We start from the raw sequence: 115,343 nt of genomic DNA, 5'->3' as shown, positions 1-115,343 counted from the left end.
CCGGGCAACTTTCTCTTCCTGTATGGCATTATTTAATTTAATAGTCTGACCTCTAAGTGCATTATCTATGGCTCTGCCTATATTATTACGCATAGCATTTAATGCATCATCCAGATCTAATACTACCGGATTAAAAGAATTACCTCCTTCTGCCAGACGATTCCTTTTTAAAAGTGTTATATTATATTCCGCAATTTGATTTTCTACACCTGCATCAACCAGTCCTGTATTATTAGGTATTAAATTATTCTTTTTTCCTTTATTATTAAGATAAGAGCGCATCATTTCAATCAGTCTCATATTCGTTTCAGTAGTAATCCGGTCCGATTTGTGTTGATTAACTTCCCCAAAATACATTCCCCCGACTGTAGATACATCTACGCCTTGATTAGCTACTTTTATATCTTCAATATTTGATTCAACAGTCCCCAATTCCCCTTCAATAATTGCTAATCTGTCTTTTATAAAATCAGCTGTACTCTGTGCTATTTTATTCTTATCCTGTAAATAAACATCATTATAAACATCAATTAGTGTAGTTAAAACATCAGCAGCTCTCTCTGTTGATTGATCTTCCATAGTCACTTGTATTAATGATGCATCCTCATCCATCTGCTGAATTTTAAGACTCCCTACAAACTGCTCCATCATTGCTTCACGTGGATATTTTGTAACCTGAATATCCGTTGCATAATAATCTTGTATGTAGTATTTGCTTGGTTCTACTAATATTTTACCTATAGGAGTCTCTGTTAGTTGATTCAACCTTATTTTAATCTCTTTTGATTCATCGGTCTTATTCCAACCCTTCATTAAAACATTCCCTGCATCAATAGGTGTTATAATAAAACTATAACTATCCTCACGGGATTTCCCCTCTACTTTTACCTGAACAGGTGATTTTTTATACAACTCTCTATCTCTTAATCCGGAACGGATTTTATAGCTTATATCAGCTCCAAGTTTATCAATGACCAATCTCATTAATTCTTTTGATTTTAGCTGTATGATCTCATCTTTTACATTAACAACATTTGTAGAAGACCTTGTAATACGGGCAGTTGTAGGTGTATTAGACGGTGTTTTAATCATTACAACTTCAGATCTGTTGTACATAAATGGTATTTTACTATACTGATAATAATAGTATCCACCAAATATCAAAATAGACAATGCGAACCATTTCCAGTTATGCAGAAGATATTTAAAGAGATCTATTATATTAATAGACTGCTCTTTTTTACCTTGTGTTAAATAATTTTTCTGATTTGTCATATCCATAGCTCTCTATTATTTACTAACTCTGATTAGCGTTAACACTGATATAACTGTGCCTAACAACCCCGTTCCTATACCAAAATACCTCCAAAATCTATCCTCTCTAGGAGTAACTTCCGGTGAGCGGGGTTCAACAAAAATCATATCATTCTGCTTTAGATAATAAGCAGGAGAATTATAAATCTCTTTAGATCGGATATTAGTAACTATTTTATGTCGAACTCCATCTTCTTCACGGATTACTGTGATTCTGTCCGGAGCAGCATTAGTCCCCATGCCTCCAGCTTTTGTGATAGCCTCAATCAGAGTTATTCTACCATCCGGAACATCCAGCACTTTGTTACCTATTGCCCCTGCAAGACTTATTTTAAAATTCAGAATTTCAACTTTTACGATAGGTTCATTAATCAATCTTCCATTAATTAATTTATTACGTATCAAATCCCTTACCTCTTCTAAGGTCAAATTTTCCACATGAAGAGCTCCTAAAACAGGAAATGCAATATTTCCCTCTCTGTCAATTAAATACCCTTGAGCATTTGATGAAAGATCAACTCCTGTAGAAACACTACCATCAGTCCCTATTTTATAAGTACCTGCTACTGTATTAAACGGAGCTGCTAACTCAAGAGATTTAGCACTTACCTGAATACTTAAACGATCATTTTTCTGTAATTTAAGTGCAGGAGCATCTGCAATCGGATATTCTACATCTGGTACCATATCCTCAGCATAGATTACTTTTTTAGATACACAGGAGTTTAACAAAATAATGCTAAACAATGCTAATCCTAAGATAAATTTATTCATCACGTTATAATTTATTATTTTTTATTAGTTCTTGACTACATAAATATGCAGCATTTTGATCAGGTAAACAAGACAATTGCCCTACATTTACATTCGTTATGATTTTTTCTAAACTATTAAGCATCTGATCAAACAAATTTCTGTTCCAGCGAATCGCTGTACAGCTTGGCAGAACAGAAAGTAAAGCTTCTTTTCCCGATACTTTTTTCCATTGATTTTCCGGAGCCTGACGAAGACGTACCAATCCTTCTAATAGAACACCTATATTTTTATAACATGGGGTCTTTCCACTCCACGGTGTTCCGTAAATCATAATGGTATTATTGTCCATAATACGCACAGCTGGATTATCATCATTCAACAGCTTTGTATCCGGTATATATTTCAACCACAATCTACTATGTGTACTTTTTCCTGTCCCACTCTTTCCTAAAAAAGCATAGCCTTTTCCATCCTTTTCTATTACAGACGCATGGAATAATACAGTATTATATTTTAGCATAGCTTGCCCAAAAGCTACCATTAGCAGCCAACTAAGAATTGAAGTAGTATATAGTTCTTCTTCCAGCATATAGATTTTAGATTCACTAAAATCTTTGGTACTAAACATTTTCCATTCTCTGCTCTTCTGCTCGCTCTGAACAGAAGTTATATAATTTTCGGAAGATTCTTCAAAACGGAATCTATCCCCCCACACAATCGAAACATCACTCAACAATTTAGTTTCCCCTATACTCTTCGGAGCAGAATCTAATTCCAGTTGAATTCTGATTTTTGCAGTTTCAAATGGCGCCTGAGTAATAAAATCAACAAATGACGGTAAACAATGATCTATTTGAATCTGCACAGGCAGAAGTACTTCCATAATATGATCTGCTATCCGGAAATAAACAGATTTTAAATCATTGTGATATTTCATTTTATCATTCTGCATTTTTTATCATTATATATAAATAGTCTGTTCGCATTTTCCTGCCAACTTCATATCATGTGTTACAAATACTAATATTTTATTCTTTCCGGCCTCTAATAAACGTTGTATTAGTTTTTCTCCGGTATCAGGATCTAGCGCAGAAGTTACCTCATCAAAAAGCCAAATATTACATTCACGCATTAATGCTCTTGCTACAGCAATCCGTTGCGCCTGGCCTTCAGAAAGTCCATAACCTGATTCTCCCACTATAGTATCTAGTCCATCTGGTAAATCGTATACAAACTCTGCACAAGCCAGATACAGCACTTCTCTAAGTTTACTATCCGAAACTTCTTGCTCTCCTAACTGTAAATTTTCTTTTATACTTCCGCTAAACAATTTGTCCCCCTGTGGCACATATGCGATATTGATACGATACTTATTGGATAAAACTAAATGTTCTGTAGAGGTGTTAATATATATTTCTCCTTTATCTGGTTTTATTAAGGCTAACAATAATCTTATGAGTGTTGTTTTGCCTTTTCCACTAGATCCGATTATGGCAACAGGCTGCCCTGTAATAAATTTGGCACTCAAATCTTTAATCACTAGTTTATCATCATAACGAAAATTCAACTGATTAATTTCTATATTTTGAGGTTCAGTAATATATTCTTGTTCGATCTCTTGCTCTACTTCTACCTGTTCTAACTCCTGTACACGGTCTACAGCTGTTCTGAAACGAATAAACAAGGGCACAAATCCCATCATCAGTAATATTGGAGCCTGAATTCGTCCTACCAGTTGTAAAAATGCAGTCATCGTACCAAAAGAAATCTCGTTTGCATGCAGACGGTACACTCCCCAGCCAAAAGTCAACAAAAATCCTGCATTTATAGTCAGTTTCATTATTCCCTGAGAAACCGTAGAAAAATTAAGTAATCCTAGTTTTAATTTAAATATATCATTCTGACTATTTTCTACTTTTTGCCAGCGTGCATATTGTACTCCTAATGCTCTTATAGACATCCTGAATCTCAGGTTTTCCTGTACTACATTTCCAAACTTACTTTCTGCTGTCTTTAAATCTTTATTTAGTTTTCTTAATTTCTTAAAATATATTTTAGAGAAAAGAAATAACGGAGATATTGCAACAATTAAAATCGCCAACATAGGATCCATCAACCATAAAAAACCAAAAGATGCCAAAAGCCTTATGGTAGTCAGTACAAATGATATAGAAGAAAAACCTACCATCTGCACAATCTCCTGGCAATCATTGTTTATTCTTACCTGTATATCTCCTGTATGCCAATGCTTACCAACTTTCCAAGTGGATAGCATTTGAGATTTAACCAGTGAATTTTGTAGAGAAATCATCATTTTCATTCTCGTTTTTTCATTTAGCCATCCGGAGTAACTTCTCATGAAAAGAGCTATAAGTACACTACAGACAGATAATATTAAAGCTTTTTGTAAGTCCGATGTACTGCTACTCACTGCAAAATCCACAGCCTTTTTAGACCAGAATACAAACAATAAAGAAAATGCAATGGCTGCTAATTCTAGTATAAAATACAGCAATAATTCTCCGCGACTATTCTTAGTGAGAAGCCATGCCCATTTTAATTGATATGATAAATTTGTATTCAATAAATTCTATTTTTTTACTAAGCCTGAATAAAAATGGACTAAGGGAAAGCTTAATGCTTCCATCGGTGCATAAGGAACATATTTTATAAAACTACTCCATAGCCTTCTTTTGGTCCCTTCTCTCTTCCCTGAGCTTTCTTTCTGATACCTTTCGTCATGAAATCCAAAATTTCCGGATTTCCATATCTCTTCCATCATCCAGTCTGCAGATTTATTTATTTCTGTCGGAAAAGGTAAATATTCTTCGGACAAACCTGTATACTTTACCAGAACGACATGTAACAAATTAATCCATTTTATTATTTTCAGTTTTGTATATACTGCTTTCAAAGTATTTCCATCAACCTGACCATAATATGTTTTATATAATCTTGCAGCATCACATAATTGCCTAATTCCTATTCCAAATGACAAAAGGTGCTTCAGAATATGTGCATTTACCTGCAGCATTTGTAATAAGGGAGAAGGGAGTATCACCTCTTCTTTTTCTATACTGGTTCTGATACTAAAATGAGCTTCCTTCTTTTGCAGATTTTGTAGGTATCCTGATAAAAAAGGATTATGGATATCAAATAACTTCTGGTGATGATCTATTTCACAATCTCTCCAGAAATAAAAACTACTATATCCTGCTGTAGCTTCTGTTACAATACCATATTTTGCAAGCAGCTTATCTGCTTTATAAAACTCATCAGTTGTCTGAAAATACCAATCGATATCTCCACAAACTCTTCTGCCGGGGTTCTCATAACAAATGGCCAACCCTTGGCCTTTTAACAATATTGGTTGTATATTTCCTTTAGAAAAGAAAACCATCTGTTCGGCAAGAATATTGTTCATCCACCGATTTCTTTGTTCAATTTTTTCTACCCGTACTAACCATTTAATATGGAGTTCACGGGGAGGGAGCAGATCTGAACTTAACATTTGTATCCCGTCGAATACAATACCTTCTACTGTTTGTTGAACAGATATACGGAATAAAGCATCCCATTCGGCTTTAGACATAGGAAAACAATCTATAGCATCTATAGATTTATTCCAGAGCCCTGCACGCAAAAGCGTGAAAAAAGCCTTAGCAACTTTATCCTCTAACATCATTACTAATCAGTTAACAATCCCTGTTTCTCAAAATCATAAACAAGTCTTTGAGCATCTTTCTCAGCTACTGCATATTCAACATTATAATAATTTAGTAACACCTCTGTTACGGTTTCAACATTGAACTCTTTACCCTGAAGTTCTTTCCACAAAAAAGCAGCTGTTTCATTCAATGTATATACCTTAGACATATCTACCATATCCTGTTCCGGATCGATGATAACGTATTCATCACCTAAATGTCGCAACATTAAATCCTCCCTTAATTTCATAATTTTATTTTATTCCAAATATTTTATTATAAACAGCTCTGACTATACGCAATTTATACCAGATCTGCCCTAATAATGTATTAATACTTAATTCCTTTTCTCCCCTGTATGCACTGACAACAACGGCCAATATATCCTTATCAGTGATTATTTCTACCTGTTGTATATTACCATCACCTGCAAGTGTGACGTTTCCTTTTTTAATTTTAACAACCCTATGTAATACATATGCATTATTAAAATATGCCAATACAATTTTCCCGTTAATTAAATCTTTTTCTTCAAACTTCTTTAATACAACCAAATCCCCGTTTTGCAAAAATGGTTCCATACTTTTCCCTGCTACAGGAATTTTCACCTTCTGACCGGCATTTAATCTTTCTTTTACCTGTTCAAAGAAAAGATCATTTGGAATTATTCTTTTACTAAGGATCTTTTTCTCCATACTTACTATATATTAAAAGCTGAATCATTTGTTGATCAAATATACAATTTAATATAAATCGATAAAAGCCATCACTATTCAGCAACTAAAAAACAAAACTTTCCTAAAATTAAAAAAATAATTCAATAATAATTTATATTTATTACATTTAATACAATTATTATATTTTGTAAATATTTATCAATACATAAGTGCTTATTATAATATTTCTCTATAGATATTTAAGCATTTTTCTGTCATTTTTTTTCGGGTAAAATATTCTTCATAACGATTCCTACTTCCTTCTGATAATTCCTTTTTAAGATTTGCATCTGTGCATATACGCTTAATTGCATCCGCAAGTACTATCTCATTTTCAGATTCCACTACAAGACCAGATATTCCGTCTTTATTTACCCAAGCCACTCCTGAACCAGGTATATGCGCAGACACAATAGGTTTTCCACAAGACATAGCTTCAATCTGTACAATAGCAAAGGCTTCGGTCTTCCATATGGAACTCAGACAGAATATATCGCATGCTTCAAAATAATTGGGTATATCATTATCTTCTATAAAACCTAATAAGTCTACTTTATCCTGAACTCCCAACTCCGCAATAAGATTTGTAAGAGATTCCATTAATGGTCCTTTCCCTCCTATTATAATCTGATAATTTTCATCCAGATGCTGAGCAGCTTTAATAAGATATTCATAGCCTTTATATTCTACAAGTCTGCCTAATGAAAATATTATATGCTTGTTTTTATATTTTTGTTTTAATTTCTCTGCTTTTCCTTTATCAGCGACTAAAGGTTCCACACCAATCGGGATATAATTTATTTTATGCTGAACTTTGCCCAAGAAAGGAGATTCTTTAACATATACAGGAGTTGTTCCTACAATAATATTAGCTCTTTTAATTAACCAATCTTGCAACGGCTTATACAGCTTCAATAATGTCTTTTGTTTCAGAATATCACTATGCCAATGAAGTATCATCCTCCCTTTATAACCTGAAAGGAACAATGCTAAGCTAGCCATTGGATCGGGATGGTGAATATGGATGATATCATAATCCTTTGCGATCTTGCGAAGTTTGATAATTAAACTTGGCGCTAACATTGTTGCTGCTAACTTTACTTTTGTAGCTTCTACAATCAATTTAGCATATGGATTGATATTAATTATGCCTGCAGGATAATTCTCTGTAGAAGCACAAAGCATATCACAATATACCTTTTCTTGAGAAATTCCTAACATCAAATCATACATTACCTTTTCCACACCCCCTCTAACAGGGTAAAATTTTCCTAATTGTAATATTTTCATTGATAAATAAATGTTAAACAATGATTTATTATTAAAGTTGTAATAATAAATCTCATCGTAATATCTCAATAACTTTCAATGCACTTTTTTTCCATGAATATAATTGTGACTGTTTTTCTCCTAAATCCACTAATTTTCTTTGAAGCTTTTCATCATTTATAAGAAGTCTAATCACATCACTAATTTGTTCTTCATCTGTCGGGTTAACGTATAGCACTGCTTTATTGTATATTTCATGAAAAACATTAATATCTGATGCTATGACAGGACATTGAGAAACCATTGCTTCCAATGGAGGGATTCCAAATCCCTCATATAACGAAGGATAAACAAAACACAACGCATATTTATAATAATTAATCAATTCTCTATCAGACACTCGTCCCAACCACACAATTCTATCATTTTTATCATGCTCTTCATAGGTATGATTATATATGTTATTTTTTCCACCAACAATAAATAGTCTGATCGAGGGATCGTTTAATTTATTAAATGCCTTAATGAGTTTTTCAAAATTTTTTCTAGGATCTAAAGAAGAAACTGCCAAGATATATTTTTCATGAATATTTTGGAATGGATTATCTTTATTTTTTTGATAAAATACAGATGGAACAGCATTATATACAACTTCAATTTTATCTTTTCTAATATTAAGAAATTTAATAATTTCTGATTTTGAAAATTCACTTACTGTTAGGATTTTATGAGAGGTTTTTGCACATAATGGTGTTAATATTTTATAAAAAATTCTATAAAAAAAAGAATACCAGAGAGGATTATAGAGAAATGCCAAATCATGAATAGTAATAATTTTTTTTAAAATAATTACCGGTCCTAGCCCCGTAAAATTTAACAGTATATAATTATGTTTATTAATAAAAAACAAAGGTAAAATAATCTGTTCCCAAAAATGAGAAGAAGTAAAACCAAAATACCAGATATTAAAGTCCTTAATATCATATTCTTTATTAATTACCTTCGACGGACAAATCAATATAAACTCAATACCTAACTCAACAAAAGCTTTACATAGCTCATATGCAAATCTATTGACTCCAGTTGGAGGTTGCAGCAAAAAGCGACCGTTTATATAAATTTTTCTATTCATCATTTTTATTTTTCACACCTGAATACATTCTATATATTACTTATAAACACATAGAATTAATCAAATATTTCCATATCATTTAAGGTTTTATCTGTATACAAAGTGTTACTTTACTTTTCTCTATTTTAATAATCTTTCAAATAAATTGGTCCAAAGTTTCATTACATGTTCTTCAGAAAAATTATGTGATAATTGTTCAGCCATAGTTCCCATTTTTTTTCTCAGCTCAATATTATTTATTAATGTTAGTAACTTATCACTCATTAACTGGTACTCTCCTTCCGGAATCAGGTAACCATTAATTCCATCCTTAATGATATCTTTTGGCCCGCATTTGCATGCATAAGCTACCATCGGTAATCCACATGCCTGAGCTTCTAACAGAGCCATCGGTAATCCTTCATAACGGGATGTCATAACCAAAATTGAGCTTTCAAAATATTCTCTCTCAATATCTTTCACTGGTGGATGCAATCGAACAACATCTAAAAGATTCAAATCTTTAATCATATCTTGTAATTCGTCTTTTAAAGGACCATTTCCAAAAATATCAAGCTTCCAATCCGGATTGTGATCATATATCGTTTTCCAAATTTTGATTAGTTCATCAAACCCTTTTTGATAATCATAGCGCCCTACTGCTATTATTCTCTTATTCATAAGGCTTGCCCGATCTGATGGAATAAAGCTATTAGCATTAGGAATTACTTCTATGTTAGACAAGTTTCCCCAATAACTTTTATCTTCCTCAGTAAGTACAACGAAACGATCATATTTTCGGGCTAATTTTAAGTCATTAATACTCCTGTATTTATCAATTATCCCCAATATTCCTTTTCTTCCATACTGAATACGTTTGAATCTGGAAAAATGAATTTCCAGTACCTTTTTACTTCCGTCATTCAACTTATATACAAAGGAAGAATCATTGTCGAACATTGAAATAACAATATCAGCTTTTAATTTTCTTAAAAGTTCTTCAAACTTAATCTTATGTAGTTTCTGCTTTTGAGGATAAGTTAACAGTTTAACTAACAAGTTCTTTGATTCATTATCATGATAATTAATATCCAGATCATATTGTTGAATACGATTATCCAACTGAAAATAAGAAGATCGTCCTTTTTGATCCGTGGTTACAATGCTTACATCATACCCTAAAGCGACAAAATAATTTGCTTTATTGGCAAGCACCCTTTCCATTCCCCCGGAATTAAAAGTGCCAAGAATACTATATACTATTCTCATACGAAACCTCTTCTGTGTGAGATATAACAAATTGATCTAAGCAAAAGAACAATGCATAAACAGGAAAAATATCTGTCGCCACTTTAATCCAGATTACAAATGTCATAGCTATAAAGATTAAAAACATCAAACCATACCTTGGGACTTTGGAAAAGAAAAAAAGACCTAAATAAACAAATAAAAAAGCAAACACAGAAAACCCTATTAAACCACAATATAGTATAAAACGACAGTAACCAATGTCTGTACCATAAATAAAGCTATCAAAAAGACCAGATCCAATTAGCCATGTTCTTTGGTCGTTGGGCCAGATCCACATTTCACGATTTAATTTTTCAGTGGAGCTCGTTGACCATTCCCCTTTTTCAACCCAGTTAAAGAAGCCTTCAAAAGCAAAGCGCATATAATTATAGAAAGAAGTATTTGAATTATACAAATAAACTGAAACCACAATAGCAACAAGTAACAACCCTCCAAATAATACCCCCAACCTGACAGAATCATACTTAACCAATAAACGGAATAATCCTGAAGAAATTACAAAATATATGATTCCGCTTGCTACTCCTAAAATGGTAGTTCTCGATATTGCATTTCCCACTACTGCAATAGTAAAAAAAGCAATTAATAACATTGCAATAGCCATGTTATTTTGCCGTATATCTTCATCATTTGCCAAAAGTCCAGCAATCATGACCAATATCAGAGAAAAACGAACTCCTGCAGGATCTAATGCTGCTCCTATACCATACAAACGGTCAACCTCCTGAAAAAACTCCTGTCCCTGCATCACTATGCTGTCTACTAAATGTTGAAATACCGGGATATTATCAATCATCATAGCTAAAATACATTGTGTAAAGGCAACTCCTGCTAAATATAGTGTCACTATTTTGAAGTCTACATAACCATGTACAGCCCGTATAAATGCACATATTGCATATGCCCCGCCCAGCCATACGGAAAAGCTCACAATATAGCTGGCATACGAATAATCATTTGTATAATTAATGTCTGTTGAAATAAAACAAATCAATGAAAATATTATTGCAATACCTATTGCAATTAAGAGTCCTTTATTTATCTTAATATTTTCTTCTTTTATCCACCGGTATACTGCAAAAATAATTCCTATAACAGCAAGTATCATTTTGGTATTAACACTTTCAGGCAGAAATGTAAAGCTTATTGGAAAAAAATAAAAACTAGTTAGGACTCCAATTAATAAATAAGGGATTAAACGCAACATATAATTATAATTTTCTTTTTATTTATAAATAATACCATAAATATAACGAATCACCAGATTATAATATAGCTTTAAAATCCAGTATTGTTTCTTTACTGCAAACCATTCTAACAATCTGGTTCGCATAGGCAACTCTTTATTTTTCATTACAAACTTATTCGATTCCGAGAACCATTTCTCCCATTGTTTATAATTTGATTCTTTATCAGAAATCAAGAGAGGTAATTTAATATTCAGCTTTAGAAAATTAATTCCATCTCCTATTTTTTCTAAAAAGCCTCTATTTTTCAGATATTCTTCTATAGCTTCTAAATTAGTTGTTACTTCTAGTCTATGTTGTGCTGTATACATTTTTGTTAATGAGCCTTCATTAGACTGGCCATAATGATATAAAGCCTTATCAATAAAGGACACTTTATCTGCATGAGTAAATAGCTTCATCATAACCATCATATCTTCACCCATATTCATCCCCGGGATAAACCGAATATTATTGTCTTCATATAAAGAACGCCTTACAACAAAAAGCCATAGGTTCCAGCGCATAGTACCATGCAACATTTTTTGTATCGCTTCACCTGAACTCACAAAAGAAGGTTGATTCATTTTGCGTTCATTATGATTAAATGATAAACACCAGTTACAACCAATAATATCTGCTTCCGTCTTTATTATTTCTTCAACCATTAATTCTATTGCATTTCTTTCAATATAATCATCTGCATCTACATAGTAAATATATGCTCCGGAAGCATTGTCCAGCCCAGTATTACGTGCAGCAGCTACCCCCCGATTGGATTCGTGATTGAGTACTTTTATAGGAACATCCTCACCCTTAACCAACTTAGCTATATATCTATTAATAATATTACTTGTGTTATCTTTACTACAATCATTAATAATAATAACCTCTATATTTTGATATGTTTGTGATAAAATGGAATTCAATGCTATATGCAGTGTATCTGCCGCATTGTAAACAGGCATAATAATTGAAACTAAAGGTAGTAATAATGGCATATTCTCTTTTTATAAAATTTATAATATTCTGTTTAAAATACGATTAACCAACTCAATATTTTTACTATTGAACTTTCGGGCAAATAAATATTCTGATTGTATCAAAGCATCATAATCTTTATTTTCCCAATCATAAAGTACTCCATCTTTCCAGCCTATCATACGCATACAGCCTTTTCCTTCATGATCCGGATTGAAAATCCGGTCTTTAAATACAGAGTTCCAGCAAAGTGTGTGTATAAATATTTCGTCACTACAAAAAGTATTTCGGTACATTGTTAAGACTTCATCTTTTTTACTGATCGTATATTTAATAAAATCATGTGTAAGACTTACCCATTGTGTTCCTTTTTTAAAATCTATCCCGCTGTTTCTCCGGTACCTTAACATATATTGTATTTTTAACGCAAAAAATCTTACTAGCCTTCTGACAAATGGCATTCCGCCCGGAGCAGGTCTGAAATCTTCCGGGAACAAATGAAAGCGATTTACCTTCCGGTCAACCTCATAGCGATAATCATACGTGGAATATCCTATAAATTCTTTTCTCTGGTTTTGATTAAAGAAATCGTGAATTTCATCTTGTGATTTCAGGGGCATGTCTACGCCTGACAGTAAGTGATAATATGCAAATTCATCTACTGCTACTGCCTTTTCAAATAACTTGTACTCAGCCTCTACAACACTTATGTCTCCCCATCTTACGTCTGTTCTTTCCCTTAAGATGTGCAGATCCGAATGAATTGTTTCTAACTGGGGAAGTTCTTTGATCTTTTTATCGAAATGAATAAAAATTGTATTTCTCGGGTCATCAAGAGCCTGAATCAGGCGTGTTAATACCGGATATTCATGGTGTGCTAAAATAAGGTAGGCGTGTTTCATATGTTATAGTATATGAAGTATAAATTTCTAATCATTAACATTTAGGCTTTTACTTTTTTAGAAACAAAATTAACAATTGGCTTTTCAATAAAAACATAAAGCATACATCCTGCAATTATCGATGAAATAAACATGGTAAAATCTACTGTATTCAACAATATTTCTCCTGAAAAAAAATGATTCCCCGCCATTTTCAAGGCTTTAAATTTTAAGAAAGTAAAATAAAAATGTATCAGGTATATACTATAAGAAGCATCTCCCAGAAAAACAAGCTTTTGCATTACCGGTTTTGTCAGTGAAGCGTTACCGGTTAATGAGAAAATAATAATTATAGCCATTGCCGGTAGTCCACGAGATACAAAATGTGGTATTTGTATATCAATTAATACTGCTGCTATTAAACTAATAAGTAACAACAGGATAATACTAACATTAATATGTAAATTTATTCTTTCTTTAAAATATATGTATAAATAATAGCATATTATACCGGAAGCAAAATTAAGCAAACGAAAATCGCCTATTATATAGCTAAAATTCACCCAACCTAGTTGTGGCTCCTGCATACCCAATAAATTCACTAATAATACAACCCCTGTTAATATAAAAAAAATAGTATACAGCACATTCTTTCTGGCTGAAGAGAATAAAAGGACAACACTAAAAATGACATAAAAAAACATTTCATAAGTAAGGGACCATCCCGGACCTAATACCAGACGATAGTTAGGATCCCCTGTAAAAGTCGGAAGCAAAAGCAAGTTCCCAATATAAAAATATACATCCTTAATCCCCTCTGCCTTTGTCACAAATAACAGTAGAGGAATAGCACATATTATATAAACCGGATAAATCCGACTTATTCTTTTCTTCATAAAATACAAGGCATTGCCTATATTGGACCCTGTATTTAGTTTTACAGTTAAACACATTATAAACCCACTAAGTACAAAGAAAATATCTACACCAAATTCTCCCAGAACAACAAGTATCTTAGGTATCCATCCATCATTCCAGATATGGCATAATGCCACCAGTATCGCAGCATAACCTCTGATCACCTGTAATGCGTCAATCTTATTTTTAAAGAATTTTTCCATAAATCATCAAACAAGTTGATTATATATTAAGACAGAAATGTTTCATGATTCTGATTTAATTTTTTTAAAAATTTTTTTAACAATATTAGAAGCCTCAGTGCTGAATTTTCTTGCGAACAAATAATTTGAATTTATTAAAAACTCATAATCTTCATCTTTTAAAATTCGTGGACTACCATCTACAAAATCATTAAACAATAAATCGGGCATATTAATTATTTCAAATTTACCCTGACTGTTCTCCAGTAAATAGGGCACAAAATACTCATCACCACAAAATGACCATCTAAAATATTGTAATACTTCCTTCTTTTTGTCTATTATATAAGCAAGGGCAGAACGAGTTAAGCTTACCCAATTATTCGCTTTTATTGTAACCTTAGGATCTTCAATTCTATATATATTTAAGATATTTTGTATTTTCAATATTATAAGCCATAAGAAATGAGATATTTTTTGAACTATAATATTGTTGTGTTTATAGTTTCGTAGAAAAAAGTGATACCGCCCTAATTTCATTTTAACCTCATAATCATTTGTATAGATAAAGCTTAATATTTCCTTACCTGGATTCTGATCAAACAAAAAATGGATCTCATCCTGACTCTTCAGCGGGAAATGCGTTCCCGAAATTAAATGATATCTGGTTGATTCCTCATTATTCTTGAATGCCTGTTCAAACAAAGCATATTCAGCTTCTATTTGCGATACATGTCCCCATCTTACATCAACACGATTTTCTAATATATACAGGTTTGATTTATTTAGCTTAATCTCAGGAATTTCCTTTACTTTTTTATCAAAATGGATATAAATATCATTTCTATCATCGTCCAGAGCCAACAAAAGTTCTTTTAATACCTCAAATTCATTATGAGCCATTATTAGGTACGTATGTTTTTTCATATCGTTTGGATTTCATCAATAATCTGCGATTGATAAACTGAATCAAAATCGGCCTTATCTATCCGGCCCTGCATTACTTCATTGACGTATTTATTGGGTACTTTAACCTTCTTTTTTGCCCCAAGCTTGTACCATTCATATTCAATATCCACATGACCAATATCAATAGCCTGATGGCCTGCTGCCGACAAATCATAGGTTAAAACAGTTGCCGTATGCCCCAAAGCCACTAAAATCAGTTTATTTTCACCATTTCGTTTTACTTTCTCTAAAATTGTATCGTACAGTTGGAAGGCATTTTGGGGAGGACACAATAGCCGTTCAATACTTTTTGTATTATCGAACATATCATTTCCGACACCTAACCTCGACATTTTTCCTTCAACGATTAACAGGTCTTTATCCTGCCATATTTTTTTCAGGTGCTTTATATACTCCGGATAATTTTTAATATCCAAACGATCCATATAGAACCGTGTAAAGTTGGTATCACCGAATAAACGATCAAGATTTAAATTCTTAAGCATTTCAATTCTCCCGTTCCATTCACGTTCCCAAAACATTCTGGCTCCTAGTTTTGAAACAGCAGAATCCTTAAAAGCATAAGGCATACAGACCAAATGGTTGTTCAATGAGGATTGAAATACTTCAAGTAATCTTTCGGCCAGTTTCACATCATAATTCTGAAATGTATCTACACCAAAATTCTGTTCATTCCCTTGCGCTACATAATGTCCCATCATTTGAAACTCTCCGTCACCAAAACGGCTTACAGAACAATTGTATTTCAGGATATGACTAATTGTAGCTTCCGAAGTCAATATATTTAACTTACTTCTGCTTGCCTTCGTTTTATTATATTCCTTCCTTATTTTAGGAAAATTAAGCACTCTCCACAGGAAAACTTTAACTATTTCAAACATTGATCACAGAATTAAATGAATTATAAACAGCCTGAAGTGTACTTTTCAAGTAACTCTTTAGCAAATAATCAATTACTTTCACGTATTTATATAATTTAGCTTTCATTTTATATATCATAAATTATTTCATACTTCTATATACAGATAGCATTTTTAGCAAAATAAAATTACCCGCTTTTGTATTCAATACCTTTGCCAGATAATACAACTTCTTTTTTACTTTATTTTCCGATTTAATATCCTCAGGTAGCAGATCATAATACTGCCACCAGGCTCCAAATTCTATTGTAAAACTATTCCATGGTTTGTCTCCGGTATAATGTATTGTACCATGTTGCTGTATTTGCGCCCAGTCCTCTTCCGAATAATAATGCAGAAAATCCTTTTTATACTGAGGCAGAAAAAATGTACGGATACTATTGTAGTAAGGAGGCAATCCTAATATTCTGTCTTTGCATAACTGATTCAACACATCCTGATCCGGGAATTGGAGACCTTCTGCTTTTGCGGCTTCTAAAAATCTGGGTACCATATTATCCTGTCTTAATTGTGCTAAATTCATAACCAAAAATCCGGAGTTAATATATTTACCCGGCTCACAACCTATAGATATTAAATAAGGAGTCTGAAAATCCAGACTGGCTTCATATACTGCCGCCATATAATTGTCACCCAAATCAACTTCATGATATAGTTTTGCCAGATCGTTTCTTACGATAACATCACAATCAATATAGAGTACCTTATCATACTCAGGTAATATTTCAGGTAACAATAATCGATATGATGCCGCTACAGTATAACGTTCGTCTATATAAATATCCTGAAGTTTTCCAGTTAAGTTCATAAAAGAAAACCGGATACGATTCTCATCCAGTTTTTTCAGATTTTCTTTCATTCGCTGAGGCAATTCCTCTGTTAGCAAACAGATCACGTGAAACTTTTCTGCTTCTTGAGAATGCTTTAAAATTGAATACAAACAAGTTGCTGCCGGAATAAAATAATTCGGTGTAAACGCAATAACTATTGGTACTTCATTGACCTCTGTGGATAATTTTTCCATTTACTTTTTACTTGTAATTAATTCATCATAAAGTTTCACTAATTTTTCAGCTTCTACCCGAATATTAAAATTCTTATCAGTAATTATATCATCAATCGGCTCTCTTTTATAATTACACCCGATTTCGTTAATTGTCTGAACCCATTTTTTTATATCATCATCTTTTATTCCTCTGTAAATAATGTAATCTGTAATAGAGATCAATTTTGTTACTTCATCTGAAACAATACATTTCAAGGCAGCACATTGCGCTTCTACCAAAACCAGAGGCAATCCTTCATAAAAAGAAGGCAACAACATAATGTCCATGGCCATCATTAGTGTATTTACATCTTCTCTGACATTTAAAAACAAGGTCTTATCATAAACATTATTTTTATGTAATTCTTCTTCCATTGGTTTTCTAAGCTCCCCATCCCCGATGATCAATAAAACAACATCCGGATTTTGCTTTGCCAATGCTGCAAAAACTTTTACCAAAAAGAATATATTTTTCTGGTGGGATAATCTTCCTACAAATCCTAATACTAATTTATCTTCCAATCCCAATTCTTTACGGTATCGGTTTCTTGCCTCTACATCAAACGAGAATTTTTTAACCTCAACAGCATTGTTTATAACACGTCCGGTTTGTGCATATTTTTCTCCGAAAACAGCATTCAGGGACAGGTCACTGGCCCCGACTCTTTTTGTGACAACAGCATTCATCAAACAGCGCAACAATTGATTTTTAAATCCCGGATTAGCTCTTGAAAGGTGCGCATGAGAAACACGAACTTTAACACCGGACATTGCAGCTACCGCTAAATATACTGATGATTGAAGTTCGATATGAGAATGAACAACATCATATTGCCCCGCTTTTATTAATTTTCTTAAAAAACTACACCGCTGAAATATATTATTCGGCATATAATAGACTTTCATTCCTAAGTTTTCAAACAAATCATGACAGCCTTGCTTCTCTCCGGTATCAATAGCAACAATATCAAAGCTTACTTTCTGCTTATCAATATATTTATAATAGTTGCTCAGAAAACTACTAATGCCTCCTGAATCAATACGTGTAACAACATGTAAAACTTTCATAAAAAACCAATCATAAATTCTACTTATTTATTTGGCTATAATACGACACAGAACATCTTCATCCCGCAGACCTGTAGTTTTTACAAACCCACCGTCGTCACTCTGATTTTCAGAAACTTCCGTTATAACTTTTCCCTGAACTGCGACCTTTTCCGTAGCTTTCATTAAAAACCATTGATATTCTATATCAATATGCCCAAGATCCAAAGCTCTTAAACCTGCTCTTGCTAAATCATATGCCAAAACTGTTGCCGTAGGTCCTAAAGCAAGAATAATTACTTTATTCTGTCCATAATGTACGGCTGTTTTCAAGATTTCATCATAATAGTCAAATGCATCCTTATTAGGGCATAAAATACGTTTGATACCTAAAGAATTATCAAACAAGTCATTATTTACTCCTAAACGACTGCCTTCACCTTCTACTATTAATAAATCTTCACCGTCCCATAGCTTTTTTAGTTGATTCACTTTTTTCTGAACCCTTCTGCTATCTTTATCTGCAAAGTCCATATAAAACCTCGTTATTAATGTATCAATATAAACCTGCTGTTTTTCTAATAATTTGGTTATTTTATATCTTCTTTCACGAAGGTAATTCTCCCAAAAAGTATACGCATCAGGCACCAATGATGTTTCATCGTATTCTTTCAAAGCTATCGGAACTGCAAGCTTTAAATTATATTTAGATATATCTTTATCTTTCAGAATGTCTATCATTCTTTGTTTTAGTTGGGGATTAGCTTTCTGAAAACGAAGAGATATATTTCTGTTATACAAAAACTCACCATTAAGCATCAAAGTAAACTCCCCGTCACCAAACCTTGCCAATGAAGATTTATCTTTAATCAATGAATCTATACTCTCATCAAATTCAAGAATATTAACTTTTAATTTCTTTTTAATATACCTAGACATATTTACATTATATATCCAGTCTATTTTGTTTAGAAACTTTTCATATATATTCATTTCTAATTATTTACAATTTAAAATTCTTCCAGGAATACCAACCACAGTAACATTAGGCTCCAAAATGGACTTGGTAACAATTGTACCTGCGCCGATTTTTACTCCGTCTGCAATTGTAATTCCACCTAATATCTGAGCCCCTTGCCCAATATCCACATTATCACCGATAACCGGAGAATCATCGGGAAAACCTCCTTTGCTTCCAATACAACAGTTGCCATGAATCGTACAATTTTTTCCTATTCTGGACTTTGGATTGATAATAATAGATCCGTAATGATATATTTTCAAACCGGAATCAAAACATCCCGCCGCAATAAAAAAACCAAGCTTACGCCCTAAAATATTTTTTTTTCTCTGATAATAATATTTCAAAAGTTTATTTGGCCGATGAAAGGTATAATATTCTTCCTTTCTTAAATTTTTGATAAATTTACGCAACCAGTATTGTTCTGTCCTGAGCAGCCAGTCTATAAAAGCTTCTTTTGATAACTTTGGATAATAATCCATTCTATCTGCATTTATATAGTTTTTGAAATTCATATCAAAAAATTCTTACTGTTTATTTTAAGACTACAATTCTTATTTATCATTTAATACATCTTTGATCACTTCTAGGTATTGGCGCCCGAATTTTAAGTCCGGCTCCAGATGATTACCTTCCGCCCATTCATTCCAAGACTTTATAAATATAATTTTATTATCATCATCATATGTCTCTGCAAGTTTTTTCGCATTAATCATTGCTTTCTTAAATAACTCCGGAGTCGAATTATGTAATACAAAACCATTTAATCCGCTTCTGGGAGTATTATCCCAATTGGGAATTACCGTAGGGTAATAAATATTATCACCATGCTCCTCCGTAAAATCCTGGACAGCATCTTTATAATAATAGATTCTTGTTGGCTTTCTGAATATTTTTTTATAGTATTTATGAAGTCTACTTGTTTTTGCGCGGCGGTATAAATCAACAAATTTATTAGGTGAGCGCAAATAGCTGTTTTTAGTATGTACAGCCGGAGTCAAAGCATCAAAGCCATATTGTCTGGCTGGCCAGTCTGGACCTACATTAGTAGCAACTAAATGTAATCCCTTTAATCCGTTCTCTTCAGCCAGACTTCTAAAAGTATTCACAAATAAGTTTAAATCCGGTATTTCTGTAGGCTTATAAACCATAAATAAAGGTTTACCATTAACTTTAAAATAGCGGGAATCTCTAAATGCAGGAAGAAGAAAATTAAAATGTGCAATATAATCTTCAATCCCAGGATATTTTTGTTCCATCAAAACTGTTTTTGGATTCCCATGCCATATACCAGACCAACTTTCGTTAGCCCATGCAAGACAAAACGGAAAATCTGGTTCTCCACTATTTAGGACTTCATTAAAAGGACGTTCTAAAATTCTTTTTCCGTTTCCAAACCAATAATGCCAATAACAAAATGCTGTAATATCATATTCCTTAGCCAAATCTGCCTGTGCCTTTCTCGCTTCCGGGAGTCTTAAATCATAAAAACCTAAATCTGCAGGAACATGAGGTTGATAATGACCTTTGAAAAAAGGCTTTGCTTTAGCTACATTTGTCCATTCCGTAAATCCTTTACCCCACCATTCATCATTCTCGGGAACGGGGTGAAACTGAGGAAGGTAAAAGGCGATGGTTTTAATATTAGTCATTTCTAATCTATACTTTTATACTTAGTTAATACTATTAAAGGAAGTTAATAAGAAATATCAATTCTTCAAGCTGACTTTTAGTTTTGATTTTAAATAAAATTTAAAGAATGTTAAAAAACCTGTTATTCTTAAATATTTAAAATTAAAATATTTAAAAATCATACTCTTTTGCTTTTGAGGAAAGGATAATAAATATTTGTACAGAACAAATAGTGCATACCCTTCGTGTTTTGATAAAATTTGCCTGTTACTCTGTGTATAAGTTCTTCTAAGCTCACTAAATTTATGCATTGCGGAAAACCATTCTTGATTGGTGCTTCCATTTGAAAAATGTCTAATCATAATTTTATTTGTCACATAATTTATATAATCTTGTGAAACCCGATATGACAAATCAATATCATAAGCATGAAACCCCTGAAGTAACTCATTAAAAAAATATTTATCAAAAACAGCTGACTTAATGGCTAAAAAAACACCATCTAAAACTTCAACTTTTGCAAATTCATCAAGTTCATATCGATAAAACTGTCCTTGATCATATTGCGTGTAATTTCTGACTGTCTCTGTATTTAATTCCCACCATCCAATGGGCACATTCGGAAGGTATCGGGATCCGGCAACACCTACGATCCCACAAGTAGGTTGATTTAATTCCTCCAACAAAAGAATACCCCAATTTTTAGTTTCAAATTCTGTATCTTCATGTATAAAAAGCAAATTCTGATACTTAGCTTTTTTTCTCCCTATATTATAGGCTTCACATATCCCCATAATACCAGGATTATAAACTTTAATAATTTCATATTCAATGCCACAGGTTTCCTGAATATTTTTTTCAAGATTTTGATAGTAATGTTCTTGATATGAAGAAATAATAATAGAAAGCATCAAAATTATACTTAAATTTAGTATTAATTAATTTTTATTTTTAATTATATAAACCTACACATTCAGAAAAGTAGTTCCTTTCTCATGACTTTTCTTAATAATTACATTTTGTTTTTTTATATACTTATTACTATTCTGAAGTACTCTATACAGCCTGTAATCTATTTTTTTTATAAGCAGGATTATTCTCATATATATGGACAATGAATTTTGCAATAAAATAATTTTAATATTCATTTCCTTCCAAGACGGGTTATACTTTGTAACCGTTTGCAAAACACAACGCTCTAAAATTGCAGTATTCATTTCTTTCACTTCCTTCAACATTCCCTTCTGTAAGAAATATTTTCGTCTTAATGTATAGGCCTCTAACTTGTCCAAAACGCCTTTATCATTACCTGCCGAAGACATAATACTCTCTTCCCGTTTCCTGTAGTAATAAAGCTTTGCATCTATAAAAACAATTTCTTTACACTGATCTAAAGTTTCATGAATAACAAATTCATCTTCATGAATTTTACCTGCCGGAAACTTTATTATCTCCCACAGTCTCCTATGATATAATTTATTACACACCACAACTACATTAGGAGCCTTAAAGCTTAGAATCTGAGACAATAATTCTCTATTTCCAAATCTTTTTGTTAGCACATCTTCAATTTTCTCTTCTTTTGTGATTCCAAGATGAGAGTCAAAACCAAGCATTTCACAAAAAGCCAAATCCGCTTCTTTAATATTTGCATACAACAATTCCACAAATTGAGGATGTATCACATCATCACTATCTATAAAAGCAATATATTCGCCTTTACATATATCCAGTCCTGCATTTCTGGCAGAAGAAAGCCCTCCGTTTTCTTTATGTATGACAACAATACGGTGGTCTTGTTTCGCATATTCCTCGCATATCTCCCCACACCTATCCGGTGAACCATCATTCACCAGAATAATCTCCAGATGATTATATGTTTGATCTATAATAGAATCTACACATTCATGGATAAACTGCTCTACCTTATAAACAGGTACTATTATGGAAATTAATGGGATCATATTAATATTCATCTTTATTCATCTGTTCAATATCCTATTAACCAAAGGACGTAATATGACGAAAATAATATTATATTTATCTTTAATAAATGTTTTTTCATAGACACTCATGATTTCAACTTCAACTTTAATTTTTTATTAATTTTACTATTATGTAATTTCAAATATTATTTCTCATTTATAAAGATAATTTTTCCAAAATTCATTATAGTTATTATTTTAAAATCTACCCTCTTGTTACTAAATATTTTATATTCATCATCTATTATCTTAGTTCAATTATGGATATTATTTTCTCGTTCCAATATATCTCCCTCCCCTTTTTAAAAATTCAAAAATATAAGAAGGTTTAACTTTCAGAATAAATATTATAAAGGTTATTTTTTCTTTAAAATTCAGACTTTTAAGGGGCAGTAATTCTATTAAAGTAGTAATTTTTTTACCCAGACTTTTCTTTACTCGATGATCTACAGTGTAATCTCTAAGTACACAAAGCATTTCTATAGAGCTCTGTAACCTGAAATATAGACTCTTTTTGCCCCAGACAGATCCCCCCCAAAATCTATACACAGACATTATATCCGGAATATATCCATATTTACCTTTTTCACCATTTAAAAACCATAATATATAATCTCCAATCACTCCTTTAAAAAGGTGCTGTGGCAAACTAAAATTATTACGATACAAAACAGTAGCTGTATGCATAAAGTTTCCGTTTAAAGCCAAATAATTCAAATCCCTTTTCATGGTAAAATCCGGATTGTTTAGCGTCTCTAACTCTATTTTCCCGGATTCTTCATCCAAAATCTCTGATCGATGATACACAAGATTACAATCCTGATTTGCCTTTAAGTAATCAACCTGTTTTCTTAATTTTTCAGGATCTGTCCAATAATCATCACCTTCCAATGCTGCAATATATTGGCCTGTAAGGTTTGACAACAGATCATAGTTATTTTGCCTTGCCCCAACATTTTTATGCTGAAGAATCAACTTTATAACTTCAGGATATTTTTTTTGATAGTCTAAAATAATTGATCGGGTATTATCTGAAGAACAGTCTTCCGCAATAACTATTTGCACGCTAAATTTTGTTTTCTGCATCAATACGCTTTCAATTGCCTGCGCAATATAATCCTGATGATTATATGCAAGGATAGCAACAGAGACAATAGGTTTTGCAATAGTTTGATCAACGATTTTAAAATTATTCACCCCAATAATTGTTTTTATCCAACAACTCGAAATAATCTTTTCGGGTAATTCCAACAATCTTTTTATCCCAAAATTTATTATTTCTAAAATACCACTCTCTCTGGACCCCTTCGTCCTTCCAACCACATTTTTTTACATAAACACCATAAGAGGGTTCATTGTATTCTATAATAGAACCATCTAAACGATTAAGTCCTAGCTCTTCAAATGCATATTTCATAATCGTCATAATAGTATCAACAGCATAACCTTTCCCACGCATATCTTTGTCACCCAATAACATTCCATGGTGAGCATTTTTATCTTTCCAGTTTATATCAACCAAATTTGCTGTACCGATTAATCCTAATTCTTCAGTATCAATTGCAAATCGTTGATGAAGAGAACCTACGGAGAGAGATTCAAACCACTTCTGCTGATCTTTCATATTTGTTGGAAAATGCCATCCCCCAATCATTGTGTTAATATAAGGATCGTTTGCCCATTTATGTAATAACTCTAAATCACTATACTCTATAGCTCTTAATAAAACTTTTTTTCCTACAATATTCATACAATTATTAGTTATTAATTATTTCAATTATTTTAATCATATCAGATTGATTATATCTTTGATCAATCGGCAATGCAATTATTTCACTTGTTAGGTGATAAGAATTAACAGAATAATCACTCCATTCCAAAACATTTGGCCAATACGTAGCACAATATATTTTTTTGGCAATTAATATATTCCGAATTTCTTTTGCATTTTTCACACGATAAGGATATACCATTGGAACATCTTTTTGATCCAATTCAATTTTTAAAAAATTACTAGATTTTAGATGTTCATTTAAAAAGAGATAATTTTCTCTCCGTTGTTTCTTTATTCTTTCAAAATCTATACTTAAGAGAATTGTTCTTGTTAAATGAGACATTAATTTTATTTCCTGATTTTCTAATATCTTATCATTCGCAACAAAATCTGGATATCCATCCTCCGCTGAGGAATCTATTCGTTTCAGTAAATGTGACATCCTATCACAGCTGTAGTCAGTTTCTAAAGAATTTTCCAATAATTGATTTGTTGCTAAGAACCCACCATCTGAAACCCCTACAAATTTCCTTGGAGAATAAAAAGTATCAATTTCCAATGAAGGTTCTGCAAAAAAAGCCTGTGCATTATCAACAATTAAATTTTTATTCTTTTTTGACAAGTCTTCAATAAATTGTGTTTTAATCCCAAAGTAATTTGTTATTAGAAAAGCTTCATTTTCCCCAATTTTATTATAGTCAAAAATCGGTTCCAGAGAATCATCAATATCATAAAATTGATAATCAATATTAACTTTATTAATTGGTTCTAATAAAACATCACAAGTAAAGTACGGTAAATATATTTTCTCATATCGTCTGGTTCGTAAAATATACTCCAAACAATTCCTTGCTGTATTCAAATGAATCAAATTTGAATATGGAAATGTTTTATTCCCATAAAGTTCTAACTGAAAATACCCTCCTATAGCTTTATTTTCCATTTAAACTATACTAACTCAAATTGATCCAACATAATATTTATTTCCTCCGGAGAATTAAACATCAACACATCTAAAATAGAAAGTCCGGCTTCAAAAGGTTCCCGATTTTGGTTATACGGAAGTAAATCCATTTTTTGAAATGATATTTCTATATTATTTTGATGATATTTCTCTACATTAAAAAACTCAAGACCACCTATTGGATTAATATAATGAAGTTTTTTATCACTTTTAATGTTTTTGCAAATATTCAGAGCCCACTCATCAGCTTCTTTCGGCTCCTCAATTTCTATATTCATCTCCGAAAAAACATATAATTCTTTTTCAATATTTAAATACGTGCAAATTTCTTTTAAAAAAGATTTGTTCAAATCCACAATCGTATGGTAATCTTTATCAAAAACACTATTTATAATTTTCAGTACCTTAAAATAATTAGGTGCTATCTTCTTATAAGGTTGTAGTTGGGATTTTATCTTTGATTTCCAATCTTTTGTATTATCTATTAAACAATCCTTTATTAGTGTTTCTCTACTATTATTCTTTATCAGGGGTACCTGAATATATAACCAGCCATCATTCTGTTTTAGCACTCTGTTTCTTTCGATCCAACCATGTCTGATAAACTGTACAGGATCAAATAAAATAAATAAATCAGAATGCTTAATCAGACTAAAATAGCCTATATATGGAACAAAATAAGGTTGCATAATTCCTACTTTCATCCTTTAATTATTTTGAGTTCTTAAAATAATTCTACAGATCCAATCCACCTCTTCTTCTGTCAAATCATAATATAATGGTAAACACAGAGCTCTTCTTGCAATATTATCAGATATAGGTGTTGGAGTCACTGGAAGATATGGTAAACTAGTACTAAGACTAGGATAAAAATAACGTCTTGTAAAAATTTCACTACTATCTAATACGGCTTTTATTTTTAACAATAACTCTTCTGATTCCAAAATAAAAGGAAGATAAGCACCATTATTTTCAGAATGAGCATGCCAGCGAGGTCGAAAAGCTTTAAAGCCAGCTAATTTTTTTTCATACCTGGCCGTTAGTTTTTTTCTTTTTTCAATAATACGGTTTACCCATTGTAAATTAACAAGCCCCATCGCAGCATGAAATTCCGAATTTTTACCATTCAAACCTAGTTCTGAAAAAGAATCATGACCTGAAATTCCAAAATTTCGAATGAAAGCCATTTTTTTCAGTAAATCCGGGTCGCTTGTAAATAAGAGACCGCCCTCAACAGAATGATATAATTTTGTAGCATGCAGACTACAGATGCTAATATCTCCATATTCAAATATAGATTTATCTTTAATTTTTACACCAAAACAATGAGCTGCATCATATATTACTTTAAGGTTATGCTTTTTAGCAATTTTATCAATGGCGTCTACATCGCATGGATTACCATAAACATGTGTTGCCAAAATAGCAGAAGTCTTGTCGGTAATTGCTGCTTCTATTTTACTTGCATCAATATTTAAAGATTCTTCATCTATATCAACAAAAACAGGCTTGCAGCCCTCCAATACAATTGAACTGGTAGTAGCAACAAAGGAGAAAGGGGTTGTAATAATTTCACCCTTCAACTCCAATGCTTTTATTGCCATTTGCAGAGCAACTGTTCCGTTCGTTACAAAAAGCAAATGATTTACATTCAGATAATCTTTAAGTTCCATTTCCAATTGACTGGCTAAGGGTCCCATATTGGTTAGCCAATTACGCTTCCAAATTCCTTTTAAATATCTATCATATTCTTCTTGTGGAGGAAGAAAAGGTTTAGTAACTGGTATCATTTTTTTAAAATTATGTTTTTTATTAAAATTAATTCTTTAAATCTTAACATATAAGTTATTCCAAAATATATGATTAAATATAAAGTCGTCAATACAATTATTCTTATAAGGTCTTTTTGTGAATATAAAATTTCTTTGTCAAAAAGCCATAAAATTAAACCTATAAAAGTTGCAACAGCTATACTTGGAAATAGGTCTTTTAATTGTTGAAAAATATTATAGTTTAAAAATTTACCTGTAAAGAATGTATTAATAAACAAGGCCATCACAGATAGTATAACCTGTGCCCATACCAAACCATACATTCCAAAAGGTATCATTAGTAAAATAATGATGATTACAAGTAGTTTTTTTAATATTTCTAGTTTTAAAAAAAGATCGGATCTCCCTTTAGCATTTAATATATTTAAATTATAAGCATGAATAGGGTATAATAAACCTGCAAGTGAAAGTATTTGAAAATAAGGAACAGCTGGTAACCATTTTTCTGTGAGTAAAAAGCGTATTAATGGTAATGCTTCAATAATCATTATCCCTATTATAGGTGCTATCACAAAAATTACAAGTTTGAGCATTTCCTGATACACATTTTTAAGCCTTTCATTATCATGGCTTATTTTTGCAAACAAAGGAAATGCGACCCTATTTAATGTCGCTGCAATATTATTTATTGGTAATTGCTTTAATCCATCGGCCCTGTCATAATAGCCCAATTCAACTGAAGAAAACTTTTTTCCTATTATAATAGTAAATAAGCTACTAAATACAACATCTAATAAAGCTGATGCTGTAATACGAATACCAAAAGAGAAATGATATCTGAATTTAATCTTATTAAAGATAAAAGAAGGGCGCCAATCACTATAAAACCAATATTGAATTGTACTAATAACATTTTTGAATATTGCTGAATAAACCAAACTCCAAACTCCAAAACCTTGCCATGCCAGCACTATTCCCAATGCTCCTCCAATTAATAGGGATGGTAATTTAATTCGAAAAGTTGTTTTAAAATCGAGCTCCTTTTCAAATCGCATTGCCTGCACAGACACAAAAGAGTCAACTATTAAAATAATAGCATACACCCTTATTAACTCGGTTAAAATAGGCTTATTATAAAAATTAGAAATCTGAGGCGCGGTAGTAAAAATAACAATATATATGAGAAAACTTATTACTATATTAAACCAAAATACAGTTGATAAATCACTATCATCAGCATTTTGAGTCCTGACTAAACTACTAGTTAATCCTCCATTAATCAATACAGCTGAAACATTCATAACTACTCCAAACAAAGCTATAGTTCCAAAATCTTCAGGCATTAACAATCTAGCAAGAACCAAGCTTACACCAAACCCTATCAATTGAGCACTAAATTGTTCTATAAAAGCCCAAAATGCACTTTTAGTTGCTTGTTTTTTTAATTCCATTAATATTAATTACTTCCAAACTCCTGATGCAACATTCTCCTTAACCCCTCTTCCATGCTATATGGCGGAACAAATCCAGATGACATAGCCTTAGTAGAGTCATACTGGGTTACAGCACAGAATTTTTTCACTCTGACAGAACTTATATTTAGTTTTTTCCGGGTTACCCATGCCAATAGATCAAAACCATAGCCGCCCATCATACCCAGCCAAAAGGGAATACGGGTTGTCGGGATTTTTTTATTCAGAATTTGCCCTGTATGATGAACTAAATCATTTGTTGTAAAGTCAGGTTTATCAACATAATTGAAAACATTATAACCCGTTTGTTTTTCTTCAATCATAAACTTGATGAAAGCAATAATATTTCCGATATAAGACATGGATTTCTGATTATCTCCGCTACCAATCATCATAAACTTACCATTGGCAATCTGATTAAGTAAGTTATAAACATTCCCTCTATTCCCTTCTCCAAATATTACGGTCGGACGCACAATATTAATATTCCAGTCAGTATGTTTTTTATACCACTCCTGTAATACCAGTTCTGCTTCCCATTTACTTTTTCCATAATGGTTAAAAGGTTCCGCAGGAAAAGACTCATCCGGATTATCTTTATCCAATCCATATACCGCTACGGAACTGGTGAAAATAATACGTTTAACATTATTAGCCTCCATCGCCTCCAGTACATTTTTCATTCCCTGTACATTCACATCATAATATAGGGAAGTAGGTGTTACATCATCCCGGTGCTCTGCTGCCAACAAAATAACAATATCTACTCCTTGTAACTGGTTAATTAAAGTATTTTTATCCATTACATTTCCAACTTGGGTAATTTCAGGATATTTTTTACTCGGATTCTTATCTATATTTAATAATTCATATTGAGGTGATCTTTTTAATAATTCTATAAGGCATGTGCCCACAAAACCTGCCCCCCCTATAATAGCAATTTTCATAGGTTTAATTCTCAGTTAAATTAAATGTTTCTAAATGTTTTTGTTCTTTCATTTTCTTTTCAAATATTCTGTTAAAAACATAATGAAAGGCGATCCATAATAATACATCACAAACAACTACGACATTATTACTAATAATCTCTACCATTATTATATTAAAAATACAAAAAAATAATGCTAATGCCAAAATAGCCAGCATCGCTGTTCTGTGAGACATCCCGGAACGTAGAAATTTATGGTGCAAATGATTACGATCAGCCGAAAACATAGATTTCCCAGATCTCCAACGTACATACATAACTCTTGCTACATCCAAAATGGGAACGATAAGTGTAGAAAAGGCAACAACAATAGCTCCCTCAGAAAAAGGTTTAATATAACGATTATTCATTGCGAAGCTAATAGCTAAAAATGCAATCGAATATCCCAACGTCATACTACCTGTATCCCCCATAAAAATCTGACGACGACGGCGTACTGTACCAAATACATTATAATAAAAAAACGGAATCAATACACCTGCGGTAATAAAAGCAAATAATGCATGCAGCCATGCATCATAAAACATAAATAAGCCTCCTAAAACGATACATCCTAATCCTACTAATCCGGAACACAAACCGTCCAAACCGTCCATAAGATTTATTGCATTAATAATAAGCACAACAATAAAAACGGTTAAAGGCATTCCAATCCAAGGAGATAATGAAACTATAAGCCCAACTCCGTATAAATCATTTATCCACAATCCACTCAATGGAAAAAGGCAAGCAACAAATATCTGAGCTATAAATTTTGCTTTATAATTTACACCTATCAAATCATCTCCTATACCAACAATAAATAATATAACCAGCCCACAAACCAGTAACATCAAACTTGGAATAATGGCCCATGACTGAACCTGCAGATTAACAATATTTAGCTTAAAAACAGCTACCATAGTAATAACTAATAAACAGCATTGTATAGGTGCAAAAGCAACCCCTCCTAATCTTGGGACTATACGCTTGTGCAGCTTTCGGGAATCAATCGGGTCAAACAGCCTCTTCTTATATGAAATCAGAAGGATATACGGAATCATTACCCTGCTCAAGAACACGGCAAATAAAAAAGGAATAAAAACAATTAATAATTTCATATCCATTAAAGATAAACTACTAACAAAAAAGTGCTGCATATCACTCTGTACATTATTTTCTGCATTTTTCAGAGCATTAAAATGTTAGTATAGTTACTTAACTGAAGAAGTAACAGAAATTTATAAAATTAAATTCAATAATTAAAAAAAATAATCGTTTATTATAAAATCATTCTCAGATCTTTAACAAACTCAAAACTTGTTCCAGACTAGTATCTTTAAGAACAACTTCATTTTTTTCATCAAGGAGATAGATAGTAGGAAAAGCCTTGATATCGTAAAGTTCTTTTTGTTTCAAATCGCCTTTTTTATCAAAACCATTAATCCACTTTGTAGGTATATTAGCCTGATATGCCTTCCATTTATTAATATCTTCAACAGGACTTACAGCAACAACCTTCAGTTTTTCCTGATTGATAAGCGTATTGATTCTCACATCCTGACTCATTTGCTTAATAGCTTCTGCACAATGTGAACATTCCGGATCATAAAAAACAAGTAATTTTTCCGGTGCTTTAATCTGATGAAGATTTTGGTCTTTTCCTGAAGAATCTATAAATTCGAAATCAGTTGCAACTGATCCTGGCATATTTTTATTCACCAGCTTCAGCAACATTCTGTATCTTATTTTTTCGGTATCATTAAGATGCTTAGTATTGACCAGATATTCTAAAACAGGCAAGAAATATACATCATTATGCAATGGAGAATTAGGATCATAAAGATACTTCTCATATCCATCTTTGAAAAAGCTGAATACTTCTTTATTTACAGAAGCCTTTTCAAACATTGCATTGATGGACTGAGAAATTTGCTTTTGATCAGCATCCGGAAATAAGGCAATAAAATCTACCAGAGCCTGTTCTGCCTGAGCAGGATCTTTAATAGCATTTGTATCGGCAAAATTGTAATGATCCCAGTAATTGGCAATTGAACGATTCACTTTATCAGCAGACTGTTCAGTTTCGTTCTCTGTAATTTCCTGTTGTTGTGTTATTTTTTGCTCTTCCTTCTTTGCACATGAAAAAAGTAGTACACAGGAGCAATAAAAAACTGAAAAACTATTAAGTTTTAATTTCATTATTTTTTTTCATATTTTCTTTCATCATATTTTTGTTTGGCGCAAAACTACATATTATTTCCCTGACTAGAAAAAATATTATCATTTTTTAACCTTTTTCCTCTCGTTATTTATCATTTATTCAAAACACCCTTCCAATTAACAATAAATGGAGTAATTGGAAACTCCAAATTACCCCATTTATGATATATATATTGTGAAGTGATTGTAAATAAATTATTAACTTCTCACACAACGGACACTCATCCCTTTACCCGCCCCAAATTCTGTGGGGGTAGAATAACCAGTATCCAAACCTATTACAGACAATACCGTTGTTAAACTTCTGAAAAATTTAACACCATTTGCTCCAGAATTATTAGAAGTCCAATAATTAGATGTTACAGATGCTGCAGCCCCCGGAAGTAGAGCACTTGGAGTATCTAAAACATTGCCCGTTGAGGCTCGGTAACCATACATCGGAATAAATAATCTCTGAGAATGCACCGGAAAAGCAGAATCAACAGTTCCTGGAATTGGCCATTGACCAGCAAAAAGAGCATCAGAGATTACCCCATTTCCTACATCAACATATCTCCCTGCTGCTCCTGCTGGTGTACCTAAAGATGTAAATTCTGCTGAAGTAGGAGTTCTCCATTTACCTGTTGGATACACCAAAGCACATGGATCACCACTTCCAGAAGCTCCTTCCGGTGTAGAGGCATTAAAATTCCAATATAAATTCGTAATCTTATTAGTTATAGTATTCCCACCAAATCCCAATTGTACAAGATCAAGAATATTAAGCAATTGATTTATTGCAATATCATTAGTCGGCAGGAAGCGATATTTATCAGTAGCATATTCAGCGTATTGCAAATTAGTACGCGCCCATATAGCTGTCCCTTGGGCTATACCAGACTCTATCATGCGTGCATTTAATAAATACTGCGTCCCAATTACGGGTGTTATTGCGGTATTAGTATAAGCAACTGATGCACCTGAAAAAGTTCTCAGGGTATTATCATCCATATTTACTCCCAATGTACCAAGTCTCACGCTAAGGTTAGCAGGTATAGCATTAGCACTGGCATCCACAGTATAAAAAGAAGCTGTTTTTGTTGCACCGGCATCGCCTTGCGCTCCTACAGTATTTACCATATTACTACCGGATACCAGAGCAGGTACTGCTTGTATATTAGTATAAGCACCTGTAAATATATTCAAGTCTCCGGATTTAACAACACTTGCAAATGATCCACCCATACCTGTTCCAAGCTCTACTGTTGTTGTATTATCTATTTTACCAAAAAGACCACGGGCATCTACGTTTACATCTATCCGAACCGTATTACGACGGAAAGAAACCGCCAAATCATTTTGCCCGTTTTGAACACTAACAGGAGCAGCACTTTTAGCATATAATACATCTTTATTAGCAATCGTTGAACTACTTATAACCCCATTATTAATAACAGGCGCAGTAGCATCATTAGTAGAAAAAACATACCAGTCATAAGATTGCCCTGCAGGTACTGTAATCGAAGGATTAACACCAGCCGTAGCCACGGTATTAACAACCGGATTAGTATTTGTTCCGGCAACATAAACCTGGATAAGATATTTAACACCTGCGTTCATTGGCTGAGTTGCTGCAAGAGCTCCATTCATTCCAGATGATGAAGCCAACGCACCTAAGCCGCCGGTCTCAACTTTTTCCATACTCGTTAGTACATCAAAATCCTTTAAAGAAATTGTATTCTCCTTCGTAATAACAGAAGAGCCAGTCAAAACACCATTCTGTTTATTAGCAGAAGCACTTGCAGAAATACCACCAGCGTTTTCAATACCTACGATGTTAAAATTCAATGTAGCTTTAGCACTATTATTCAGATCCTCTGATTTATCATCTCGGGAAGAACATGAGCTTACACCTATAAAAACAATACTTCCAAGTGCTATTCCTTTTATTATTTTTGTAAAATTTTCAGATATAGATTTCATTTTAATTCATTTTTAATTAATAAAATTTAGTTTCTAAAACTTTACAAATCAGAATCCCCGCTTCCCCATGTGCCTCCGTTATTCCAATCATCTATTTGAGGAGTATCTTCAGATCCTGCAGCTCCGATTCTAAGTGTAGCCGAACCAGCTGCAATTCCTTGTTCAATTTCTATGAGAACACAATTTAACTCAGGAGCAACGTATTCTCTTTTAGTAGTATTATTATTCATTTCTTTCATTTATTTATTTGTAAAAAGGTGTTGAAAATTATCATATGCAATAAATAAAATACTTACACAAGAAGCTATCTATCCTCTTCCAGTATCATCTATCAATTAGTAATAACATCCATGTAATAATCTTTTTTTAAAGCATTGAATAAAACAGTATAGGATAAACCTCTAAAAAATCGATCTGATAAATATTCGAATCCGAAACAATAAAACATATCACGGGAGTATAATCATCAGCGTAAAAAAACTAATCAGAAACAAAACATACATGAAACACATGTCATTTTTCCCTTAACACTATAAGTTTGACAGAAATAGTAAGAAATTGTCAAACAGTTTTCAGAAATCTTAAAATATAGTATCCCCCATAAGCAGTCTAAATTATGACGTTTCTATAATGAAACATTATTAAACATATATTCTTATTTATAAATATTATTAACTAATAAAGTACTTACAATGAATTCTCAATAAAATTAATAAAAAAAACAACACACAAAATATTTATTTTAAATATTTAATAATTAATTATAGATATATTTATAAATGACACTGTAAATAAATAAATATTATTGAATTATAAATAACCAAAAACCCTATACAGCAGGCGCTTTCCAAGATAAATTTAAAAAAACGGAGAACATATAAAAGCAAATTAACTATTTAAACAAAACAATTAATTAATCAAAAATACCACTATTAATTATAGATATATACAAAATAAAAATTAAACACAATACAAAAAATCAAATAGAAAACTTATTAACTAATTTGTAAAATTAAATTATGAAATCAATAAACAACAAAGAACTATTCACACACTACAACATAAGCTGAATCAACAAACACTCTTCATTTATAAACTTTCATAATCATTAAGTTTTTTTTAAGAAAAAGTTAAATTATCATTTACACAATGTTAATTTTCAGTTTCCTGATTCTTTAGTACAGCCATTTATTTTTGCGCTAGAATTTGAACTATTCGATATGAAGAAAAGAATTATTTGCGCTATTGCCCTTTTATCATTTGGCTTAGCATTCTCACAGGAAACAACTTCCAAAATTCTTGGAAGATTAAAAGGTTCCGGTTCGGAAGTAACAGTAAAAGTAACTCACTTACCTACTAACAGTACTTTCGAAACAAAAAGCAACAACAAAGGAATATTCAGTCTGGATAACCTTCAGCCTGGCGGACCGTACAAGATCGAGATCACTGAAGGCTCTAACATTATCTACTCCAACAGCAACCTTCAGCTTTCATTAGGAAACAATGATTTACCTGTAGTAGAAGTAAATTCTTCTAAAGAAAAAACAATTGACGAAGTAAAGCTGACTGCTAATAAGAAGACAGCAGTAAAATACGGAGTGGGAATTAGCCAGTCTCAAATATCAGGACTTCCAAATATCAACAGAGGCATACAGGATGTTACAAAATTAATTCCCCAGAGTGCAAACAACTCTTTTAACGGAACCAACTTCCGTTATAACAATGTTACCATAGACGGATCTATAAACAATGATGCCATCGGCTTCAGTCCATCATTAGGAGGACAGACAGGAACTTCCGGAATGCCTGGAAGCAGTACACGTTCCAACTCTATCAGCCTGGATGCTATTCAGGATGTACAGGTATATATCGCTCCTTACGATGTAAAACTAGGAAACTTCCTAGGTGGTAGTATAAATGCTGTAACCCGAAGCGGAAGCAACAATGTTGACGGATCTATTTATTTTTACGGAAGAAACGCAGCTATTACCGGTAAAAACAGAGTAGGTGATAATTCTAAAATGCCAAGTTCTTTTGAAGACTATATTGCTGGTGGAAGAATCGGACTCCCTGTTGTAAAAGACAAAGTATTCTTATTTACCAATTTTGAATACACTAAGAGAACGGATCCTGTTTTTTATAACGCAGGTGATCCCGGATCTTTAGTTGATAATGCTACAGCAGCAAGAATAGCCAGAGATGTACAAAACCGTTACGGATTTGATATAGGAAGCTACAATCAGTACAATAACTTCTCCGAGAGTGGAAAGCTTTTCACAAAATTGGACTGGAAATTAAATGATAAGCATTCCCTTTCCATCAAAAACAACACTGTATTCTCTCAAGCCTCAAATCTTGAAAGAGATGGCGCGAACTTCCGTTTTTCTAGTATAGATTTTACGCAAAGAAATACAGCTTCCACAACAACATTAGAACTAAAAAGCCGTTTCAACAGCAAATGGAGCAATAACTTAATCGTGGGATATTCATCAATCCATGATTACAGAGATCCATCTTCTCAGAACAAGATGTTCCCTCAGGTTGAAATATCTTATAATGGCGGAACAATATTATTCGGAAACGACAGAGAAGCAACTGTATTCAACATGAAACAGAAAACTTTCGAAATCACGAATAACTTAACATACAAAACGGGTATACATAATTTCCTATTAGGAACCCATAACGAGTTATACAATATTGATTACGGTTTTGTAAACGCATTAAACGGAAGAATATCTTATAAAAATCTAGACGATTTCTTTGCGTCAAAACCTGCCAGAATAAGAGGAACATATCCTTTTAATGGTGACAACAGAGAAACACTGTTCAACAATCCTTATGCACACTATAAGGTTAATATGCTCTCTCTATACCTTCAGGATGAAATCAATTTAGGAAGATTGAGATTATCACCTGGTATCAGAGTTGATTACACAGATCTTCCAAATAAGCCACAGTTAAGCCCTCAGGTAAACGCTTCTCCGAATGATCCAAATTTCGGAAACACATACACCTATACACCACTTAACCAACTTACCAACAAATACCTTAGCAAGCCAACTTTATCTCCAAGACTTGGTTTTAATTTAGATATTACAGAAAATAAATCTGTTGTATTAAGAGGTGGTTCCGGTATTTTTGTAGGAAGAATTCCATTTGCATGGCTTGGATACGCATATTACAATGACGGTGTAGGATTCGGAAGCTACGATTACAACCCACCTGCACCAGCTCAATTAACTACAAATGGAGATCCTTTAGTAAGTGGAAACTTTGCAAAATGGCAAAACTCATCTAAAGTTCAGGTGGACTTAATTGACAACAATTTCAAAATGCCACGTGTATGGAGGAGTTCACTTGCTTTAGATTATACACTTGCAGGCTACAAATTAACATTAGAAGGTATCTATACTAAAGTAATATATGATCTAATGTTCCAGCAGGTAAACAAAACGGACAAGGTTACGTATTACAGCTACGATACCAATCATGAGATGCCGGTTTACACAACTAACATTAACAGTAACTTCTCTAATGCATACATGCTTTCCAATACCAAGGAAGGATACCGTTACAACCTGACAGTTCAATTGGCTAAATCATATAACTTTGGTTTCAATTTCTTCGCAGCCTATACTTATGGTGATGCAAAAGATATTACCAATGGCATCAGAAACTCAATGGAAAGTAACTGGCAGATGAACCAATCTTTAACGCCTAACAATCCTGCATTGGCAACATCTAACTTTGCAATCAAAAACAGAATCGTTGCTAACTTAGGTTATGGTATCAATCTATCCGAAACCAACAGACTTTCTGCTAACGTTTACTTCAATGCACAGTCTGGTAATCCATTCTCCTGGGGATTTGTTAACAGTACTATCGCTAATACAGGACAGGCAGCCGGCCTAGCTTACATCTTCAAAGATGCTGCAGAAGCTGCTAAATACCTTGTATCTTATAAAGATGCTGCAGGTAATACAGTAAGCGTACAACAACAGGTATCTGATTATGAAAACTTCATCAACAGCAACAAATACCTAAGCAGCAGAAGAGGTAAGTTTACTGAACGTAATGGTGATTTCACACCTTGGAACGTTCAGGCTGATTTTAGAATAATGGACGAGATAAAACTGAGCAATAAGAATAAAAATACGATTCAGATCTCATTCAGCATTATGAACATTACAAATCTACTTAACAAAGATTGGGGTAAAGTATACTTCGTTCCAAATACATTCAACTCTACAGCAAGTGTAGGTTTAACTAAAGTAGGTAATGTTAGCGGTAATGTTCCGGAAGCCGGAGACCCAACTTACAACTTTAAAACTCCTGGAACTCCATATACGATAGATCAATTTGCGTCCAGATTCCAGGGACAGTTAGGAATCAGATACAACTTCTAGGTATCAGAATAATTTTCATTTTATTTTACAAAAAAATCCCTGCAACAATATGTTGCGGGGATTTTTATCTCTAAAATACTAAAGGCTCCCATTGGGAGCCTTTAGTACAGCAATCCTGTTACAGATGCTTTAACTTGATATGAAAAACTAATTAACACTGCAAATTTATCTAAAGTAGACCTAACTAAAAATGTGATTATTATCACTTCCAAAAAATTGCAAATCAATTTAATTACCTTCCCTATACAATGTAATAAAAATAACATATTTTTAAATCCATTATTTTAACAACACTACAATATAAAAATAAAAACACATGATTAATTAATAAAAATAATCTTTTAAAATAAAAATAAAGCAACAGTCTACCAACAAGCATTTTAAATACAAATATGTAGTTTTTCAATATTAGACATGATATAATTCATTATACCAAATTCTGATTTAAAAGTCATTTCAAAAGGATAAATACAGAAAATTCGCAAATCTGTTTCTGTATCAAATAAAAAAGCACGGAAATAATTTCCGTGCTTTATATAGTATAGTTAAACTAAACGCTTATTTATGCTTCACATGAAGAACAAGAAACAAAGTTCACCATTAATTCTTTAGAAACTGAAGAACTTCTTTGGTAGTATAATGTTTTCACACCCTTCTTCCATGCCTCTATATAAAGATAATTAACATCCTTCACAGGCATAGTAGATGGTATTTGTAAATTAAGTGACTGTGCCTGATCAATATATTGTTGTCTTTGTGCAGCCTGAGAGATAATCTCCATTGGAGAAATTTCTTTAAAGGTCTTAAATACCGCTTTTTCGTCCTCTGTAAGTTCTGCAAGATGCTGAACAGAACCATGGTTCAACATAATAGTTCTCCATGTTTCTTCATTATCAATACCTTTTTCTTCCAGTAGCTTTGCCAAATATTTGTTCTTACGCATAAAGTTACCTTTTGCAAGACCTGCTTTATAATAATTAGAAGCAAATGGCTCAATTCCCGGAGATGTTTGTCCTAAAATTGCTGAACTGGAAGTTGTCGGAGCAATAGCCATAGTAGTTGTATTTCTTACACCATAACCTTTTAGTAATTCAGGCTCTCCATAAATATTAGCCAATTCTCTCGAAGCTTGTTCTGCCTGCTCTTTAATATGCCTGAATGCTCTTGCATTGAACTGAGTAGCCTCGAAACTTTCGAATGGAATCATATTCTTCTGCAGGTAAGAGTGGTATCCTAATACACCCAAACCTAAAGCTCTGTGGCGCATTGCAAAGTTTCTTGCACCCTGTAGATAGTAGTTACCTTCAGTTTTATCAATAAACTCAGATAAAACAGCATCCAGGAAGTAAATCGCAAGTTTTACAGCATCTGTATCTTTCCATTCATCATATAGTTCAAGATTCATAGAAGACAAACAACAGATAAATGACTCTTCCATAGAAGAAGGCAGCATAATTTCAGAGCAAAGATTACTCGCATTTACTGTTAATCCCAGGTCTTTATATACCTGAGGTTTGTTTCTGTTTACGTTATCGCTAAAGAAAATATATGGTAATCCTTTCTGTTGACGACTCTCTAATACTCTTGCCCAGATTTTACGCTTCTCAATATCACCATCAATCATATCCTGCATCCAGTAATCTGGCACACAAACACCGGTAAACAGGTTCTGGATTGGGCTTCCGATATCTTTAATAGAAAGGAATTCTTCAATATCACCATGGTCAATATCCAGATATGCAGCGAAAGCTCCACGACGAACCCCGCCCTGAGAAACTACATCCATGGCAGTATCGAAAAGCTTCATAAAAGAAACAGCCCCGGAAGACTTTCCATTATCAGTTACAGCAGTACCACGGTGACGAAGCTCTCCAAAGTACCCTGAAGTACCTCCGCCAATCTTCGTCTGCATAATAACCTCTCCCATTTTGTGAGTGATACCTTCTATGCTGTCAGGAATATGAACATTAAAACAAGAAATAGGCAAACCTCTCTGCGTTCCCATATTAGCCCATACCGGAGAAGAAAAGCTTATCCAGCCTTTTGTAATCATTTCTTCAAAAGCCGGTTGTAATTCTGGCTTATACAGTCTTTTTGCCGCAGCAGTTGTAATTCTTTCGATGGCCCCTTTTACGGTTTCTCCTTTCAGCAAATAACCTCTGTTCAGCATTTGCTCGGACTCTTCATTCAGCCACCATATGTTTTGTTCTTCCATAATATTTTTATTTTTACGAGTTCCGGTTAATCGCAACCCCGCCGGAATTCTGTTTTTGTTATATTGATTGTAAAAAATTAACCTGATGCGAGCCATTTAATCCGCTCTCATCTCTCAGTCTTTGAAACTCTTTAAAAGAAGGAACGTTTAGCACTTCGTACTGCATTTCTTCGTTTTCATAGTTGGAATAATGTAAAAATGTTATTCCGTCTTCCTTTAAATAAACTTTATATTCAAACTTAGACTGATCAAGTTGTTTAAAATCCTCCAGAAACTTTTTAATGTTGGTTTTATTGTCTTCAACATATTCAGGTTTTACTGTATAGCTAACCAATACATTAATCATCGTTTCCCGGATTAACTTAAAACAAATCGTTTGCAGTAATACTCTTATCGTGTTTAGTATAATCCACTGGTCTCTTTGCAAAGAAGTCATCCATAGAGTTAGCAAACACTTCTTCTTCAAACCACATCATTGGGCGATACTGCTCCGGAGAAACATTGTAACGTGTTGCCATGTTGATCTTTTTCAAGCTGTCATCTACACGGTATTTCATAAAGTTCAGCAAATCTTCTTTAGAGAAGTTGCTTAGCTCTCCTAGTTCAAATATCCAGTCAAGGATTTCAGCTTCCAGCTCTACAGACTGGTCTACCAATGTATAAATATCTTCGATATCAGAATCTGTAAGTAGTTCAGGTTGCTCCTCTCTGATTTTATTAATTAAATAAATCCCAGCATTAGCATGTATCTGCTCATCCACAGATGTCCATGCAATAATGTTGGATACATTTTTCATATACCCTTTGAATCTTGTAAACGAAAGAATAATGGCGAACTGAGAGAATAATGAAACGTTTTCAATTAAAATACTAAACAACAATAGAGAAGAAACATATTCTTTAGGTGTCGCAGAATTTGCATGCTTTAGTACGTTAGTCAGGAAATCAATTCTTTTCTTTACTGCAGGAATCTCCACGACATTCATAAACTCATCATTATAGCCTAATACCTCCAATAAACGTGAATAAGCTTCTGAATGACGGAACTCACACTCTGCAAAAGTAGCTCCTAAACCATTTAGTTCCGGCTTCGGCAGGTGGTTATATAAATTCCCCCAAAAAGTCTTTACCGATACTTCAATTTGTGCAATTGCCAACAATGCATTTTTTACCGCGTGTTTCTCATGAGGTTCCAATTGTGAGTGGAAATCCTGCACGTCTGCTGTAAAATCTACCTCGGAATGTACCCAAAATGATTTGTTAATCGCTTCTATAAATTGTAAGACCTCCGGGTACTCAAAAGGCTTGTAACTGATTCGTTTATCGAAAATTCCCATAATGATTTGTGTATTTTAACTGAGTTCAACCAAAAACTTTTCCTTAACTGTGAAGTTAGATTACAAATTTATCAAAAGGTCGTTACAATAAAAAGTGGAAAAAGCCGTCATCACCGTTAAAGCCTTATTTCTCGTAAAAAAGTTATCCACATTTATACCTAAGTACCTATTTATACGCCACTTAAGAGGTGGATGTTGTTAGAAAATGCCTAATTACGTACTATATATTAAACACTTATTTTTTTTTGCCTGAATTAAAGGACTTATCGGTTAAACATTTTAAAATTATTCTCAAAAATATTTTTCGTGTAACAAACTGGCTTTCTATACTACCAATTAGTAAAACTCGTGAAATGATTACAATTGAGAATCTTGAAAAATCTTATGACACCGGAAAAAGCAAACTTCATGTTCTGAAAGGGATCAACCTGAATATTAAAGAAGGTGAGTTTGTATCTATTATGGGGTCATCCGGCTCAGGAAAATCTACTTTACTCAATATTATAGGAATATTAGATGAGGCTGATTCAGGAGTTTATGAATTGGCAGGAGTTCCCATTAAAAATCTTAACGAGGTAAAAGCAGCAGACTACAGAAGTAAATTCCTAGGTTTTATTTTTCAGTCATTCAACCTGATTTCCTATAAAACAGCATTGGAAAACGTAGCGCTACCACTCTATTATCAAAATGTTTCCAGAAAGGAAAGAAATAAAAAAGCACTGGAATATCTGGAGAAAGTAGGTCTTGCTCAGTGGGCAGATCACTTACCCAGCGAGCTTTCCGGAGGGCAAAAACAAAGAGTAGCTATTGCAAGAGCCCTTATCACTAATCCAAAAGTAATTCTGGCGGATGAGCCTACAGGTGCACTGGATTCCAAAACAACATACGATATTATGAAGCTACTGCAGGAGATTAATAACGAAGGAAAAACAATTGTAGTTGTAACTCACGAGCCTGATGTTGCTGCACAAACCAAACGTAATGTTGTCCTGAAAGATGGCGTTATTGAAAGTGACGAATTTATCAAACAATTAGTGTTAGAATAATGAATACATAAATGTGGATAAGTGAATTTTACAATAAAATAACTGCACTCACTTCCAACTCTTAAGCTTTATTCACTATTAACATACAAAATATAACAAAATATGTTCGATATAGACCGCTGGCACGAAATATTCAGTTCTATCCGAAGTAATATACTCCGGACGATTTTGTCGGGAGTAACTGTCGCTTTAGGACTCTTTATTTTTATTGTCCTTTTTGGTATCGGTAACGGATTACAGAATTCATTTCAAAATGAATTTAATGGAGATGCTGCAAATCTTATTACAATATTCAGTACACAAACTTCCAAACCTTATGCCGGGATGCAGTCCAATCGTAAGATTATCATGCGGAACAGTGATTATAAAGAAATTACCGATAAAAATAAAACTCAGATTGAATCTGCTGCTCCACGCTATAGTGCCAATATGATGGTAAAATATGGAAAAGAAAGTGGCAATTATCAGATTTCCGGTACCAATAGCGACGAAATAAAAATAGAAAACAGGCTTGTTACAGATGGCAGGTATATTAATGCATCGGATGTAACACGTCAGCAAAATGTTGCGGTAATTGGTCGACTGGTCCAGAAAGATCTCATCAAAAATGCAAGTCCTATAGGTAAAAGAATCAATATTAACGGAACCAGCTTTACTGTAGTCGGAGTATTCTCTGATAACGGTGGTGACTGGGACGAGCGTATGATTACCGTTCCGGTAAGTACTTTACAGATGATGAAAAAAAGCTCGGATACGCTGAACACTATTTTCGTTACCTATGACAAAAAAATGTCAACCCAACAAGCTATTGATTTGGGAAATGACATAAAAAAAGACATGAAAAGTAAGCACCGTATAGATCCGGCAGATGACAATGGTATTATTGTAAGAAATAATGCCGAAAATATGAAAGACACATTACAGTTTATGCTTGTATTAACTGTTATTGTAGGAGTTATTGGTGGTGGAACACTAATCGCCGGAATCATCGGAATCAGTAATATTATGGTGTATATTATTAAAGAGCGGACAAAGGAAATAGGTGTAAGAAAGGCTATCGGAGCCAGACCAAACAGTATTGTTGCTCTTATATTACAGGAAAGTGTGGTTATCACAGTAATTTCCGGGCTTGTTGGTGTATTATTCGGTCTATTAACACTTAATCTGTTAGGAAATAGCCTGGAACCATATTTTATAAAAGAACCAAAAGTAGGCACAGGAATGGTAATTTTCGCCTTCTTATGCCTTGTAATTGCAGGTGCTATCGCAGGATTTGTTCCGGCTTACCGCGCCTCCAAGATAAAACCTATTGAAGCATTACGAACAGAATAAAACCCTGACAAAGTGAAATTATTATTTAGTTTAGATACATGGCAGGAGATTTATTACTCACTGCGCAATAACAAACTCAGAACTTTCCTTACCATGATTGGTGTTGGATGGGGTATGTTCCTGTACGTAAGTCTTCTGGGAGCCGCCAAAGGTGTAGAAAACGGATTTAACAAGGCTTTTAATGGCTTTGCTACCAATTCCATTTTTATGTGGGCACAAAGCACTTCTATTCCTTATGGAGGATTTCCAAAAGGAAAATTAATGAAGCTGCATACCAATGATATAGAAATGTTGAAAAATAAAGTTCCGGGCATTAAGTACATTTCACCACAAAATAGTCGTGGAGCGCGTTTTGGAAAACCCGAACCATTAGTACGCAACGGAAAAAAGGGGAACTACGGAATCACCGGGGATTATCCTATCGGAGATGCTATCAGTAAAAAGAAACTAACATTCGGGCGATATATCAACGATGCCGATATATCCGGCAACAAGAATGTTGTAGTGATCGGAAATGAGGTATATGAATCTTTTTTTGATGCTAAAAAAAGAGAAAATCCCGTTGGTAAAACTGTAACAATAAAGGGAATATATTTTACAGTTATCGGAGTTTTTAAGGTGGCTACAAATGGTCCCAGAATGGAAAGCAATGATATGGTGTTTATTCCTTTTACAACATACAACAAAATGTTCAATAACGGAGATGTTGCCGAAATGTTTGCTGTTGTAGGAAAAGACAATGCAGATCTTGCTCAGATAGAAGATCATGCTAAAAGAGTATTAAAAGAAAAATACCATGTCTCTCCTGAAGATGAAAACGCCTATGGAAGTTTTAATCTGGGGAAAGAATTCAAAAAGCTAACAGGTTTTCTTACCGGAATGCAGTTTCTTACCATTATTGTAGGAACACTTACTATTATTGCGGGAGTTATTGCCATTTCCAATATTCTTCTGATTACAGTAAAAGAACGTACTAAAGAGATTGGTATTCGTCGTGCACTGGGAGCTAAACCTTCGGAAGTTCGTAACCAAATTCTTTTGGAGAGTGTTGTTATCACACTTAGTTCGGGTCTTATTGGTTTTTTCCTGGGTATATTCCTGCTCATGGGGATTAATGCCCTCACGGAAAATAATGATTCATTCCCATTTTATAATCCGAGTGTTAACTACTCCAATGTCTTCTCTGCCATGTTTGTGATGGTATTCCTGGGATTGATTATCGGACTCATTCCGGCACAAAGAGCAGTAAGAATAAAACCTATTGAAGCATTAAGAACAGAATAAAACAATGAATAGGTGAATGGGTCAATAAGTGAATTGAGGTGAATATATCAATAAAATAGTATGTTATGTTTTTAAAATTGAATCATCAAAATCTGGAAGTTTATAAATCAGCAAAGAAGCTACTTAATGCATCTTATGATATTCTTGAAAAATTACCTGATTCTGAAAATTTTAATTTAAAAAGCCAACTGAAACGAGCATCAACATCAGTACTATTAAATATATCCGAAGATTCATCCAGAAAATCAAAAACAGAAAGAAACAGATTTTATGAAATCGCAAGAGGCTCAATAGTAGAAATCGATACCTGCTGCGAGGTTATTATTGAAAGAAATTATATAAAACCAGAAGAATTGACAGAATTAGGAAATTATATCGTATCAACATTAATTTTACTAAGTAATCTTTTAAAATCATAAAAATTAATTATTCACAATTCACTCATTGACACATTCACAAACGACTGATTCATTACCCATTAATTTCTATTAATAAAAAAATAATAATTATATGAAAAAGAAGCTCAACTTCAAAAAAATCATTTATATCATCTTAGGAATTATCCTATTGCTGGTTCTTTTTAAAGGTATCAGTTATATGATCTCGTCCAATTCTGCAAAGGAAGAGGCCTTCTTAACACGTAAACCTACTATACAAACACTGGAGGATAAAGTGCTTGCAACTGGTACAATTGTGCCACGCAGAGAGGTTGAGATAAAACCAAATATTCCCGGGATTATAAAATCTATCCATGTAAAACAAGGAGATAAAGTAACAGCAGGACAATTAATCGCTACAATTAATGTTGTACCTAGTATTTCTGAAATGAATGCTGCACAACAGTCTATAAAGGATGCCGAATTGCAGATTGGTAATGCTAAAATTACTCTAAACAACCAGCAAAAGCAGTACGATATGCAAAAAAGACTTTTTGCACAAGGTGTAATTTCTAAACAAGAATATTATAATGCCGAACAACAATATAAAGGTGCAGCACAATCTGTATCAATTGCAGAGCAACAGTTAAGAACTGCTGAAAAGCGCCTTCAGATTGCCAGAACCGGATCTACTCCGGAATTACAGAGTCTGGCAACAACTCAGGTTCGTTCCAAGCTTAATGGTACCATTCTGGAAATTCCTGTAAAAGAAGGAAGTCAGGTTATCGAAGCAAATAACTTCAATGCCGGGACAACTATTTGTACTGTTGCTGACCTTAATTCTCTTATTTTTAAAGGTACTATTGATGAAGCTCAGGCTGGAAGACTAAAAGAAGGAATGAATATGAATATCATCATCGGGGCTTTACAAAATAAAACTTTCCCTGGAAAGCTAACGTTAATTGCACCTAAAGGAAAGGATGAAACCGGAAGTATTAAATTCCCTCTGGAAGCAGACGTGTTCAATCCTAATAACGAATATATCCGTGCAGGATTCTCAGCCAATGGTGAAATCATTATGAACAGCCAGAAAAATGCTCTTCTTTTGGATGAATCACTTATCCAGTACGAAAAACAAAATAACAAAGACAAAGCTTTCGTAGAGGTAAAACAAAAAGACGGTAAGTTTAAAAAAGTATATATAACTCTTGGTGCTAGTGATGGGATCAACGTACAGATACTTTCCGGTATCACTAAAGATTCTGAAATCAAAGTATGGAATCCTTCTGAAAAAGATAAGGAGGAATTAAAGCAGAAAAACGCTAAATAAGTTTAAATTAGATATTGTTAAAAGAAGCGCCGCAGACAAAGTCTGCGGCGCTTCTGAATTATATAATCAGATAATTATTTAGTTACGGTTCTTTGAATCTTCTGGCTAAAGAGCCATTTCAATAAATCAGGTTCTGCAAATGCCGAATCCCAACTGTTATGATTTGCTTCGGGGTATAAAGTATACTTTACCTTCACTCCGTTCGATTTCATTGCTTTTACCATCGCATCTGAAAACCCTGAAGGTACTACATCATCTTTCCCACCATGAAAAACCCACCAGTTTGTAGCTTTCAGATTAGAAGCTGTGGATGGTTCCGCTCCCCCACATATTGCGATAGCCCCGGCAAATACTCCAGGCTTGCGGTTCACTAGTTCAAAAGTTCCCATACCACCCATACTAAGCCCCATAATATAAATCTGATCCTGTTTTATATTATACTGCTTTTGTAGATTCCCAAAAAGGCCGGATAATAATAACATCGCTTTTGTTGGTGCATCATTATTGGTGAAATAAAATGTTCTTTGTCCTGTATCATCGGATAAGATTTGCACATTGCTCCAATAAGAATCCTCGGGACATTGTGGAAAAACTACAATTGCCGGGAAATTTTTCCGATTACTATCATTCAAAAACAACTTTGCTCCATGGGTCAGCTGCTTCTCATTATCATTACCACTCTCCCCTCTTCCATGCAGAAAAATGACCAATGGATATTTTTTCACTGGGTCGAAGTTTTCAGGTAATAATACCCTGTAAGGCAAAACTTGCTCTCCTTGTGAAAATCTGAATTTCTTAAACAGCGAAAAATCCTGAGCAAAAACAAAACTTACCCACATTAATGCTAAAACGAAACCTATCTTTTTTATCATATTTCAAAAATATAAAAAAGCAGCTTTTCAGCTGCTTTTGTTATTATTTATTCCAGTTTATTTTTGCATGTTTTACATCATGAGAGTTTGTTCCTATCATAATATCGAATTCTCCGGCCTCCCAATCATACTTCAGTTCCGAGTTATAAAATTTCAGATCTTCCGGTGTAATTGTAAAGCTTACTTTTTTAGATTCTCCAGCCTTTAAAAACACTTTTTGGAAACCTTTCAGCTCTTTTACCGGACGTGTCACCGAGCCTACCATATCACGGATATACAATTGTACCACTTCATTTCCATCGTACTTACCATTATTCGTCAATGTTATACTTGCGGTTAACTGATCGTTACCACTTAGTTGCGCCTTGCTCAACTGTACATCTGAATATCCAAACGAAGTATAGCTAAGACCATAACCAAACGGAAAAAGCGGTGTATTACATTCATCTATATAGTTAGATCTGAATTTCTCGAACTCACATTTTTCCGATTTATCATCGCTTAATGGGCGGCCTGTATTTTTAGCATTGTAATAGATTGGAACCTGTCCTACACTCCTTGGGAATGTCATTGGTAATTTTCCGGATGGATTGACTTTACCATACAATACGTCTGCAATTGCGTAACCTGCTTCACTTCCTGCAAACCAGGCATTGACGATTGCATCAGCTTGTTTAGCTTCATCATTTAATACCAACGGACGTCCTGTGAGAAGAACCATCACAATTGGTTTTCCTGTCTTTTTAAGCTCTGCCAATAAATCTTTCTGAGCCTGAGGAATTTCTATATTCGTTCTGGAACTCGATTCTCCGCTTAGTTCTGCCGTTTCACCAATAGCCAATACCACAACATCTGCTTTTTTAGCCGTTTCTACGGCTTCTTTCAGCAATGCTTCTTTAGATCGACTATCCCTGTTAGATACTTTACCAAACATTGTCGCTTTTTCTTCCATTTTAGCATCATAGAAAACATTGCTTCCTTTTGCATAAATGAAATTGACTCCTTTTACAGTTTCTTTAAGACCTGTCATCATAGAAACAGCATCTTTTATACGGGAAGCCACACTCCACGTTCCGGTCATATTCTCATTATTATTGGCTAAAGGTCCAATAACAGCAACCGTTCCTGATGTTTTCAGAGGTAGTATTTGTTTATCATTTTTAAGCAGAACCATTGACTGTGCGGCAATATTTCTGGCTTCTTCGCGATTGGCTTTATTGAAAACCTCGGCTTTAGATCTTTTCTCATCAGTATATCTATAAGGATCATCAAAAAGTCCCAGATCATATTTAGCCTCTAGAATTCTTCTCGCTGCGGTAGTAATCTGCTGTTCGGTTACTTTTCCTTCGCTTATGGATTTTTTCAGGGTGGTTAAGAAACCTTCACCTACCATATCCATATCAATACCTGCATTCATTGCCAAAGCAGAGACCTGTTGCAGATCTCCCATTCCATGCTGAATCATTTCATTGATTCCGGTGTAATCCGTTACAATAAAACCATTAAAGCCCCATTGTTTACGCAATACATCATCCATCAACCATTTGTTACCTGTAGCCGGGATACCATCTACTTCATTAAATGAAGCCATTACAGAACCTACTCCGGCATCTACAGCGGCTTTATAGGGAGGAAAATACTCATTGAACATTCTTATATGGCTCATATCAACCGTATTATAGTCGCGCCCTCCTTCCGGTGCGCCATACAGTGCAAAATGTTTCACGCAGGCCAGTATGGTATTTTTAAGAGATAAGTCTTTTCCCTGATAACCATAAACCATGGCTTTTGCAATCTGACTTCCAAGATATGGGTCTTCTCCCGATCCTTCAGAAACCCTACCCCATCTTGGCTCTCTGGAAACATCTACCATTGGTGAGAATGTCCAGTTAATACCATCTGCAGAAGCTTCCTGTGCTGCAATCTGTGCAGACCTCTGAATAAGATCCATATCCCATGAAGCAGAAAGTCCTAACGGAATCGGGAATGTTGTTTCATAGCCATGAATAACATCCATCCCGAAAATCATGGGAATCTTTAGACGGCTTTTTTCTACTGCTACTTTCTGTACATCTCTTATTTTGCCAACTCCTTTTATGTTGAATAAACCTCCTACTAATCCCTGTTCAATTTTTTTACCTATATCAGAACTTTGAGCCTGTCCTGTTGTAAAATCTCCGGATGACGGCAGATTAAGCTGACCGATTTTCTCATCCAGTGTCATTTTCGCAACCAGCTGATCAATAAAAGCTTTCTTTTTAGCATTATATTCTGTTGTCTGAAAGCTTTGTACCGGCTGATGAACTAGCTGTTGTGCAGGAAACAACGCTGCTAAAATGAACCCGGCTATAATCGTTAATTTCTTCATGTTACTTTATTTTTTCATTACGTTCTATTGTCTCAAAATAGAACATTAAAAACTCAGACTAATTTACAAATTTTTATTTTACTGCTTTTCTCCCTTTCAAAGGGTATTTTGAAGTAGTGAACCCTAATTTTTTCAAACCCTGTTGAATCTCCGGAGCGTTCATAAAAAGTTTCCAGATTAATCCGGAACGGTAGTTCTCCAGCATAACAACTTCTGGTCCCTGATCTATGGCCAGATACCATTTGGCAGTCCAGTTGTATTTTGGGCTTAATGCATCATAGAACCCTGCTAATCCCCAGGAATCAGGATAATTTTCATACAGGTTACGTATGAAAGCTATAGATTCTTTGGGTGTATATACGATGGAACTAATAGCTGCAGTGGGAGAAACAACACCTACATCATTTCCCGGCATATGAGCATTATAACCTGTACTGCCGTCTTCATTTCTGGAATAAGACGCTGTTAATCCCCAGAAATCCTTTCCATAGCCCTTATAAGCTTTAGAGTTTTCTACAGCATAGGAATAATTGATCATCGAATGATCATAGTTCAGTTTCTGATAGTCTGCATACTGATCTTTTAATCCGTTCGGATCTAAACCAAGATAGGAGTAATGTGCCCAAAATAAAGGTCCTCCATAATTTTCCGCTCCGTTATGTTTTAATATCAACGGAAAACCATAAGCTACCTTATCTGAAATAATCTTACCACTACGAGCCCAACCTTTATCATATGCATCTCTGCTTATAGTATGGGTAGGAGATGAAGCAGCCATTACATACGTAATCAAGCACTCGTTATAGCCTTCCAGCTTGAAGTTCATATCCCATGCATAATTTGGAGACCAGTGCCAGTAAAGAGCATCTTCACCACCCTTAGTGTACCAATTCCATTCTATACCCCTCCACAATTTGTCATACTTTCCAGCCAGGGCTTTTTCTTCTGCCGTTCCATTTTTAAAATACTCCCGCACAACAAGGAAACCTTGTGCCAGAAACGAAGTCTCTACAAGATCTCCACCATTATCTTTAGTTCCGAATGGCTTTACTTTTCCTGTTTCACCATCTATCCAATGAGACCAGGCTCCATGAAATCTGTCTGCTTTTGCTAGAAAATCTGCTATTTTATTTAGACGTTCTACAGCCTCTTTTCTCTTAATATAACCTCTGTTTGTAGCAGAAACAATAGACATTAACCCAAATCCTGAACCTCCGGTAGTAACAATATGAGCATCACGATCCGGATAATTACCATCAGGGTGATAGCGCTCCCTTGCCATTCCTGAATGTGGTTCAGAAAAATCCCAGAAATACCGGAAAGTCTGTCGCTGGACTTTATCCAGTAGCTGATCATCCGTTAGCTTTTTAGCGTCAGATTTCTTATTCTCCCTAACAGGACTTTGGCTACTGCAGGTAACCCCTGCAATAGCCAAAGTGAATATTAATATGTTTTTAAACATCATTAGTAACCCGGGTTTTGAGTCAGAACATTCTGACTTTGTGTAATCGCATTAAATGGTATTGGGAACAATTCGTTTTTACCTGCTTTAAATCCATAAGGAGCTAAAACAGTTGCCGCCTGACCTGTTCTTACAAGATCTACAAAGCGGTCTCCTTCCATTGCCAGCTCAACTCTACGCTCATGCCAGATTGCGGTTCTTAATCCTGCCTGAGATGAAGCCGTTGTATCTCCTAATTTTGCTCTGTTTCTTACTTTATTCAGAGAAGCCTGAGCCGCGCCAGTATTTCCTAATTCATTTGCCGCTTCTGCATTGATCAGAAGAATTTCAGCAAATCGCAATACTCTGATATTTTGTACAGATCCCTGACCACATGTTGGATTCTGGTCTGCTTTAGGAACGTAAGCCTTATAGTTATATGTATCTACAGAAAGCGGATCTCCTTTCTTAATCAGATCTCCTTCCGGCGTTGTCTGCCCTTCTCTCAGTATGGTAAATTGTTTTCTGATATCTCCTGGCTCAAAGGCATCTTCTAAAGCCTGTGACGGAGTAAAGAATCCCCAGCCGAACTGATTTCTTACACCTTGCACTTCTGCGTACTGACTTCCACCATACTGAGCACTACATGAACAGTCAACTTCGAATACTGATTCTGGTCCAAACTCTCCTTTCACACGGAACAAATGGTTAAAATCCGGATCCAGAGAATATCCCATTGCCATTACCTGATTTGAGGTATCATAAGCTTTCTGCCAGTCTTTTTTATACAAATAAACTTTTGATAATAAGCCTAAAGCGGCTCCTTTTGTGGCTCTTCCTAAGTCTGAAGCGCCATACTTATCAGGAAGTGCCTGTGAAGCACTTAAAAGATCCGATATAATGAAGTTATAAACCTCATCCTGAGTATTTCTTGGTTTATTATAATTCTCCTGAAGACCATCGAAAATAGGAACTCCACCATAAATTCTCACCAAGTTAAAGTAGAAATAAGCTCTAAGGAATTTAGCCTCAGCGATTAATCTTCCCTTCATCGCAGCATCCATATTAATTTCAGGAACTCTTGTAATAACTTGATTAGAACGTGAAACTGCCTGCCACTGACCTGTCCAGTAGCCTTCTACCCCACCATCACTGGCTGTATAGGTAAATTGGTCGTATGCATTAATAAATGAAGCATCACCGGGATTAGATCCTTTGATTACATCATCAGCTGGCACTCCAAATATAAACTGGTAAGGAAAGGCTGAGTTTTCCCAACCTCTTAAAAAGCTATAGATAGCATTGGTTGCCTTCAATGCGTCATCCTGTGTTTTGAAGAAGGCAGATTCTTCAGTCTGTCCTTCAACTGGTATATCTAAAAAGCTGTCGTTCTTACATCCTGCGAGAAACGAAACAACCGCTATTGACAAAAATATTTTTTTCATGATCTTTAATTAAAAGGTTAGGTTCATACCAAAAGTATAAATCGCCGAAATCGGATAGATATTATTATCAATACCCATCTGTACTCTGTCACTGTTCATAATCTCCGGAGAGAATCCATTGTATTTGAAGCTTGTCCACGGGTTTTGTGCACTGAAATACAATCTTAGTTTCTGAACAGATAACTGCTTCGTAAACTCTTTAGGCAGTGTATAACCTAACTGAATATTTCTGATTCTGAAGAAACTTCCATCTTCAACAAAGAAACTACTTGGCAATATAATTGCCTGATTATTTGTTGTCATTGGATAAGAATTGGAAGTTCCTGCCCCCTGCCATCTGTTTTTGTAGAAATCCAAATCCCAGTTTTCGTTTCCGTAACGCTGTTCCCTGTTATAATTATAAATCTTATTACCCTGAACCCCCTGGAAATCCATTGCAAAATCGAAATCGTACACACTAAGATTAAATCCAAAACCATAAGTATATTTTGGAATCGGACTTCCTAAGAACGTTTTATCTCTGGCATCAATAACTCCATTACCATCTAAGTCTGCAAATCTGAATCCTCCGACTGCAGCATTTGTCTGCTGTGGAGCCCCATTAATATCAGACTGATTCTGGAAAACTCCCGCTACCTGATAACCATAGTAAGATCCTACAGGCTGCCCTGTTTGCAATCTTATAATAGTACTACCAAATAAGTGTGCACCTGGTTCATTATAAGAATCCAGATAAACACTTGTTATCTTATTTTTAATCGTTGTAATATTAGCATAAACACCCAATCTGATATTTTCACTGATTTTAGTATCATAATTTACAGATGCTTCAAAACCTCTGTTATTAAATGAATAAGCATTTGTTATGTACTCAGCCCAGTTACTTGCTCCTGAAATTGAAGGCTGGTTGATAGCATATACTACATTTTTGGAATCCTTATCAAAATACGTTGCTTCAATTTTTAATTTATTATTCAGCAATGCCATTTCCACCCCAACATCACGACCTGTTGTCGTTTCCCAGTCTATATCAGGATTAACAATTTTAGTTACTGTTTCTGCAGGATTTCCTATACCTCCAAAATAAGCTCCTGAGTTAATGATAGTTGTAAGTTTATCATATCCTCTTGTTATATCTGGATTCCCCAATTTCCCCCAACTGGCTCTTAACTTCAACAGGTTAAAAAGGTTCTGATTGCTCATAAAACCTTCTTTACTGATTACCCATCCTACACTCACCGCAGGGAAAGTTTTAAATCTGTTATTGGAAGAGAAACCTGTTGCCCCATCTCTACGGATAGAAGCATTCACTAAATATTTACCTGCATAATCATAGTTTAATCTTCCAAACAAAGACTCTATACGAGTTTTGTAAGGCTCCATACCAACCTCTTTATTGGAGGTAAAGGTTACCAAATCGGTACCATTAGTCGTTACTAAATCTTTATCGCTTCCGGTATAAGGAACGTTCAATACTTTAGTATAAACTCCGCGGTAATAGCGTTGAGAACGTGAGAAACCTCCTAAAACTTCAAAATGATGTTGATTAAAGTTGTTTTTCCATGATAAAATATTATCCCACACATAATCCTGGCCTCTTGTGTCTCTCGTTATAAGATTTGATGGTATTGCTGGTTTATTCGGATTATAATCACTAATCGCTGTATATTCATATTTATACAGATTCGTATTATCTATGGTATAACTAGCTTTAAAACTAAAATCTTTTAAGAATTTGACTTCTCCCCAAATATTATTTAAAATTCTGTCCTGTTTATCTTTGGATCTGAATAAATCAAGTACAGCTCTTGGGTTTGCCGCAGAAATAAGTGAAAAATAGTCATAGTTATTAATCGCTGGATTTATTGGATAATAAACCGGAGGAGCTGAATAAGCTGTTAATAAAGGATTATTAGCATTATTCGTATTAATATGTGACCAAGTAAAGTTGTTACCTATGGAAATATTATCATTAATTTTATAAGTAAGATTTAACCTAGTGTTGAGTCTTTTAAAATTATTTCCGGAGCTTACTCCCCTTCCTGCTGCCAAAGTTCCGCCATCATCTAAATAGCCTATACTAGCAAAATAATTAAGCTTTTTTCCTATATTCCCTGATGCAGAAAGATCATTCGAGCTGATAAATCCAGTTTTCAGTACTTCATCAAACCAATTGGTATTTGCAGGATAATTTGCTCTTGAAATAAATTTGGTAGGATCAGTAACTCCTTCATTTCTTAGCTTTTCATTATAAAGCTCTACATACTGATCTGAATTAGCCATTTTAGGAACATTGGTTACCGTTTTAACGCCTATATAAGAGCTAAAATTGAATACCGTTTTATTTTTTCCTGATTTAGTTTTGATAATAACCGCACCATTACTAGCTCGGGCTCCAAAAATCGCTAAGCTGGATGGATCTTTCAGAATACTCATTGATTCTACATCCTGTGGATTAAGGAAAGAGATATCATCTGTAATCATTCCATCAACAATAAATACTGTCTTTCCGGAAAGGGAACTAATTCCCCGAATATCTACTCTGGGGGATCCTCCGGGAGCTCCAGAGTTCTGAATCTGAACCCCTGCAACTTTTCCCTGAATGGAACTAATTGGATTGGGATTAGGTTTATCCGCAAGATCTTTGGCACTAACCACGCCAATACTTCCGGTAACATTTTCCTTCTTCTGACTACCATAACCAATCATAACTACCTCTTCAATAGCCTTTTCCTTGGTCACAGTATCACTTTTTTTGGTTTGAGCATGTACGTCGGCACTAAAATAAAAGGCCGCTACAAGGCACGAAACCTGTAACACTTTTTTGTTCATACTAATTCTTCTTTACTTTAACTTACATTCAATTGTCTCCAAAAAAGACTATATCAAATATATATTAATTTCTCTTAACATTACAACAACTTTTTTTAACATTTTATTATAAAAAAAATAAAAACCCCTTAAAAAAGGGGTTTTATATTGTTCTGTAAGCCAAATAATTAATGTTCCACTCTGAGTGTTCTCTTACGAAGAAGCAGTACCAGATTAAGGAATATAAGAAGAAAATCTAAAGTAATCCAGATAGCTTCTGTAACCGTATCATTAACATAAACATTCACTTTTTTGATACCCAAATCTGACAAGCGCTGACTTTGATTAATGTAATTTCGTACTTCTACCAGCTGATCTTCATTTTTGTTTACAACAGCATGTTGAGAAAAATATACCAGCTTTTTCTTCCCAATAAAGCCCATTAACCAATATTCATCGGAATTTTTCACATTAAAATATTCTATCCTGTAATATCCGGATCTTATAGTGCCTAAATGATTGACAACATCTCCTGCTTCCGGGCTTTTATTTATTCTTACTGTATAAAAATCTATCGGCTGCTGCAAGTTATTAATGATTTGCACCGACAATGAATTATCTGTAAGCCTCGGAAAGCTTTTTTTGAAAAACCACCAGCTAAAGAAAGCAATACCTCCGATAGTAATAACCCAGCGAAGTATTTTTATAGAAATTGCCAATCTCCCCGTTCTTATTGTGGATAACAATAACGAAAGGCAAAGAAATATAAAGAGTATTATGGTAATAGCGTACATCATAATTTTCAACAAAAATAAGATTTTCTGTGGAATAGCTCTACACTACTGCATTCCATTCGTCATAAAATTGCTGTAGAAAGTTTTCCATATACTGGTGTCTTACTGCTGCCATTTTTTTTCCTGTATCAGTATTCATCATTCCTTCCAACAATAGAAGTTTTTCATAAAAATGATTTATGGTAGTACCTGAAGATTTCTTGTATTCTTCTTTTGACAAATTAAGCCTTGGCTCTTCCCCGGGAATATGGATAGGATTATTTTTAAAACCGCCGAAATTGAAAACCCTTGCAATTCCTATTGCCCCGATAGCATCCAGACGATCTGCATCCTGAACAACCTGTAATTCTATAGGCTTTTCTTTTGGCGCCTCATTTCTATTTTTAAATGATATATTTCTGATAATAAAGATTACCTGCTGAATAGTATCTTCGTCTACATTCTGACTTTCTAAAAATGCTTTTGCTGTATCCGGGCCTATGTTTTCATCACCATTATGAAATTTAGGATCCGCGATATCGTGTAATAATGCTCCTAACTCAACAACTTCCGTATTACATTTTTCTGTCTCGGCAATCTTATGAGAAAGTTTCCATACTCTTTCAATATGAAACCAGTCATGTCCAGCTTCTGCTCCTTCAAGTTTTTTCTTTACAAATTCAATTGTTTTAGAAATTAAATCGCTCATGAATTAAATTTTATTGTTTGATTATCAATTACCGGAAATATAAATTTTACTGTTAAAAACAGATTAAAAACCCAATACTTTTTTTTAAACACTTTAGCGAAAAGCTATTTATTACAACAGTTCCCTTCAGAAAACATAAAAATTTAAAAAACCAAAGATTTTAAATTTAGGTAAACTCTCTATATATGTCTTAGAACACCCATCATAGGTACCTTAAGTGTATTTATTGAACCAGCTACTAGCGGTTTGAGATTAGATTTAAAAATCCATTTAGACCACAACAAATATACATTGTAGCCTTGAAAAAACAGAATATAATGATCGAAAATTGTCTGGTTATGTTATTTCGTTCAGGATAATTTTCCACAATTTCCGATTATAGCTGCGGAAAAAATTGATGTGTCCTATTTCTCCTTTTTCAGATTCCGACACCTTTATCAGTCGGTACGTAGGTTTCATATTCGGATAAGTATCATTCAGCAGGCTCTTAACTCCTTTTTCTGTTAGCCATACATCATCCTCAGCACGAATTACAAATACCTTATGATTAAGATTTTCAGCAAAGCTTTCTGTACGCTCCAGAAGTTTATTCGTAGATTTTTTATTCAGAATTAATTTTCTCCAATCGAAAGCATTTCCTTTTGGCAGACTTTCTCCCAACCCAAACCATTGCGCCGGAAAATAGCCGAATAATCTTGTGATTAAAGGTTGTACAACTCCAAAGCCCAGATAAGCCTCAATTCTGGTCTTCCATTTAAGATTTCCAACATATGCATTCTGGGTTCCAACAAAAATAAATTTCTCAAACATTTCCGAATCAGCATTCATACCCAGTATTAGAGCCCCTACAGAATGTCCCAAACAATATTTCTGATAATCAGAAAAATTTTCTTTAATATAAGCAGTAATAACTCCAAAATCTTCTTTACCCCATAAAATAGCATCGGAATTGAAGTTACGCATGTCTGAAGGTTTAGAGAGTCCTATCCCCCGATAATCATAGGTAATGACAGTAAAGGAATTCTCAGCAAAGTATTGGGCAATACCAAAATAAACCTGCTGCTTTACTCCTGTTGCAGAATTAATTAGTAATAATTTACCATTACTTGTATCGGGTTGAAAAAGATGAGCTATAATATTGACGCCATCACGGGTTTTCAGAATTACTTCCTTCATATCTTTGGTAAAAGAAAAAATCCACTTAAAGGTGGATTTTTATTCTCAATATAATATATTTTATTCAGACTTTCTGTATGCAGTAAATAGCTTAAAAACTGAAATCTTTCAAATATGGCAATCCCTTCTGAGAACCTTTATTAGCAGATGCTTTCAAAGACACCTCATTACCAAATCTTACACATTCATCTATTTCATTTCCATGGCAAAGAGCAATTGCAAAACCTGAAGTAAATGCATCTCCCATCCCCATTTTATATGCAATAGTATCCGGTGCGTTACGATAGTACTTCATTTCCTCTCCATTAAAATAAACTGTAGAGTTAGTATCGTCGCGAATAAATAATTTATTCGGTAGTTTTTTCAGGACTTTATCACGTCCTTCTTCTCCGAATACAACAGACAAATCATTACTTTTAATTACAATAAAATTTGCTTTCTCTGCAATATCTTCTCCTATAAACTTTGCAGGTGAAGCATAAAGCCCAATTCTGGTATTATGCTTTTTGCAAATTTCAAAAAGATATTCCACTACCTCAACCGGAATTTCCAACTGCGTTAATACTATATCCGCTTCAGCAATTTCTGCTTCAGCTTTGTCTATATCAGCTGTAGTTATAAAATTATTAGCAGCCGGTGCAACTATAATACTGATCTTGCCATGCGCAGAAGTAACATAGGCCGTACCAGTAGGATAATCGGAATTTTCCTCTACAAAATTGACGTTTACACCTTCATTTACAAGATTTTCCAGTACATGCTTGCCGTTAGTATCTTTACCAACACATCCTACAAAATATACCTTTGCTCCTAACCTGCTGGCTCCTACAGCCTGATTAGCACCCTTTCCACCAAAGAAATTTTCGGTTTGGGTAGCCAGTACTGTTTCATTGATACGCGGATGATGCTCGGTTGTAAGCACCAAATCTATTGATGAACTTCCTACTACTACAATTTTGGGTATATGATTTGAAAATTTCATTATAATACTATCAAAAAAATTTCAAGGACTAATCTACTACTATTTCAATAAATTCGGTAATTAATTTTACAGGAATGCCATTTACATCATAGGCTATATAACTCGCATAGAAGCCTTCTCCGAATCCAGCTTCAAAGGCAAAAATGTTATTAGTTTTATCCGAGTAAGGTTTTAGTAGTGTATATTGGTGTACTGCACCATCTTGCTCATAAAAATGCTCATGGAAAAACTCTGCATAAATTCCTTCAAAATCATCTGCTTTTTTCTCAAACATTTCCTGTTCCAAAGCATTGAGCAACTTTTGAGTTTCATAGTCCATAAAACAGCCCATTCCGCTTTCTACAGGATATCCGAATACTTCTCCTTCGGCTAAATCTTTTACGTTCTGCCCTTTTGTTGTTGCCAGTTTCCAATCTGTAATCTTAGCTTCCTGAAATACGACTTCAGCATAAGCAACACAATTACTTTCTCTTTCTTTATGGATGTTTACAGCAAATTCCCCTGTTGGAAATTGTTGATCAAAAGCCTCCTTATCTGGTGTAATCAGTGGATCACTGGCCACAATTTCTCCTGTAGTAATTACCAGTTTTCCTGCATCAAAACTTTCCAGCAATGGTGACTCTACAAAATTCTTAGAAAAAAGCTTCTGTATGTTTTCTATATGATTCATTACGATTCAATAATAATTAAAGATAATGTTTATTTACAACTATCCCGCCAAAATTATTCAGCAAAATTGTCAGGCTGAGCCAGAGTCGAAGTCTTCTTTATCTTTTTGATAGTTAATAAAGTGTGTATTGTTCATGCAAGCGGATAATTCTTTAAGTTTATTAAAATTTTCATCTATCAAAGCTTCTTTCTTTTTTCTACTCCAGCCTTTAAAATAAAATTGCATCATTTATATCTGAAAATACACAATAGTAAACTAATCTAACAGGTCTACGATTATGTGTATAACTTTTGGGATTATATCCTGATTCATGTTGTTGCAAGCGTTGTAACAAATCTCTTGTAACTCCTGTATAATAGGAGTTATCTGCACACTTAATAATATAAACATAATACTCTTTCAATATCCGACTATTAATCAGGAACATGAAAGAAATTTACAAAATATTTTATGATAAAAAAAAACGCTTCGACTTCGCTCAGCGTGACACAAAGTCTACACTTTACTAAGTCGAAACATTTTTATAATTTTTAAAGAGTTTTCAGTTTCTCTTCCAATAATGTTATTTTATCCTGAGCATCTTTTTGTTTTTTCAGCTCATTATCTACAACTTGTTGTGGAGCTCCAGCCATGAATTTTTCATTACTAAGCTTCTTTTCAACGGAGATAAGGAAACCTTTCAGATACTTCAGCTCTTCTTCTGTCTTGGTTTTCTCCTCACCCAGATCAAGATTCTCGCTTAACGGGATAGAACACTCCACTGCACCTACAAGGAATGTAAAGCTTGGTTTATCCGTTTTTTGCGCATAATGAATCTCCGAAACATTAGCCAGTTTTTTGATAACAGCTTCATTTTCGAACCGAGAAATATTAGTATAAACCTCAACTTCTTCTCTTGGAGAAATACCTTTGCTCTGGCGGTAGTTTCTTACTCCTGAAACGATTTCCTTCGATTGCTCGAAGTTTTTAAGAACATCAGCGTCAAAAGCTGTTTCCTTATTTTGTTGGGTAATAATTAGCGCTTCAGAAGTTTGTCTCTCTGCAATCGCCTGCCAAATCTCTTCTGTCAGGAATGGCATGAAAGGATGCAAGAACTTCATTAGATTTCCGAAGAACTCTATTGTTTTGTCATATACCTGCTGACTGATAGCCTCCCCATAGTTTGGTTTTACAATTTCCAGGTACCATGAGCAGAAATCGTCCCAAACTAATTTATACAATAAATGTAATGCATCAGAAATTCTGAACTTCTCAAACTGGTCATTAATTGCAGCAACGGTCTTATTGAATTCTGCTTCAAACCATTCGATAGCTTGTGCACTTTCCTCAGAAATCTCTTTATCCTCTTTCTTCCAGTTTTGTGTCAGCTTGAACGCATTCCAAATTTTAGTTGCAAAATTACGTCCCTGAAGCATTAAATCTTCATCGAACATAAGGTCATTACCTGCCGCCGAGCTTAACAAAATCCCTACTCTTACACCATCAGAACCATATTTATCCATTAGTTCAATCGGATCCGGAGAGTTTCCTAAAGATTTAGACATCTTACGACGCTGTTTATCTCTTACAATTCCGGTAAAGTATACATTTTTAAACGGAACCTGGTTTTTGAATTCTAATCCGGCCATAATCATACGGGCTACCCAGAAGAAGATAATGTCTGGTCCAGTTACCAAATCCGAAGTCGGATAGTAATAATTGATATCTTTATTGTCTGGTTCAGTAATACCATCGAATACTGACATTGGCCATAACCATGCAGAGAACCATGTATCTAATGCATCTTCATCCTGTCTTAGGTTATCAGTTGTTAGTTCTGCATTACCCGTTTTTTGTTTTGCAAGTTCTAATGCTGCTTCAATCGTTTCAGCAACTACAAAATCGTTCTCACCAGATGCATAATAATAGGCCGGAATTCTGTGCCCCCACCATAGCTGGCGGGATATATTCCAGTCGTGTACATTCTCCATCCAGTGTCTATAGGTATTCTTGAATTTCTCCGGATAGAATTTAACTTCATCATCCATTACAACATCCAACGCAGGCTTTGCCATTTCACTCATCTTCAGGAACCACTGTACAGAGATTTTCGGCTCTATTACGGCTCCTGTTCTTTCGGATGTACCTACTTTATTCAGATAGTCTTCAGATTTCAAAAAAAGACCTTTTTCTTCAAGCTCTTTCGCAATTTCTTTTCTTACTGTAAATCTGTCTTTGCCTTGATAGTGCTTCCCGTTTTCATTAAGAACAGCATTATCGTCCATAGAGTCTATAATCTCTAACTGGTGACGCTGGCCAATTTCGTAGTCATTGATATCATGAGCCGGAGTAATCTTCAATGCTCCGGTACCAAATTCTATATCAACATAATCGTCTTCAATAATAGGAACTTCACGCCCTACAATTGGTACAATTACTTTTTTACCTTTCAGATGTGTATAACGTTCGTCATTAGGATTGATACATACAGCAGTATCGCCAAATATTGTTTCCGGACGTGTTGTAGCAACTGTAAGGAACTCATCTGAACCTACGATCTGATATTTCAGGAAATATAATTTACCGTTTTGCTCTTTATAGATTACCTCCTCATCAGAGATATTTGTTTTTGCTTCCGGATCCCAGTTTACCATTTTATAACCACGGTAAACAAGTCCTTTATTATAAAGATCCACGAATACTTTGATAACTGCTTTAGACAGATCATCTTCCATTGTGAAACGGGTTCTGTCCCAGTCACAAGAGCATCCTAATTTTTTTAACTGCTCCAGAATTGTTCCACCATATTGGTGCGTCCAGTCCCAGGCATGCTCTAAAAACTTCTCGCGCCCGATATCCTGCTTAGAAATTCCCTCAGCTTTCAATTTAGCTACTACTTTAGCTTCTGTAGCAATAGAAGCATGATCTGTTCCGGGAACCCAGCATGCATTATAACCACGCATACGTGCACGACGAACTAGTACATCCTGTAATGTATTATTAAGCATATGCCCCATGTGCAAAATCCCTGTCACATTTGGAGGTGGTATGACGACAGTATATGGCTCTCTTTCATCTGGCTCGGAATGAAAAAATTTATTTTCCTGCCAATATTGGTACCACTTTTGTTCTGCTTGTTGCGGATTGTACTTGTCGGAAATTTCCATTAGTTTGATAATTAATGTTTTTATGAGATAAGTTGCAAAAATACGGGAAAGGAGATGAAAATAAAAACTCAGTACCAAATAATTGACTAATTTTGTTATTTAAACTAACCTTATAAAAATTCATTCGAAATGAAAAAATTATTTTTAGGATTGTTTTTAACTGGTGCATTTGCAGCAGTTTCTGCTCAGTCTATAGCCTTTGACAAAACGACATTAGAATATGGTGACATTGCACAGAACTCAAACGGAGAAAGGTTCTTCACCATCACCAATACAGGAGACAAGCCTCTTATCCTTACAAATGTAAAAGCTTCTTGCGGATGTACAACACCACAATGGAGTAAGGATCCTATCCTTCCGGGGAAAAGTGCAAAACTAAAAGTTGGCTATGACACTAAATTTACAGGAACTTTTAAAAAGCTAATCGAGGTTTATTCCAATGATCCGGAAAGCCAGAGAAGCGTAATCTGGATTGCAGGAAACGTAACTCCTTCTAACAAAAAGTAAAAGAAACCAGAGATAAGAAAAACACCTTGATTAAGGTGTTTTTTTATTTTCAGTAATATGATATTCTAAGTCCGATTTTTTCTACTGACATATTGTTGTCACAATTGTATTTTAGCTTTGCTAAACAGCGGACAAAAGAAAATATGAAAAAAACACTGACACTACAGGATCTTCAACTAATAACATTAGAAAGCCAGGGATTGGCTCAAACTCCTATATTCGGAACAGGCAAGAATGCTGTACTCAATGCTTTGGAACATCTCGGCTACGTACAAATAGATACTTTATCAGTCGTTGAGCGTGCTCATCATCATACTTTATGGTCAAGAATAGATGATTACAAAACAAATTATCTGGACGATTTGCTAAAAGAGCGCAAAATATTTGAATATTGGTTTCACGCAGCATCATATCTCCCTATGAAAGACTACCGGTATGCTTTACCCCAAATGTTGAGTTTCAAAAATAATCAATCTCAGTATTATAATGCCGATCCCAAAGTCATGCAATATGTAATAGATACTATTCGCACTGAAGATCCCAAAAAAGCTAAAGATTTCGAGAATGAGAAAAAAACCGCAGGAAGCTGGTGGAATTGGAAACCTGCAAAACTTGCCCTTGAAAGACTTTTTATGCAAGGTGATCTCATGATTAGCGGCCGCGATGGTATGCAGAAAATATATGATATTAGTGAAAGGGTATTGCCTGAAACGATTGACTTAACAATGCCAACTCCCACTGAACTTGCAGAATATCTGGTCAAAACACATCTTCGTGCCTATGGACTCACTACCCTAAAGCAAATAACCCACCTTAGATCAGACTCTATTTTAAGAAAAAACGTGGAACAAGTCCTACAATCGATGGTTGAGGATAAAATAATACAAAAAACAGAAACCACCGGGATTTCTCCAATGTACATCCGCAAGGATTTAATCGAAAAAGAAACAGACTCTTCTTCCTCAGAAATTAAACTTTTATCTCCTTTTGATAACTCACTTATCCATCGCGACCGTTTTAAACAACTTTTCAATTTTGATTTTCGTCTTGAATGTTATTTACCTAAAGAAAAAAGGCAATATGGATATTTCTGTTTACCTATTTTATACGGAAATACATTTATTGGCAGGGTCGACTGTAAGGCGCATAGAAGCATTAAAAAGCTTGAGCTTATAAACATGCATATTGAGAATACCAATATCGATATTGAATCATGGATTGGAGTTTTTGCCGAAGCTATAGAACGCTTTGCCAGTTTTAATGGATGTAATTCTATAACATTAACAAAAGTCAGCCCTTCAAAATACACTAAGCTACTGAAGCAAGCACTAAGTGGCTATAAAATCTGAGTGTTACTACTTCTCAAAAATATTATTTCCATTACAGATACTCTATTTACTCATAAAAAAGAATATTCAATATCACCTCCAAACCTCTAATTTCAAAGTATTTCTTAAAAAATATTTTTATCTTTATATAAATACAAAAATATATGAGTAAAGATTTGAACGACTTTATTGCTGAAGACAAATTTTCTATAAAAAAAACATCAACCCGATACGAGGGTAAAATGACCAAAGACGAAGGAATAACTTTACTGGATGAAGAAAAAAAGAAACTTCATAAGCTTCAGGAAAAGTTATATGCAGACGGAAGCAAGTCTCTTCTGATTATCATTCAGGCTATGGATGCTGCAGGAAAAGACAGTCTTATAGAACATGTTATGAGTGGTATTAATCCACAAGGTTGTCAGGTTACCAGTTTTAAAACACCAAGCTCAAAAGAATATACACACGATTTTCTATGGAGGCATTATCTTGCACTACCTGAAAAGGGAAAAATTGGAATTTTCAACCGTTCTCATTATGAAAGTGTTCTGATTTGCAAGGTACATCCGGAATACAATCTGGGTGAGAAAGTATGGAAAGATGTTAAAGACTTTGACGATAAATTCTGGAACAACCGCTACGAAAGTATCCGTAATTTTGAAAAGCACCTATCCGAAAATGGAACAAAAGTCATAAAGTTTTTCCTTCATGTTTCTAAAGATGAACAGAAAAAGCGTCTCTTAGACCGCATTAATGAACCGGAAAAAAATTGGAAGTTTTCCTCAGGCGACCTTAAAGAAAGGGCCCTTTGGGATAAATATCAAAAGGCTTATGAAGAAGCCATTAACGAAACATCTACAGAATATGCACCTTGGCATATATTACCAGCCGATAATAAATGGTTTACAAGACTTACTGCCTGTCAGATTATAACACAGACTCTGGAAAAAATGGATTTAAAGTTTCCTGTCCTTAGTGATGAAGAAGCCAGTGAATTGGAAGCCTCTAAGACCAGTCTGGAAAACGAAAAATAAAAAGACAAGCGCTATAAGCCGGATTCTGTATCCCGCTCCCTTGGGAGCGGGATGCCTGTTATTTATCTGCCCGTACCGTTGCCGATACGATGTAGCTGCTTACCCCCCGGCATTGGACGAGCCGCCCTTAATTGCCGGTATACATAGCATTGCACCACATAGAGTTTACCTGGTTTCACTACAGCCGAACTGTACTTGCTTTCTGTTGCACTTGTCCTACCCTCACGGATGACGGCCATTAACCGCTATGCTGCCCTATGGTGTCCGGACTTTCCTACCCTTACGGATCAACAGGCCGCGCTTGTCGGCTGCAAAGATATAGTTTTCCTCTCAATTAAACAGTCGGGACAACGAATTACAAAATCTAAAGATTGTAATTGTATTCATTATTTCACAAAAACTATAAAGTATCAGTCACAAACTGGCAAGTAATTATGTCTTTTTTTCTATCTTCGTGAAAAAATTTCACCATTCATCACTTTCTGAAAAAAATAAATGTCACAGAAGGAAAAAGATTTCTCTAAACTGGTTAAAGAAAACCAAGGCCTGATCATTAAAGTGGCAAGGATGTATACCAACACGCCCGATGATCAGCAAGATCTTTTTCAGGAAATCGTGTTACAATTGTGGCGTTCTTACGACACATTCAAAGGAAACTCTAAAATATCAACCTGGATGTATCGTGTAGCACTTAATACAGCCATTACATTATTCAGAAAGACAACCAGAACTGTTAAAACCGATGAACTGGCAGATTTTCATCAGCCAATAGACGATGATAATGATGATAACCAGCAACAAATAACCCTGCTTTATAAAGTTATTAAAATGCTGGGAGATATTGACAGAGCTATTGTAATGATGTATCTGGACGATATACCTTATAAAGATATTGCTGAAAATATTGGGATTACAGAAGTGAATGCCCGTGTAAAGATGAACCGATTGAAAAAAACTCTAAAAGACTTAATGACCCAACATGCAGAATGATTTTGACATAGACCAACTGAAAAATGCCTGGCAAAAACAGGAAACAGGCCCTAAGTATCAGGATTCGGAGATATTGGAAATCTTGAATAAGAAATCGCGTAATTATGTGAAATTTATTTTCTGGGTCAGCGTTGCTGAATTTGCACTTTTCCTTATCCTTAATATTTCTGCGTGGCTACGTCATGAGAACGGAGATGCTTATTTCACTCAGCTTTCTCAGCTGGGAATACAGATTAACGAAAATGTAAAAGCAACTTTCCACAACATCTACTTTGTATTTAAAATGATCAGCCTTCTCATAATTCTTTTCTATGTCTGGGTTTTCTTCCGAAAATATAAAAAGATAGATGTAGAAAGTAATCTTAAAAGTTTTATCCTGCAGATTATTTCTTTCAAGAAATCGGTTAATCGTTTTATACTGGTTAATATTTTGTTTTTACTGTGCTTCTTGCTACTCATCACTTTGTTCCCGGTAATCTATATACAACAACAGCATATACAGATTAGTGATAGTAAATATGCCGGCTTTATTGTAGGAATTATTATTTCCTGTATTGTATGTGTACTGCTAATATTATTATACTACAAGCTTATTTACGGCATATTGATGAAAAAGCTTTCTAGAAATCTTCAACAATTGAAAAATATCGAAAACGAACAATAAAAAAAGCGCTGAATTCAGCGCTTTTTATTTTATAATTCTTTTCTTAATCTTGCTACCGGAATATTTAGCTGCTCTCTGTATTTAGCAATAGTACGTCGGGCAATATTGTATCCCTTATCTTTCAGCATTCCTACCAATGCATCGTCGGTATAAGGTTTTCTTTTATTTTCCTTGTCTATAATATCCTGCAAATGATTTTTAATCTCTTTCGTGGAAACCTCTTCACCGTCATCATTTGTAAGACTATCCGAGAAAAGATTCTTCAGATAAACGATACCGTTAGGTGTATCTGCATATTTACTTTTCACTACACGAGAGATTGTAGAAATATCAAAACCTGTAATATCTGCCACATCTTTCAAGATCATTGGCTTTATACTTTTATCATCTCCGGTAATAAAATAATCTTTCTGTAACCTTATAATAGCATTAATGGTCTGCATCAATGTATTCTGACGCTGGTTAATAGCATCTATATACCATTTTGCAGCATCCAGCTTTTGCTTGATAAACAAGGCTGCCTGCTTATGCTCCTGAGATGTTTTATCGTGTGAGTAAGTTGTTAAAATCTCTTTATACTCATCTGAAACACGTAGCTGAGGAGCATTCTTACTATTAAGTGCGGCTGTAACTTTTCCGTCCTTTACATTAATGACAAAATCCGGAATAATTTCCTGATTGATTGTAATTGTCTGCGTATCGAAATTACCACCTACTTTAGGAGATAACTTGGATATCTCATCAAGCGCATCTTTCAGATCGTCCTCTTCTACGTCATACTTATGCATGATTTTGTTATAATGCTTGTTACTTAAAGCATCAAACTGGTGAAGCAGAATATTATGTGCCAATGACACTGCCGGATTTCCGCTTACTTTTTTCTCAATCTGGAGCAGAAGGCATTCTTTCAGATCTCTTGCTGCTACTCCTGGCGGGTCCAGTTTTTGTACATAATTGGTTAATACATCTTCAACATTTTCAGGTGTTGTATATATTCCTAATGAAAAAGCCATATCGTTAACCAGAGACTTTATATCTCTTCTCAGATAACCGTCGTTATCGAGGTTACCTATAATATATTCTGCTATTTTCAAATCCTCTTCGCCAATCTTCGTCAATCGGATCTGCTCTATAAGATAATCGTACAAAGACTGTCCTTCAGTAAGCAAAGATTGGTTATCGAATTCCTCATCGTCCGGCGAATAGTTACTCGCCGCAGTTTTATAAGAAGGTTCGTCATCAAACAGGTATTCATTTACATCGAAATCAGTTTCTATAGACTCCGTTCCTTCATCATCGTAACTACTATCAATATCCGAATAATCATCTTCCTTAGCCTCGTCCACAGCTTTTTCCAGCGCCGGATTTTCTTCCAGCTCCCGTTGTAATTCTTCTTCAAATTCAAGAGTATGAAGCTGGATAAGCTTCATCAACTGAATTTGTTGTGGTGCCATTTTCTGGCCAAGTTTTATCTGTAAATTTTGTTTCAGCATAGGTATTTCTACTTAACTACATTGTAGATTAACTCTACGAAATTAAACATTTTTATTTTAAAAAAAATAAAACTGCACGATTTTTGCTGTTGAAATTCGTTTTCATAAAAAGACCCTTAGAGAAATCTCTAAGGGCTTTTTATTTATTATCTTTAGAATTCTGCGCTCTTAGGCGTTCTTGGGAAAGGAATCACATCACGGATGTTGGTCATTCCTGTAACAAAAAGAACTAATCTTTCCAGTCCTAAACCAAATCCTGAATGTGGAACAGAACCAAACTTACGGGTATCTAAATACCACCAAAGTTCTTCCTGATCTACATGCATATCCTCCATTTTCTTCTTCAGAACATCTAATCTCTCTTCTCTCTGAGAACCTCCGATAATCTCACCAATACCAGGGAAAAGAACATCCATAGCAGCTACAGTTTTGTTATCTTCATTCAGACGCATGTAGAATGCTTTAATCTCTGCAGGGTAATCAAATAGCACTACAGGACATTCAAAATGCTTTTCAACAAGGTATCTTTCATGTTCAGACTGAAGGTCTGTACCCCATTTTTCAACAGGATATACAAATTTTCCTTTTTTATTTTCTTTCGAGTTCAAAAGAATGTCGATTGCTTCAGTATAGCTTACACGCTTAAATCTCTTTGCAACTACATTTTCCAACTTCTCGATAAGGCCTTCTTTTGCTCTTTCCTTTTCTGGTTTTTGCTTTTGCTCTTCAGCAAAACGCTTATCCAGGAATTCTAAATCGTCCTTACATTTATCTAAAACATACTGAATTACATATTTTAAGAAATCTTCAGCGAGGTCAATGTTATCTTCCAGGTTATTAAAAGCTACCTCAGGCTCTACCATCCAGAATTCTGCAAGGTGACGTGTTGTATTAGAGTTTTCTGCACGGAAAGTAGGCCCGAATGTATAAATTCTTCCTAATCCCATTGCTGCAGTTTCTCCTTCCAACTGTCCTGAAACAGTAAGGTTAGTTTTTCTTCCGAAGAAATCCTGTGTATAATCTATAACACCTTCTTCTGTTCTTGGAATATTATCCAGATCAAAATTGGTAACACCGAACATTTCTCCCGCACCTTCAGCATCTGCTCCTGTAATCACAGGTGTATTCAGATAGAAAAACTGTCTGTCGTTGAAGAAAGAGTGAATCGCAAAGCTAACAGCATGACGTACTCTGAAAACAGCACCAAATAAGTTGGTTCTAAATCTTAGATGAGCTTGTTCACGAAGTTTTTCCAAGCTATGCTTCTTTGGTTGAAGTATAGTACTTTGCAATTCTTCTGTAAAGTTATCCCCAAGTACAACAATTTTCTTAGCAATAATTTCAACCGTCTGTCCGGCTCCTTGACTTTCCACCACTTCGCCAACAATTTTCAGTGAAGAAGCAGTATTTATATTCTTGATAAGATTCTCATCAAAATTTTCGAAATCAACTACGATTTGCAAATTATTGATTGTTGAACCATCGTTTAAGGCAATAAACCTGTTTGAACGAAACGCACGTACCCACCCATACACGGTGATATCGTGATGCAAGAATTTTTTGTAATTTTCTAAAACTTCTTTAATTGTCTGCTTATGCATGATGTAAAAATTAACGTTTGCAAAGTTAAGAAAATTATATAGTTCTTTGGGCTTTAGCCGTTCAGATAAATGTTCTATTTAATATCTTTTCCTTTTCGGATTTGCCAAGCATGATAAGAACTTGGTACATCATGCTGCCATTTCGGAAGAAATAAAACAATAAGAATAACATCCAGATGTGATACAAACCCTAAAATAATAGCCAGGTAAAAAAAGAATCCTGCCTGTTGAAAGCCTATTAAACCAGTAAATGCGAACAATAAACTCAATCCCCATAGCTTGGATAGGAAAGCATGTGTACAGGTTTCTTTTCCAAACTTGCCAAGGCTTATTATATAACACAAAGCCTCCATTATAAAAATTAACGCAATACCTCCCCAGTGTTCTTTTATCAATTCAGGATTCAGCAGATAAGTTGCAAAACCAATACACAACCAGAAAATTAAATCGGTCTGACTATCCAATCGCCGAAGTTTTTCCGAGAACACTCCCGTTTTCCGGGCGATAATACCATCGAAAATATCAGTAAACAGACCCAAATACATTAGTATTAGAAGCAGTATTCGCAATTCATCTCGTTTTAAATAGGCAAGAATTAAAATAACCAGAGCAAGGATAAACCGAGTTACAATCAGAATATAAGGTATATTTTTCATGACTTTACATTCACAATTATTGAATTCTCTTATATTTCTCCGCATAATTAATACTATAGCCAGCCCACATAATAAACAATGCAGCTCCTGAGTTTTCATAATAATCCTGTATTAAAAGATGATTATCTTTTGTAAGCCCTATCCTCGACTGAAAATTTTGACAACCTCCAAGCAAATAGGGAATTCCATGGCATTCTGATGTATAATTTTCCAATAGAAGCAATCCATTTTTTAGTTTTGCATTATGTTTAAAAACATATCTCACAGAATCATTCTTTGTCAGCTTAAACTCTAGTTTATAGGCTTTATTTTTAGCTAAAGGTTTTAGTATTATTTTTACCTCATCAATCTCTTCAGATTTCACTTTGCCTTTCTGATTCAACATTTTAGAAAACCCTTCTGCTTTTTCAGATTTATTCAGGCTCGAATTAATATGTTCATATCCTTCGGAATAGTATTTCCCTTCTATCAAATTCACATTATCCTTTGTTATAACCGTCAAATCATCTTTTATCATTTTCTTACTGAAACTGACACAAGAACCCAAGATCAGACATAGTACCAGTAATAATATCACAGAATTTTTCATTGCTTTATATTTTTAAATTATACTCCAAAGCTAAATGTGAAAATCACAATACTAAATGTGGAAAAGCATTAATAAAAATTATACATTTGTGAAAAACGCAAATTATGTATCAGGAATATTTACTGAAAGAAATCCGTAAAAAGATTGGTGAAAAATCTTTGAATGATGAAATCGCTAATATTCTCAACATTAGTTATGACGCTGCACACAGAAGATCTTCATCAAAGGCAAAATTTAGCTTTGAAGAAGCACTTGAGCTGGCAAAACATTACCAGATTTCTCTGGATCAGTTTCTGGGCGCAGAAAATCAAATGGTTGTAAAGCGGACCCAACCAATAAAAACAACTAACGATTTACTAAGTTATTTTGAGAACTCGCTCAAGATGCTTCATGTCTTTCAGGAAAATGAGAACTCACAGGTATACTATTCTGCAAAAGACATCCCGTTTTTTTATACAATTTCAGATTCTATTCTATCAAAATTTAAGTTTTATGTCTGGATAAATCTGCTGAATCAGGATCAATTTCTAAGCCCGTTCAGTGAATTCAGTCTACAACACCATTCTGGCAAAAATGAGGCTCTGAAAGAGTTTTATGAACAGCAAAATGTTACTGAAATATGGAACGAAACAACAATTAACAGTATCCTTCAGCAAGTCTCTTTTTATCATGAAATCAGAATGCTGAATACCACAACTGTATTACAAATTCTGGAAGAATTACAGGAGCTGATTACAAATCTGGAACAGAAAACATTGCAGAACCCCAACTTTCAGATCTATGTAAACGACCTTGTTATTCTGAACAATAGTATTCTTTTTAAAAATGGGAAACAAAGCTCTTACTTTCTTCCTTTCAATATGTTTGGCTATATTATGATGAATGATCCCGCAGTTTGTGCAGAAACATTAAGCTATTTTGAACATCAGATTAAAAATTCAAAGTCACTAAATACTTCCGGCAACAGAGACAGGAAAGCATTCTTTAATTTGATGCTGGAAAAAATTGAAAAATTGAAGGAAATGATTAAGCTGAAATAATCCCGGATCAGTAATAAAATCTGGAGAAGCATGACTATATTAATTTTGAGACTAGTATTCCACTAAAATAGCATCCCTTAGGAATACACTGATTGCTGATATAGGATCAGTTACATTTTTCTGGGGAGATACAGAGAAAATATTCACTGCTGTGAGATAGTATTCCCCTGGAATACTTACTTTCTGATGCACCTGTTTTTTTACACAGATCAGGCTCCTCCGGAGCATTTTCTGATTTGTTGTATTATGAAATATGGCTCATCATAATGAATAAGGAGCTTTATCTCTATAGATTATAATTTATGAAAATTCACGGCGTTCCAGAGGAACGCTATCTTAATTCTTAATAAAGAAGGTGAATCTCATTCAGATAAAAAATCGAAAACTTTAGAATGCAGATTAGAGGAGTAAAAGACAAAGAATTTTTCTTATTCAGATTAGCACAATTTTCACCTGATCCCTTTTTTCTATTCAGATTAACTCAACTTTTTACGTAGTCCTTACTTTTGTGCCTGATCCCTGATATATTTATTTTTAAAATTAACTTATCCATATATACTCAGCTTTTCGCATTAGTGGATAAAAATCAAACGCTATAAGTTTCGGAAACCTACGATGTTTTAATATTTTGCATTCATTACTTCCTTTTCGGAACCTTTTCTACAACTAAGAAAACCTTGTCCGGATTATTATTGAACCTAACAAGGTTTAATACTGCATTTATAATTAAGGATATAGTAAAAAAAATGACCGAAATTTCTTCCGATCATTATCTTATAATTACTCATCTTTCTTTGAAGAGGTTGTAAACACATCCAGAAGCCCTTCCGGCAACTGCATTGTCATAACTTTTTCTTCTCGATCCAGAGCAATAATCCAGTCTTTAATTATAGGAACAACAACTTCTTTATCATTAAGTACCAAAATGAAATAGTGTTGCGCAGTCTGATCATTTACAGAACGGATAAGACCGTAAGATTTCCCTTCGGTATCTTTAATCTCATAACCAACAATTTCGTGGTAATAGAATTGTTTTCCGGATAGTTTTGGCAGGGATGAAAGAGGTTGGTATACCTCCTTTCCGATCACCTGATCTACCAAAGCTTCGTTAGAGTTTTTAAACAGGATATTTAAAGAATCACCTTTACTCCATGACAGTTTATCAACAAAAAACGGAACCAATAGTCCATTGATTTCAATGAACATTGATTCCATTTTACTGTAAAATTCGGGTTGATCGGTATCCATTTTCAGGATTACGTTGCCCGAAAGGCCATGTCTGCGGGTAATTCTACCAAGAAAATAACATTCTTCTTTACGCATCAGGCAAATTTTGTATTAAGCTTCAGCGTTTTCTTCAGAAGCATCAGCAGCTGGAGTTTCTTCAGTTGTCTCTTCAGCAACTACTTCTTCAGCAACAGGTGCGTTAGCAGCTTCTTCAGCAGCTTTAGCATCAGCCTCAGCCTGAGCAACAGCAGCTAATCTAGCCTCGTTTACTTTAGTCTCAGCTTCTAAAGCAGCTTTCTTAGCGTCTGCCTTAGCTTGAGATAAACCATCTACTTTACCTTGTACTTTAGTTTCTTTAGCTTCTAACCAAGCGTTGAATCTTTTTTCAGCTTCAGCTTCGTCAAATGCTCCTTTAGCTACACCACCTTGAAGGTGTTTTTTGTAAAGAGCACCTTTGTAAGAAAGAATAGCTCTTGCAGTGTCAGTTGGCTGAGCACCGTTGTTTAACCACTTTACAGCAGCATCAACATTCAAGTCGATAGTTGCAGGGTTAGTGATTGGGTTGTAAGATCCTAGTCTTTCGATGAATCTACCATCTCTTCTAGCTCTTGAATCTGCTACAACAATGTGGAAAAAAGGCTTCCCTTTTTTACCGTGTCTTTGTAATCTAATTTTTACTGACATAAATAATTAATTTTGAGGGAACTCGTCCCGGTTAATTTTAAGCTGCAAAGATAGAAAAAATATTCAAGATACAAGACAAAAAAATAAAGAACCCGGGTATATAAATGTAAAAATAAAGACTTGTGTTTAGAAACCTCTTTTTGCTTATAAATTCAGAATTCCAACCTTTAAAATATTTCTTCAATTTTTTGATGAATACGGTTGAGAACAAACTCATCACCAACCTTCTTTCCAATCATCATTTTTGCCATAGGACTTTCTTCAGAGATTGCATACATTCTGTCTCCTTCAAAGAAAAATTCCCCCAACGAAACGGAAATATAAAAACGGGCTTTATTAGTAATCACCAATGCCCCTAACTGAATAACCGACATCTCAGAATTCAGGACACGGGCCATTCCGTTTTGCAACTTATGAAGCTCTGCCAACTGCCTTTGCATCTGGTAGATTTCTTCATGTGCTTCTTCCCGGACACTATCGTATTTAGGAGTTTTTTTGATGTCTTTACTGGCTTCTTTTGTAAAATGCACAAATTTCTCCAGCGTTTGGATTTTATCAGCGATAACGCTTTTTACATAATTCCGGATATCCTTTTTATCGTAAATCGTCTTCTTCATAGGTCCAATTCTTTCTTAAAGATAACAATTTCCTAAAATGATCCCTATATTATGCTTCTAATTTTACATCCTCATCATCTGCTTCTCTGTGCAACTGTGCCTTATAAAGTGTGGCATAATAGCCATCTTTTTGCAATAGATCCTCATGTTTGCCCTCCTCTACAATCTTACCCTGATCCATTACAATAATCTTATCTGCATTTACAATGGTGGAAAGTCTATGCGCTATAATGATAGAAGTTCTGTTTTTTGTAATTTTTTCCGTTGCTTTCTGAATCAGTTTCTCAGATTCATGGTCTATAGAAGATGTAGCCTCATCCAGAATCAGAATGCTTGGATTTGTTAAATAAGCTCTTAGGAACGATAATAACTGACGCTGGCCTAATGAAATAGAAGAGCCTCTTTCGCTTACAACATAATCGTATCCACCCGGAAGTTTTTCAATAAATTCGTCTACTTCAATCTCTTGCGCAGCCTTTTTTATTCTTTCCAAAGGAATATCTTCACCTAAAGTAAGGTTCTCATAAATAGAGCCATGGAATAAAAATACATCCTGTAGTACAACACCAATATGGCTGCGCAGATGATGAAGTTCATAATCCCTAAGATCTATATCATCCAATAATATTTTCCCGGAATTAATATCATAGAATCTTGTAATAAGCGTAATAATGGTAGATTTTCCGGCTCCCGTAGCCCCGACAATAGCAACAGATTGTCCTGGTTCTACTTTCAGACTTATCCCCTTTAATACTTCCTGTTTTTCATCATAAGAGAAATGTACTTTCTGGAATTCGATTTTCCCTTCAACTTTGTCTTTTGTTACAGTTCCGTTATTAGGCATTGCATTGTCCTCGTCCATAATACCGAGTACACGTTCTGCACCAACCAGACCTCTCTGGATATTGTTGAATCGGTCTGCAATCTGACGAAGTGGACGAATCAGCATACTGATAAACTGAATAAATGCAATAACATCTCCCGGGCTGGCATCACTACTTGTTAATGCATTATAACCTGCGTAGAACAGAATTAGTCCTATAGATACAGAAGAGATAAGTTCTACTACCGGAAAGAATAAAGAGAAAAAGAAAACGGTTCGCAAAAGCGCTCCCTTCAATTGTTGGTTAATATCATCGAATTTTTCAAATTCGGCTTTCTGGCGGTTGAATACCTGTATTAAAGACATACCGGCAAGTCTTTCCTGTACAAAACTATTCTGAGTAGCAGTCCAGGTTCTCTCATCTCCAAAAGCTTTCTTCAATCTTTTCTGGAAAAATCTTGTAACCAATAACATAATGGGTAAAATGGCCAGCGCAATAAAGCTGAGCTGAACGTTTACATTAAACATAGCTACCAGTACCAATACCACACGCAATACATCTCCGAAAACCATTAGAAATCCATCTGTATATACAGTAGCAATTGTCTCCACATCCCCAACAGCACGGGTTACCAGATTACCAATAGCTGTTTTATCAAAAAATGAAGTTTTGAAATAGATAAGTTTACGGTACAAACGCTCCCGGATATCGCGGATTACATTTTGCGAAATGTAATTGGACAAATATACCAAACCGAAGTTCAGGATTGTTTCAGCAGCAACCAAGCCTATCAGGAGGTAAACGTCATGCATTAGTAAGTCGAAATTCTTCTCCTTAATAATGTCATTATCCACAACATCTTTGGTTAGTATAGGCCGGTATGTTCCTACTACAGCCAGAACAACAGATATAATAAATGCGGAAATAAACCAACCCCGGAAGTTCATTCCGATCTTAAAGAGTCTGGCGATTATATTTCCAGTGCTTAATTTTTTCATATTTTCTACCTCAACAAAGGCTATATTATTCAGTTTCTTTTTTTCCTATCAGATCAATATCTATAGAAGGCTGAGTTTGCCTTTCACTGATCAGTTTGTGTTCAAGCATTTTATGAACTCCCCATACCGTTCCTCCAGCAATTGACCAGCCAATCAGATTAAGCGGTGTAATTCCAACAATGGTACTTTCATCCTCCAGTTCACCTGGCTCTGCAATAGCCAGATAAATACCATACACTCCTCCAACGGTCATTTGTACCGCCATAAAAATAACTACTCCCAGTAACCCGTAATGCCATTTAATCTTAGCATATTGTTTTGCTAAGTTCGCATAATACCGATAAATAAAGATCAAAAATAAAACTCCCAGCATATATTCCTCCGGTTAATTATCAAAGTTATAACCTACATCCACGAGATACAATCCATGAGCAGGAGCCGATGTTCCGGCGGCATTCCGGTTTTTCTTTTCAATGATATCATGGATATCTTCCGGCTTTATTTTTCCGGTGCCTACTTCTACCATAGTTCCTACTATTGCACGAACCATATTCCGTAAAAAACGATCGGCCGAAATGGTCAAAACCAGTTCTTCCCCATGTTGTTCCCATACCGCTTTCTTAATTTCGCAGAAATTAGTTTTGTTATCGGTATGCAGTTTTGCAAAACTTGTAAAATCTTTATACTGAAACAAAATTTCACAGGCTTTATTCATCGCATCTACATCCAGAGTTTTTCGCCAAAGCTGCCATGCAGAATTTTCTGTAAACGGATTCTTTTTCAGCGAAATATAATATTCATAAGTCCTGTATAACGCACTGAATCTCGCATGCAGATCTTTAGAAACCTGAAATACCTCCTGGACCGCAATACTTGGTGGCAAAAAGCTGTTTAGCTTATGCACCAGCTGGTCTCCCGGTATATTACTGGTTTCAAAATGTGCATACATTTTTTTAGCATGAACTCCGGTGTCCGTTCTTCCGGCACCTGTTATTTTGATGTCTTCACGCAGCAACGTACTCAATGCTTTTTCCAAAGTTTCCTGGACACTAATTTCGTTGGGTTGTATCTGAAACCCGAAGAAGGATGCGCCATTATAGGAAAAAGCGATGAAATAGCGTAATTTGTTTGTATTTTTGTCTGGATTTTCGATATGCAAAAATACGAACTCTATCGCAACTGAAAGTTCTCTTTATGAAAAAAATATTATTACTTTCCGACACTCATTCTTATATGGACGACCGCATCCTTTCTTATGCTGAACAGGCCGACGAAATATGGCATGCAGGCGACTTCGGAAATACGGATGTAATAGAGGCTTTACAAAAAATAAAACCTTTAAAAGGGGTATACGGAAATATAGACGGAACCGAAATAAGAAAGGAGTTTCCGGAGGTTTTACGGTTTCAGTGTGAGGAAGTAGAAGTATTAATGATCCATATCGGTGGATACCCCGGACGTTATTCACCTTTAGCAAAAGCCGAAATTAACAAACACACTCCTAAAGTATTTATATCGGGACATTCCCATATTTTGAAAGTTATGATGGATAAGGAAAGAAATATTCTCCATCTTAATCCGGGGGCTTGTGGTAAAGTTGGCTGGCATAAAGTACGTACGATGCTTCGTTTTATAATTGACGGAAGCGAAATAAAGGATCTGGAAGCTATCGAATTGGGGGCAAAATAAATAACAATGAAGGCAGGAGACAAAGTTTCGGTACTGAATGATAATTTGAAAGGAAAGATTATCAAAATTCACAAAAACCTCATCACCATAGAAGATGAATATGGTTTTGAGCATACTTACCCATCATCTGAAATTGTTCCGTCAGAAGCAGATTTATACAATTTGCAACCTGTTACAGTAAAACCGGAACCCAAAAAAAACGTTTCTAAAAAGAATAAAATTCCGGCTTTGGTTTTAGATCTTCATTTTGATCAACTGGTCAACAATCCGTCCGATTATGATTCCTGGGAACGACTTTTTATTCAGAAGCAACATCTGCAGGAAACTATTAATTTTTGCAGAAAAAATCACATCAAAAGATTAGATGTGATCCATGGTATTGGTGATGGTGTATTGCAGTCTATGGTTTTGGATGTTCTTCGTGGAGAAACAGGCCTGGAGTATGAAGACGGAACTTTCTTCAAACACCAGTCCGGTACAATTACCGTAATCCTGAAATAAGTTATCCATTACAATTATCATAAAGAACTAAATCCTGATAAGTTTTTATTCTAAAGTTTTCAGCAGTTCAGCTAATTTTCCGGCCTGGTTCTTTGCTTTACTCTTTACCTCCTCTTCTGTATAACCGGCATTTAGCGAAGTACCATGAAAATAAAATGGCTCGATATAATTCATCTGTGTATAATAAGCTGTTTGTTCAAGGTTTTTACAAAACTCAGGAATTCTGAAATGATGTTCTCCTAAAGTTTTGTATTCATTTTCAGCTGATCCAACTGTAAAACTGGGAATAAAATTCTTACCTCTCAGCTTATCACCTGTCGAGCCATAGGCAAACCCATATTCCAATACCAAGTCGAACCAATGTTTCAAAATTGCGGGCATAGTATACCAATAGAAGGGAAACTGAAACACTATATTTTATGCCTTAACAATGCTTCTTGTTCTTTCTTTATATCAATTTTAAAATCGGAATATAACTGCTGAAGATTTCTGACTTCAACATTTGCCTCACTATTCACCAATCCATTAACAATCTCTTTATTCGCTAATGATTTTTCCCAATCGGGATGTCCTAAAATAATTAATGTCATTGTTTTCTATTTATATTTTATACTATCAAAATTATAGTTGCAAAATTATTTTTAGTACTCTAAATTTGCAATAACTATCAATTCCGATAGGCCTTAAATTACCGGATATGAAAAGAGAATGCCTTGGAAAATATGTGAAAATAGAAGATAAAATATACCCTTGTTCTGTAAGCCTGGCGATGGACCTCGTTGGTGGAAAATGGAAAACTGTTATACTGTATCATCTGAAGGATGGTGAGAAAAGGTTTAGTGAACTAAGGAAAGAATTGTTTTCAGTTACTGAAATGACGCTAAGCTTACAACTAAAACAACTGGAAAAAGACGGACTAATCTCAAGAAAGGTTTATGGCAAGAAGCCACCAATAAAAGTTATTTATGAATTAACCGATTTTGGAAGTACTTTTATCCCGGTATTAGATGCAATAACAAGCTGGGGAAATCAGATCGTTGATAAGAAAGGTGAATTTGTCGATGAAATATAACCTCTTTACATTATATTTAATCATTTACCTTCATTAGGTTTATTAGGATTTATCAGAGATTATTATCCTCACCTAAGGTGATAATTTTCAACTGCCAACTAAAATACTTAAATTTGCACATTAGGCTGAAAAACATGCAGAAATTATCTCTACTTTTCACAAAAGACGGTTTACAATGGACCATAGGCAAGGGCTCTTCTTATGCTGAGAGGGCTTTTTTCAAAGATGAAGAAACGCCTGAAGGTTATATTTCCGATAAACTTACAGAAGTATTAAAACAGGGGAATCTCAAAAAAATTGAGGTAGTCTCTGCGCTTAATCATTTCAGTATGTTACCTTTTGGTTTCGACCAGCACCAGTTGGGTTACCAACTTATTTCTTATAATGCTCCGGTAGATGAAGTTAATGAAGAATTGATGCTGGCGATTAACAAAAAATTTCATATCCAGTTTTATTATACCATGCCGAAGGAATTTTATCAGAAAATAAAGTCTTCTAATATTCCTGCGGTTTTTAATTTTTCGGGAGAGAAATTTCTAAGCCAGACTCTTACCAAAACCAGTGGTGAACAAATACACATTAATCTTTACCACAATCAGGCAGAGTTTTTTGCCATGAAAGACGGAAAGATTTTGCTTTACAATAATCTGGATGCAAATTCCGAGGTAGACTTTCTTTACTTTATCATGTTTGCTGTTTCTAAGCTAAACTTTGACCTGAAAAATCTTCAGTTCCTTGTTTATGGAGAAATTGATGAAAATGAAACTTTCCTTAGCGAATTACAGAAATTTGCCCATCAGGTAAAAATTGTAGAGAAAAGCATTAAAAACAAACACAACTTTATCCTTCAATAAAATGTACAGAATTATATCGGGGAAGTGGAAGGGTAAAAAAATTGCCGCTCCGAAGAACTTTGAAGTTCGCCCAACAACAGATTTTGCAAAAGAAGCACTATTCAGTATTATTGAACACCGCTTCGACATAGAATATTTATCCGTATTGGATCTTTTTGCCGGAATCGGTTCTATTTCATTAGAATTTGCTTCCCGTGACACAAAAGACATTACCTCTGTAGACCTTAATCCTAAGCACTGCGGGTTTATTAACTCCACTGCAAAAGAACTAGGCTTCGAATCTCAGGTAAACCTTAGTCGTGGTGATGTATTCGATTGGTTAAAAAAAGAAAGAAACCATGGTAAATTATACAATTTGGTTTTTGCAGATCCACCATTTGATATGGATAAAGCCAAGTACGATGATTTAATAGATCTTGTACTGAATAAGAATATACTTGCGGAAAACGGAGTCTTTATTTTGGAACATCAGTCCAGGCAAAAATTTGAACATCCAAATCTGCAGGAAACACGAAAATACGGAAACGTGAGTTTCAGCTTTTTCGCAAAAAAAACAGATTAATAATTATTATTTATATTTCGCTCCATCCGAAAATCCGGATGGAGCTTTTTTATAAATTTGTGGAACACAAACAAACCACTATATGAAAAAACTGCTATTACTTTTTATAATAGTCATATCTTATTCTGTACAGGCGCAGCAAAAGACGGATTCCCTGAATACGACACTGCAAAACATAACCAAAGACACCAAATTCGGATTGGCCCTTAGTGGTGGCGGAGCAAAAGGCTTTGCACACCTGGGAATTCTTAAGATGATAGATTCATTAGGAATTAAAATAGATTATATAACCGGTACCAGTATGGGTGGTATTCTTGGAGGTCTGTATGCTATGGGTTACAATGCAGATCAGTTAAAAGAAACTGTTTACAAAGTACACTGGAACAGAATCCTGAGCAATAAAATTCCGTACAATAAAATAAATATCAGTGAGAAGGATGAGTATGACAAATACATTCTGGAGTTTCCGGTTGTAAAAGGCTTCCCTACCCTTCCCAGCTCTTATATCGAAGGCCAGTATATGGGAGAGGTTCTAAACACACTGACCTTTAATGCAAAACATATCAATGATTTCAGTAAACTAAGAATTCCGGTTGAACTTACTTCTTCCGACATTGAAAATGGCGGATTGGTCATGCAGAAAAAAGGATCTTTACCCTTAGCGATCCGTTCTACACTGGCGATACCCGCAGCATTTGCTCCGGTTTATATCGATGGAAAGCTATTAGTAGATGGCGGACTAGACAGAAACTTTCCGGCAAATGAAGTACGGGAAATGGGAGCTGATTTTGTTGTTGGTGGCTATACCGGATTTAGGCTTTTCACAAAAAAAGAAATTGAAAATCCTATGAAAATGATCTACCAGACGCATGCTATCCGTTCAGTAGAAGACTTCAAACATCAGCAAGCATTATCCAATATTATGGTTGATTTTGTAAAACCTTTGGGAGACATTACGACTAAGGATTTTGCGAAGTATGACGAGATTATAAAAATCGGAGAAAAAGAAGCTAAAAAACATTTACCAGAATTTGTGGCATTAGCTGAGGCTCAGCGAAAGCTCGGTATAAAATATGATCACAAAATGATTGAGGAAGTGAAAATGCCGACCACACAGTTTACCTATAGTGAAGAGGATGGAACCCCAATTACAGATACAAACGAAATAGAAACTATCCGCAAACAGATGGAACTGAAAGAGGGTAACTATTACGATGCTAAAACGATAAATGAAGCAATAGACCGTGTATTCGGAATGCGACAGTACGAGAAAGTGTATTATACTTACACCAATACAGGCGACGGTCTTACAATGAATATCTTTGTAAAAAGGGCTAAAAAAGGTGCATTTAAACTGGCTCTGCATTATGACAACGAACAGTCTGTAGGAATTATCGTTAACTATACTTACCGGAATTTTGTTTTCAGTAAATCCAGATTGTTAGTAACTGTAGATGCTGCGGAACGTTTTAAAGCGAGAATAGATTATCAAAAATTTTTAGACAATGGGCACCGATGGTGGCTAAATCTGGAAGGAAAGATGGTATACCTTCGAAGTAATGATCTAACATTCAGACTTCTTGACATAGACAGTAATGACGAAAATATAAGGTTCCCGAACTACATGTACAGAAACATTACCGGGAAGATTGCCATAAACTATAATATCCACCCGAATGCTTTTATCTCTTTCGGAACCGAATTTAGTGCAGAGCGAATGAATCGCTTTCTGGATAAGATAGATCAGTCAAAAGTAAATAACTATAGCAAAAAGCTATACAGCCATAGTAACTTTAATACATTCCTGAAGCTTGAACAAAATAACCTGAATAAAAGATATTATTCCACCAGAGGGAATCACCTGCAGGTAAGTACAAGGTTTTATTACGGAGATCAGTATGATTTGTATGATCTGGCAAAAGTCCAGCCTGAGTTAAATTTAATACTAGATCCTAAAACACCATTCTATTATAAACCTCAAAATTTAATTTCATTTACTTTAAATGAGAATTATGCTCAGCCTATTACCAAAAGACTTACAGCTAAAGTGAACGTTTTCTTGGGGGCAAGTTTTGGCAAAGAAAAAGATTTGTTTCCATACCTGTTCCTAAACCAAAAATATAACCTTGGTGGCAGCGAATATAATTATGACATGATGACTCCTGAGTTCAACGGATTCCGTCAGAAAGAATTACCTCTGACTTCTGTAGCAAAAGCAGGGTTATCATTACAATACAGGATTATGAAAAAGTTATACCTTACACCTTCTTTTAATTATGGTGCATTTAGTGACCGGCTTTCTCCGTTCAATGATAATGTTAATATAATAGGGTATGGACTAAATCTGGGATACGAATCAATTTTAGGTCCTATCAATGTCAATGTTTCTAAAAATGATTTTCTAAATCTCTGGAGAGTATATTTCAGTATAGGATTTAAATTCTAATACTACTCAAAAAAAGAAGAGGTTATTGTCATGACAATAACCTCTTCTTTTACTTTATTTTAAAACTATATTTACTATCATATAGTAATAATTTTCTTTATTTACCTAAATTCTTAGCTTCTGGCTCTGGTTTTGGCTTTGGCTGCTCATAAAGAAATTCATATAAATGCTGATTATATTTTTTCAAACAATCTTTTACGGTTAAGCTTTGGCATGGATCCTTTCCCCATGAGGTTTCAGGACAAGTTGTAATTGTTGTTCTTATATCCAAAAATTCATATCCAAATTGTGGCTCATTATTAATATCAACTCTTCTAACTATGGGAGAAATATTACTAGAATTTATACTTAAACCTACAAAAACATTTTGTGCCTGACTAGATACATGCTCATTAGCAGGAATTCTAAATATAGGCACTGCATATATGGATTGTGAAGAATAGTCTATTATCTGTGAATAAACAATTCTTTCATAAGGGACTGTGGTATTAGAAGCTACATAGGCAGAGTATTCATAGCCTCTACCATATTCACCATCACAAGCAGCTGTAGGGAATATTACTAGAATTATTTGTCCGTTAGGGTAATTTGAATTTATACCTAATGAATTTGCTTTTAGCAAATTAGGTGATAAAGAAGAAAATTGACTGGTTTTAGTTTCAAAATTAACATCAGTCATGGCAGTTCTCTCAGTTTCACAGGATACAAGTAGTGCCATCAAAACAATAAATAGTATTTTTTTCATATTATTATAATTTAGTTTACATAAATTTAATAAATTATTAAATAATGAAATGAAAAAAATTATATTCTATACTGCTCTTAATTTGAAGTTAGAGTTTTAATAATGTACAGACGTTATTTATTAAAAGAGCAAATTTGCCAGATATATTTGCGCTGGCTCTTCCAACAACTCATCAGCCTTGGATACAAAAGCTTTTATATACTCCTGCTGATTATGTTGCTCCAGGCCTTCTGCACTTTCCCATATTTCATGGAAAATAAATAAGTTTTCATTCTCTGTTCCTTGCTGCAGATCATATTTAATACAAGCTGCTTCTTTTCTTGTATTTTCTACCATGTTCTGGAGAAGTACCAACAGTTCTTCTTTTTTTCCTCCCTTAGCTTTTAGTATAGCTGTTAAATAGATTTTCATATAATTATGTTTTATTTATAATCTCATTTTAATTCTGAAGAATACATTTTTCTTTTGCAAAAATACTCTGTACATATTCTTTATAATCGATTTCGTACTGTCCCACTCTTTCCGGAGTAGCATTCTTTTCCATATCATGAAAATGGAAACTTCCGATATGTGCCAGCCCGGCAAAAGCATTCATTCTGTGGAAACCAAATAAAATACCTTCATCAACAGATTTCTGTTGGAAGAATTCTCCCTCCATTGTAAATGCTGTATCTGGTGCATTCCAGCTAGAAGTTACAAAATATTTTTTCCCATGCATTAGCCCACCAGTTCCGTAATTGATCTGCGGATTTGTACGGGAGCGGCCGTCACTTTCATAGATACCATTTTTATGTCCGGCAGTAAATACCTCATCTATATAAAATTTCAGTCTGTTAGGTACCTGGAACCACCAAACCGGAAAATGATAAACGATAACATCTGCCCATTTAAAGTTTTCAGCTTCTTCCATAGGATCAAACTCATCGTTAACATTACTTACTCTTACTTTAAAGCCTTCTTTTTCTAAAACTTCTTTTGTCCATCCTGTAATTGATTTATTAAAAGCTCCACCTGAATGTGCAAAAGTCTGCCCTCCGTTGATGATAAATATATTTTCCATTTCTAACTGTTTTTTTTTGATGATACAAATTTCCGACAGAAAAATAAATTATAAAAATAATTTAATTTATAACTTTATATCATAATTATGATACATATAAAATAAACCGTTTCAGAATAGAGCATTATGTATTTAAAAACGAAAAAGCCGAAAGACAATTCTTCCGGCTTTTTATTATTTTTTTAAAGATCTCTCTTACAGCACTTTTAGTTCGAGGCTTATTTTGTTTCCAAAAAATTTTCTCGAAATTTTCTCGAAATTCTTAGTAATATCTGATAAATAAAAATGATAAGAAGGTGTATGATTTTGTTCATTAAGCAAATGATACTTATCCAGAATTATTTTCAGCTGATTAGCCACAATATTCGGAGAGTCGATAACCCTTACTCTGTTTCCGTAGTATTGCTTGATTTCGTCTAGCAGCAAAGGATAGTGGGTACATCCCAATATAAGTGTTTCTATATTTTTCAGCTTATTATTACTCAGATAATTATAAATAATAGCATGAGTAATAGGATGATTTTTGAAACCTTCTTCTATTGCAGGAACCAGCAACGGGGTTGCCAGCTCATCTACTTTGATAAATTTATTGTGCTTTCTGATACTCTTTCGGTAAAGTCCTGAATTAACAGTTGCTTTTGTAGCAATAACACCCACATTGGTATGTATTTCATACGCTACTTTTTCTGCTACAGGATTAATTACATCAATTACCGGAACTCTACTAGCAACCAACTCTAATACTTCTTTCAGTGCATTCGCTGTTGCCGTATTACAGGCTATAACAATAGCTTTACAATTTTGCTCCAGCAAAAAGTTGGTGATTTTGGTCGAATATTCTACGATAGCTTCCTTCGATTTTTCACCATAAGGAAGGTGTTTAGTATCTCCGAAATAGATTAAATCTTCATTCGGAAGCAGTCTTTTAATTTCTTTAGCCACAGTAAGCCCACCAACCCCAGAGTCGAAGACACCTATCGGCTGGTTTGGAGAAAGTCCCTGTATATTTACTTTATTCAAAGTTTTCATCTAAAATTGGGCATGCAAGTTACAAAAATTAGAAGGTTTAATTAAGTTTTTGCCCCGATTATTCTTCATAAAATTCAACTCCGGCAACGGTGAATTGCTGCCCCTCCGTAAGTTCTTTTGGAACGAGTTTTATCAACTTAGCTGTAACCGGTTTATCAAAGTTTATTCTCGTCCACACAGGATTGGCTTTTATATTGGAAAATTCTCCCTCTTTCAGCAGTTTCCAACGTGAATTACCATCGCTTGTATAAACAGCATATTTTGTAATCATACCATCAGTTTTACCATCCTGTCTAGGCAAATATCCTAAACCTGTAATATTCCGGCTGTCAATATTAAAAATCAGAGATTCATTCTTTGGAACAGATACAAATGTATTGGCGTTTTCATTCAGAATAACCTGATCTATTCTGGCCATTCCGGTAGGAATCTTTATCTTTTTAGCTTCTGTTGTATGATCGAATGCAAATGCCTCTTTATATTCTTTATACAGTCCGAAATCACTTAGTGTAATTGCTACAGGCGCATAAATATGGACTCTGAGATCAGTGAGACTAACTGGTTTATCCAGTTTAATCAAACGGTTTGCACCAATACTGGTTGCTTTACCTAGTATTTCCCATTTTCCGTTAACTAAGCCTTCTATTTTCACGCTGTCTATGCGCTGCCCCAGTTTAATATTTTCTCTTAAACGAATAATATCGAATGTTGCCTGTTTTGCCAATTTAATATCCAGCTGCGCCTGCGTTACTCCATCATTTGTTGCCCAGTAGCTATAGCGGTCTTTATCCAGAATAAACTGTGTCCCGAATTTTTTCAGGTTTTGACCTCTTACATCAGATGCCTTAATACTTGCCCGTTCTGCAAAATTAGTTTTAAAAGTTTCTGCTATTTTTACCCCAAAAGCCTTTAGGGATTTTACATCATTATCATGAAGAATTCCTGAAGGCATAGGCGATAATCCCAAATTCATATCAGCTCCTCTCCCAACAGACTTCATATAGATATCAAACAACTGATCCGGAGTTTTTACTTTAGCATCCTGATCTTTATGATAAAACCATCCTGGTCGTAAAGGTACATCACACTCCGCAGGAATCCAGTATTTACCATTTCGGTCTCCGGTTCCGGCATTTGTATAAACCGCAGCTCCCGGCACAGGTTTCTTTCCGTCTAATCCTATGGGTGTAAATGTTGCCCATGATGTTTCTGCTGCATATCCATGTTCATTTCCTACCCATCTCATATCAGGTCCTATATCCGAAAATATTACAGCACCCGGTTGCAGCTTTCTTACGATAGGCCAGGTTTTCTCCGTCCACTGATAATATGTAGTACGATCAATAGTTCTCTTCTCATTACGCCCTCCATAGTAACCATCTCCTCCGTTTGCACCGTCATGCCATGAGGTAAATAATGGTCCGTAATTAGTCATAAGTTCCGTTAGTTGTGTCCTGTAAGCATCTGCATAGGCGGGAGTTCCATATCTCACATCATTTCGGTCCCATGCGGACAGGTAAACACCAAATTTGAGATGTGCATTTTTAGAAGCCTGCATAAAGTCTTTTACCATATCTCCTTTTCCTCCTTTCCATGGTGAGGAGGCTATGCTATAAGATGTTGTTTTCGTAGGCCAAAGACAAAAACCGTCATGATGTTTTGCTACCGTAATCAATCCTTTTAATCCGGCAGATGCAGCAGCTCTGGTAATCTGATTTGCATCGAATGAAGTGGGATTAAAAATTTCCGGTGAAGCATCTCCAAAACCCCATTCTTTATTCTGAAAAGTTGTAGGTGTAAAATGTATTAATGCATAGGTTTCCATCTCATGCCATCTCAGTTGCCTTTCCGAAGGAACAGCTCCGTAAGGTTTCAGCTCCTGAGCAAGGAGAAAAGGTGCACTCATCAAAAGAGCCACATGTACTATTTTTTTCATGGTAAAGTTTTTAGTTCTTGCAACATTTGGCAGCAAAGGTTATTTTACCAAAAATAAGGAAGATTTTTGAATGTCAGAATAATACATTCAGGAACATGAATTATACTAAAAAAAGATCGGAAGCTATACCATCAGCTAAAAACCAATGTTTTTCAGGAATTTTGAGGTAACCTGAATCTTCAATAATCAATCCTTCTTCTTTTTTTGAATGCAAAAGATAAAGGAATTCTTCCTGAATATCTTTTTCAAAAGTCGATTGTATTTTAGCCATGTCTACTCCCCATATTGTACGAAGCCCAATCATAACCAGTTCGTTCAGTTGGTCTTTTGGAGAAAGCTGCTCTTCTTCAAAGTTTCTTATATTTTCAGCAAGACCCTTTATGTACAAAGCATTATTAGCAATATTCCACGAACGTATATTCCCGCCGTTATAAGAATGGGCAGAAGGTCCAAACCCTAAATAAGGTTGCCCTTTCCAATACGCAGAATTATGCTTGGAATAAAAACCTTCTTTTGCAAAATTGGATATTTCGTAATGGATGAATCCCTGTTCTTTTAAAAACTCCGACATGTAGTAAAACTCTTCATTCTGAACTTCTTCATTCGGAGCTTTAACTACTTTATCTTTTATCCATTTTGCAAGAGCTGTCTTAGGTTCAACAGTCAGTGCATAGGAAGAAATATGTGATATTTGCAATGCTATTGCTTTCTGTAGATTTTCTTTCCATATTGGCATGGATGACGAGCCATAAATAAGATCAATACTTATATTCTCAAGTCCAAAATCCTGTGCTCTTTTAATAGAATCTTCTGCTTCTCCGGAAGTATGTGCACGGTTCATAAGCTTCAGATCATCTTCAAAAAAAGATTGTGTTCCAATGCTTAGTCTGTTAACACCACTTTTGGAAAGCTCTTTCAGAAATGAAGTATTCAGATCATCGGGATTTGCCTCTAACGTAATTTCTATTTCAGAATCGAAATCATAATACTGTGCACTCTTATCTAGTAAAGCTTTTATTTCATCAACTGAAAGCAATGAAGGAGTACCTCCGCCAAGATAAAGTGTTTTAATATGCTTATCAGGAAGTTCATGATGTCTGGAATCTATTTCCTTATGGATAGCCTTCATCATGTCATCCTTCAGAGTTAGTGAAGTTGAGAAATGAAAGTTACAATAACTGCATTTTTGTTTGCAGAAAGGTATATGGAAATAAAGCATAGCCTGTATATATAATTATCCGTTGTTGGACAGATAATTTCGCCACTTTTCAACCGCTGTACTCATATCTTCCGGCATAGGACTTTCAAAGAACATTTCTTTTTTAGTCGTTGGATGTATAAAGCCTAAAGTATGAGCATGTAAAGCATGACGTGGTAAAACATCGAAAATATTCTGAACAAACTGTTTGTATTTCGGAAGGTTTATCCCTCTCAGTATAGTATGTCCTTCATAACGTTCGTCATTAAACAAAGTATGCCCTATATGCTTAAAATGCGCTCTGATCTGATGTGTTCTCCCAGTTTCCAGTTTACACTGTACCCAGGTCATATAGCGGAAACGTTCCAACACTTTGTAATGGGTTACAGCATGTTTTCCATGGCTGCCATCTTCATAAACGGCCATTTGCATACGGTTTTTAAAATGTCTTCCGATATGCCCTTTGATCGTACCTTCATCTTCATCTACATTACCCCATACAAAAGCCCAATACAAACGTTTTGTTGTTCTGTCGAAAAATTGTTTTGCCAGAAAGCTTAGTGCATATTCGTTCTTAGCAATCACCAACAATCCGGAGGTATCTTTATCTATACGGTGGACAAGACCTACACGGTCCAAGTCCGATTTATCTCCGTTTTGTTCAAAATGATATGCCAATGCATTGACAAGAGTTCCGCTCCAGTTTCCAAATCCCGGATGCACTACCATACCTGGTTCCTTGTCTACTACAACAAGATCATCATCCTCATAAACAATATTAACCGGAATATTTTCAGGAATAATAACGTTCTCTCTTGGTGGATGAGCCAACAGAACACTTATTTCATCGCCCGGTTTTACTCTGTAGTTTTGCTTAACAGGCATACCGTTAACCACTACATTACCGGCACGACAAGTTTGCGAAATTTTATTTCTTGTAGAATTCTGTCTGAATAACAGCAGATATTTATCTATACGCAGGGGTTCCTGCTTCTTATCGACAACTAAATTAAGATGCTCGTAAAGACCTCCGGTTTCATCTGATATCTCTATATCATTAACATCATCAAAAAGGTCTTCATTTTCTTCTTCTGTCATTATTCAATAATTACCTTTTTCTTTTCTTTTGGTTTATCAGCAGGTTTATGTTCTTCAGACTTAGGTTTCTGCTCTGTTTTTGTAACCGTTTTTTTATCTGTTGACTCCTTTTTCTCAGGCACTACTGTCTTAGGTGCATCTGTTTTTGGCTTTTCAACAGGTTTTGGTTTTACCGGACGTGGTGGCGGTGGAGTATCAAAATCGTCGAAATTAGTATCTCCCGGGTCTACCTGAGGAATAAGATTATGACGATAAATATTATCCAGTTCATTAATCTTAGCATGCATTTCTGCTGGTGTTTTCTTACTTGCCCACAGGTCTACCTGTACGCCCTGATCGGAAATGCTTCCGGCAGCTGGGTTCTGATAGAATACAATCATTGAAGGATCAGACACAGACTGGTCATATTCATCATAGAACAAACCATTTTCAAAATAATTCTGCTTAATAATTTCTTTAGCTTCCTGTAATGTTCTTCCTACGATATTAGGTACCGGTACATTTCTTTTAGGCCCCTGTCCTACTACCACATCAATAACAGAGAAACGAGGCACAAAATCACCTGGCTTCACCTGTGCTCCGTTGTACATTAAACGGATTACAGCATCTTTAGCAATACTTGGCTCATACAAAGTATCTCCAACTTTTAGCCCTACAAGAGTAAGCTTGTCAAAAGCTCTGTATTTATACGTATCTATAACTTCCGGGATAACAACTTTAGCCCAGGTTTTAGGATTTATATATACTTTAATTGGTCTTCCGTCTTTTACACGTGAACCTGGCAGCGGATCTACTTTTAATACCTGAGATGGTTTAAATTTAGGATCGAATTTAAGGCTGTCTAACTGATAAGCCACCCCTGCATTATCCAATACTTCGATGGCCTTTTGTGCTGACATGTTGATAACATTAGGCACTTCAATTTCTTTTCCGTGATTGGTATGGAAATCTAACCAGCGAAAAGTTAACCAGACTAAACCAACGAAAACAACGATGGCTAAAAGGATATTAAGTAATACTTTCCAATTGAAAAGTGATTTTAGCATAAGGCAATTCTTAAAAATAGTAACGCAAATATATAAATTATTCAGCTAAACTTTATCGCAATATTTTTTTAGCTAAATTTGCCCTAATACATACCTTTTTATTTAATCGAATGACAAAAAAAAATGTGGCCGTAGTAATGGGCGGCTATTCCGACGAATATGTAGTATCCCTGAAAAGCGGACAGCTTATTTTTGATGAACTGGACAGAGACCTGTACAATGTCTATAAAGTTCACATCCTGAAGGACGGATGGTTTTTAATTACGGATAACAACGAAAAATTCCCGATCAATAAAGGTGACTTTTCTGTTGACCTAAACGGAGAACAGCTAAAATTTGATGTATGCTTCAATATTATCCATGGTACTCCGGGAGAAAACGGAATATTACAGGCATACTGGGATGCAGTCGGACAAAAGTATACAGGATGCAACTTTTACCAAAGTGCACTAACCTTCAACAAAAAAGATACACTTGCTGTATTGTCTAAATACGGAATCCCTTCTGCAAAAAGTATTTACATCCGAAAGGGAGAAAATATTAATCATGATGAGATTATTAGTACATTGGGTCTACCTCTTTTTGTAAAGCCGAACCAATCAGGATCGTCATTGGGAATTTCGAAAGTAAAAGAAATTTCAGAACTTCAGAATGCTATTGAAATTGCGTTTAAAGAAGATAATGAGATCTTAATAGAAAGCTTCCTTAATGGAACAGAAGTTTCGGTTGGTGTATTAGATTACAAGGGAGAAACAATTGTTCTGGGAATTACTGAAATTGTTCCGAAGAACGAATTTTTCGATTACGAAGCGAAATATAATGGTGCTTCAGAAGAAATTACACCTGCAAGACTAGATGATGCTACCAGATTAAAAGTAGAAGAAATTTCTAAGAGAGCTTATGATTCATTAGGAATGAGTGGTTTTTCCAGAAGCGAATTTATTATCATGGATGGTACACCATACATGTTGGAAATGAATACAAATCCAGGTTTCTCGCCAGCCAGTATCTTACCTCAACAGGCAAAAATATATGGTATTTCCATTAAAGATTTATGTGGAAATGAAGTAGAAAAAGCCTTCGAAAAAAAATAAAATCATGAAAATAGCCGTATTTCCGGGATCTTTTGATCCGATAACATTAGGTCATTACGATATTATTGAAAGAGCAGCACCTCTTTTCGACAAACTGATTATTGCCATTGGCCAAAATTCACAGAAGAAGTATATGTTCTCTCCTGAAAAAAGGATGGAATTTATTCAGAATTCTGTTGCTGAATTCCCAAATGTAGAAGTTGATTTCTTCGAAGGACTAACTGTTGATTACTGTTTTGAGAAAAATGCTCAGTATATTATCCGTGGATTAAGAAATCCTGCTGATTTTGAATTTGAAAAAGCAATTGCTCATACCAACAGAACGTTGGCTCATAAAAAACTGGAAACAGTATTTTTGCTGACTTCTTCTGGAAAATCATTCATTAGCAGTAGTATTGTCCGCGAGATTATTACCCACGGCGGAGAATATGAGCTATTAGTTCCTAATGCTGTAAGAGTTTAGAAATAAAAAATGAGTAATAGGTAATATATGCATGAACAACTCAATTTCGTTATCGAAATTCTCGGTACGATTTCCTTTGCGATGTCAGGATCTTTTGCTGCAATGCAAAGGAGATTCGATCCTTTTGGCGTCGTTATTATTGCATTTATTACATCTGTAGGAGGTGGTACAGTCCGGGATCTATTGTTAGATGTTCCTGTTTTCTGGATGCACGATCTTACTATGTGTTCTGTAATATTTATTACCGCTATTTTTTCAATGATTTTTAAATCTATTGAAAAGAATTTTCAGGTGACACTCTTTATTTTCGACTCTTTTGGACTCGGCCTTTTCACTATTATAGGACTTCAGAAAGGCCTCAATGCGAACCTTCATCCCATGATATGCATTGTTTTAGGTACAATTACAGGATGCTTCGGTGGTATTATCCGGGATATTCTTCTGAATAAAATCCCATTAATCTTCCGTAAAGAAATTTATGCAACAGCATGTATTATAGGAGGTTCAGTATTTCTATTGCTGGCAAAATTCACAACCCTTACCTATTCGTTTGTACAGGTTTTGACCATTTTGTTAATTGTAGCCATACGAACTCTGGCAGTAAAATATCATTGGGAAATGCCTAAGTTTTATGTCGGAAAAGAAAATTCTGAAATGTAAAATTAAATCAATAAAAAAAGCCACTGAAAAGTGGCTTTATATTTTTAGAAGTATTTTCCTCTTTGGCGCATATGCGGGTTATGCATATGTTTCTGCATATTCGGCATCTTCAATTGCTCTCTCATCATCTTGATCTGATCCCCCATCATATCTGAAGTATCTAATCTTTTTGCCTCATCCATAAGGATTTTAGCTTCTTGCTTTCTGCCTTTTTGCATTGCGGCAGCTGCAAGATTAAGAGTTGCCAGTGCCCGGTCATGTTTCATATTCAAGCCATATTCCAATGCTTTTTTCATGTAAGGTTCTAATTTTGCCGGATTATCCTGCGCTGTGGTTAGTCCGGTTAAGTAGTGGAAGTAACCATACTGACTTTTATGAAGCTGAGACTGATAGTTTTTAATATTTGAAAGCCATTGTGCTGCTTTGGCAAAGTTCTGCTTTCTTAATTGCCAGAAAGCCAACAGAATGTATTCATTTTTAAAAAATAATAGAATTGGTATTGCAGATAAAATAACAACTACTACTCCCCATCCTATGTTCCTATTAAACATCAGATAAATTCCGGCAGCGATTAATAAACCAGCAATAAGAAATTTTATATACTTATTCATCTTTAAATTTTGAAGTGCAAAGATAAGAATTTTAAACAGGAAATTTATTCAGATGCGTTTACCTGTGTCCCTTTCTCTTCCTTTTTTATTCTCTCGAAGGTCTGAAAACAAAAATCAAATGCATTTTTATCATCTTTTTCAATACATTCTTCCTGAACAATCCGCCATTGTTTCTCATTAATTTCCGGGAAGAACACGTCTGCATCAAACGTTCCGTCCACTCGCGTTAGCTCAATACTATCTGCAACTTCCATACATTGCTTATAAATATCACCTCCACCAATTACGAAAACTTTTTCGTCAATCTTTTTAGAATGCTTCAATGCTTCTTTCAATGTATTTACGATAAGAATACCTTCTTCAAACCAGTCAGTTTTTCTCGTAACAACAATATTGGTACGGTTAGGTAAAGCTTTCCCTATAGAGTCATAGGTTTTACGTCCCATGATGACAGGATGTCCGTTTGTAATTTCTTTGAAGTGTTTCAAATCTTTCGGAAGGTGCCATAACAGCTGATTTCCTTTCCCGATTTCGCTATTTTTTCCTACTGCAACTACTATTGTTATCATTATTGAGGTTTGTTTTACAAATTTAGCACAAAAATTGTATTTTTGATTGAAACAAATTTTAAACATTAAAAAGATAAACTATGAAAAATAAAGGATGTATGAGTGCGGGTGTTATCGCCATTGTACTTATAGTTATTGTAGCGATTATCGGTTTCTGGGGTGTAGGAAAATACAACTCATTGGTAACCAAAGACCAAAATGTACAAAGCAAATGGTCTAATATTGAAACTGTTTACCAAAAACGAGCAAACCTTATCCCTAATTTGGAAAGAACAGTAAAGTCTTATTCCAAATTCGAGCAGGAAACATTAACAAAAGTTGTAGAGGCTCGTTCTAAAGCAACATCTGTTACAATAGATCCTACTAACATGACAGAAGCTGACATTGCAAAATTCCAAGCTGCTCAGGGAGAATTAAGTGGTGCACTAAGTCGTCTAATGGCTGTTGTAGAATCCTATCCTAACCTGAAAGCAGATCAGCAGTACATTAACTTCCAGGCGGAATACACGGCTATAGAAAACAGTATCAGAATGGAAACCGTTAACTATAACGATGCTGCAAAAGAGTACAACACATACAGAAATCAGTTCCCTACAAATGTGGTAGCTAACTTTACCAACTTTAAAGAAAAACCATACTTTAAGGCTGATGCTGGTGCCAGCAAAGCTCCGGATGTTTTTAAAGGAGAATAATTATGACAACTGACTTCTTAACTAATACAGAAATGGCTTCCCTTGTGGAAGCCATTCAGAAAGCGGAAGAACATTCTTCAGGAGAAATACGTGTCCATATTGATACCCATTCCGAAAAGGATCTGGCAAAGGAAGCTATTGATGCATTTCATAAACTGGAGATGCAAAAAACACAACATCGCAATGCTGTACTTTTCTATATTAGTTTTGAACAAAAATATCTGACAATTATTGGGGATAAAGGAATTCATGAAAAAGTGCAGCAGCACTTCTGGGATCAGCTTCATGATGAACTCACCAAAAAATTTGCACAAAAACTCTACTTCCAGGGACTAAGAGATGCCCTCTTAAAAACTGGAATAGAATTGAAAAAACATTTTCCTGCAGATCAGGAAAACAAAAACGAACTCCCTAATGAGATCAGCTTCTCTTAAGTTATTTTTCACCTATATCTTCATAGGTTTCTACAGCTTGCTTTCGGCTCAGAACATTCTGCCAAAGCCGGACATCCTTTATCCTGTATATGATAAAGTGGGACTGCTTACCCAACAGGAGAAAGATGCACTGAACAATAAACTTATAAAGTTTGCTGATTCTACTTCCACAGAAATAGAAGTCATTATTCTGCCAAATACCAGTGGCGAAGATGTAAACTATCTGGCCGCACGCTATGGTGAAAAATGGAAAATAGGACAGAAAGGAGTTAATAATGGTGTTGTCTTTCTTATTGCTACGGAAGACCGCACAATGTCCATACAGCAAGGACGGGCCGTAGAGCAATACATTACAGCATCTACAGCCAAACAAATACTGGATTATCTTGTTACACCTTCTTTCAAACAAGGACAATGGTATAATGGTATAGACAGAGGTACTTCCGCTATTATGGAAGCTGTTCAGGGGAAATTTAAACCCCAGAAAAAAGCTCCGGAAGAAAAAAGAGGTAATTCTTCTTCTTTCCTTATTCTTATTTTCATCATTATCATTGTTATTATTGTCATGAACCAGGGCGGTAAAGGTGGTGGCGGAAGATATGACGACGACGATGTTACACTTTCCCGCAGAGGGCGCAGTATATTCCCAGGTGGTATATTCTTCCCTGGCGGATTCGGTGGCGGCGGTGGCTCCTTTGGAGGAGGTTCTTCCGGAGGCGGTGGATTCGGCGGATTTGGCGGCGGCGGTTCTTTTGGTGGTGGTGGAGCCAGCGGTGGCTGGTAATACTATAATCCCTGCTGAATTCCCATTGCTTTTCTAGCTGATTTTCAGTAAATTTACCAGAAATGTACAACATTGGACAAAACGCTGGTAATATTTGCTCATCCTTATTTTGAATATTCTAAAGCCAACATCAGGCTTATTGAAGCATATCAGAACATTGAGAATGTTACTTTCCGGGATCTTTATGAAGAATATCCCGATTTCAATATTGCTGCATTTAAAGAGAGAAAAAGACTGATGGTATATGATACCATTATATTCCATTTTCCGATGATCTGGTTTGGTATGCCTCCTTTACTGAAGTTATGGATAGATGAAGTCTTTGATATGAAGTGGCTATCCGGTCCTGACACAAGTCCTGTAAAAGGAAAAAAAGCCTATATTGTATTGACTACGGGAGGTTCTCAAAATGCCTATACACCTGACGGGATATATGGAAATCCGGCCGAAGATTATATTAAAACACTTACCCAAAGTCTGAAGATTAATCTTGTCTCTGTAGAGGATATTATTATAATTTATAATTCGGATCAGCTTTCAGATCATGAATTGAATCATCAGTGTAAAAACATCAGAAAATTAGCATTAAACACGTGAGCGAACAAATATTCACCAATACACTTATATTTTTAGGAGCAGCTATTATCATGGTTCCTCTGGTGAGAAAATTGGGATTTAGTTCGGTTATTGGTTATATATTAGGCGGTATTATTATTGGTCCCTTCGTGCTTAAACTTACAGGGAATGCAGACGATGTAATGCATGCCACCGAATTTGGTGTCGTTATGCTTCTGTTTATTGTAGGTCTGGAACTGGAACCTAAAAAATTCTGGTCTATGCGCCGGACCATACTTGGATTGGGAGGTATGCAGATGCTGGCAACAACAGCATTTTTATTTCTCATATTCTTCTGGACAGGATGGTATTATAAGATAGCAATTACGATGGCATTATGTTTCGCCTTATCTTCCACCGCCATTGTTCTACAGACATTAAAGGAAAAAAACTTATTTAATACGGCCGCAGGCGAAGCCTCTTTCTCAATTCTTTTATTACAAGACATTGCAGTTATTCCAATCTTAGCCTTTCTTCCCTGGATTGCTAATCCGGATATGGATCAGGTGAATCATTCGGCGCTACTTATCAACATGCTTCCCAACTGGATGAAACCTTTTTCGGTACTCATTGGTGTAGGGATTCTTATTATATTAGGTCGTTATATTTTTGTGCCTTTTCTTCGTTACGTTTCTTCTTCAGGAATGAATGAACTTCTCACTGCTACTTCCCTATTTTTAGTCGTTGGTGTTTCACATCTAATGACATTAATCGGACTTTCCCCTGCACTAGGAGCATTTTTAGCAGGTGTTATGCTTGCTAATTCCGAGTTCAGACACGAACTGGAAAGCAACATAAATCCATTTCGGGGACTTTTACTCGCTGTATTCTTTGTTAGCGTAGGATCTACCATTAACTTTAACGTTATTAAGGATGATCCTTTATTTATATTTTCCGTTGTTGCTATCATCCTCATTGTAAAGTTTGCGATACTTTTTTGTATCGGAAAGGTCTTTAAAATGAGTATAGAACAGAATCTGCTAATGTCTCTCGGTTTGTCTCAGGTAGGAGAATTCGCACTTGTACTCCTCAGCTTCTCCACCAAACTTTATCTGATTAATGAGGAGCTTAATTCCCAGTTGATGGCTGTAGTAGCCATCACTATGTGTATTACACCGATACTACTATTAATCAATGAAAAGCTTATAGATCCTTATTTCAATGTAAAAGTAAGTGATGATCCCCATAAAAATGACGGAATGTTTGGTGAAAACAAAATTATCATCGTAGGATACGGCCACTTTGGAAGTACTGTAGGCCGTCTTTTAAAAGTCAATGGCTTTCAGGCTACTATTCTGGATCATGACTCGGATAGAGTAAGAATGTTAAGAGATAACGGGCTGAAGGTTTTTTACGGTGATGCTACCCGAACGGAACTGCTAAGAGTTGCCGGTGCCGAAAAAGCTAAAATATTAGTTTTATGTCTTGACAGCCCTGAAGACAATTATACAATTATCCAGATTGCGAGAAAACAATTTCCACATCTCAAAATATTTGTCCGTGCAAGAAACAGACTTGACAATTACGACTTTCTGAACAAAGGTGTTGAGAATATTTACCGCGAAACATTAGGAACGGCTGTAAATATGGGAGTAGATATCCTTCAAGCCGCAGGTATGCGCCGATATGCAGCTCGTAGAATAGGGCACCGTTTCGAAATTATTGATAAATTATCTACACGCCGTCTGGCCAAAGAAAGATTAAAAGAAACTCCAACCTTCACTATCAAGGAAGCCTTGGAACGTGAAGCCGAATTGCTGAAAGACGATAATATATCTTTCGATGACCAGCACTGGGTAGATATAGAAAGTTAGCGGATTGTTACACTCCCGCTGCTGCTCTCATTTTTACTAATAGATGGATTACCGTTTCTATAGATAACTACATCTCCACTGGAAGAGGCACTGGCGTTAGCTTCTTTAGTCACTGAAACCAAAACATCACCTGAGCTGGATGCTTCTACACGAGCCTTTTCTGCCTGAACATCTTTTGCATTAATTGTTGCAGAAGATGATGCACTTGCACTAAAATCTTTTACTTTTCCTTTTACAAAAATATCACCGGAAGAAGATGCTCCCAGCGTAGCATTTAGAGCCCAGATCGTTCCTTTATAAGAACCACTGCTGTTGGATTTAATGTCCATACTATTCGCTTCAAAGTCTCCTTCCAGACTACCGCTATTGGTTGTAGAGATACTCATTTTATCCTGAGTAAATTTATCTTTAACAATAACATCTGCAGAAGAGTTGGCTTTGATACTGCTAAAATCTTTAGCAAAGATCTTAACTTTCACATTTTTGGTAGACAGATTAATTCTGAAACCACTTTTATAATGTATATGCAAATCTCCACCGTTATTCTCTACCAATATCAAATCCTGAAGATCTGAAGGTGCAGAAATAACTACTTTTTCTGTTCCTGATTTTATAACTTCAGCATCCAGTCCGGAGCTTACTTCTATAGAATTAAAATCCCCAGAATAGGTTTTATCTGTAACTGGACCTGTTCCTTTTACATCAGTAAAACTTATTACGGCTCCCTCCCCTGATTTCACTTTAATACAGGATTGGAACACAACTAAGGCAATTGCCAGAATACTTAATTTTTTCATATCATACAGATTTAGGTTAACTTAAAAAATACGTAACTTTCGCTACATATATAATTAGACAACCGAACTATGAGAAAAGTTACATCTTTAGCATTAATTTCTTTGGGATTATTTGCTACAGGACAATCTAAACAACAAAAAACAATGAACCAAAGCCATAATACATCCAAAGTTACTAACAATTCTGTTTCGTCTCAGAATCCTTTGCTTCGCAAGAGTACTTTACAATATCAGGCGCCTGAATTTGATAAAATTAAAGACGAAAATTTCAAGCCGGCATTCGATTATGGCATTAAGGAACAATTAAAAGAAATTGATGCCATTGCTAATAACAGTGAAGCTCCAACTTTTAAAAATACAATACTGGCTTTAGAAACCAGTGGACGTGATTACGCAAGAGCTATATTGGTTTTCTCTAATCTTAATAGTGCCAACACTAACCCTACTCTACAAAAATTAGATGAAGAGTACGCTCCGATATTTGCAGCACACGCCGATAAAATTTACTTGAACACCAAGCTTTATAACAGAGTAAAAAAAGTATATGATCAGCGTAACAGTCTGAATCTGGATCAGGAAAGCCTACGTTTGGTAGAAGTATATGAGCAAAAATTTGAAATTGCCGGGGCCAATCTTTCTGATGCCAAAAAGCAAGAATTAAAACAAATCAACGGACAACTAGCAACACTTTCTTCTGCTTTTAACAATAAGCTTTTAGCAGCAAGAAAAGCAGGTGCTCTTATTGTATCCGATGTTAAAGAACTGGATGGTCTTTCCCAGGATGAAATTGCAGCAGCAGCTCAGGATGCTAAAAATGCAGGTCAGGACGGAAAATATCTTTTAGCATTACAAAACACAACTCAGCAACCTTTATTACAAAATCTGAAAAACAGAGCTACAAGAGAAAAATTGTTTAAAGCTGCCTGGACAAGAGCAGAAAAAGGTGATGAAAATGATACAAGAGCTACCTTAGAAAAAATTGCAGCCTTAAGACTTAAAAAAGCACAATTATTAGGCAAAAAAAGTTTCTCAGAGTGGGCATTACAGGATCAGATGGCTAAAACGCCGGAAGCTGCAATGGATCTGTTAGCAAAATTAGCAGCTCCTGCTGTAAAAAAAGCAAAAGAAGAAGCTTCTGAGATACAACAACTGATTGATAAGCAAAACGGAGGATTTAAACTAGAACCTTGGGACTGGAATTTCTATGCGGAGCAGGTAAGAAAAGCAAAATATGACTTGGATGAAAATCAGATTAAGCCTTATTTTGAGGTAACTACTGTATTAGAAAAAGGAGTTTTCTATGCAGCAGAAAAACTTTACGGATTAAAATTTAAAGAAAGAAAAGATCTTCCTGTATACCATCCAGACGTTGTAGCTTATGAAGTATTTGACAGAGATGGAAAATCCATAGCAATTTATTATTTGGATTTCTATACGCGTGATAACAAAAACGGAGGAGCATGGATGAGCAATTTTGTGGAACAGTCTCATGTACTGGGACAAAAACCAGTTATTGTTAATGTATTCAATTACCAGAAACCTGCTCCAGGAAAATCTTCACTTATCAGCTATGATGATGTAACAACTATGTTCCACGAATTTGGGCATAGTATTCATGGTATGTTTGCTGATCAGAAATATACAACACTATCCGGGACCAATGTACCTCGTGACTTTGTAGAATTTCCTTCTCAGATTAACGAACACTGGGCTTTGGAACCATCAGTATTAAAAAATTATGCAGTTCATTATCAAACTAAACAGCCTATTCCACAGGAATTAGTAGATAAACTAAAAAAATCTAAAACCTTTAATGAAGGCTATGCTGTAACTGAATTATTAGCAGCTGCAACATTAGATATGGCTTGGCATAGTATTACATCTGAAAGCCAGTTGAAGCCTGCAAATGATTTTGAAACTGAGGCATTAAAAAAATATGGTTTGTTAGTAAATGAGGTTCCTACGAGATATCACTCTCCATACTTTTTACACATTTGGAGTAATGGATATGCATCAGGTTACTATGCTTATATGTGGTCGGAGATGTTAGACTTCAATGCATATGACTGGATTGAAAAACATGGCGGACTAACCCGTGAAAATGGAGATCGCTTCCGTAAATATATTCTTTCCGTAGGTAATAGTGTTGATCTGAATAAAACTTTCAAGGAGTTTAATGAAAAATCACCAACTATCGATCCTTTACTAGAAGGCAGAGGGTTAAAATAAAATAAGAAAAGGCTTCCAAATTGGAAGCCTTTTATATTTATTTTCTTTATCCTTTATCTCAGATTCCTATTTCAAAATCTGTACATCCGATTCTTTAATATTATAGTATTTAACTACTGCATTATAGTCCTGATAGTTCACAGGTGAAGTCCCAACATTTCCTTTAGTACTTGCTTGTGCGGATGCAGACATATTACCTGGAACAATAACAGCTCTGAATCTCTGATTCTGTAAAACAGGAGCTACATAGCTTTCAGGATTATCTTTATTAAAAGTACCTCCGGCAAAGAATGTTACTCCACTTACACGAAAATTAAAATCAAAATCAATTTGTCTGCTAGTAGTTCCATCTGCACTAAATGCATAATATGTTCTTGGAATTAACTGCCAAACATTTTGCCCGTTTGAAACACTTTCTAATCTGTAAATAAATACATTATCCCCTGTCGGGATATTTTTTTGAAATGGTACAGATACCTGATATCCATTCCCTTTAGAAAAAGAAACAGTTGTCTCAGTTACCAAAGCAATTGTATCCTGATCGTTTACAACTTGCGTATCATTATTCCTGTCGCAAGAAACAGCCGTTAAAGTTGCTCCTGCTAAAAGTAGAGCCGAGATATAAGTTTTCATATTTAATATGTTTAGAATTAAATCTGAATAAACAAGTTGTATGCCATTTTTTTACTATAAAATTTTCATTTACAACAAAAACAGCAAATTGATCTCATTTATTAGTCAATTATAACCGACAAAATTTACAACTTCTCACTTCTTAAAATCAGACGTAAATAATGCCTAAAACATTTAAAAACAGATAACACAATGGGATCTAACACTAAAAATAAAACATAAAAAAGGTAATTACTAATTATTTTTTACATGAAAATTTTCCATATCAAATAACTTATTATTTAAATAAAAAATATAACAATAAAAACAAATAAAAACATAATAATAAAAAATATTAAAGAATAAATATTGAAAAATTATGCAATGAAAATATTTAATAAAAAATAAACATTCATTTTATTTTTTTTATTAATATTAAACACTATTTAAATAAAAACCATGAATAAATTAAATGTAAAGATTCCCTTTACAATGGCTGTTGTATGCTTTCTATTTAGCACAAGCAACTATGTAAAGGCTCAAAAAACAAAAAATGACTCCTCAAAAACAAAAGAAATTCAGGAGGTCGTAGTAACAGCTCTCGGAATTAAACGGGAACAAAGAAAATTAGGCTATTCTATCACACAGGTAAGCTCAAAAGATATCACAGATGCTGGAGTAGTAAACCCAATGGCCGCATTACAAGGAAAAGTTCCCGGTGTAAACATTACTGCCGGAGCTGGTGGCCCCCAATCCAGTTCACGTATATTAATACGAGGAAATACTTCGTTAGGCCCTAATAATCAGCCTTTAATTGTTATTGACGGAATTATTATGGATAATTCAACTACTGGTGCAGGAGAATGGGGCGAAGATTATGACTTTGGAAATGAAATGAAAAACCTCAATTCCGAAAGTTTTGAATCAGTTTCTGTTCTAAGAGGCGCTGCTGCATCATCTTTATATGGATCCAGAGCTGCTAACGGAGTAATTGTTATTACAACAAAAAAAGGAAGAAAAAGTAATGGTATTGGAGTAAGAATATCCTCATCTCTTACTGCAGAACAAGTATACGCAGGTCCAAAATTCCAGAATAAGTTCGGAGGAGGTTTAACTCCAGATTTTACAAAAGGTACAGACGGCATAAATATGCTTGATCCAAATACTGTTTTTTACAGCTATGGTCCTGCATTCGATGGGTCTAAAGTGAGGGACATAGATGGACGTATTATTGACTGGACAGCAAAGCCTGATAACTGGAAACAACTATATCAGACAGGCTTTAATAGAAACAACCTTTTGGAGCTAAGTGGTGGAACAGATAAATCTACTTACATATTTAGTTATAACAATAATTATACACAAGGCATTCTACCTCGTAATAGTTTCAAAAAAGACGCTTTTTATTTCCGAGGTACACACGAGTTCAGCAAATATCTGCAGTTGGATGCCAGTATTAACTATACCAAAACTTTTTCCGAAAATCCGTTACCACAAGGAGGCGGAGCTGCTCCGCTATATTGGATCGCGTACAATGTACCTCGGAATTTTGATATGAACTACTGGAAAGACCGCTATATAGATCCTGTAAATGGAGGAATACTACGTGGTGCAGCGGACCCTTATGGCATGGCCAGCTCTTTATTTAATTTGTATCAAAATACCAGGACCCAGGCTGAGAACAATTATATGGGAAGAATGGAGCTAAAATCCAAGGCGACAGATTGGCTTGATTTTACTTTCAGTGCAAATTTTAATAATATTTATCTTTTAAGGGAAAATAAATTGCGAGGTACAGATCCCGGTTTTCGAGGAGGCTCTTATGAGACCGCTGAAGGCAGAAAAGAGCAGTTAAATTTCAGATTTATGGCTAATGGGCGATTCAAGCTAATGGAAGGCCTGGATATGTCTGCCACAGCAGGTGCAGAAGAATGGCGCTCTAAATATAAAGAAACCATTATAAGAACTAAAGGCGGATTGAAAACTCCTGATATATTTGAAATTACAAATTCTGTAGACCCTATAGAAGTAGTATTTAATTATACCGATGGTTATCAATCTCCAAAGATCATCCGCTCTCTGTATGCTTTTGCTAATTTCAATTTTAAAGATCAATTATTTGTAGATATAACTGGAAGAAATGACTGGTCTTCTACTCTGGCTTACCCTAAACTAACTGGCATTACAGGCAAAACCAGTTTTTTCTATCCATCTTTCACTGCTAACTGGAATTTTTCCCAAACTTTCAAATTGCCAAAATGGTGGGGATATAGTAGCTTGAGAGCTGCATTAGCATGGACAGGTAAGGATACCAGCCCTTTCAATACAAGTGCAGGTTTATTTTATAAAAACAACAGAACATATCAACTACCGGAAGGAGGACAGATTTCTTTACCAGAGTTTAATAGCTCTACGTTAGCCAATCTTAATCTGAAAAATGAACTAACCCGATCTATAGAATTCGGACTTAATATGTCTTTCCTTAAAAGCAGATTAGATCTGGATGTTTCCTATTATAAAAACAATACAACTAATCAGATTCTTTCCTTGCCCATACCTATTGAATCCGGGGTACAATCCCAACAAATTAATGCTGGGAATATTCAAAATGAAGGCATAGAAATAACTCTAAATACTACACCAATAAAAACTGAAAATTTTAAATGGAATTCTACTATTAACTTCAGTAAAAACAAAGATAAAATCATCTCCCTTACCCCTGGAGTAGAAGAATATATACTTGAATGGTCTTTCGGTCGCGACATAAGAAGTATTGCCATTCCAGGCAATGAATATGGCTTAATACAAACCAAATATGGTTTTGCACGTTATCAGGCTTTGGATAATAACGGAAACAAAATAGATGACCCTAAAAACGGGATGAAAGTACTTAAGCCCAATGGTCAGTATATGCGATCTGATTCTTATCAGAATCAAGGCTATGTAAATGTAGGTAAAATGGCTCCTGATTTTTTAGCAAGCTTCAGAAATAGTTTCAGATATAAAAATGTAAGTCTGAATGTACTGATTGATGCGAGAGTTGGCGGAAATATTATTTCGGCTACTTACAATTACGCTTCTCAGCTTGGAGCATTAGAGCATACATTATACGGCAGAACTCCCGAAACCGGAGGCATTTCTTATACAGATTCACAAGGAAATAAAAGAGTAGGTATTATTCCGGAAGGTGTTTTCGCACAGGGTACAGAGATAACAGATCTCTCCGGAACAAAACGTAATGTAGGTGGAATGACCTATCAAGAAGCATATAACAATGGCTGGATAACCCCATTACGAACTGACATATATTACAGAGCATTAGGCTCATGGGGAACAGGTATACGGGAACAAGCCGTTCTTAAAAATACATGGGTAGCACTAAGAGAACTTTCCATTGGTTATGATTTTCCTAAAACCTTAATACATCAAGTTGGGCTCCAAAATCTCAAAGTATCTCTTGTTGGCAGAAACCTATTCTACATCTATAATAGCCTCACAGATAATATTAATCCGGAAGGTCTGTACAATAACAGATCGGGATCGGCAATAGAATACGGTGGTATACCTTTTACCAGATACATAGGTTTCCATTTAGATTTTACATTTTAATTAAACTGACTACTTATCATGAAAAAAATATTATTTATTATAACCGGGTGCATTATATTAAACTCCTGCACCAGAGAATTTGCAGAGACTAATACTAACCCAGCAGACATATTAAGCGCTAACCCCGAGGATCTCTTTCCTACAGCTTTACAGGCTAATTTTGGTAATAGTTTCGAATATTATTACGATTATTACCGGGGAATAATGCCCTGGAGTCAGCTAACCGTTTCTTCAAATGGTAATGCACAAGAGTTTATGAATAATGCTGCCAATATGAATGCTCGTTATGCTAATTTTTATGGCACTTATGGTGGATTATTAACAGATATGATCCATATTATCAACAATAAAACAACACAAGAACAAAGCAGATATGTATACGTTAAAAGTGTTGCCCGCATTATGAAGGCATACTATGCATGGTATGTATCTGATGTTAATGGTAGTATGCCATATCTTGAAGCATTTCAGGCTCGGTACGGTGGAATAAAAACTCCAAAATATGAAACTCAGGACCAGTTATACAAAATTTTTGATGATGAACTAAAAGATGTTGTAAGCCAGATACAAAATGTAGATGCTTCCTCACAGGTAACTTTTGGTAATAAGGATATTATATATGGAGGCAATATGGACAAATGGATTAAGGCCGCCAATACCATTAGAATAAAAATAGCCTTAAGATTATCTAAAAGAGATCCACAGAGAATGATCCTCATTATTAACGATGTTATAAATAAACCACTCATGACAAGCCCCGATGATGATTTTTCGATAAGAGGCCGAAGATTTACCGAGCATGGCAACTTTAATCCTTCTGGCTTCTATGGTTCTGCTCCCTTAATTAACTTTATGGTTAATAAAAATGATTCTCTTAAAAATGATCCTCGATTACCTATATTCTTTTACAGAAATGATTATTCTGCAAACAATATACAAACTCTCATTAACGCTAAACTACTTCCTACTTCGGATATAAGTAAAGTAAATAATAACAGATATATCGGTGGTACTACCAGCCCTGATGCTGCCAGCAAAGCCAGAGAATACAACGGAGCCAGAAGACGCTACAATGACAAGGTATATGATACAATATCCAGAGTACAGGAAAGACTTTGGCAACCAGATTTTAATGCTGGATCCGGAAACTCAATTATGCCCTTAATTACATATTCGGATCTTTGTTTAATGAAAGCCGAACTAGCATTTAATAAAATAATCGGAGGAGATCCTGCAATTTTTTACAAACAAGGTATCGAAGCCTCTATTGAAACCTATAATAAAATTGCTAAAGAAGCTGCAATTAATAAATCTACCCCGACAACCTCTAGCCAGATTAGTCAATTTATAACTTCACCTAATATAGCATATAATCCAGCTATAGGATTACAGCAAATTTATATTCAACAATTCATTAATTACTTTAAACAGCCCAATGAGGCATGGGCATTAATAAAAAGAACCGGTATGCCTAATGAAAACACATTACTTAAGTTGGAAGTTTTATATGGAGGAGGAAATCTTCTAATAATGCCAAGGAGAATAGCTTTACCTTCGCCATCAAAAGATAATCTGAATTATCAAAACCAACAATCAGCTCTTGATCAAATGAAACAAGATCCTGATTTTGGAGCTAGTGAGAGTGATATTCAAGGACGTATCTGGTGGGATAAGAAATAAATAGCCCTGCAATACAAACTTAGACAAATAAAAAAACGACCTGTTATCAGGTCGTTTTTTTATTTATTAGTAATACGAAATTACTGCTTTTTAGCCCACCACAGAGGAGTGAATACATTATCAGCCCCCCCTAAAAGAGATGTTGCCTGTGTATATCCTTTAGGGTCAGAATTTCTAAATGCACTTGGGTATTTCAATCGCTGAGGGAAGAAATTAACCTGATTTGTCATATAGTTTCCTGAGTTTAATGCTGGTAAGTTTGGTAATGGGTTCTCAATCGCCGGATTTTCAAAGAAAGGTAATCCTAATCGTCTGTGATCATTCCATGATTCAAGCGGTAGCCAAGGCATATTAGCCAGGTACTTCTGAGTGATAATTTTGGTTAGTTTATCATTCTTAAATGCTCCGTTTTTATAAATTGTATTTACCGGATAATTAACATTCACAGATACCAATGTATTGGTATTTGGATCCATATACTTCATCGTATGAGTAGCTCCAGGTTCGGTAGTATGGCTATAGCTAACAGAAGTACCATCTCTATTGTATTCTGTAGAACCTATATATTGTCCATAGAAACCAGAAACATTATTATATGCAAAGCTATCCTGAATACCTTTATTATATGCCGTTTCATCTGACATTGGTGTTGCCCAGCCTTTTAATGCCGCTTCAGCAATTAGAAAATATGATTCCCAGCTTGCAAAGAATATACGGGAATTAGAACTACCTCTATATTGCTGTCCAAGACCTGGCAATCTGCCTACTAAACCTCTAAGCCCATTTCTTTGTCCTTTAGCCCCCCAATCTCCTAAAGCTAAAGCATTCCATGTTGCATCTGTTGGAATTGTCTTTTTAGTACCATTAGCAAATGTTAATTCTCCAAAATTAGTTTTGGCATCATTAGTATAAGTTGGATAAAATGAATATACTGGATTATCAAAATCTCCCGGAATAAAAAATGTTTTATAAGCTCTTGGGTCTATCTTATTTGGCAATCCATCCATCCAGTAACCTGCTGAAGGATCATTGGTTTTAGATGAAAATTGTTCATCATATTTTACTCCAATATAATCATCTGATTTAATAGCCCAATGTATACCTGACCCTAACTGGTCTGCAGATTTTATACCTCCAAGACCTAAATATAGGTTATTAAGTGTTGAAGACAATAATTGAGAATTCCATTCTCTGGACATCACTCCAGTTAAAGGATCCCAGCCTGCTTTTTCAGCAACTGTAAAATTTTGATCACTACTGCTGATATACATATTGGTAGCAACAGCTGCCTCAAATTCTGATTTCGCCTTTGCGGGATCTACTTCAGACATACGCATCGCCAATCTCATTCTCATGGAATTTGCATACCTGATCCATTTATTCCAGTCATATTTATATGCCAAATCAAATTTAGTATCTTGCATCTTTATATTCAGATCTATTTTTGATACTGCATCTTTTAATTCAGCTAGCATAAAATAATATACATCTTTCTGGGAATTAAACTCCGGATTCTTATTCTGAGCAGCAACTATAGGCATTGCTCCATAGATATCAGTCATTTCACTCATCAGATAGGCTCTCCAGATTCTGGCTACTTGCATTACATTATTATTATATGGAGCAGCAGTACCATTACTAGCTTTAAGTTCTGCCATCTGAATAGCAGTATTAACGTTGGTTGTCCATTCAGAAGCATATTTCCAATATTCAGAAGACCAATCATCATTATCAGTACCTCCGGCAATTCCATTAGCAAAGTGTTGTCTTGCAGCTGTTTTCCACATAAGTACAAAAGCTCTTTCTGCAATATTTGGATCCTGTTGTGCCCCTAAAATAGAATTATGAAGAAAATATTCTGGTAAAACCTGATTTTCATTTGCAGAATAAGGATCTACGTTAATCTTATCAAAGTCACTACAATTAGTTAAGAATAGTGTTGATGCAATAACTGCGGGTAATATATATTTTTTCATTTTTAATTGTAATAAATAATTAGAAACCAAGTGTTAGGTTAAAGAAATAAGATCTGCTCGTAGGCAATGCAAAGTTTTCAAAACCAACTGCATTAGAACTCAATGCAAAAACAGATTCGGGATCTACGCCTTTCGCCTTACTATAAATCATCCATACATTGTTTGCAGAAACTGAAACTTTAGCGCTCTTAATTACAGACTTTTCAAACATAGATTTAGGGAAATTGTAAGAAATCTGAACATTTCTTAAACGTACATTGGTTGCATCATATACATTTTGTTCTGTGATGCCAAAATTACCAGATGTTAGTGAACCAACAGCATTCCAATATCTCTGCTGTGTGGTTTCTGTAGTATTTACTTTATAACCACTACCATCTGCTACAACACCATCAACCACAAAGTTATCTCTTTTGCCTCCCGGAGCTGTAATTTCAGCTAATCCTGATTTTTGTAATGCAGCCTGAGTTCCGGAAAAGAATTTCCCACCAAATCTACCATCTATCTGGAATGATAATCCAAAGTTTTTATACGAGAAACTATTGGTTAACCCAACCAAAGCTCTAGGAGTCTGATCGCCTAAATAGAACATTCCTTCTTCCGCTAAAGGAGCACCGTTTCCGTCCACAACTATTTTACCATTATAAGGGCTATTAGCATCATTGACTCTTTTGAATCTAGATCCGAAAATAGCACCATATCTTGCACCAACCTGAGCATTAATCAATACATTATCAAATCCTCCCAGTTTATACATCGTCAGATCTTCATACAATGCATTAATAGTATTCTTATTCTGAGAATAGTTTGCATTTAGGTTCCATACAAAACGACCATTGTTGATAATATCAGAATTCACCATGATCTCAAACCCCTTATTCTGGATTTCCCCTGCATTAATTTTTTTGAATGAATACCCAGAAAGTGGATTCATTGGTAAATTAATTAACTGATCTTGAGACTTTGTATTATAATAACTGAAATCAATTGAAACTCTATTGAAAAGCTTAATATCTGCTCCCAATTCAAAAGTCTTTAGTAACTCATTTCTTACATTAGCATCAAAAAGTACTGGTTTTCTGCCTGTAATAACATTACCATAAGGATCTCTTCCTACTGTATAAGTATTATATAACTCATATGGCTCTAGTGCATTACCTGTAACAGCATATGAAGCCCTTACTTTTGCGAATGAAAGTATTTTTGATTTACCACCACCTAATTTATTAATCATATCTGTTACAACTAATGAAGTACTAATAGATGGATAAAAATAAGACCTGTTTTCAATGCCAAGAGTTGAAGACCAGTCATTTCTGGCCGTAGCATTGATAAACCAATATCCATCATAGTTAATTTCTGCTGCCGCAAATACAGAATTAATCTTCTTATTTAACTTAACAGTTTGAATTAATGGATTACCAAGAGAATTATTAATATCAAAATAATTAGGTATTGTCAAATTAGAAGCAGAAAGATAAATAGCATCAGTCTTGGTCTCCATCATCTGCCCGTAAACAGACAAGCTGGCGCCCCATTTTCCAACAATATTATCTTTCTTAGCTGTTAAACTTGTTATATAATTATTCTCGTAGAATTTTTCCTGGCTTACATTGTAAGAATTATTCCATTTAGAGCCAGACCATGTTTTGTTCTCGGCATTCAGAGAATAGAAATCAGTTCCTATTCTAACGTCTGCACTTAGCCAATCATTAAACTGATATTTCAAATAACCGCTCATAATAAAACGGTCCTTTTTATCCTCATTCAGTCTGTTATAAGATGTCCAATAAGGATTAACCCCATTAGAAGTAATCCATCTTGATTTTACACCATTCTCCATCTGACCATCTTTATAGTCTCTGATATCAATATTTCTTGGCATTAAAAGAACATCAGGATAAAGATTACCCCCATCTGACATACCGCTTACAGGCCTGTTGTTAGCCCTTGCACTAATATATTGAAACTTAACATCTGATGTCCATCTTTTATTCTCACCGAAATTAGAACTCATTTTAGCCATGAAATTCCATCTTTCATATTTAGAATTTGGAATCTGACTATTGCTATTAAGATATGTTGCCGAAGTATATAAGTTTGTTCCAGCTCCTAGATTTTCCTGAAAAGTCACATTATGCTGAACATTGCTTCCAACTTTAAAAAAGTTATTAATATTGTCATATACTTTCCCTTTAATAGGAGCTCCCCAGCTACTGGTATCCTGACTTCCCGCAGGATAATCACCTCCATCAGTTCCTCTACCAAAAGAACTTTGTAAATCAGGCTTGATAAACATGCTTTCAAAGCCCATACTTGTGGAATAAGTAATTCCTACTCCTCCACCTTTTTTCTTACCTGTTTTAGTTGTAATTAAGATAACACCATTACCGGCTCTTGAACCATATAATGCAGATGCAGCACCTCCTTTTAAAACAGACATGCTTTCAATATCTTCTGGGTTAAGATCACTTAGTCCATTCCCCATATCCATATCGGGAATCCACATATCATTGTTCTTATCCTGAGAATTGCTTCTACTTTTATTACCTGCAGCATTACTCATCGGAACTCCATCAACAACAATCAGTGGCTGGTTATCTCCTCTTAGGGAATTAAACCCTCTAAGATTAATTTTAGAAGAAGAAGCTGGCCCGTTATTACCTTTAATAATCTGAAGACCCGCTACTTTACCAACCAAAGCATTTGTAACGTTAGTTTCCTTTGCATCTACTAAAGCCTGGCCTTTAACTTCTTGAAATGAATAGCCTAAAGCTTTCTTTTCCTTTTTCACACCATAGGCTGTAACCACAACTTCATCAATGCTGGAAGTTTTAATAGAATCTTTTTTTTGTGCGTAACTCATTACCGATGCTAGAAGCAAAGGCATTTGTAATAGCCCAAGTTTAATTACAACTTTTTTCATACAGTTATTTTAAATCAGACAAACATATAAAAAAAAATTAATAAAATATTAACATTACTTAAAATTCAGTTAAAACTAATAAAGGTTATAACATTATAATAATAAAGTTAATTTGTATTAATTATATGCATAAATAACTACGGAAATTACAGTTTTTCGTATATAAGAATTAGATATTGATAAAGAAATGATTAACCAAAAAGCATGGTTAGAATTAGATGAAAGTGCCAAAATTAGTTAAAAAAATATAGTATTCCTATATACTCTATAAACTTAATAGTCATATAAATTATAGGTCATAAGTTCGTAAGGTCTATAGGTTTAAGGTTATTAGAGTTTTATGACCTTAAGTCTTATAACTTCTGTAACCGTATTATAACCTCTATAACATCCGTGAATCTTATAACCTGTATAACTTACCTAACCATTATAACCATTCTGG

Annotated in this window: 104 protein-coding genes and 1 other RNA gene (1 of these 105 running past the window's edge); 29 read left to right on the top strand and 76 right to left on the bottom strand. The window is 34.8% G+C overall.

Annotation, left to right across the window (positions count from 1 at the left end):
* The 34 genes from BAZ10_RS16575 to BAZ10_RS16410 form a co-directional block, all read right to left on the bottom strand.
* On the bottom strand, positions 1-1,281 hold the 5' portion of the coding sequence (locus tag BAZ10_RS16575) for a GumC family protein (RefSeq protein ID WP_078772975.1). The gene continues 1,095 nt to the left of window position 1, outside the view; 1,281 of the gene's 2,376 nt are visible here — the first part of the coding sequence; it begins with the start codon at positions 1,279-1,281; the stop codon falls past the left edge of the window.
* A 9-nt stretch (positions 1,282-1,290) separates the two neighbouring features.
* Positions 1,291-2,088, bottom strand: coding sequence for a polysaccharide biosynthesis/export family protein (locus tag BAZ10_RS16570; RefSeq protein WP_245803852.1), 798 nt, complete (start codon positions 2,086-2,088; stop codon positions 1,291-1,293).
* Between the two features lie 4 nt (positions 2,089-2,092).
* A complete protein-coding gene (locus BAZ10_RS16565) occupies positions 2,093-3,022 on the bottom strand; it encodes a hypothetical protein (RefSeq protein WP_078772974.1) in 930 nt (309 codons plus the stop codon).
* A gap of 9 nt (positions 3,023-3,031) precedes the next feature.
* Positions 3,032-4,654, bottom strand: coding sequence for an ABC transporter ATP-binding protein (locus BAZ10_RS16560; protein ID WP_078772973.1), 1,623 nt, complete (start codon positions 4,652-4,654; stop codon positions 3,032-3,034).
* A gap of 6 nt (positions 4,655-4,660) precedes the next feature.
* A complete protein-coding gene (locus BAZ10_RS16555) occupies positions 4,661-5,755 on the bottom strand; it encodes a nucleotidyltransferase domain-containing protein (protein WP_078772972.1) in 1,095 nt (364 codons plus the stop codon).
* Positions 5,756-5,757: 2 nt separating this feature from the next.
* Positions 5,758-6,027, bottom strand: coding sequence for a PqqD family protein (locus tag BAZ10_RS16550; protein WP_078675079.1), 270 nt, complete (start codon positions 6,025-6,027; stop codon positions 5,758-5,760).
* 4 nt (positions 6,028-6,031) lie between these two features.
* Positions 6,032-6,472, bottom strand: coding sequence for a S24 family peptidase (locus BAZ10_RS16545; RefSeq protein ID WP_078772971.1), 441 nt, complete (start codon positions 6,470-6,472; stop codon positions 6,032-6,034).
* 198 nt (positions 6,473-6,670) lie between these two features.
* Positions 6,671-7,783: a glycosyltransferase gene (locus tag BAZ10_RS16540; protein ID WP_078772970.1), complete on the bottom strand. Its 1,113-nt coding sequence runs from the start codon at positions 7,781-7,783 to the stop codon at positions 6,671-6,673.
* Positions 7,784-7,835: 52 nt separating this feature from the next.
* Complete coding sequence (locus BAZ10_RS16535) at positions 7,836-8,897, bottom strand: glycosyltransferase family 4 protein (RefSeq protein ID WP_221407206.1); 1,062 nt, start codon at positions 8,895-8,897, stop codon at positions 7,836-7,838.
* Positions 8,898-9,014: 117 nt separating this feature from the next.
* On the bottom strand, positions 9,015-10,142 hold the full coding sequence (locus BAZ10_RS16530; RefSeq protein ID WP_078772969.1) for a glycosyltransferase family 4 protein: 1,128 nt from the start codon (positions 10,140-10,142) through the stop codon (positions 9,015-9,017).
* Positions 10,126-11,292 (bottom strand): hypothetical protein, encoded by a 1,167-nt coding sequence (locus BAZ10_RS16525; RefSeq protein ID WP_245803851.1) that lies wholly within the window; start codon positions 11,290-11,292, stop codon positions 10,126-10,128. Before BAZ10_RS16525 ends, BAZ10_RS16530 begins: the two co-directional genes overlap by 17 nt.
* Before the next feature lie 117 nt (positions 11,293-11,409).
* Positions 11,410-12,411 (bottom strand): glycosyltransferase family 2 protein, encoded by a 1,002-nt coding sequence (locus BAZ10_RS16520; RefSeq protein WP_078772967.1) that lies wholly within the window; start codon positions 12,409-12,411, stop codon positions 11,410-11,412.
* A gap of 18 nt (positions 12,412-12,429) precedes the next feature.
* Positions 12,430-13,293, bottom strand: coding sequence for a beta-1,6-N-acetylglucosaminyltransferase (locus tag BAZ10_RS16515; protein WP_078772966.1), 864 nt, complete (start codon positions 13,291-13,293; stop codon positions 12,430-12,432).
* A 41-nt stretch (positions 13,294-13,334) separates the two neighbouring features.
* Positions 13,335-14,393: an acyltransferase family protein gene (locus BAZ10_RS16510; protein ID WP_078772965.1), complete on the bottom strand. Its 1,059-nt coding sequence runs from the start codon at positions 14,391-14,393 to the stop codon at positions 13,335-13,337.
* A gap of 42 nt (positions 14,394-14,435) precedes the next feature.
* Positions 14,436-15,299 (bottom strand): beta-1,6-N-acetylglucosaminyltransferase, encoded by an 864-nt coding sequence (locus tag BAZ10_RS16505; protein ID WP_078772964.1) that lies wholly within the window; start codon positions 15,297-15,299, stop codon positions 14,436-14,438.
* Positions 15,296-16,222, bottom strand: a complete 927-nt coding sequence (locus BAZ10_RS16500) for an SP_1767 family glycosyltransferase (protein WP_078772963.1) — start codon at positions 16,220-16,222, stop codon at positions 15,296-15,298. Before BAZ10_RS16500 ends, BAZ10_RS16505 begins: the two co-directional genes overlap by 4 nt.
* Positions 16,223-16,343: 121 nt before the next feature.
* A complete protein-coding gene (locus tag BAZ10_RS16495) occupies positions 16,344-17,285 on the bottom strand; it encodes a glycosyltransferase family 8 protein (RefSeq protein ID WP_078772962.1) in 942 nt (313 codons plus the stop codon).
* Positions 17,286-18,374, bottom strand: a complete 1,089-nt coding sequence (locus tag BAZ10_RS16490; protein WP_078772961.1) for a glycosyltransferase — start codon at positions 18,372-18,374, stop codon at positions 17,286-17,288.
* A gap of 27 nt (positions 18,375-18,401) precedes the next feature.
* Positions 18,402-19,292: a GT-D fold domain-containing glycosyltransferase gene (locus tag BAZ10_RS16485; protein WP_245803850.1), complete on the bottom strand. Its 891-nt coding sequence runs from the start codon at positions 19,290-19,292 to the stop codon at positions 18,402-18,404.
* Between the two features lie 60 nt (positions 19,293-19,352).
* On the bottom strand, positions 19,353-19,889 hold the full coding sequence (locus BAZ10_RS16480) for a serine O-acetyltransferase (RefSeq protein WP_078772959.1): 537 nt from the start codon (positions 19,887-19,889) through the stop codon (positions 19,353-19,355).
* Positions 19,890-19,928: 39 nt separating this feature from the next.
* Positions 19,929-21,026, bottom strand: coding sequence for a glycosyltransferase WbsX family protein (locus tag BAZ10_RS16475; RefSeq protein WP_078772958.1), 1,098 nt, complete (start codon positions 21,024-21,026; stop codon positions 19,929-19,931).
* A gap of 57 nt (positions 21,027-21,083) precedes the next feature.
* Positions 21,084-21,917: a glycosyltransferase gene (locus BAZ10_RS16470; protein ID WP_078772957.1), complete on the bottom strand. Its 834-nt coding sequence runs from the start codon at positions 21,915-21,917 to the stop codon at positions 21,084-21,086.
* Between the two features lie 54 nt (positions 21,918-21,971).
* Positions 21,972-22,970 (bottom strand): glycosyltransferase family 2 protein, encoded by a 999-nt coding sequence (locus BAZ10_RS16465; protein ID WP_165690102.1) that lies wholly within the window; start codon positions 22,968-22,970, stop codon positions 21,972-21,974.
* Positions 22,971-23,258: 288 nt separating this feature from the next.
* Positions 23,259-24,188, bottom strand: coding sequence for a glycosyltransferase (locus BAZ10_RS16460; protein ID WP_245803849.1), 930 nt, complete (start codon positions 24,186-24,188; stop codon positions 23,259-23,261).
* Complete coding sequence (locus BAZ10_RS16455) at positions 24,181-24,741, bottom strand: GNAT family N-acetyltransferase (RefSeq protein ID WP_078772955.1); 561 nt, start codon at positions 24,739-24,741, stop codon at positions 24,181-24,183. The genes BAZ10_RS16460 and BAZ10_RS16455 overlap by 8 nt, the downstream gene beginning before the upstream one ends.
* A 7-nt stretch (positions 24,742-24,748) precedes the next feature.
* Positions 24,749-25,708 (bottom strand): aspartate aminotransferase family protein, encoded by a 960-nt coding sequence (locus BAZ10_RS16450; protein WP_078772954.1) that lies wholly within the window; start codon positions 25,706-25,708, stop codon positions 24,749-24,751.
* Between the two features lie 5 nt (positions 25,709-25,713).
* Positions 25,714-26,433 (bottom strand): WbqC family protein, encoded by a 720-nt coding sequence (locus tag BAZ10_RS16445; RefSeq protein WP_078772953.1) that lies wholly within the window; start codon positions 26,431-26,433, stop codon positions 25,714-25,716.
* A gap of 3 nt (positions 26,434-26,436) precedes the next feature.
* Positions 26,437-27,519: a DegT/DnrJ/EryC1/StrS family aminotransferase gene (locus tag BAZ10_RS16440; RefSeq protein ID WP_078772952.1), complete on the bottom strand. Its 1,083-nt coding sequence runs from the start codon at positions 27,517-27,519 to the stop codon at positions 26,437-26,439.
* Positions 27,516-28,952 carry a lipopolysaccharide biosynthesis protein gene (locus BAZ10_RS16435; RefSeq protein WP_078772951.1) on the bottom strand — a complete coding sequence of 479 codons (1,437 nt, stop codon included), beginning with the start codon at positions 28,950-28,952 and terminating at the stop codon, positions 27,516-27,518. Before BAZ10_RS16435 ends, BAZ10_RS16440 begins: the two co-directional genes overlap by 4 nt.
* A 5-nt stretch (positions 28,953-28,957) precedes the next feature.
* Positions 28,958-29,920, bottom strand: a complete 963-nt coding sequence (locus BAZ10_RS16430) for an NAD-dependent epimerase/dehydratase family protein (RefSeq protein WP_078772950.1) — start codon at positions 29,918-29,920, stop codon at positions 28,958-28,960.
* A gap of 4 nt (positions 29,921-29,924) precedes the next feature.
* Positions 29,925-31,061 carry an MraY family glycosyltransferase gene (locus tag BAZ10_RS16425; RefSeq protein WP_078773051.1) on the bottom strand — a complete coding sequence of 379 codons (1,137 nt, stop codon included), beginning with the start codon at positions 31,059-31,061 and terminating at the stop codon, positions 29,925-29,927.
* A 175-nt stretch (positions 31,062-31,236) separates the two neighbouring features.
* Positions 31,237-32,142 carry a DUF5106 domain-containing protein gene (locus tag BAZ10_RS16420; RefSeq protein WP_078772949.1) on the bottom strand — a complete coding sequence of 302 codons (906 nt, stop codon included), beginning with the start codon at positions 32,140-32,142 and terminating at the stop codon, positions 31,237-31,239.
* A gap of 219 nt (positions 32,143-32,361) precedes the next feature.
* Positions 32,362-34,125: a fibrobacter succinogenes major paralogous domain-containing protein gene (locus BAZ10_RS16415; protein WP_245803848.1), complete on the bottom strand. Its 1,764-nt coding sequence runs from the start codon at positions 34,123-34,125 to the stop codon at positions 32,362-32,364.
* 41 nt (positions 34,126-34,166) lie between these two features.
* On the bottom strand, positions 34,167-34,364 hold the full coding sequence (locus tag BAZ10_RS16410; RefSeq protein ID WP_078772948.1) for a hypothetical protein: 198 nt from the start codon (positions 34,362-34,364) through the stop codon (positions 34,167-34,169).
* A gap of 981 nt (positions 34,365-35,345) precedes the next feature.
* On the opposite strand from BAZ10_RS16410, the gene BAZ10_RS16405 reads away from it, so the two are divergent.
* Positions 35,346-38,534 (top strand): TonB-dependent receptor, encoded by a 3,189-nt coding sequence (locus BAZ10_RS16405; RefSeq protein ID WP_078772947.1) that lies wholly within the window; start codon positions 35,346-35,348, stop codon positions 38,532-38,534.
* Between the two features lie 562 nt (positions 38,535-39,096).
* Here BAZ10_RS16405 and BAZ10_RS16400 read toward each other — a convergent pair.
* Genes BAZ10_RS16400 through BAZ10_RS16390 form a run of 3 tightly spaced genes read right to left on the bottom strand, consistent with a single transcriptional unit; the run spans position 39,097 to position 42,086 of the window.
* A complete protein-coding gene (locus tag BAZ10_RS16400) occupies positions 39,097-40,845 on the bottom strand; it encodes a ribonucleoside-diphosphate reductase subunit alpha (RefSeq protein WP_375600852.1) in 1,749 nt (582 codons plus the stop codon).
* Entirely contained in the window at positions 40,808-41,095 is a 288-nt protein-coding gene (locus tag BAZ10_RS16395; RefSeq protein WP_078772946.1) for a hypothetical protein, read from the bottom strand. Before BAZ10_RS16395 ends, BAZ10_RS16400 begins: the two co-directional genes overlap by 38 nt.
* Positions 41,096-41,111: 16 nt before the next feature.
* On the bottom strand, positions 41,112-42,086 hold the full coding sequence (locus BAZ10_RS16390; RefSeq protein WP_009086252.1) for a ribonucleotide-diphosphate reductase subunit beta: 975 nt from the start codon (positions 42,084-42,086) through the stop codon (positions 41,112-41,114).
* 353 nt (positions 42,087-42,439) lie between these two features.
* On the opposite strand from BAZ10_RS16390, the gene BAZ10_RS16385 reads away from it, so the two are divergent.
* The 5 genes from BAZ10_RS16385 (at position 42,440) to BAZ10_RS16365 (ending at position 47,455) form a co-directional block, all read left to right on the top strand.
* Positions 42,440-43,132, top strand: a complete 693-nt coding sequence (locus BAZ10_RS16385) for an ABC transporter ATP-binding protein (protein WP_078772945.1) — start codon at positions 42,440-42,442, stop codon at positions 43,130-43,132.
* A gap of 102 nt (positions 43,133-43,234) precedes the next feature.
* Positions 43,235-44,464 carry an ABC transporter permease gene (locus BAZ10_RS16380; protein ID WP_078772944.1) on the top strand — a complete coding sequence of 410 codons (1,230 nt, stop codon included), beginning with the start codon at positions 43,235-43,237 and terminating at the stop codon, positions 44,462-44,464.
* A 93-nt stretch (positions 44,465-44,557) separates the two neighbouring features.
* Entirely contained in the window at positions 44,558-45,748 is a 1,191-nt protein-coding gene (locus BAZ10_RS16375; protein ID WP_078773049.1) for an ABC transporter permease, read from the top strand.
* A 65-nt stretch (positions 45,749-45,813) separates the two neighbouring features.
* Positions 45,814-46,167 carry a four helix bundle protein gene (locus BAZ10_RS16370; protein WP_078772943.1) on the top strand — a complete coding sequence of 118 codons (354 nt, stop codon included), beginning with the start codon at positions 45,814-45,816 and terminating at the stop codon, positions 46,165-46,167.
* A gap of 91 nt (positions 46,168-46,258) precedes the next feature.
* A complete protein-coding gene (locus BAZ10_RS16365) occupies positions 46,259-47,455 on the top strand; it encodes an efflux RND transporter periplasmic adaptor subunit (protein WP_009086263.1) in 1,197 nt (398 codons plus the stop codon).
* A gap of 74 nt (positions 47,456-47,529) precedes the next feature.
* Here the strand turns inward: BAZ10_RS16365 and BAZ10_RS16360 are convergent, their stop codons facing one another.
* From BAZ10_RS16360 to BAZ10_RS16305, 12 genes are all read right to left on the bottom strand, one after another.
* Entirely contained in the window at positions 47,530-48,327 is a 798-nt protein-coding gene (locus BAZ10_RS16360) for a carboxylesterase family protein (protein ID WP_078772942.1), read from the bottom strand.
* Between the two features lie 43 nt (positions 48,328-48,370).
* Positions 48,371-50,695 carry a beta-glucosidase BglX gene (gene bglX, locus BAZ10_RS16355; protein ID WP_078772941.1) on the bottom strand — a complete coding sequence of 775 codons (2,325 nt, stop codon included), beginning with the start codon at positions 50,693-50,695 and terminating at the stop codon, positions 48,371-48,373.
* 73 nt (positions 50,696-50,768) lie between these two features.
* Positions 50,769-52,160 (bottom strand): glucoamylase family protein, encoded by a 1,392-nt coding sequence (locus BAZ10_RS16350; protein WP_078772940.1) that lies wholly within the window; start codon positions 52,158-52,160, stop codon positions 50,769-50,771.
* On the bottom strand, positions 52,160-53,581 hold the full coding sequence (locus BAZ10_RS16345; RefSeq protein WP_078772939.1) for a RagB/SusD family nutrient uptake outer membrane protein: 1,422 nt from the start codon (positions 53,579-53,581) through the stop codon (positions 52,160-52,162). The genes BAZ10_RS16350 and BAZ10_RS16345 overlap by 1 nt, the downstream gene beginning before the upstream one ends.
* A 9-nt stretch (positions 53,582-53,590) precedes the next feature.
* Entirely contained in the window at positions 53,591-56,413 is a 2,823-nt protein-coding gene (locus BAZ10_RS16340) for a SusC/RagA family TonB-linked outer membrane protein (RefSeq protein WP_078772938.1), read from the bottom strand.
* 167 nt (positions 56,414-56,580) lie between these two features.
* The gene (locus tag BAZ10_RS16335) at positions 56,581-57,189 is read right to left on the bottom strand and encodes a hypothetical protein (protein WP_245803847.1); all 609 of its coding nucleotides are present in this window, start codon (positions 57,187-57,189) and stop codon (positions 56,581-56,583) included.
* A gap of 37 nt (positions 57,190-57,226) precedes the next feature.
* Positions 57,227-57,874: an HD domain-containing protein gene (locus BAZ10_RS16330; RefSeq protein WP_078772936.1), complete on the bottom strand. Its 648-nt coding sequence runs from the start codon at positions 57,872-57,874 to the stop codon at positions 57,227-57,229.
* Between the two features lie 336 nt (positions 57,875-58,210).
* Positions 58,211-59,050 carry an alpha/beta hydrolase family protein gene (locus BAZ10_RS16325; protein WP_078772935.1) on the bottom strand — a complete coding sequence of 280 codons (840 nt, stop codon included), beginning with the start codon at positions 59,048-59,050 and terminating at the stop codon, positions 58,211-58,213.
* Positions 59,051-59,141: 91 nt separating this feature from the next.
* Positions 59,142-60,032, bottom strand: coding sequence for a ribokinase (locus tag BAZ10_RS16320; protein WP_078772934.1), 891 nt, complete (start codon positions 60,030-60,032; stop codon positions 59,142-59,144).
* Between the two features lie 28 nt (positions 60,033-60,060).
* Positions 60,061-60,702 (bottom strand): DUF4241 domain-containing protein, encoded by a 642-nt coding sequence (locus BAZ10_RS16315; RefSeq protein WP_078772933.1) that lies wholly within the window; start codon positions 60,700-60,702, stop codon positions 60,061-60,063.
* 208 nt (positions 60,703-60,910) lie between these two features.
* Positions 60,911-61,129 carry a GIY-YIG nuclease family protein gene (locus BAZ10_RS19450; protein WP_311316305.1) on the bottom strand — a complete coding sequence of 73 codons (219 nt, stop codon included), beginning with the start codon at positions 61,127-61,129 and terminating at the stop codon, positions 60,911-60,913.
* Between the two features lie 103 nt (positions 61,130-61,232).
* Positions 61,233-63,848, bottom strand: coding sequence for a valine--tRNA ligase (locus tag BAZ10_RS16305; protein WP_078772932.1), 2,616 nt, complete (start codon positions 63,846-63,848; stop codon positions 61,233-61,235).
* 129 nt (positions 63,849-63,977) lie between these two features.
* Between BAZ10_RS16305 and BAZ10_RS16300 the strand changes: the two genes are divergently transcribed.
* The 3 genes from BAZ10_RS16300 to BAZ10_RS16290 all read left to right on the top strand — a co-directional run bounded on the left by BAZ10_RS16300 (position 63,978) and on the right by BAZ10_RS16290 (position 66,717).
* Positions 63,978-64,355 carry a DUF1573 domain-containing protein gene (locus tag BAZ10_RS16300; protein ID WP_078772931.1) on the top strand — a complete coding sequence of 126 codons (378 nt, stop codon included), beginning with the start codon at positions 63,978-63,980 and terminating at the stop codon, positions 64,353-64,355.
* A gap of 95 nt (positions 64,356-64,450) precedes the next feature.
* Positions 64,451-65,704, top strand: a complete 1,254-nt coding sequence (locus BAZ10_RS16295; protein ID WP_245803846.1) for a winged helix-turn-helix domain-containing protein — start codon at positions 64,451-64,453, stop codon at positions 65,702-65,704.
* A gap of 143 nt (positions 65,705-65,847) precedes the next feature.
* Positions 65,848-66,717, top strand: a complete 870-nt coding sequence (locus BAZ10_RS16290) for a polyphosphate kinase 2 family protein (RefSeq protein ID WP_078772929.1) — start codon at positions 65,848-65,850, stop codon at positions 66,715-66,717.
* Here BAZ10_RS16290 and rnpB read toward each other — a convergent pair.
* An RNA gene (rnpB, locus tag BAZ10_RS16285) (RNase P RNA component class A) lies at positions 66,716-67,024 on the bottom strand. The two genes, BAZ10_RS16290 and rnpB, sit on opposite strands and share 2 nt — an antisense overlap.
* A gap of 188 nt (positions 67,025-67,212) precedes the next feature.
* On the opposite strand from rnpB, the gene BAZ10_RS16280 reads away from it, so the two are divergent.
* Positions 67,213-67,707: an RNA polymerase sigma factor gene (locus BAZ10_RS16280; RefSeq protein ID WP_078772928.1), complete on the top strand. Its 495-nt coding sequence runs from the start codon at positions 67,213-67,215 to the stop codon at positions 67,705-67,707.
* Entirely contained in the window at positions 67,697-68,371 is a 675-nt protein-coding gene (locus BAZ10_RS16275; RefSeq protein WP_009086299.1) for a hypothetical protein, read from the top strand. The genes BAZ10_RS16280 and BAZ10_RS16275 overlap by 11 nt, the downstream gene beginning before the upstream one ends.
* 29 nt (positions 68,372-68,400) lie before the next feature.
* Here the strand turns inward: BAZ10_RS16275 and rpoN are convergent, their stop codons facing one another.
* The 4 genes from rpoN to BAZ10_RS16255 form a co-directional block, all read right to left on the bottom strand.
* Positions 68,401-69,864, bottom strand: coding sequence for an RNA polymerase factor sigma-54 (gene rpoN / locus BAZ10_RS16270; protein ID WP_078772927.1), 1,464 nt, complete (start codon positions 69,862-69,864; stop codon positions 68,401-68,403).
* A 152-nt stretch (positions 69,865-70,016) separates the two neighbouring features.
* A complete protein-coding gene (gene asnS / locus BAZ10_RS16265; RefSeq protein ID WP_078772926.1) occupies positions 70,017-71,465 on the bottom strand; it encodes an asparagine--tRNA ligase in 1,449 nt (482 codons plus the stop codon).
* 74 nt (positions 71,466-71,539) lie between these two features.
* Positions 71,540-72,121, bottom strand: coding sequence for a CDP-alcohol phosphatidyltransferase family protein (locus BAZ10_RS16260; RefSeq protein ID WP_078772925.1), 582 nt, complete (start codon positions 72,119-72,121; stop codon positions 71,540-71,542).
* A gap of 16 nt (positions 72,122-72,137) precedes the next feature.
* On the bottom strand, positions 72,138-72,710 hold the full coding sequence (locus tag BAZ10_RS16255) for an alpha-crystallin domain-containing protein (protein ID WP_245803845.1): 573 nt from the start codon (positions 72,708-72,710) through the stop codon (positions 72,138-72,140).
* A gap of 104 nt (positions 72,711-72,814) precedes the next feature.
* On the opposite strand from BAZ10_RS16255, the gene BAZ10_RS16250 reads away from it, so the two are divergent.
* Positions 72,815-73,750, top strand: a complete 936-nt coding sequence (locus BAZ10_RS16250) for a helix-turn-helix domain-containing protein (RefSeq protein ID WP_078772924.1) — start codon at positions 72,815-72,817, stop codon at positions 73,748-73,750.
* A gap of 780 nt (positions 73,751-74,530) precedes the next feature.
* On the opposite strand, the gene rimM is transcribed toward BAZ10_RS16250, so the two are convergent.
* The 6 genes from rimM to truA form a co-directional block, all read right to left on the bottom strand.
* Positions 74,531-75,073: a ribosome maturation factor RimM gene (gene rimM, locus BAZ10_RS16245; protein WP_059156612.1), complete on the bottom strand. Its 543-nt coding sequence runs from the start codon at positions 75,071-75,073 to the stop codon at positions 74,531-74,533.
* A 15-nt stretch (positions 75,074-75,088) separates the two neighbouring features.
* Entirely contained in the window at positions 75,089-75,661 is a 573-nt protein-coding gene (locus BAZ10_RS16240; protein ID WP_078772923.1) for a 30S ribosomal protein S16, read from the bottom strand.
* Positions 75,662-75,828: 167 nt separating this feature from the next.
* Complete coding sequence (locus tag BAZ10_RS16235) at positions 75,829-76,278, bottom strand: GreA/GreB family elongation factor (protein WP_078772922.1); 450 nt, start codon at positions 76,276-76,278, stop codon at positions 75,829-75,831.
* A 49-nt stretch (positions 76,279-76,327) separates the two neighbouring features.
* The gene (locus tag BAZ10_RS16230) at positions 76,328-78,100 is read right to left on the bottom strand and encodes an ABC transporter ATP-binding protein (RefSeq protein ID WP_078772921.1); all 1,773 of its coding nucleotides are present in this window, start codon (positions 78,098-78,100) and stop codon (positions 76,328-76,330) included.
* A gap of 25 nt (positions 78,101-78,125) precedes the next feature.
* Positions 78,126-78,473 (bottom strand): hypothetical protein, encoded by a 348-nt coding sequence (locus BAZ10_RS16225; RefSeq protein ID WP_009086320.1) that lies wholly within the window; start codon positions 78,471-78,473, stop codon positions 78,126-78,128.
* Between the two features lie 12 nt (positions 78,474-78,485).
* Complete coding sequence (gene truA, locus BAZ10_RS16220) at positions 78,486-79,259, bottom strand: tRNA pseudouridine(38-40) synthase TruA (protein ID WP_078772920.1); 774 nt, start codon at positions 79,257-79,259, stop codon at positions 78,486-78,488.
* A 35-nt stretch (positions 79,260-79,294) separates the two neighbouring features.
* Here truA and BAZ10_RS16215 point away from each other — a divergent pair, with 35 nt between their 5' ends.
* On the top strand, positions 79,295-79,789 hold the full coding sequence (locus BAZ10_RS16215; RefSeq protein WP_078772919.1) for a metallophosphoesterase family protein: 495 nt from the start codon (positions 79,295-79,297) through the stop codon (positions 79,787-79,789).
* A gap of 6 nt (positions 79,790-79,795) precedes the next feature.
* Complete coding sequence (locus tag BAZ10_RS16210) at positions 79,796-80,290, top strand: Smr/MutS family protein (protein WP_078772918.1); 495 nt, start codon at positions 79,796-79,798, stop codon at positions 80,288-80,290.
* A gap of 45 nt (positions 80,291-80,335) precedes the next feature.
* Here the strand turns inward: BAZ10_RS16210 and BAZ10_RS19405 are convergent, their stop codons facing one another.
* A complete protein-coding gene (locus BAZ10_RS19405) occupies positions 80,336-80,671 on the bottom strand; it encodes an NAD(P)H-dependent oxidoreductase (RefSeq protein ID WP_260262726.1) in 336 nt (111 codons plus the stop codon).
* 29 nt (positions 80,672-80,700) lie between these two features.
* Positions 80,701-80,880, bottom strand: coding sequence for an NAD(P)H-dependent oxidoreductase (locus BAZ10_RS19400; RefSeq protein WP_260262727.1), 180 nt, complete (start codon positions 80,878-80,880; stop codon positions 80,701-80,703).
* A gap of 107 nt (positions 80,881-80,987) precedes the next feature.
* Between BAZ10_RS19400 and BAZ10_RS16200 the strand changes: the two genes are divergently transcribed.
* The 4 genes from BAZ10_RS16200 (at position 80,988) to BAZ10_RS16185 (ending at position 85,224) form a co-directional block, all read left to right on the top strand.
* Positions 80,988-81,362, top strand: a complete 375-nt coding sequence (locus tag BAZ10_RS16200; RefSeq protein WP_078772917.1) for a winged helix-turn-helix transcriptional regulator — start codon at positions 80,988-80,990, stop codon at positions 81,360-81,362.
* Between the two features lie 134 nt (positions 81,363-81,496).
* Positions 81,497-82,216: a DUF3822 family protein gene (locus BAZ10_RS16195; protein ID WP_078772916.1), complete on the top strand. Its 720-nt coding sequence runs from the start codon at positions 81,497-81,499 to the stop codon at positions 82,214-82,216.
* Between the two features lies 1 nt (position 82,217).
* On the top strand, positions 82,218-82,778 hold the full coding sequence (locus BAZ10_RS16190) for an RsmD family RNA methyltransferase (RefSeq protein ID WP_059156623.1): 561 nt from the start codon (positions 82,218-82,220) through the stop codon (positions 82,776-82,778).
* Positions 82,779-82,860: 82 nt separating this feature from the next.
* Entirely contained in the window at positions 82,861-85,224 is a 2,364-nt protein-coding gene (locus BAZ10_RS16185; protein ID WP_078772915.1) for a patatin-like phospholipase family protein, read from the top strand.
* Positions 85,225-85,321: 97 nt separating this feature from the next.
* Here BAZ10_RS16185 and BAZ10_RS16180 read toward each other — a convergent pair whose 3' ends face one another.
* From BAZ10_RS16180 to BAZ10_RS16145, 8 genes are all read right to left on the bottom strand, one after another.
* Positions 85,322-85,969, bottom strand: coding sequence for a hypothetical protein (locus BAZ10_RS16180; protein ID WP_078772914.1), 648 nt, complete (start codon positions 85,967-85,969; stop codon positions 85,322-85,324).
* 120 nt (positions 85,970-86,089) lie between these two features.
* Positions 86,090-86,380: a putative quinol monooxygenase gene (locus BAZ10_RS16175; RefSeq protein ID WP_078772913.1), complete on the bottom strand. Its 291-nt coding sequence runs from the start codon at positions 86,378-86,380 to the stop codon at positions 86,090-86,092.
* A gap of 28 nt (positions 86,381-86,408) precedes the next feature.
* A complete protein-coding gene (locus BAZ10_RS16170) occupies positions 86,409-87,029 on the bottom strand; it encodes an NAD(P)H-dependent oxidoreductase (protein WP_045183517.1) in 621 nt (206 codons plus the stop codon).
* Between the two features lie 195 nt (positions 87,030-87,224).
* A complete protein-coding gene (murI, locus tag BAZ10_RS16165; protein WP_059156627.1) occupies positions 87,225-88,058 on the bottom strand; it encodes a glutamate racemase in 834 nt (277 codons plus the stop codon).
* Between the two features lie 58 nt (positions 88,059-88,116).
* Complete coding sequence (locus BAZ10_RS16160; RefSeq protein ID WP_078772912.1) at positions 88,117-89,994, bottom strand: alpha-L-fucosidase; 1,878 nt, start codon at positions 89,992-89,994, stop codon at positions 88,117-88,119.
* A 100-nt stretch (positions 89,995-90,094) separates the two neighbouring features.
* Positions 90,095-91,213, bottom strand: coding sequence for a radical SAM family heme chaperone HemW (gene hemW / locus BAZ10_RS16155; RefSeq protein WP_078772911.1), 1,119 nt, complete (start codon positions 91,211-91,213; stop codon positions 90,095-90,097).
* A gap of 15 nt (positions 91,214-91,228) precedes the next feature.
* Positions 91,229-92,290, bottom strand: a complete 1,062-nt coding sequence (locus BAZ10_RS16150; RefSeq protein WP_078772910.1) for an RluA family pseudouridine synthase — start codon at positions 92,288-92,290, stop codon at positions 91,229-91,231.
* On the bottom strand, positions 92,290-93,336 hold the full coding sequence (locus BAZ10_RS16145; RefSeq protein WP_078772909.1) for a PASTA domain-containing protein: 1,047 nt from the start codon (positions 93,334-93,336) through the stop codon (positions 92,290-92,292). Before BAZ10_RS16145 ends, BAZ10_RS16150 begins: the two co-directional genes overlap by 1 nt.
* Positions 93,337-93,446: 110 nt before the next feature.
* Between BAZ10_RS16145 and BAZ10_RS16140 the strand changes: the two genes are divergently transcribed.
* From BAZ10_RS16140 to BAZ10_RS16130, 3 genes are read left to right on the top strand one after another with little or no spacing between them, the layout of a single operon-like run.
* Positions 93,447-94,430, top strand: coding sequence for a D-alanine--D-alanine ligase (locus tag BAZ10_RS16140; protein ID WP_059325206.1), 984 nt, complete (start codon positions 93,447-93,449; stop codon positions 94,428-94,430).
* Between the two features lie 4 nt (positions 94,431-94,434).
* The gene (coaD, locus tag BAZ10_RS16135; RefSeq protein ID WP_009086358.1) at positions 94,435-94,893 is read left to right on the top strand and encodes a pantetheine-phosphate adenylyltransferase; all 459 of its coding nucleotides are present in this window, start codon (positions 94,435-94,437) and stop codon (positions 94,891-94,893) included.
* A gap of 27 nt (positions 94,894-94,920) precedes the next feature.
* Positions 94,921-95,553: a trimeric intracellular cation channel family protein gene (locus tag BAZ10_RS16130; protein WP_024568725.1), complete on the top strand. Its 633-nt coding sequence runs from the start codon at positions 94,921-94,923 to the stop codon at positions 95,551-95,553.
* 44 nt (positions 95,554-95,597) lie between these two features.
* Here the strand turns inward: BAZ10_RS16130 and BAZ10_RS16125 are convergent, their stop codons facing one another.
* Both BAZ10_RS16125 and BAZ10_RS16120 read right to left on the bottom strand, forming a co-directional pair.
* Positions 95,598-96,164, bottom strand: a complete 567-nt coding sequence (locus BAZ10_RS16125) for a hypothetical protein (protein WP_034866636.1) — start codon at positions 96,162-96,164, stop codon at positions 95,598-95,600.
* A gap of 44 nt (positions 96,165-96,208) precedes the next feature.
* Entirely contained in the window at positions 96,209-96,733 is a 525-nt protein-coding gene (locus BAZ10_RS16120) for a dihydrofolate reductase (RefSeq protein ID WP_078772908.1), read from the bottom strand.
* A gap of 80 nt (positions 96,734-96,813) precedes the next feature.
* Here BAZ10_RS16120 and BAZ10_RS16115 point away from each other — a divergent pair, with 80 nt between their 5' ends.
* From BAZ10_RS16115 to BAZ10_RS16095, 5 genes are all read left to right on the top strand, one after another.
* Positions 96,814-97,425: a LemA family protein gene (locus BAZ10_RS16115; protein WP_059156632.1), complete on the top strand. Its 612-nt coding sequence runs from the start codon at positions 96,814-96,816 to the stop codon at positions 97,423-97,425.
* A gap of 2 nt (positions 97,426-97,427) precedes the next feature.
* Complete coding sequence (locus BAZ10_RS16110; RefSeq protein WP_078772907.1) at positions 97,428-97,859, top strand: TPM domain-containing protein; 432 nt, start codon at positions 97,428-97,430, stop codon at positions 97,857-97,859.
* Entirely contained in the window at positions 97,840-98,643 is an 804-nt protein-coding gene (locus tag BAZ10_RS16105) for a TPM domain-containing protein (RefSeq protein WP_059156634.1), read from the top strand. The genes BAZ10_RS16110 and BAZ10_RS16105 overlap by 20 nt, the downstream gene beginning before the upstream one ends.
* A gap of 72 nt (positions 98,644-98,715) precedes the next feature.
* Positions 98,716-99,240, top strand: coding sequence for an NAD(P)H-dependent oxidoreductase (locus BAZ10_RS16100; RefSeq protein WP_078772906.1), 525 nt, complete (start codon positions 98,716-98,718; stop codon positions 99,238-99,240).
* Complete coding sequence (locus BAZ10_RS16095; protein ID WP_078772905.1) at positions 99,237-101,072, top strand: monovalent cation:proton antiporter-2 (CPA2) family protein; 1,836 nt, start codon at positions 99,237-99,239, stop codon at positions 101,070-101,072. Before BAZ10_RS16100 ends, BAZ10_RS16095 begins: the two co-directional genes overlap by 4 nt.
* On the opposite strand, the gene BAZ10_RS16090 is transcribed toward BAZ10_RS16095, so the two are convergent.
* Positions 101,069-101,869 carry a head GIN domain-containing protein gene (locus BAZ10_RS16090; protein ID WP_078772904.1) on the bottom strand — a complete coding sequence of 267 codons (801 nt, stop codon included), beginning with the start codon at positions 101,867-101,869 and terminating at the stop codon, positions 101,069-101,071. The genes BAZ10_RS16095 and BAZ10_RS16090 overlap by 4 nt on opposite strands.
* A gap of 69 nt (positions 101,870-101,938) precedes the next feature.
* On the opposite strand from BAZ10_RS16090, the gene dcp reads away from it, so the two are divergent.
* The gene (dcp, locus tag BAZ10_RS16085; protein ID WP_078772903.1) at positions 101,939-104,098 is read left to right on the top strand and encodes a peptidyl-dipeptidase Dcp; all 2,160 of its coding nucleotides are present in this window, start codon (positions 101,939-101,941) and stop codon (positions 104,096-104,098) included.
* Between the two features lie 66 nt (positions 104,099-104,164).
* Here dcp and BAZ10_RS16080 read toward each other — a convergent pair whose 3' ends face one another.
* Complete coding sequence (locus BAZ10_RS16080) at positions 104,165-104,731, bottom strand: hypothetical protein (RefSeq protein ID WP_078772902.1); 567 nt, start codon at positions 104,729-104,731, stop codon at positions 104,165-104,167.
* A 438-nt stretch (positions 104,732-105,169) separates the two neighbouring features.
* On the opposite strand from BAZ10_RS16080, the gene BAZ10_RS16075 reads away from it, so the two are divergent.
* Positions 105,170-108,319, top strand: a complete 3,150-nt coding sequence (locus BAZ10_RS16075) for a SusC/RagA family TonB-linked outer membrane protein (protein ID WP_078772901.1) — start codon at positions 105,170-105,172, stop codon at positions 108,317-108,319.
* Positions 108,320-108,337: 18 nt separating this feature from the next.
* Entirely contained in the window at positions 108,338-109,999 is a 1,662-nt protein-coding gene (locus BAZ10_RS16070) for a SusD/RagB family nutrient-binding outer membrane lipoprotein (RefSeq protein ID WP_078772900.1), read from the top strand.
* A gap of 80 nt (positions 110,000-110,079) precedes the next feature.
* Here BAZ10_RS16070 and BAZ10_RS16065 read toward each other — a convergent pair whose 3' ends face one another.
* Positions 110,080-111,975 (bottom strand): SusD/RagB family nutrient-binding outer membrane lipoprotein, encoded by a 1,896-nt coding sequence (locus BAZ10_RS16065; protein WP_078772899.1) that lies wholly within the window; start codon positions 111,973-111,975, stop codon positions 110,080-110,082.
* A 19-nt stretch (positions 111,976-111,994) separates the two neighbouring features.
* A complete protein-coding gene (locus BAZ10_RS16060) occupies positions 111,995-114,901 on the bottom strand; it encodes a SusC/RagA family TonB-linked outer membrane protein (RefSeq protein WP_078772898.1) in 2,907 nt (968 codons plus the stop codon).
* Positions 114,902-115,343 lie beyond the last annotated feature (442 nt).

The organism is Elizabethkingia occulta (assembly GCF_002023715.1).
In the GTDB taxonomy this organism is placed as follows: Bacteria; Bacteroidota; Bacteroidia; order Flavobacteriales; family Weeksellaceae; genus Elizabethkingia; species Elizabethkingia occulta.
Note: the sequence above shows the minus strand (reverse complement) of the source record. Positions and strands in the feature narration are given on the sequence as shown.

Coding starts and splice junctions, on each gene's coding strand:
- BAZ10_RS16425 (WP_078773051.1), bottom strand. CDS start 31,061: ATGAAATTATTAATTGTTTTTATTCCTTTTTTATTTGCCGTGTTCTTG.
- BAZ10_RS16530 (WP_078772969.1), bottom strand. CDS start 10,142: ATGAGAATAGTATATAGTATTCTTGGCACTTTTAATTCCGGGGGAATG.
- BAZ10_RS16365 (WP_009086263.1), top strand. CDS start 46,259: ATGAAAAAGAAGCTCAACTTCAAAAAAATCATTTATATCATCTTAGGA.
- BAZ10_RS16210 (WP_078772918.1), top strand. CDS start 79,796: ATGAAGGCAGGAGACAAAGTTTCGGTACTGAATGATAATTTGAAAGGA.
- BAZ10_RS16115 (WP_059156632.1), top strand. CDS start 96,814: ATGAAAAATAAAGGATGTATGAGTGCGGGTGTTATCGCCATTGTACTT.
- BAZ10_RS16385 (WP_078772945.1), top strand. CDS start 42,440: ATGATTACAATTGAGAATCTTGAAAAATCTTATGACACCGGAAAAAGC.
- BAZ10_RS16075 (WP_078772901.1), top strand. CDS start 105,170: ATGAATAAATTAAATGTAAAGATTCCCTTTACAATGGCTGTTGTATGC.
- BAZ10_RS16240 (WP_078772923.1), bottom strand. CDS start 75,661: ATGTCAGTAAAAATTAGATTACAAAGACACGGTAAAAAAGGGAAGCCT.
- BAZ10_RS16520 (WP_078772967.1), bottom strand. CDS start 12,411: ATGCCATTATTACTACCTTTAGTTTCAATTATTATGCCTGTTTACAAT.
- BAZ10_RS16550 (WP_078675079.1), bottom strand. CDS start 6,027: ATGAAATTAAGGGAGGATTTAATGTTGCGACATTTAGGTGATGAATAC.
- BAZ10_RS16120 (WP_078772908.1), bottom strand. CDS start 96,733: ATGATAACAATAGTAGTTGCAGTAGGAAAAAATAGCGAAATCGGGAAA.
- BAZ10_RS16390 (WP_009086252.1), bottom strand. CDS start 42,086: ATGGGAATTTTCGATAAACGAATCAGTTACAAGCCTTTTGAGTACCCG.
- BAZ10_RS16145 (WP_078772909.1), bottom strand. CDS start 93,336: ATGCTAAAATCACTTTTCAATTGGAAAGTATTACTTAATATCCTTTTA.
- BAZ10_RS16410 (WP_078772948.1), bottom strand. CDS start 34,364: ATGAAAGAAATGAATAATAATACTACTAAAAGAGAATACGTTGCTCCT.
- BAZ10_RS16195 (WP_078772916.1), top strand. CDS start 81,497: ATGCAGAAATTATCTCTACTTTTCACAAAAGACGGTTTACAATGGACC.
- BAZ10_RS16185 (WP_078772915.1), top strand. CDS start 82,861: ATGAAAAAACTGCTATTACTTTTTATAATAGTCATATCTTATTCTGTA.
- rpoN (WP_078772927.1), bottom strand. CDS start 69,864: ATGCTGAAACAAAATTTACAGATAAAACTTGGCCAGAAAATGGCACCA.
- BAZ10_RS16260 (WP_078772925.1), bottom strand. CDS start 72,121: ATGAAAAATATACCTTATATTCTGATTGTAACTCGGTTTATCCTTGCT.
- BAZ10_RS16535 (WP_221407206.1), bottom strand. CDS start 8,897: ATGATGAATAGAAAAATTTATATAAACGGTCGCTTTTTGCTGCAACCT.
- BAZ10_RS16345 (WP_078772939.1), bottom strand. CDS start 53,581: ATGAAAAAAATATTTTTGTCAATAGCGGTTGTTTCGTTTCTCGCAGGA.
- BAZ10_RS16190 (WP_059156623.1), top strand. CDS start 82,218: ATGTACAGAATTATATCGGGGAAGTGGAAGGGTAAAAAAATTGCCGCT.
- BAZ10_RS16515 (WP_078772966.1), bottom strand. CDS start 13,293: ATGAAACACGCCTACCTTATTTTAGCACACCATGAATATCCGGTATTA.
- BAZ10_RS16110 (WP_078772907.1), top strand. CDS start 97,428: ATGACAACTGACTTCTTAACTAATACAGAAATGGCTTCCCTTGTGGAA.
- BAZ10_RS16300 (WP_078772931.1), top strand. CDS start 63,978: ATGAAAAAATTATTTTTAGGATTGTTTTTAACTGGTGCATTTGCAGCA.
- BAZ10_RS16395 (WP_078772946.1), bottom strand. CDS start 41,095: ATGATTAATGTATTGGTTAGCTATACAGTAAAACCTGAATATGTTGAA.
- BAZ10_RS16510 (WP_078772965.1), bottom strand. CDS start 14,393: ATGGAAAAATTCTTTAAAAATAAGATTGACGCATTACAGGTGATCAGA.
- BAZ10_RS16495 (WP_078772962.1), bottom strand. CDS start 17,285: ATGGAAAAATTATCCACAGAGGTCAATGAAGTACCAATAGTTATTGCG.
- BAZ10_RS16455 (WP_078772955.1), bottom strand. CDS start 24,741: ATGAATATTGTAGGAAAAAAAGTTTTATTAAGAGCTATAGAGTATAGT.
- BAZ10_RS16250 (WP_078772924.1), top strand. CDS start 72,815: ATGTATCAGGAATATTTACTGAAAGAAATCCGTAAAAAGATTGGTGAA.
- BAZ10_RS16080 (WP_078772902.1), bottom strand. CDS start 104,731: ATGAAAACTTATATCTCGGCTCTACTTTTAGCAGGAGCAACTTTAACG.
- BAZ10_RS16430 (WP_078772950.1), bottom strand. CDS start 29,920: ATGAAAATTGCTATTATAGGGGGGGCAGGTTTTGTGGGCACATGCCTT.
- BAZ10_RS16500 (WP_078772963.1), bottom strand. CDS start 16,222: ATGTTTGAAATAGTTAAAGTTTTCCTGTGGAGAGTGCTTAATTTTCCT.
- dcp (WP_078772903.1), top strand. CDS start 101,939: ATGAGAAAAGTTACATCTTTAGCATTAATTTCTTTGGGATTATTTGCT.
- BAZ10_RS16540 (WP_078772970.1), bottom strand. CDS start 7,783: ATGAAAATATTACAATTAGGAAAATTTTACCCTGTTAGAGGGGGTGTG.
- BAZ10_RS16065 (WP_078772899.1), bottom strand. CDS start 111,975: ATGAAAAAATATATATTACCCGCAGTTATTGCATCAACACTATTCTTA.
- BAZ10_RS16230 (WP_078772921.1), bottom strand. CDS start 78,100: ATGAAAAAATTAAGCACTGGAAATATAATCGCCAGACTCTTTAAGATC.
- BAZ10_RS16450 (WP_078772954.1), bottom strand. CDS start 25,708: ATGGAAAATAAAGCTATAGGAGGGTATTTTCAGTTAGAACTTTATGGG.
- BAZ10_RS16235 (WP_078772922.1), bottom strand. CDS start 76,278: ATGAAGAAGACGATTTACGATAAAAAGGATATCCGGAATTATGTAAAA.
- BAZ10_RS16490 (WP_078772961.1), bottom strand. CDS start 18,374: ATGAAAGTTTTACATGTTGTTACACGTATTGATTCAGGAGGCATTAGT.
- BAZ10_RS16060 (WP_078772898.1), bottom strand. CDS start 114,901: ATGAAAAAAGTTGTAATTAAACTTGGGCTATTACAAATGCCTTTGCTT.
- murI (WP_059156627.1), bottom strand. CDS start 88,058: ATGAAAACTTTGAATAAAGTAAATATACAGGGACTTTCTCCAAACCAG.
- rimM (WP_059156612.1), bottom strand. CDS start 75,073: ATGCGTAAAGAAGAATGTTATTTTCTTGGTAGAATTACCCGCAGACAT.
- BAZ10_RS16125 (WP_034866636.1), bottom strand. CDS start 96,164: ATGAATAAGTATATAAAATTTCTTATTGCTGGTTTATTAATCGCTGCC.
- BAZ10_RS16375 (WP_078773049.1), top strand. CDS start 44,558: ATGATTGGTGTTGGATGGGGTATGTTCCTGTACGTAAGTCTTCTGGGA.
- BAZ10_RS16505 (WP_078772964.1), bottom strand. CDS start 15,299: ATGAAAAAACATACGTACCTAATAATGGCTCATAATGAATTTGAGGTA.
- BAZ10_RS16175 (WP_078772913.1), bottom strand. CDS start 86,380: ATGAAAATCTATTTAACAGCTATACTAAAAGCTAAGGGAGGAAAAAAA.
- BAZ10_RS16280 (WP_078772928.1), top strand. CDS start 67,213: ATGTCACAGAAGGAAAAAGATTTCTCTAAACTGGTTAAAGAAAACCAA.
- BAZ10_RS16340 (WP_078772938.1), bottom strand. CDS start 56,413: ATGAACAAAAAAGTGTTACAGGTTTCGTGCCTTGTAGCGGCCTTTTAT.
- BAZ10_RS16325 (WP_078772935.1), bottom strand. CDS start 59,050: ATGAAGGAAGTAATTCTGAAAACCCGTGATGGCGTCAATATTATAGCT.
- BAZ10_RS16070 (WP_078772900.1), top strand. CDS start 108,338: ATGAAAAAAATATTATTTATTATAACCGGGTGCATTATATTAAACTCC.
- BAZ10_RS16470 (WP_078772957.1), bottom strand. CDS start 21,917: ATGCTTTCTATTATTATTTCTTCATATCAAGAACATTACTATCAAAAT.
- BAZ10_RS16480 (WP_078772959.1), bottom strand. CDS start 19,889: ATGAATTTCAAAAACTATATAAATGCAGATAGAATGGATTATTATCCA.
- BAZ10_RS16215 (WP_078772919.1), top strand. CDS start 79,295: ATGAAAAAAATATTATTACTTTCCGACACTCATTCTTATATGGACGAC.
- BAZ10_RS16570 (WP_245803852.1), bottom strand. CDS start 2,088: ATGAATAAATTTATCTTAGGATTAGCATTGTTTAGCATTATTTTGTTA.
- BAZ10_RS16350 (WP_078772940.1), bottom strand. CDS start 52,160: ATGATGTTTAAAAACATATTAATATTCACTTTGGCTATTGCAGGGGTT.
- BAZ10_RS19450 (WP_311316305.1), bottom strand. CDS start 61,129: ATGTTCCTGATTAATAGTCGGATATTGAAAGAGTATTATGTTTATATT.
- BAZ10_RS16525 (WP_245803851.1), bottom strand. CDS start 11,292: ATGATACTTGCTGTTATAGGAATTATTTTTGCAGTATACCGGTGGATA.
- BAZ10_RS16330 (WP_078772936.1), bottom strand. CDS start 57,874: ATGAGCGATTTAATTTCTAAAACAATTGAATTTGTAAAGAAAAAACTT.
- BAZ10_RS16170 (WP_045183517.1), bottom strand. CDS start 87,029: ATGGAAAATATATTTATCATCAACGGAGGGCAGACTTTTGCACATTCA.
- BAZ10_RS16400 (WP_375600852.1), bottom strand. CDS start 40,845: ATGGCTCGCATCAGGTTAATTTTTTACAATCAATATAACAAAAACAGA.
- BAZ10_RS16360 (WP_078772942.1), bottom strand. CDS start 48,327: ATGATAAAAAAGATAGGTTTCGTTTTAGCATTAATGTGGGTAAGTTTT.
- hemW (WP_078772911.1), bottom strand. CDS start 91,213: ATGCTTTATTTCCATATACCTTTCTGCAAACAAAAATGCAGTTATTGT.
- BAZ10_RS16545 (WP_078772971.1), bottom strand. CDS start 6,472: ATGGAGAAAAAGATCCTTAGTAAAAGAATAATTCCAAATGATCTTTTC.
- BAZ10_RS19405 (WP_260262726.1), bottom strand. CDS start 80,671: ATGCCCGCAATTTTGAAACATTGGTTCGACTTGGTATTGGAATATGGG.
- BAZ10_RS16335 (WP_245803847.1), bottom strand. CDS start 57,189: ATGATGTACGCTATTACCATAATACTCTTTATATTTCTTTGCCTTTCG.
- BAZ10_RS19400 (WP_260262727.1), bottom strand. CDS start 80,880: ATGACATTAATTATTTTAGGACATCCCGATTGGGAAAAATCATTAGCG.
- BAZ10_RS16435 (WP_078772951.1), bottom strand. CDS start 28,952: ATGGAATTAAAAAAACAAGCAACTAAAAGTGCATTTTGGGCTTTTATA.
- bglX (WP_078772941.1), bottom strand. CDS start 50,695: ATGAAGAAATTAACGATTATAGCCGGGTTCATTTTAGCAGCGTTGTTT.
- BAZ10_RS16255 (WP_245803845.1), bottom strand. CDS start 72,710: ATGAAAAATTCTGTGATATTATTACTGGTACTATGTCTGATCTTGGGT.
- BAZ10_RS16555 (WP_078772972.1), bottom strand. CDS start 5,755: ATGATGTTAGAGGATAAAGTTGCTAAGGCTTTTTTCACGCTTTTGCGT.
- BAZ10_RS16290 (WP_078772929.1), top strand. CDS start 65,848: ATGAGTAAAGATTTGAACGACTTTATTGCTGAAGACAAATTTTCTATA.
- BAZ10_RS16465 (WP_165690102.1), bottom strand. CDS start 22,970: ATGATCCCATTAATTTCCATAATAGTACCTGTTTATAAGGTAGAGCAG.
- BAZ10_RS16380 (WP_078772944.1), top strand. CDS start 43,235: ATGTTCGATATAGACCGCTGGCACGAAATATTCAGTTCTATCCGAAGT.
- BAZ10_RS16225 (WP_009086320.1), bottom strand. CDS start 78,473: ATGCTGGGAGTTTTATTTTTGATCTTTATTTATCGGTATTATGCGAAC.
- BAZ10_RS16130 (WP_024568725.1), top strand. CDS start 94,921: ATGCATGAACAACTCAATTTCGTTATCGAAATTCTCGGTACGATTTCC.
- BAZ10_RS16440 (WP_078772952.1), bottom strand. CDS start 27,519: ATGATACCAGTTACTAAACCTTTTCTTCCTCCACAAGAAGAATATGAT.
- BAZ10_RS16315 (WP_078772933.1), bottom strand. CDS start 60,702: ATGAATCATATAGAAAACATACAGAAGCTTTTTTCTAAGAATTTTGTA.
- BAZ10_RS16305 (WP_078772932.1), bottom strand. CDS start 63,848: ATGGAAATTTCCGACAAGTACAATCCGCAACAAGCAGAACAAAAGTGG.
- BAZ10_RS16370 (WP_078772943.1), top strand. CDS start 45,814: ATGTTTTTAAAATTGAATCATCAAAATCTGGAAGTTTATAAATCAGCA.
- BAZ10_RS16090 (WP_078772904.1), bottom strand. CDS start 101,869: ATGAAAAAATTAAGTATTCTGGCAATTGCCTTAGTTGTGTTCCAATCC.
- BAZ10_RS16565 (WP_078772974.1), bottom strand. CDS start 3,022: ATGCAGAATGATAAAATGAAATATCACAATGATTTAAAATCTGTTTAT.
- BAZ10_RS16415 (WP_245803848.1), bottom strand. CDS start 34,125: ATGAAATCTATATCTGAAAATTTTACAAAAATAATAAAAGGAATAGCA.
- BAZ10_RS16445 (WP_078772953.1), bottom strand. CDS start 26,433: ATGAAAGTAGGAATTATGCAACCTTATTTTGTTCCATATATAGGCTAT.
- BAZ10_RS16405 (WP_078772947.1), top strand. CDS start 35,346: ATGAAGAAAAGAATTATTTGCGCTATTGCCCTTTTATCATTTGGCTTA.
- BAZ10_RS16140 (WP_059325206.1), top strand. CDS start 93,447: ATGACAAAAAAAAATGTGGCCGTAGTAATGGGCGGCTATTCCGACGAA.
- BAZ10_RS16160 (WP_078772912.1), bottom strand. CDS start 89,994: ATGAAAAAAATAGTACATGTGGCTCTTTTGATGAGTGCACCTTTTCTC.
- coaD (WP_009086358.1), top strand. CDS start 94,435: ATGAAAATAGCCGTATTTCCGGGATCTTTTGATCCGATAACATTAGGT.
- BAZ10_RS16475 (WP_078772958.1), bottom strand. CDS start 21,026: ATGACTAATATTAAAACCATCGCCTTTTACCTTCCTCAGTTTCACCCC.
- BAZ10_RS16485 (WP_245803850.1), bottom strand. CDS start 19,292: ATGTCTAGGTATATTAAAAAGAAATTAAAAGTTAATATTCTTGAATTT.
- BAZ10_RS16180 (WP_078772914.1), bottom strand. CDS start 85,969: ATGAAAAAAATACTATTTATTGTTTTGATGGCACTACTTGTATCCTGT.
- BAZ10_RS16150 (WP_078772910.1), bottom strand. CDS start 92,290: ATGACAGAAGAAGAAAATGAAGACCTTTTTGATGATGTTAATGATATA.
- asnS (WP_078772926.1), bottom strand. CDS start 71,465: ATGCATAAGCAGACAATTAAAGAAGTTTTAGAAAATTACAAAAAATTC.
- BAZ10_RS16200 (WP_078772917.1), top strand. CDS start 80,988: ATGAAAAGAGAATGCCTTGGAAAATATGTGAAAATAGAAGATAAAATA.
- BAZ10_RS16105 (WP_059156634.1), top strand. CDS start 97,840: ATGAGATCAGCTTCTCTTAAGTTATTTTTCACCTATATCTTCATAGGT.
- BAZ10_RS16320 (WP_078772934.1), bottom strand. CDS start 60,032: ATGAAATTTTCAAATCATATACCCAAAATTGTAGTAGTAGGAAGTTCA.
- BAZ10_RS16420 (WP_078772949.1), bottom strand. CDS start 32,142: ATGAAATTAAAACTTAATAGTTTTTCAGTTTTTTATTGCTCCTGTGTA.
- BAZ10_RS16275 (WP_009086299.1), top strand. CDS start 67,697: ATGCAGAATGATTTTGACATAGACCAACTGAAAAATGCCTGGCAAAAA.